The organism is Hydrogenophaga sp. (genome assembly GCF_051858985.1).
In the GTDB taxonomy this organism is placed as follows: Bacteria; Pseudomonadota; Gammaproteobacteria; order Burkholderiales; family Burkholderiaceae_C; genus Hydrogenophaga.
This window is the reverse complement of the sequence record NZ_JBHYGM010000002.1, coordinates 500,185-611,505: the sequence shown is the minus strand read 5'-3', so window position 1 is coordinate 611,505 and position 111,321 is coordinate 500,185. Positions and strand designations below refer to the sequence as shown.

The window sequence follows — 111,321 nt, the reverse complement described above, 5'->3', positions numbered from 1 at the left end:
CCTTGTCGAGCCCGTCACCGAAACCCAGGACATCGGCGTGTTCGATGCCCTGGGCCGCGTGCTGGCGCAGGACGTGATATCGCCCCTGAGCGTGCCGCCGCACGACAACTCGGCCATGGACGGGTTTGCGCTCGACAGCCGGCAACTTCGCCCTGATGAATCGCTGCGCCTCAGAGTCGTCGGCACCGCCTTCGCGGGCAAGGCCTGGGTTGGCGACCTGGCGCACGGCGACTGCGTGAAGATCATGACCGGCGCGATCATGCCCAAGGGGCTGGACACGGTGGTGCCACTGGAGTTCGTGCAGGTGACTGGTGAGCACATTGAAATGCCGGCGGGCGTGGTGCGTGCCGGCGACAATCGCCGGCTGCTGGGCGAAGACCTCATGGCGGGTCAGCCCGCTCTGCGAAAAGGCCAGAGCCTCGGTCCCGCTGCCATCGGCCTCATCGCCAGCGTGGGACTGCCCACCGTCCGCGTGTACCGCCGCGTGCGCGTGGCCTATTTCTCCACCGGCGACGAAATCCTCAGCCTGGGAGAGGCGCCGCGCGAAGGCGCGGTGTACGACAGCAACCGCTACACGGTGTTCGGCCTGCTCACGCGCATGGGTGTGGAGGTGATCGACATGGGCGTGGTGGGCGACGAACCCGCGCTGCTCGAGGCCGCGTTTCGCGATGCGGCCACCAAGGCCGACGCCATCATCACCAGCGGTGGCGTGAGCATGGGCGAGGCGGACCACACCAAGGCCATGATGAAGCAGCTGGGCGACGTCGCCTTCTGGCGCATCGCCATGCGCCCGGGGCGCCCGATGGCGGTGGGCCGCATCCAGGAAGGCAGCAGGTCCTCGTTGCTGTTCGGCCTCCCGGGCAATCCGGTGGCGGTCATGGTGACCTTTCTCGCCTTCGTGCGGCCTGCACTGCAGCAGCTCATGGGCGCAGTGGCGAGAACGCCCGTGCTGCTGCAGGCCCGCAGCACTGAAGCCCTGCGCAAGAAACCAGGCCGCACCGAATACCAGCGCGGCATCGTCACACGCGGTGCCGATGGCCATTTGAGCGTGCGAATCACCGGCAACCAGGGATCCGGCGTCCTGAGTTCCATGGTCGAAGCCAACGGCCTCATCGTGCTGCAACATGAGCAGGGCAACGTGGCCGCTGGCGACACGGTGGACGTGATGATGTTCGACGGCGCGATTTAAGTGCCCACACGCTGCGCCGCTGCGCGAGTCGCGGCCCCCGCGCGGGACTGATCTGGCTTGGGGCGGCCCTGCGCCGGAACGTTCTACTTGGCGGGAATCGCGCCTGCGGGCTCTTGATGGGTCGGCCTCTCCGCCGGCTTGTGCGTCTTGCGGCGCGACAGCAGCGTGTACATGGTTGGCACGACGAAGATGGTGAGCAAGGTACCCACCGACATGCCGCCCACAATCACCCAGCCGATCTGTTGACGGCTCTCCGCACCTGCGCCGCTGGCCATTGCCAGTGGCAGCGCGCCCAGCACCATGGCGCCGGTGGTCATCATGATCGGGCGCAGGCGCAGACCAGCGGCCTGCTTGACCGCTTCGAACTTCTCGATGCCCTGTTCACGCAACTGGTTGGAAAACTCCACGATGAGGATGCCGTGCTTGGTGATCAGGCCCACCAGCGTGATCAGCCCGATCTGGCTGAACACGTTCAACGTGCCTCCCGTCAGCTTGAGGGCCAGCAGGGCACCCAGCATGGACAGCGGCACCGACAGCATGATGATCAGCGGATCGATGAAGCTTTCGAACTGCGCCGAAAGCACCAGGTAGATGAACAGCAGCGAGAGCACGAACACCAGCGCCAGCGAGCCGGACGAATTGCGGAATTCGCGGCTCTGGCCGTTGAGGTCGGTGGCGTAGCCCGCAGGCAGTACCTCGGCGGCCGTCTGTTCCATGAAGGTCAAGGCTTCGCCCAGTGAATAGCTCGGTGCGATGTTGGCGGTGATGGACGCGCTGCGGCGCTGGCCGAAGTGGTTCAGCTCGCGCGGCACCACCACCTCCCGCGTGGTCACGAGCGAGCCCAGCGGAATCATGGCGTCGCCCCGGCCGCGCACGAACAGGCGGTCGATGTCTTCGGGCGTGGTCCGGTTGGCCGACACGGTCTGCACCACCACGTCGTACTGCTCGCCATCGCGCTTGTAGCGCGTGACGATGCGCCCGCCGAGCATGGTTTCCACCGTGCGCGCGATGTTGTCGACGCTGACCCCCATGTCGGCCGCGCGCTCGCGGTCCACGTCCATGCGGATCTCGGGTTTGTTCAGGCGCAGGTCGGTGTCCACCTGAACCAGTCCGGGGTTCTGCGCCATGCGGTCCTGGAACTGGCGCACCACGGTGGAGAGGTTTTCGTAGGAGTCGCTGGTGACGATGATGAAGTTCACCGGACGCTCGCGAAAACCCTGACCCAGCGACGGGGGCGTGATGGGGTAGGCGCTGATGCCCGGCAGCGCAGCCATGCCCGGCGCCATCTTGCCGGCAATCTCCATGGTGGTCCGGTCGCGCTCTTCCCAGGCCTTGCCGCGCATCACCACACTGCCCTGCGCCACCGAAGGATTGCCCACCACCGTGAAGATGCGGTCGAACTCGGGTTGTTCCATCGCCATCTTCTCGATGGCCTCGGCATACCGGCGCGTGTAGGCCAGCGTGGCGCCGTCGGGACCGTTGATGTTCGCCAGCACCACGCCGCGATCTTCCATCGGCGCGAGTTCGGAGCGCGTGGTCTGCAGCAACCACCAGCTGCCTGCGGCACTGGCCAGCATCACGGCCACCACCAGCCAGCGCACGTTGAGCGAACGGCCCAGCGTGCGGTCATAGCCGTTGTTCACCCGGGTGAGCACACGTTCCATGAAGCGGTCGAATCGGCTGGGCTTGTCGACATGGCGCAGCAGCTTGGAGCACATCATGGGCGAGAGCGTGAGCGCCACAAAGCCCGAAACCACCACCGCACCCGCGAGCGCCAGAGCGAATTCGGCAAACAGTCGGCCAGTGCGGCCGGGTGTGAAAGCCAGCGGTGCGTACACCGCTGCCAGCGTGAGCGTCATGGCGACGATGGCAAAGCCGATTTCCCGCGCACCCTTGATCGCGGCCTCGAACGGCTTCATGCCGTCTTCGATGTGCCGGTAGATGTTCTCCAGCATCACGATGGCGTCGTCCACCACGAGGCCGATGGCCAGCACCAGCGCCAGCAGCGTGAGCGTGTTGATGGAAAAGCCGAACAGCGCCATCAGCGCGAACGAGCCGATCAGGCTCACCGGGATGGTGATCAGCGGAATGACAGAGGCCCGCAGCGTGCGCAGGAAGACGAAGATCACCAACGCCACCAGCACGGCGGCTTCAGCGATGGTGGTGTAGACCGCCTTGATCGAGCGGTCGATGAAGATCGAGTTGTCGTTGGCCACCTCGATGCTGACACCGGGCGGCAATTCTTCCGTGATGCGCGGCAGCATCTCCTGCACCGCGGCCGAAAGCTCCAGCGGATTGGCGGTGGCCTGGCGGATGACGCCGAGCGAGATGGCATCGCGGCCGTTGTAGCGCACCGAAGTCCGCTCGTCCTGCGGCGCCTGCTCCACGCGGGCGACATCGCTGATGCGGATGGTCTGCCCGTTGACGGTACGAATGCCGATGGCACGGAACTGCTCCGGGGTCTGCACGTCGGTGGCGGCCGTCACGTTGAACTCGCGCAGCGAACTCTCGATGCGCCCTGCCGGCACTTCCAGGTTGGAGCGGCGCAGCGCATCCTCCACGTCCTGCACCGTCAGGCTGTACGCCGCCAAACGATCCGGATCGATCCAGATGCGCATGGAATAGCGGCGCTCGCCCCACACCCGCACGTCAGCAGCGCCCGGAGCGGTCTGCAGACGCGGTTTGATCAACCGGTTGGCCAGGTCGCTCAATTCGAGCGGCGAGATGGTGTCGGAATTGAGCGCCAGCCAGATCACAGGCGTAGCGTCGGCCTCCACTTTCGCGATGGTGGGCTCGTCCACGTCGTCCGGCAAGCGCTGGCGCACGCGGCTGACCTTGTCACGCACGTCGGCCGCCGCGGAATCGGGATCACGCTCCAGCTTGAAGCGCACGGTGATCTGGCTCTGCTCCTGGCGGCTGATCGAGGTGATGATGTCCACGCCCTCGATACCGGCCAGCGAGTCTTCCAGCACCTTGGTGATCTGCGATTCGATGACCTCGCTGGAGGCACCCGCGAAACGGGTGGTGACGGTGACCGTGGGCTCATCGATGCGCGGATACTCGCGCACGGTGAGCCCATTGAACGAAACGATGCCCACCAGCAGGATGAGCATGGACAGCACCGATGCGAAGACCGGGCGCCGAATGGAGATTTCAGGCAGTTGCAAGGGGGCTCCTGAGAGGGCTCAAGCGTTCAGGGGGCTGGCTTGCCGGCAGCGGGTGCGGATGCCGCCTGGGCCGCACGGCCCATGTCGACCACCTTGACCACGGTGCCGTCGCGCTGCAGGCGCTGCTGGCCGGCCACCACCACCGTGGCACCGGCCGCCAGGCCCTTGACGACTTCCACGTCGGAGCCCCGGCGCACACCGAGTTCAACCTCCACGCGGCGCGACGCGAGTTTTTTCGCGTCGCCCTGGCCCTGTTCTTCCACCACGTAGACGAACTGCTTGCCCGCCTGCGGCACCATCGCCTCTTCAGGCACCACCAGCGCGCCATCGTTGACCGAGAAGACGATGAGCACCCGCGCGAACATGCCGGGGCGCAAATCGACGTTCGAGGTGCGAGGCATCGCCGCGCGCACCGAGATCGACCGGCCATTTGCATCAAGCAGCGGATCCACCGCCAGCACCCTGGCCTCAAAGTTCTTGCCGGGCAACGCATCCAGCTGCACCTGCACGCCCTGCCCCGGCGCGATCCGGCTCTGGTAGCGCTCCGGCAGGCGGAAGTCCACGGTGAGCTGCGACGTGTCTTCGAGGTTGACCATGGCATCGCCCACCCCCACGTACTGCCCGAGGTTGATGCTGCGAAGGCCAAGCGTGCCGTCGAAAGGGGCGGCGATGCGCATGCGCTGCATGCGCGCCTCGGCCAGAGCCACCTGGGCTTCGGCCACCTGCAGATTGGCCTGGCTCTCTTCCACCACCCGCTGCGCCACAAAGTTCTGCGCCACCAGTTCCTGGTTGCGCTTGAGGTTGGCGCGCGCAATGGACAGCTGTGCCTGCGCCTGACTGAGTTCGGCGCGTTGCAGCGTGTCGTCAAGCTGAACCAGCACCTGGCCGCGTCGCACCTGGGCACCGTCGGCAAAGGCAATTCGCGCCACACGCCCGGCGGTCTCGGGCTTGATGGTCACGCTCTGTCGCGACTTGAGGGAGCCTACCGCCTGGGCGTCATCCTGAAGCGGCATGGTCTTGACCTGAGCCACCTCCACGCTCGGCGGTCCGCCGGCGTTGGCGCCTCGAGGCGCGGGCGCGGCTTCCGCCGCACCTTTGCCAGGCGCGCTGCCCGCGCGATTCTGGTACCACCAGCCCGCGCCGGAGGCCACACCGATGCCGGCCACGGCCACCAACACATAGAGCGCTCTGTTCGCCATCGTTGCATTCGCCTGGGGAGGGGTCAACAGCCTGCCGGCGATGTTGACAAGTCAAAGAAACGAAATGTAGCAGTGCTGAGCGAAAACGGCGCCGGGAAGTTCCGCTTCCCGGCCCTCCATCGCGCACTTATCTCACGCGGAAGTCAACCTGGAACGCCCCGGTTGGCCAGGGCATCCGCGCGCTCGTTGCCCGGATCGCCCGCGTGCCCCTTCACCCAGTGCCACTCGATCTGGTGCACGCCGCCATGGACCAGTGCATCGAGTCGCTGCCACAACTCGGCGTTCTTCACCGGCTGCCTGGCCGCTGTCATCCACCCCTTGCGCTTCCAGCCATGAATCCATTCCGTGATGCCCTTGCGCACGTACTCGCTGTCGAGGTAGAGCGACACCTGGCACGGGCGCTTGAGCGCTGCCAGCGCCTCGATCACCGCCGTGAGTTCCATGCGGTTGTTGGTCGTGTTGCGCTCACCGCCCCAGAGCTCCTTTTCAAAGCCCTCCGATTTCAGGTACACGCCCCAGCCACCGGGTCCCGGATTTCCCTTGCAGGCGCCGTCGGTGTAGATCACCACATGGTTCAAGTCAGTTCCTTTCTCTCACGATGTAAAGACTTGGTAAAGCGAGGCCGTCAATGCCGGTTGGCCACCTGCACGGGCGCTGCCGCCGTCGCCCGACGCGGTTTCCAGGCCGGGCCCAGAAGGCGCATGCCGCGCACGCGCTTGACCGCCACGACGAAATACACCGCACCAAAAATGGGCCACCAGCGCGCGCCCGCCCGATCGAGCCAGGCGCTGCGCTGCAGCCATTTTTCCGTGCGGACCGCCGGGCGGTAGCAGCCGTAGCGATCCGACTCCAGGTCAAAACTGAGCAGCCGCAGCCAGTCGCGCAAGCGCCAGGGCCCGATGAATTCGCCGGCATCGGGAAGGTAGAGGTCCGCTCCGCCTTTCGAATGAACACCCGCACGCTCCCAGAAGCGGCTGCGCCCCTGGCGAAAGCCCCACAGGCTGGCCGGGTTGAAGCCCGAGATCACCACGCGCCCTTCGGGCACCAGGACGCGCTCCACCTCGCGCAGGACATGGTGCGGATCGGCACTGAATTCCAGCGTGTGCGGCAGCACCACCAGGTCCAGGCTGGCCGGCGGAAACGGCAGCGCAGCAGCGTCGGTGACCAGGGCCACGCGCGGCTCGCCCGCGCGAGCCGGCAACTCCCCGTCCGCGTCTGAACGCAAGGGCAGCACCTCGGGCAAGGCCAGCCAGCGATGAGGCATGCGGTTGTTGCGCAGCGCATCCAGCTCCGGCAGACCGAGCTGCAAGGCGTTGTACCCAAAGAGGTCCGCCGCAGCCAGATCGAACTGGGTCTGCTCCCACTCGAGGAGGTACCGGCCCGGCGCGGTGCCGAACCACTCGGTCAACCCTATAATTTTTGCGGTCATGGTTTGTAAAGCAGGGTGCGGTCCCGGTGGGAAGTCTGCGACACTGCGGGACGCCGAAACGGCCAGACCGCACTCTACACGCCCTCACCCTCCCACCGCCCCATGCACCTCACCCCGATCCCGGCTTTCAGCGACAACTACATCTGGGCGGTTGACGATGGTGAACGGGCCCTGGTCGTGGATCCCGGCGAGTCCGACGGCGTGGCGCGGTGGCTGGCCAGCGAAGGTCTGCAGCTCGACACCATCCTGATCACCCACCACCACCCCGACCACACCGGCGGCGTGGCTGCACTGCGGGACGCGACTGGCGCACGGGTGATCGGCCCGGCGCGCGAGCGCATGCCGGAGCCTCTGCAACGCGTCGGTGCGGGCGATGAAGTGCAGGTCCTGGGCCTGCGATTCCAGGTGCTGGAGGTACCGGGGCACACCGCGGGCCACATTGCCTTCCACGCTGACGACTTCGATGGCGCACCTCTCCTCTTCTGCGGCGACACGCTGTTCTCAGGGGGCTGTGGCCGACTGTTCGAAGGCACACCCGCCCAGATGCTGGACTCGCTCACTCGCCTGGCCGCCCTGCCTGAGAACACCCGGGTCTGCTGCACGCACGAGTACACCCTGTCCAATCTGCGGTTTGCCATGGCAGTGGAGCCGCACAACGCCGAACTGGCCGCCTACCAGTTGCGCTGCCAGGCGCAGCGCGCACAGAACTTTCCCACACTGCCCAGCTCCATCGGGCTGGAAAAACGCATCAACCCTTTTCTGCGCACCGACCAGGCCGACGTGGTGCGCTCCGCACGAGCCCGATCTCCGGGCCAACCCACCGATGACGTGGCCGTGTTCGCCACGCTTCGGGAATGGAAGAACGTTTTCTGATGACCCTTTTCTCGCTCCCCGGACGCTCGCTCCCAAGGCTTTCACGCCGCTGGCTCACCATCTCGGGTCTGGCTCTGGTTCTTCTGGTCTCCGGCTGCGCCACCACCCTGCCCCCCGAACCAGCGCCCATTCCGACGGCGCCCCAGGCGTCCACAGCGCCTGCCCCCAGGAGCCTGCCCTCTTACCGCCTGCCCAGCGACATTCCCTTGAGCGCGATCGGAACCGCCGACACCAGCGTGCCGGGAGTCACCAGCCTGGACGCCCCCTCCGATCTGTGGGACCGCATCCGTCGGGGCTTTTCCATGCCCGACCTGGAAGGCGACCTGGTGCGCGACCGCGAGCAGTGGTACGCGACCCGACCCGACTACATCCAGCGCATGACCGAGCGCTCCAGCCGCTACCTGTTCCACATCGTCGAGGAAATCGAGCGTCGCAACATGCCGATGGAGCTGGCGCTGCTGCCGTTCATTGAAAGTGCCTTCAACCCGCAGGCCGTCTCCAGCGCGCGCGCTGCGGGCATGTGGCAGTTCATGCCGGCCACGGGCGAGTCGTTCGATCTGCGGCAGAACGTGTTCCGCGACGACCGGCGCGATGTGCTGGCATCCACCCGCGCGGCGCTGGACTACCTGCAGCAGCTTCACGGCCGCTTCGGCGACTGGCACCTCGCCCTGGCGGCCTACAACTGGGGCCAGGGCAACGTGAACCGCGCCATCACGCGCAACCAGCGCATGGGCATGCCCACCAGCTACACCGACCTCACCATGCCGGCCGAGACGCGGCAGTACGTGCCCAAGCTGCAGGCAGTGAAGAACATCATCGCGCGCCCCGAGGCCTACAACACCACGCTGCCGCTCATTGGCAACCATCCGTTCTTCGATACCGTCACACTCCAGCGCGACATGGACGTGGCCGTCATCGCGCGGCTGGCCGGGATCAGCGAGGCCGACTTCCGCGTGCTCAACCCATCGCTGAAGCAGCCCATGGTGATGGCCGCCGGCACACCCAACATCCTGCTGCCGTGGGACAACGCCGTGGTCTTCGAGGACGCCCTGAGCAAGCACACCGGCCCGCTGGCGAGCTGGACCGCGTGGGTCGTGCCGACCACGATGTCGGTGGCGCAAGCCGCCTCCCGGGTGGGCATGAGCGAGTCGGAACTGCGCAGCGTCAACAACATCCCGCCCCGCATGCAGGTGCGCGCGGGCTCGAGCCTGCTGGTGCCGCGCACCGGCCAGCGAAATGGCGATGTGCCCGCCCACGTCGCCGACAACGCCCGATTGAGCCTGCAGCCTGATGTGGTGCTCACGCGCACCACGGTGCGTGCCCGCAAGGGGGAAAACCTTGCCCGGCTCGCTCGTCGCTACGGCGTGAGTGCGGTGAGCGTGGCGGACTGGAACAAGCTGGCCGTGAATGCGCCGCTGAAGGCGGGCCAGCGCATCACGTTGCTGCTGCCCAAGCGCGCCACGGTCGCCAGCAGTGCCAAGAAGCCGGTCAAAAAGAGTGCCAGCGCGACCCAGCGCAAGACCACCACTGCCTCGACCCGCAAGCCCGTCAAGGCCAAGGCCGCCAGCAGCTCGAGCAAGACGCGTGTGGCAACCACCATCAAGAAATAGCGCCCTGAGCGCGGACGCTGCGGCCGCATCGGCCATGTTCAAGCGGGGCATTGTTGCGGATGCTGCAATGCCGCATGCTGGCGCAGGTGATTTCTCTCCAGCGACTTGAAGTTCAGACTTCTCCCATGCACTTTCGCATGAACATCTGGAGAATTCACATGAACCGCAAGTCCACCATCGCCGCCCTCATTGCCCTTGCAGCCACCACGGGCAGCGCCTTCGCCGGCACCACGCTCGCTGGCGACATCAGCGTCGACGACACCGCATTCACATCCACCCGCACGCGCGCTGAAGTCCAGGCAGAACTGGCTCAGTTCCGCCAGGCTGGCGTGAACCCCTGGTCCACCTCGTACAACCCCGTGCGCGACTTCCGCAGCGAGAAGACGCGTGAGCAGGTCACCGCCGAATACCAGGCTTCGCGCGAGAGCGTGGCGGCGAACACCAGCGAAGACAGTGGCGCTGCCTTTGCCGCTTCGCACAAGGGCGCCGAAGTGACGCCGCGATTCGCTGTGGGCTCCACCCCGACCGTGCGCTGATCTCAGGCCCGGAAACGGGCTTTGGCCTTGCGCGCGAAGTCGTTGGTGAACGTGCGCGCCAGATCCACGCGCTGCACCGTGCCCGCATCCTCAAACAATGCGAGCATGCGTGCCGCGGTGGCAGGCCCGGCGTCGGGCATGAGCCCGTCGACCGTCCAGGCCTCGCGCACGCGGGCAAATGCGGCCAGGTACAACGCTCGATCGCCCTGGAAGTGGCGCTCGGGCACGGCCTTGATGAGGTCCGACGGTCCCGCCGTCTGCAACCACTTCAGCGCGTGCACCATGGCATCGGCCAGGCCCTGGCTGGCACGCGGGTTCTGCGCCAGAAAATCCGCGGGCGCGCACAGGCAGCCCGAGGGCATGGGTCCGCCAAACACGTCCGCCGTGCCGCGCGTGCTGCGCGTGTCCACCACCACCCGCAGCTCGCCGTTCTGCTCGAGCTCCGTCACCGTGGGGTCGTTGTAGCTGATGGCATCGAGCTGACCGCGCCGGAACGCCTGAAGGGCCAGCACCGGTGACGGCTGAGCGACGTACTGCACTTCGCCCGGTCGAAGCCCGGCCTTGCCCAGCACCATGCTGGCCACGCGGTGCGAGGACGATCCGTCCGAGACCACGCCCACCCGTCGGCCACGCAGGTCGCTGAGGTGCCGGTAGTGGCCCATGGTCTTGAGCGACACACCCAGCACAATCTGCGGCGCTCGCCCCTGCAGCACAAAAGACTGCAGGCTTTGTCCTCTGGCCTGGAGGCTGATGGTGCTGCTGTAGGACGCCGAGAGCACCTGAGCAGTGTTGGCTTGCACGGCCTGCGCGGCCAACGAGGCGTCGGCGAACTCGCGCACTTCCACGTCGAGTCCTTCCTGGCCGAAATAGCCCAGGCGTTCCGCGATGGTCAGAGGCAGGTAGCAGAAAGACGCGCGCTCATACGCGGCGATCACGAGACGCGGCACAGCCGGACGCGGTCCACCGGCAGGTGCAGCGGAGCCAGGCGCAGTCTGGGCGTGCAGGGGCGGCAGCGCCGCAGCGACCACTCCAAGCGCACACACTCGACCCCATTGACGGCGACTCCACATGACCCTGCATTCCTCTCTTGGCACACATTTCTTGGTGAACCTTGAGCCTAGGGGCGATGGTCATCAGCCGCATCGGGACCAATCCCGAGCGGGTTTGTACGGAGCGCAATTGCAAGTTGATGTAACGAGCGCAGGCACAGCGCGCTGCCACAGGCTCAAGTGAAGAGGATCGCGATGTTCACCGCGAGCGCCGCGGTCCAGAGCAGGCTGCGCGCGGTGGCCATGTCGGCCACGTACATCGCGATGTAGAGCAAGCGCAACACGACGAACACGAAGGCCAGCACATCGATGCGGATCTGAACGCCGCCGAGCTGGTGGGCAATGATCACCGCCCCGATGAAGAACGGCAGGGCTTCGAAGCTGTTGGCCTGTGCGGCGTTGGCGCGCGCGCGCCAGTCGGTCTGGCGAGCCAGCCAGGCGCGCGGGTTGCGGTTGTCGTAGCCGCCCTCTCGCCTGGACTTGCCAAAGCTGCCCGACTTGGCAATCCAGCCGCACACCAGCGGCAGCAGGGCCGCCACCAAGACCGCCCAGTAGGCCACCGTCAATCCCGCCAGCTTCATGAAGTGCTTCTCATCGTCAATAAAAAAGCTGGGGCCGCTCAGCGCCGGTCCACCAGGGCATGGGCGATGGTGCCCAGATCCACGTACTCCAGTTCGCTGCCCACGGGTACACCCCGCGCCAGCCGCGTCACCTGCACACCGCGGCCCTTCAGCGCCTGCGCGATCACGTGCGCGGTGGTCTCGCCCTCGGCGGTGAAGTTGGTGGCCAGGATCACCTCCCGCAGATCGGATTCGCTGCCGATGCGGTCAAACAGCTTCTGCAAGCCGATGTCGCGCGGCCCCACGCCATCCAGTGGGCTGAGCTTGCCCATGAGCACGAAGTACAGGCCCTTGTAAGCGCCGGTGCGCTCCATGGCGGCCTGGTCGGCCGGCGTTTCCACCACGCACAGCTGCGTCTGGTCGCGCCGAGGGTCCCGACAGGTGGGACAGAGGTCTTCTTCGGTGAACGTATGGCAGAGCGAGCAGTGTTTGACCGAGCCGGCCGCATGCTCCAGGGCGCGCGCCAGTTGCACAGCTCCCTCACGGTCGTGCTGCAGCAGGTGAAACGCCATGCGCTGTGCCGATTTCACGCCCACGCCGGGGAGGCGCCGGAGCGACTGGATCAGCAGTTCCAGCGAATGGTTGTCGGCCATGCAGCGCCTGAAGGGGTGCGTCTTCCGGTCTTCAGAAAGGGAACTTCATGCCGGGCGGCAGGCCAGGCATGCCGGCGGTGAGCTTGCCCATCTTCTCGGCCGAAGTTTCTTCAGCCTTGCGCACGGCGGCGTTGAAGGCGGCAGCCACCAGGTCTTCCAGCATGTCCTTGTCATCGGCCAGCAGGCTCGGGTCGATGGTCACGCGCTTGACGTCGTGCTTGCAGGTCATGAGCACCGTCACCAGGCCGGCACCCGATTCGCCCGTCACCTCGATGTGGGCCAGTTCGTCCTGCGCCTTCTTAAGGTTGTCCTGCATCGCCTGCGCCTGCTTCATGAGGCCGGCTAGTTGTCCTTTGTTGAACATGGTGTTCCTTGTGTCTGGATGAAAGAATGGGAGCCGGTCAGGCGCTGGTGGCCTTGAGCGAACCTGGCACGATTTTGCCGCCAAAGTCCCGCATCATGGATTGCACGAAGGGGTCGCCCAGAATCACCGCTTCGGCCTGCTGCTGGCGCTGCTGCGCAGCGAAGGCCAGGCGGCGCGCTGGCGAGTCGGTCACGCTGCCGATCTCCACCACCAGGCGCACCTCGTGCCCCAGCGTCTGCAGTGCAGCGGCAAGCCGATCGCGCGCATTGCCCTGGTTGAGCGAACCCCGATCCACGCGCAGCATCCACTGGCCCGCATCGCGTGCCACCAGTTGCGACTGCAGGCCCAGCTCGCGTACTAGCGCGGTGATGACCTCTGCACGGGCCAGTTGCATCACGGTTTCGAACCAGAAGTCGCCCTCTTCGCTGGTCGCATGGACAACCTGAGGATCGGGCGCGCGCAGCTGCGGCTGGTCAAGCCGGCCGGGCTCGCCCGCATCTCGCACGGGAATGGCCAGCACGCGGCTGGGCGCCGGCTCAGCCTCTTCCCATGGAAGGCCGTCGTCCTCGGGCCAGGGCGCTTCATCGGTTTCTTCCACCGGCGCGCGGGCTTCGGGCTTCGCTGGCACGGGGAGCGGTGCAGCCACAGGCGCCTGGGCAGGCACGGGCGGCTGAGCAGCACGCGGTGGTGGCGGTGGCGGCGCTTGCACAGCCGCCTGGGCGGGCGCCACGCGCACCGGCACCGGCACCGGCACCGGCACCGGCACCGGCACCGGCTCAGTGGTTTTCAGTGTTTTTTTTTCCGTCGCGCCCGCGGGCTTGAACGCGAGCAGGCGCAGCAGCACCATGGTGAGCGCAGCGTATTCGTCGGGCGCCAGGCCGAGTTCGCCACGCCCATGGAGGCACAGGCTGTAGAGAAGTTGCGTCTCGTCCGCCGGCAGCGCCTGCGCCAGTTGCGCGATCTGCGCTTCATCGGGGTCGTCCTGACCTTCGCTCTGCGCGTGACCCGGCACCGCCTGAAGCACCGCCATGCGTTGCAGCACGCCAGTCATTTCCTCCAGCGTGGAGGCTGCGCTCAAGCCGTTGAGGCGCAGGGAATCGACCGTCTCCACCACCTGCGCACCGTCGGCGCGCGAAAGCGCGTCGACCAGCCGCAGGACATACGAACGATCCACCGCGCCCAGCATCTGGCGCACCGTGGCTTCCTGCAACTGGCCGCCGCCGAAGGCGATGGCCTGGTCGGTGAGCGAAAGCGCGTCGCGCATCGAGCCGCGCGCGGCGCGCGAGATGAGCCGCAGCGACTGCACATCGGCGCTCACCTGCTCGGCTTGCAACACCTGCTGAAGGTGCTCCAGCACGGTCTCGGGCGCCATCGGTCGCAGGTTGAACTGAAGGCAGCGCGAGAGCACGGTCACCGGCACCTTCTGCGGGTCGGTCGTGGCCAGCACGAACTTCAGGTATTCAGGGGGTTCCTCCAGCGTCTTCAACATGGCGTTGAACGCCGTGTTGGTCAGCATGTGGACCTCGTCAATCATGAACACCTTGAACCGGCCCTGCACTGGCTTGTAGACCGCCTGCTCCAGCAGCGCCTGCACCTCGTCCACACCCCGGTTGGAAGCGGCATCGAGTTCGGTGTAGTCCACGAAGCGGCCGCTGTCGATATCGGTACACGCCTGGCACACGCCACAAGGTTCAGCGGTGATGCCGCCCTGACCGTCGGCGCTCAGGCAGTTGAGCGACTTCGCCAGAATGCGCGAGACCGTGGTCTTGCCCACGCCGCGCGTTCCGGTGAACAGGTAGGCGTGGTGCAGGCGCTGGGTGGTGAGTGCGTTGGAGAGGGCTTGGACCACGTGCGCCTGGCCCACCATTTCGGCAAAGGTCTTGGGGCGGTACTTGCGGGCGAGCACGAGGTAGGACATTCCACGCATTCTACGGGCGGCCCCTCGGCAGTCCGGCCCGCCGATCCCGGATAATCTGGGCCATGTCTTCCCCCACCTCCACCGCTGCCACCGACACGCTGAGCTACGAACAAGCCGGCGTCAACTACGACCTGATCGACCCCCTGAAAGTGGCCGCGCAACGCGCCGCCGCCGCCACGGGCGCCCACCTGGGCGCCCACGGTTTCAGCGAAATCGCTGCCTCGCGCGGGGAGTCGGCCTACGTGGTCGATGTGGGTCCGTTCTACCTGGCCAGCATCGTCGAGTGCCTGGGCAGCAAGGCACTGGTGGCCGATGAAATGGCGCGCCTGACCGGCAAGAGTTACTACGAAGGCATCGCGCAGGACACCATCGCCATGGCCATCAACGACCTCATCACCGTCGGCGCCACGCCGCTCGTGGTGCAGGCCTACTGGGCTGCGGGCGGAAGCGAATGGTTTGGCGACGCTGCTCGCGCCCAGGCCCTGGTGGCGGGCTGGAAAAAGGCCTGCGACATCTGCGGCGTGGCCTGGGGCGGCGGCGAGACGCCCGCACTGGCCGGCATCGTAGAAGCCGGCCGCATCGATCTGGCGGCCTCGTGCACCGGACTCATCAACCCCAAGGAACGCCTCTCGGTGGGCGACCGACTTGGCGCGGGTGACGCCATCGTGTTGCTGGCCTCCAGCGGCATCCACGCCAACGGGCTCAGCCTGGCGCGCAAGCTGGCCGAGCGACTGCCCCAGGGCTACCTGACGGAGGTCACGCCGGGCCTGAGCTTCGGCGAAGCCCTGCTCGCTCCCACGGTGCTCTATTCACCAGTCACCGAAGCGCTCTACCGCGCGGGCATCACGCCGCACTACTGCGCCAACATCACCGGCCACGGCTGGCGCAAGCTGCTGCGCCACCCCGCCGAACTCACCTACCGCATCACGCAGGTGCCCGAAGTGACGCCGGTGCTCAAGTTCATCCAGCAGCATGCGAAGCAGGACGACCGAGAGGCCTACAGCACGCTCAACATGGGCGCCGGCTTTGCCATCTTCGTGCCAGCAGATCAGGCTGGGCGCACGGTGGAAGTGGCCAGGGCGCAAGGCATTCAAGCGATCGTGGCCGGCCAGGTGGAAGCGGGGCCCAAGCAACTTGTCATCGAGCCGCTTTCCATCACCTTCGGCAACGAAGACTTGCAACTGCGCTGAGCACATCGAAACGGCCCGTCGCCTACAATAGCCCTCGACGGGCCTTCCCGCATGGTGAAGCGGCCAACCGGGTCAGGTGGGGAACCAAGCAGCCCTAACTGTGAATCCAGTGCCGGGGTCAAGGCTCGTCACCCTCCTCTCTCAGATGGCTCATCGCGCAGCGTCGTGTTGGTTCGATGCGTCGTGCAGTCAGCCCTTCGACCATTGACCACTCATGGCCTGCTTCATGACCCGATGCCTCACCACCCTCGCCCTCGTTGGCGCTCTCGTCCTGAGCGGCTGTGCCGCCACCGTCAGCAAGCCCACCGCCAGCGCTGGTGCGCAGGCCAGCGGCCCTTCCATCGCCTCGCCTTCTGTGCCCACCACGCGCGTGGTGTTGCTGATTCAGGGCGCACCGGCGATCCAGGCGTCCAAGGACTGGAACACTTTTCGCGCGGAATGGCGCACCGCCTTCGAAGCATCGGCCGCATCGGCGGGACTTGCGTTCGCCTACTACGAAGCCGAGCCGCCAGCGCAGCCCAGGGGAACGACGCTGGTGCGGATCAGTGTGAAGGACTACCGGTACCTCACCTCCGGCGCCCGATATGGCTTCGGCATCATGACCGGGAACGCCTTCATTGATGCATCGGCCGAATTCGTCGAACTACCGATGAAACGCCGCCTGGGCACCGGGCAATACGCCACCAGTTCCACCGCGTGGCAGGGCATCTTTTCAGCGATGACCGACAAGCAGGTGGCAGCACTCTCCAACGAGATCGTGCAGGACATTCGACGCAAGTGATGCCGAACATGTCCGCGCGCGATCCGTCGGCCATCGCCAGCTGGCATGCCCATGTGTACTTCGGTGCGGACACGCGGGACGCGGCCTGGACCCTGCGTGAGCTCGTCACCCACGAACTCGGTGCGCGCGTTCAGGTCGGACGTTTCCATGAAAAGCCAGTGGGACCGCACCCTGCGTGGACGTTCCAGGTGGCGTTTGACCCTGCCGAGTTTGCCTACGTCACCGGCTGGCTGGTGCTCAACCATGGTGCTCTGGATGTGCTCATCCACCCCAACACCGGCGATGAACTCGGCGATCACCGCGATGGCGCACTCTGGCTGGGCAAGTCCTATTCGCTGATTCTGGAAGCCCTGTCGGGCTGACTTCCGGCGCGCAGGTGGGCCACGACGCCGTCTCCCACCCGGACGCCACTGGCCAGGCAGGCGGTGAGCAGATAGCCGCCGGTGGGTGCCTCCCAGTCCAGCATCTCGCCCGCGCAGAACAGCCCGGGCCGCGTTCGCACCATCAGGCCATCATCCAGCGCGCTCCACGCCACGCCGCCTGCGCTGCTGATGGCTTCGTCCACCGGTCGTGGACGCGCCAATGTGATCGGCAAGGCCTTGAGCAACACCGCCAGTCGCGCAGGATCGTGCAGCGTTTCCTTGTCCACCCGTTCGTTCACGATGGCCATCTTGATGCCGTCCAGACCCAGCCGGCTCTTGAGGTGGCTGGAGAGGCTGCGAGACCCGCGCGGATGCGACACCTGGGCCAGCACCTGATCGGCGCTGCGGTCGGGCAGCAGATCGAGTTCTAAAGTGGCACGCCCCGAGCGCTCGATCTCGTCGCGCAACAGGCCGGACGCGGCGTAGATCAGGCTGCCTTCGACACCGGTGGCGGTGGCCACGAATTCCCCTTTGCGCTCAAACACCTGGCCTGATGCGTCGATGGCGCGGATGACGACGGACTTGAAGGGTTGGCCTGCGAAACGGTCCGCAAAGAAGGTGGACCACCCGTCGATCACATCGAACCCGCAGTTGCTGGGCCGCAGGGGCGCCACCGCAATGCCGGCCGCCTGCAGCCACGGTACCCAGGCCCCATCGGAGCCCAGGCGCGCCCAGCTCATGCCCCCGAGCGCCAGCACCGTGGCCCTGGCGTTCACGCGCAGGCGAGCCGTTGGCGTGTCGAAGAGCAGCCCACCGTCTTCGTGCCATCCGCACCAGCGGTGGCGCATGTGGAAGCTCACGGGCACACCGTTGCCGCCTGGGTGGCGCAGCCGCTGCAGCCAGGCCCGCAGCAGGGGTGCGGCCTTCATGTCGGTGGGGAACACGCGCTGCGAGCTGCCCACGAAGGTGTCGATGCCCAGACCCGCGGCCCAGTGGCGAACTTGCTGCGGCCCGAAACTTTCGAGCAGGGGGCGCATTCGATCGGACTGCGCGCCGTATCGGCCCACAAACGCAGGCAAGGGTTCCGCATGCGTGAGGTTCATGCCGCCCTTGCCAGCCAGCAGAAACTTGCGGCCGACCGAGGGCATGCCGTCGAACACATGCACACCCAGGCCGGCGCGGGACGTCACCTCGGCCGCCATGAGGCCTGCCGGCCCTCCGCCGATGACAGCAACGTCGATGCGCGTGTCGGTGTTCACGACGGTTCCTTTTCGGGCGGCAGTTCGATGAGCCGGCCCTGCGCGTTGATGAACGCGAGCCGGACCGGCTCACCTGGCCGGGCTGCGGCCATGGCCGCTCGGTAGCGCTGCATCTGCGCGAGCAGTTCGGGCTGGCGCTCGGGATGGGCTGCGCTCTTGTAGTCCAGCACCCACCACTCGCCGCTGTCGCGTCGGCGCACCAGTCGGTCCAGCCGCCACAGCGCGCCCTGGTGGAACAGTTCGACTTCATTGCCCCACTGGACGAGCTGGTCGGCGTCCCAAGCCCAGGCCGCCTCCCCCGAAACGATGCGCCTGGCCATCGCCAGGGCCTCGCGTGCCTGTGCGGCATCGAGCTCGAACTCTCGCGCCACCGCCTGAGTGTGATCGGCGTGCCAGTCGAACTGGGCGGCGGGCGTGGGCCGCCACTGCAGCAGGCGGTGCAGCGCGAGGCCGAAACGGCTGGCGGTGTCGTCCACGGGTACGCCGGGAGGCGCCGGCGCCTGGGACGGCATCGCCGTCAGTCGGGGCAGGCTCAACAAGGCTGCAGGTTCAGCGTGAGCCTCCGTGCCGATGCGGGGTGTCACGGGCCCGACCACCGATTCGGCTCTCGCGAGGGGCGCCAGCCGCTGGAACCAGGTCAGCGCAGGGCCGCGTTGATGCGGCTCGAAACTGGACACCACCAGCCGCGACTCCGCTCGCGTGATCGCCACGTACAACGCGTTGAGCTCTTCCAGCGAACGCGCCTGCTGCTCGATGGCCAGGGCATCGGCCGCACACGCGGGCGGATTTTTCTCGCTCGCCAGAAACACGAAGCGGCGTGGCGCGGCGTTTTCACCTGGCCAGTCCACCAGCACGCCCATGCTTTCAGGGCGCGAACCGCCGGTGTCGGTGTCAAGCAGCAGCACGGTGTGCGCCTCCAGCCCCTTGGCGCCATGGATGGTGAGCAGGCGCACAGCGCCGGGTGTGTGCACCGGCGTCGCGCGGATGCCGCCTGCCTTGAGGGCGCGCACCAGCCGGTACGGTGTGAGGAACCGCCCGCCCTCATGGGCAAGCGACTGGGCGAGCAGGTCGCGCAACTGCGCGAGCACCGCAGGTCGCTGCGAACCCGGCACGCTCTGTGCAAAACGCGCGAGCACGTCGCCGTGGTCGTAGATGGCGGAAAGCGCGTCGTGTGGCGGCAGTTCATGCACCCACTGGTGGTAGCGCGCAAGGCGCTGCCCAGCATCATGCAGGCGCGCGGCCTGGTGGTCGTCCTGTGCCAGTCCATGCTGCTCAGGCAGCGGGAGACCGGCGAAACGTTGCAGCACATGCCACCACGATGGCCTGGCCCCCGTTTCGCCCTCGGCGTTGCGCGGCGGCGTCCACTGCAACCGCAGACGGGCGAGCTGCGCCAGGTCGTCGTCACTGCAAAGGAACAAGGGCGATTTCAACGCGCGCGCCAGGCTCAGATCGTGAGCCGCCGACACCAGCACATCCAGCAGCGCCACGACGTCCTGCACCGCCGGTGCGTCGCCCAGTTCAAGTTTCTCCGGCTGTTCGCTGGAGATGCCTCGCTCGCGAAGGGCCTCGAACATCCAGGCCAGTCGCTCGCGGCGGCGCGACAGCACCATGATGTGGTCGGGCGCTGCACTTCCCGAAGCGATCTCGGCGGCCACCCAGTCGGCCGCCTGGCGAGCTTCGAGTGCGGACATCGTGTCGTCAGGCAGCACGCGTGGTGTGACCAGGCTGTCGCGCCATTCGCCCACGTCACCATCGGTCTCGTCGCGTTCGCGTTGGCTGCGCGACAACTGCGGCAGGCAGAGCACCGAGCCTTCGCGTTCGCTCTCGGTGGTGTGCACACGAAAATCGCTGCCGTATTCACCCGCATCGACGGCGGCCATCATGGCCTGGTTGAGCACGTCCACCACGGCAGGGGCACACCGACGCGTGTGGTCGCAACTGAGCAGTGCGCCCGCCAGCCCCTGCACCACAAATGCCTGCGCGGCCTTGAACACCTGGGGCTCGGCGCGACGGAAACGGTAGATGGATTGCTTGGGGTCGCCCACCAGGAACACGCAGGGCGCCTCGCCCGAGCCGGCACCCGCGTACGCGGAGAGCCAGCCATACAGGGTCTGCCACTGCAAGGGGTTGGTGTCCTGGAATTCGTCGATCAGCACATGGCGCACGCGTGCGTCCAGCCTCTGCTGCAGCCAGCCGGAGAGTTCGGCGTCGCCCAGCAGGCGCTGCGCCGCTCCTTCCACATCGTTCATGTCGACCCAGCCCCGTTCGCGCTTGAGCTCGGCAAAAGTGGCCAGCAGCACACGCGTCAGGCGCGCCATGCGCTGATGGTGTTCCCAGGCGTCGTGCTGCCGCTTGGCCTGGCACAGTTCCACCAGTTCGGCTTCTGCAGCCTGCGCCGCTTCGAACTTGAGCAGATGGCGGGTCAGGCGGTCTTCGTCCGCCACCAGAAAAGCCTTGCGCAGCATCGCCAGCCGCAGGGGCATCTGGCTGCCCTCATCGGGAAGTTCGAAAGCCCGCACGACCTCCGCTGCACTGGCCTGCGGCGTCTTGTTGGCCTCCCCACCAAGAACCTTGGCCCGGCCCAGCCAGCGCGCACGGGCATCGGGCTGCAACAGGGCCAGTTCGGGACGCTCCAGGCCGGCAAATGCCGGATGGCGCACGGTGAACAGGTGGACCGACGAAGCCACCACGCCCGCTGCGTCGGCCAGCGCGAACTCCACCCGCTTCTGCAGGGCTCTCCTCAAGGCGTTGGCGGTCTGTGCGCGCCCGTGCTGCGCCACGCTGTCCATGAAGTCCTGCCGGTCCGGCGGGCTGGACTCCAGGGCCGCATAGAAGCGCGGCCACACCTGCGCCATCGCTTTCTCGTCGTCCTCCAGCAGCTCGTACTGCACCGGCAGTTGCAGTTCCTGCAGAACGCTCAGCGGCGCACCGCGCAGCAAGGCGGCAAACCAGCCGTGGAATGTGCGCACCTGAACGGGACGCCCCTGCGCGGAGACACGCGCGTACAGGCCGCGGGCTTCGCCAGCGCGCCGCAGCGCATCGCCCTCGTCCAGGCCGCGCGCACTCAGTTCGGCGATGAGTTCCTCGTCGGTCAATTGTGTCCAGCGACGAAGTTCGGCATCGAGACGATCGCGCATTTCGCCAGCGGCCTTGCGGGTGAAAGTGATGGCCAGGATGTCCTGCGCCGCGCAGCCGTCGAGCAGTGCGCGCAGGATGCGTGAGACCAGCATCCAGGTCTTGCCGGCGCCCGCGCAGGCCTCCACTGCCACGCTGCGCGCGGGGTCACAGGCCAGCGCGTAGAACGCTGCACGGCTGGCGTGCGTGCCGTTGATGCGGTAGGCAGCCGCCTTCATACGCTCGCCCAGAAATCCTTGCGGCACAGACCGCGCGCCGCGCAGTGCTCGCACACCCGGCCCTCCCCAAGGGCGGGCATCGCAGCGCCAGCCGCCACACGCGCCAGGTCCTGCACCAGGCCCTCGCGCAGGCGTTCGCGGGCCATCAGCACCTCGGGTTGTTCAATCAGCCGGGTGGGAGCGTCGCGATTGGTGTCGCCACGCTTGTCGGTGATGCTCAGGTAGGCCGCGCGCAGGTTCTCGTCGGGCAGCAACGCGGCATAGAACGCGAGCTGGGTGTCTTCCAGCGGCTGCTTCACCCGGGCTTGCGTCTTGTCGCGTGCTTCGGTCTTGTAGTCGATCACGAACGGAATCGGTCCTTCAGGGCTGTCCTGGTGATCGATCCGGTCCAGCTTGCCGAGCAGGGCCCAAGGCCCGGCGCTGGCCCTGAGTTCGGCCTCGGCCTCGACAAATCGGGGTCCCGGGCGGTCGCCGCTGGCTTCGAACTCGCCCAGCCAGTCGAGGTAGCCCTCGCGCATGGCCGGCCACACGGCCTGGTACGGCAGGAAACCCGCACCGCCTTCACCCGTGTTCAGTCCCATCCGGGCAGCAGTTTCATCTGCCAGGCGGTCCAGCATGGCGCGATCCGCAGGGCGTCCGGGCCGCGCATCACGCCGCTCTTCATGAAACGCTCGCAACACGGCATGCAGCCAGTTGCCCATGTCGCGCTGATCGGGCTCCACGTCCAGCTCGGGCGCTTCGACCAGACGCAGCTGCCGCATGGCAAAGAAGCGGTAGGGACAGTCGCGCAGGTCCTGGTACGCGCTGGCTGAGAGCGACTCTGGCAGCACGTCGCGCGCCGACGGGCCGGGACGGGGTGGCACGCGCGCCACCAGGGGGCGCACGTCGCGAGGATCGGCAGCAAACGGTGCTTGCAACGCCTGCACCCATGCACTGGGAAGCACCGCCTCGCCCCGCTCCTGCGTGCGCCACAACAGGTCCAGCTCGGGCAACGCCAGCGTGGCCTGCCACGCGGCGAGCGCCACCTGCGAAAGGGTTTCCCGCGAAGGAAGGCCCAGCAAGTCCCGCTGCGGTGCGGTCCAGTTGCCGGGTGGCTCGGGGCTGGGACTGAGGTGCGTTTCATCGCACCCGGGCACCACCGTGGCCGAAAAGGCACGGCCCAGCAATTGCGCCATGGGCAGAACCACCACGGCAGATTCGCCTTCGCTGCGGGGCGTGAAGCTGGCGCCTTCGAGCACCTCCCGCACCCATGCGGTGAATGCGGAGAGCGACAACCTCGCACCGCCCCGGGTACGTGCCGCGGGGGCGTCAAACGCTTCTGTCAGCGCTGCAAGCTCGCTTGCTGCGCCTTCGCCCAAGCGCAGGACACGCAAGATCTGCTGGCCAGCGGCGTCCGCTTCGAATCGTTGCCACTGTCCCACCTGGCGAAGGCCGCTGGCCACATCCACCAGCCAGCCTGACAAGGGGCGAGGGGCTTGCAGGCGCTCGAGCAGGGGTGCCAGATCGTCGGGCAGGGTGGGTGCCATGCGCAGGCTGCCCAATGCACCCCTCCAGCGTGAGATGCCGAGCTCGCGCGCACGCTGCTCAAGGGACTGCACGGCGGCATCGGGCCAGTGACCGGCCTGCTTGAGGCAATCCAGCACGTCGTCCATGGAAGCCCGTGCATCGGCGGCACGCAAAAGACTCATGAGGACGGCGGCGGCGTGTGTGGTGGAGAGTTTCCAGCCGGTTTCGTCGCGCACGGCCAGACCGGCTCCATGCAACATCGCACTCACACGGCGCGTCAGCAGCCGGTCGTTGGCCACCAGCGCCACGGGCATGCGACCGGCGTTGACCTGTGCGATCACGCAGGCCGCTGCGCGTTGCGCTTCGTCCTCGGCGTCGCCGCAAACATGCAACCGCGCGGTGGCCGACAACGCGGTGGGCCCTTCGAAAGGCAACGCCAGCGCGCGCGCACCCCAATGTGAAGCCAGCGCTTCAGCCAGGGGATCCTGTTGAAAGCCACGCAGCACCACCAGCAGTTCGGCCTCGACCCCAGGCCGACATGCATCTCCCCACAGCACGTCGGTCGGGTACGAGGACGTGCTGGCCCACGTGAGCGCCAGCGAGGAGAGCAAGCCCTCCCACTGCAGTGCCTGGAGGCCGGGCGTCACCTCCTGCCGCAGGTTTTCGGCCCATGAGAGGCGCCCCGAAGGTGGAACAGCCGCGGCCAGCGGCGCCAACTGCCGGGCGGACTCCACCAGGCGCGAGACCATCGCGGCTCTCAGTGCCGCATCGCCGCGCACCGGCGCCACCCGCTCGATGAACGCGGCCGCCACCAGGCTGTCGCGCGCCATGTCCATGCCCAGGTCGGCAGGGCCCGGCGCGAACGGCTGCAGCGTGGCCGCCCAGTTGCGACTCGACTCGAACCGTGGAGCGAAACCGCTCGGATGGACCGAAGCCCAGGCGCGCCGACCTGCCTCCATGAGTTGCGCATAAGGCACCATGACCACCGTTCGGTTCGCCTCCACGCCGCGTTCAAGCAGCGCCGCGTCGATGTGCTGGACCAGGCGCGACCAGCCCCGCGCAACGGGATGCGCGCCCCCTGGCGGCGGGTCTTCCCGGGATGGGCTTGCTGGCGTCATGAAATAGGGGTTTCTGTCACAATGGTGCGGATCGTGCGCGCAGGGGGTGCTCCGTCACCGTTTTCCCTCTCAGGCATGTGCTCAAACTGTAACCTCCCCGTTCAACGCTTTTTAGGATGAATCATGGCCAGCGACCTGATCAAACACGTTTCCGATGCGAGCTTCCAGGCCGACGTGCTCGAAGCCAAGGCACCGGTGCTGGTGGACTTCTGGGCCGAGTGGTGCGGCCCCTGCAAGATGATCGCGCCCATCCTGGATGAAGTGGCCGGCTCCTACGACGGCAAACTCAAGATCGCCAAGCTCAATGTGGACGACAACCGCGACGTGCCGGCCAAGTTCGGCATCCGCGGCATTCCGACGCTGATGCTCTTCAAGGACGGTCAGCTGGCCGCCACCAAGGTCGGCGCATTGAGCAAGGCACAGCTCACCGCCTTCCTCGATCAGCAACTGGCCTGAACGCCAGCTGTGCGGCCCGGGTGCAACGCCCGGGCTTCGTTTCACTTCCTCCCCCCGCTTTTCCTGTCATAATTTGCGCCAGCGAGCCTGACAGACGCCCGCTCTCCATCTAGCGCACCGTCCGCCACCCGGACGCCAGCGCCCCCTCCCCCGCTACTGACTCAACTCCCGCCCGGAGTGAATTCCATGCACCTCAACGAACTCAAGGCACTGCACGTGTCTGAAGTCCTCAAGCAGGCCGAAGCGCTCGAAATCGAGAACACCGGCCGCATGCGGAAACAGGAACTGATGTTTGCGATCATCAAGAAGCGCGCCAAGGGCGGCGAGCTGGTGTACGCGGACGGCGTGCTCGAGGTGCTCCCTGACGGCTTCGGTTTCCTGCGGGCGCCCGACACCAGCTACACCGCGAGCACGGACGACATCTACATCTCGCCCAGCCAGATCCGCCGCTTCAACCTGCACACGGGGGACATGATCGAGGGAGAGGTCCGGATCCCCAAGGACGGAGAACGCTATTTCGCGCTCAACAAGCTCGACAAGATCAATGGCCTGCCCCCGGAGGACAACAAGCACAAGATCATGTTCGAGAACCTGACGCCCCTGTTCCCCAAGGAGCAGATGCGTCTGGAGCGCGACATCAAGAGCGAAGAGAACATCACGGGCCGCGTGATCGACATCATTGCGCCCATTGGCCGCGGCCAGCGCGCCCTGATCGTCGCACCGCCCAAGAGCGGCAAGACCGTGATGATGCAGCACATCTGCCACGCCATCACCGCCAACCACCCCGATGTGGAGTTGATGGTGCTGCTGGTCGACGAGCGTCCTGAGGAAGTGACCGAAATGCAGCGCACGGTGCGCGGCGAGGTGATTGCCTCCACCTTTGACGAACCCGCTGCGCGCCACGTTCATGTGGCCGAAATGGTGATCGAGCGCGCCAAGCGCCTGGTCGAACTCAAAAAGGACGTCGTGATCATGCTCGACTCCATCACCCGCCTGGCACGGGCCTACAACAACGTGCTCCCCTCCAGCGGCAAGGTGCTCACGGGCGGCGTGGACGCCAACGCCCTGCAGCGACCCAAGCGCTTCTTCGGCGCTGCCCGCAAGATCGAGGAAGGCGGCTCGCTCACCATCATTGCCACCGCGCTGGTGGACACCGGCAGCCGCATGGACGAGGTGATCTTCGAAGAGTTCAAGGGCACCGGCAACTGCGAAATCCACCTGGACCGCCGCCTGTACGAAAAGCGCGTCTTCCCCTCCATCCAGCTCAATCGCAGCGGCACCCGCCGCGAGGAACTGCTCCTGCAGCCAGAGATCCTGCAGAAGACCCGGATCCTGCGCCAGTTCATGTACAACATGGACGAGATCGAAGCCATGGAGATGGTGCTCAAGAGCATGAAGTCCACGAAGAACAACTCCGAGTTCTTCGACATGATGCGTCGCGGCGGCTAAGGCTATAATCCAAGGCTTTGCAAATCGCGACAAGTACAGGGAAATGGTTTCCCTGCGGCTACCGCACCTGAACTGAAGGAACCGCCATGAAAGACGGCATTCACCCCAACTACCGCGAAGTCTGCTTCCAGGACCTCTCCAACGGCTTCAAGTTCGTGACCCGCTCCTGCGCGAACACGAAGGAGATGATCAAGATGGAAGACGGTCGCGAGCTGCCGCTGTACAAGCTGGACACCTCCAGCGAATCGCACCCTTTCTACACCGGCACGCAGAAAAGCGTGGACAACATGGGTGGCCGCGTGGAGCGTTTCCGCAACCGCTACGGCAAGACGACCGCCGCCAAGTAACCTGGTGTGCACGGGCTTCTTCATTGAAGTCCCCAGAGAAAGCAGCCCTCCGCCGGCTGCTTTTTTTTGCCTTGTAATATCCCCGCAGTGAACCAACCCACCCCCGCCATCGTCAGCCAGTCTGCGGTCAGGCGCCTGCCCCGGCTGGCGCTCTTCCTGTTCTGTGCGGCCTATGTGCTGCCCGGCTTCCTGGGTCGCGAGCCGTGGAAGAACCACGACGTGTCGGCGTTCGGCGTGATGCTGGAGATGGCGGCAGGCCACAGCGGCTGGTGGTCCCCGCAGGTCCTGGGCCTGGCGGTCGAGGAAGCCGGCCCACTGCCCTACTGGCTGGGTGCGGCGTTCATCCGGCTGTTGCCCTTCCTTTCTCCCGAGGTCGCAGTGCGCATTCCGTTTGCACTGCTGCTGGCGCTGACGCTCACCTGCACCTGGTACACGGTCTATCACCTTGCTCGCCAGCCAGCCGCCCAGCCCGTGGCGTTCGCATTTGGCGGTGAAGCCAAACCCACCGACTACGCACGCGCCCTCGCCGATGCGGGCCTGCTGGCCCTGGTGGCTTGCCTGGGCCTGGCCCAGCTGTCGCACGAGACCACCCCCGATCTCGCACGGTTGGCGCTGGTTTCCCTGATGCTGTTCTCGGCCGCCCGCCTCGCCCACGCCGGCGGGCGCCAGCCGGGCCGCACGGTCTTCGCCTGGAGTCTGGCGGCGCTGGCGCTCGTGTTCAGCGGGGCGGCCTGGATCGCCGCGCTGCTGGGCGCGGGCCTGTTGTTCGTTCTGTGGGTGGCGCGACAGGGACGCGGTTCCAGTGCACCTGAGACGGAATGGCTGCTGGAAGCGCCCGCCAGCGTTCGCGACCCGTTGCTCTGGTGCACGCTGGCGCTCGCACTGGCGCTGGTCACAGGTTGGATGACCGGGCAGATGGCTGAGCCCGCGTTGGCGAATTCGCTGGAGCAGGTGCCGTGGCGCAACTGGGGCAAGCTGCTCATCTGGTTCACCTGGCCCGCATGGCCGCTGGCGCTGTGGACGCTGTGGCGCTGGCGCCATCAGTTGCTGCGGCCACATGTGGCTTTGCCGCTCTGGGCGGTGCTGGTCAGCGCGGGCCACAGTGCCCTGGCCGACGAGCGCGACCGAGCCCTGCTGCTGGCGCTCCCGGCCATGGCGGCGCTGGCGGCCTTTGCGCTGCCCACGTTGAGGCGCAGCGTCTCGGCGCTGGTCGACTGGTTCACGCTCCTGTTCTTTTCGGGGTGTGCGCTGGTGATCTGGGTCATCTGGTTTGCCATGCAGACGGGTGTGCCGGCCAAGCCGGCTGCCAACGTGGCCAAGCTCGCTCCCGGCTTTGTTCCGGAGTTTTCCTTGCTTCTTTTTGCCTTCGGCGCACTCGCCACGGCCGGCTGGGTCTGGCTGGTGGCCTGGCGGGTGGGGAAGCACCAGCAGGCGATCTGGAAAAGCCTGATCCTTCCGGCGGCAGGCAGCACGCTCTGCTGGCTGCTCCTGATGACGCTGTGGCTTCCTTTGCTCGACTTCGGGCGCAGCTATGGCCCGATCTCTCGCGGCGTGGCTGGGCTGGTGGACCGCAAGCAGTGCGTGCTGGCCGATGGCCTGACGCAGGCGCAGACTGCCGCGTTGCAGTACCACGGCGCGCTCACGCTGGTGCGCACGGAATCGGGGTCGGGGGATGCGTGCCGCAGCCTGGTCGTGTCGCCGGACACCCAGCCCACGCTGGACACTCGTGTGGACCTCACGCAATGGGCGTTCAAGGCCACGGTGCGACGCCTCACCGACAGCAAGGAAAGCCTTCTGGTCTACCAGCGCGTCAGCCGGTGACGCGCTCGCGCACCCTCGATGCGGGCAACGCGATGACGAAGGTGGACCCCTCGCCCAGCGCACTGTGCACCTCGATGCGTCCCCCGTGGCGCTGTGCCACGTGCTTGACGATGGCCAGACCCAGGCCCGTGCCGCCGGTTTCGCGCGACCGACTTCGGTCCACCCGATAGAAGCGCTCCGTCAGGCGTGGGAGATGCTCGGCTGCAATGCCGGGGCCGGTGTCGGTGACGAAGAACTCCACCGACTCGTCTTGCCGCAGGCGCCAGCCAGCGCGAATCTGGCCACCACCAGGCGTGTAGCGCACCGCGTTGCTGAGCAGGTTCGACATGGCGCTGAGCAACTCGGTCTTCGCGCCCGAGATCCACAGATCGGGGCCTGGCACAGGCTGAACATCATGCGGCGTCTGCGCAATGGCCTGTGTGAGGCCGCGGGCCTCCTGGACGACATGGGTGAGCAGTTCCTCGCTGTCAATCCATTCGCCGGGTCCGGGCGAGGGACTACCCTCCAGGCGGGAAAGGGTGAGCAGATCGCTCACCAGCGTCTGCATCCGCTGGGCCTGCTGGCTCATCAGATCGAGGTAGCGCGAGCGGTCGGCCTCTTCCAGCGAAATGGTCTGCATGGTTTCCACGAAGCCGCTGAGCACCGTGAGCGGCGTGCGGATCTCGTGCGACACGTTGGCCACGAAGTCGCGCCGCATGGCCTCGGCCAGCTGCACGGCCGTCACGTCGCGCGTGATCATCAGCTTGCGCTTCTTGCCGTAGGGGTGGACCTGCAGGGAGATCTTGGTCGGTTGGGATGGCCTTGGCCCCGGTCCGTCAATCTGGATCTCGTGGCCGTAGTCACCACCGCCGAGATAGGCGGTGAAGGCCGGATTGCGCACCAGGTTGCGGACGTACTGGCCGAGGTCTCGCTGCGGCTCGAAGCCCAGGTGATTGGCCGCAGTCAGGTTGGACCACTCGATGCGTCCGGACGCGTCGAGCAGCACCACGCCATTGGGTGAGGCCTGGATGGCGGCGAGGAAATCCTCCAGCCGCGCGTCGCTGCTCTGCGCCTTTTTCTCGAGCTTCTTGATGAGCTTGCGGCAGCGGTCCACCATCTCGCCCCAGGTACCGCCGAGCCGGGGTGCGCGCGAGCCATCCGCCTTGGTGAGCCATCGCAGCACGCGCCGTGCACGCAACCCGTCCAGGAACGACCACGCCAGCGCACCCGCGAGTGATCCGCCAAACGTCCATCCCGCGGAATCCTGCATCCACCCCAGCACCGCTCCCAGTGCCACCAGGAGCAGCAGTTCGATCGCCCGACGGGTCATGCCGCGGGAATGGTGGCGCCTTGAGCCGGTTTCCCGGTGTTGTTCATCGCCGTGAGGCGGTAGCCCGCACCGCGCACGGTCTCGACCATGCCGGAAGCCTCGCCCAGAGATTCCCTCAATCGCTTGACATGCACGTCCACGGTTCGCTCCTCGATGAAAACATGGTCTCCCCAGACCTTGTCGAGCAGCGTACCACGGGTGTGTACCCGCTCGGCGTGCTTCATGAGGTAGTGCAGCAGCTTGAATTCGGTCGGGCCCACCTTGAGCTCGGAACCTCGGAAAGTCACGCGGTAGGTGGCCGCATCCAGTGCAAGTTCGCCCACCTGCACCGAGTCGTTCACCACCTCGGGGGCGCGTCGGCGAAGCACCGCACGGATGCGGGCCAGCAGCTCCTGGGTGGAAAAAGGCTTGGTGATGTAGTCATCGGCACCGGCATCCAGACCCTGGACCTTGTCCGACTCGTCGCTGCGCGCGGTCAGCATCAGGATGGGAATGGTCTTGGTGCGCTCGTTCTTGCGCCACTGGCGCGCCAGCGAGGCGCCACTCTCCCCCGGCAACATCCAGTCGAGCAGGATCACGTCGGGCAGCACGGCGTCCACCTCGCGCTGCGCGGCCATGCCGTCGAACACCACCGTCGGCGCGAAGCCGTTATGGCGCAGGTTGACCGCGATCAGCTCCGCGATGGAGGGTTCGTCCTCGACCACGAGGACTCGGGGAAGCTTTCTCATCCGACCACCGACTCCACTTGCGCCACCGAGGTGTGGCGCACGTCCTCGCCCTTGACGATGAAGATGATCTGCTCGGCGATGTTCTTGGCATGGTCGCCAACCCGCTCGATCGACTTGGCGAGGAACAGCAGGTCCAGGCTCGGGGAAATGGTGCGAGGGTCTTCCATCATGTAGGTGATGAGTTTGCGCAGGAAACCGTTGTACTCGGTGTCGATCTCATTGTCGCCCTTGATGATGGCCACCGCCATCGCCGTGTCCAGGCGAGCGAAGGAATCCAGTGTCTTGCGCAATAGCGCGGCCGCCAGATCGGCGGCCACACGCAGCTCGGAACTGGGCAGGTTGCGCGGAGAGCCGTTCTCGATGATGGATTTGACCATGCGGGCGATGCGGGCCACCTCGTCACCCGCGCGCTCCAGGTTCTGCGTGGTGCGGGAAATCGCCATGAGGAAGCGCAGATCGCGCGCGGTGGGTTGCCGGCGACCGATGGTGGAGATGATCTCGTGATCGATCTGCAGCTCCATCTGGTTGATGCGGTTTTCGTTCTCGATCACCTGCTCGGCCGATTCCATGCTCATGTGCACCAGGGCATAGACCGCCTGGTGAAGCTGCGATTCGACCAGGCCGCCCATCTCGAGCACCTGCGTCGAGATGGAGTTCAGTTCGGCATCGAACTGGCTGGAGATGTGTTTGTCGCTCATGGAGGTGTCTCTCGTGTGGACCTGGATCAGCCGAAGCGTCCGGTGATGTAGTCTTCAGTCTCGGTCTTGGCGGGTTTGAAGAAGATCTGTTCGGTCGTGCCGAATTCGATCAGTTCCCCCAGGTACATGTAGGCGGTGTAGTCGCTGCAACGCGCTGCCTGCTGCATGTTGTGCGTGACGATGGCGATGGTGTAGTCCTGCTTGAGCTCGTGCACCAGTTCCTCGACCTTGCCTGTGGAAATGGGGTCCAGCGCGGAGGTGGGTTCATCGAGCAGCAGGACCGAAGGCTTGACGGCCACACTGCGCGCGATGCACAGGCGTTGCTGCTGCCCGCCTGAAAGCGAGAGCCCGCTCTGGTGGAGCTTGTCCTTGACCTCTTTCCAGAGTGCCGCTTTCGACAGCGCCCACTCCACCCGCTCTTCCATGTCGTTCTTGTCGAGGTTTTCGTAGAGCTTCACGCCGAAGGCGATGTTGTCGTAGATCGACATGGGAAACGGCGTGGGCTTCTGGAACACCATGCCGATGCGGGCACGCAGCAGGTTGATGTCCTGCTTCGCGTCCAGAATGTCCTGGCCGTAAAACAGGATCTGCCCCTCGGCGCGCTGGCCCGGGTACAGGCTGTACATGCGGTTGAGCGTGCGCAACAGCGTCGACTTGCCACAACCCGAGGGGCCGATGAAGGCCGTGACCTTGCGTTCCTCGATGTTCATGTTCACGTTCTTCAAGCCCTGGAACTTGCCGTAGAAGAAGCTCAGGTTGCGGAGTTCGAGCGCGTTGCGCGTGGCCGGCTTCTCTGCGGGCCGGGTGGCGATTTCGGGCATGGTCATGTCCATGGCAGTGGTGTTTCCAGGTTGAGGGGTTGGAGGCGGTCAGTTCGGCGATTTTTCGCGCAGGAACACGCGCGCCACGATATTGAGCACCAGCACGGACAGGGTGATGAGCAGGGCGCCCCCCCAGGCCAGGCGGATCCAGTTGTCGTACGGGCTGAGCGCGAACTGGAAGATCACCACAGGCAGGTTGGCCATGGGCGCGCCCATGTCGGTGCTGAAGAACTGGTTGTTCAGTGCCGTGAACAGCAGCGGCGCGGTCTCACCGCTGATGCGGGCCACGGCCAGCAGCAGGCCGGTCATGACGCCACTGCGGGCGGCGCGCAGCGTGACCATGGTGGCCACCTTCCAGCGCGGAGCGCCTAGGGCGAAAGCCGCCTCGCGCAGGCTGCCGGGGACCAGACGCAGCATGTTCTCGGTGGTTCGCACGACCACCGGCACGGCAATCAGCGAAAGCGCCAGGCTCCCCGCCCACCCGGAGAAATTGCCCACGGTGGCCACCGCAATGGCATAAACGAAGAGGCCCAGCACGATGGAGGGCGCCGACAGCATGATGTCGGTGACGAAACGGGTGAGTTCGGCGGTCTTGCTCTGATCGCCGTATTCGGCCAGGTAGACACCGGCCAGGATCCCGATGGGCGTGGAGACCAGCACCGAGAAGCCGACCATCATCAAACTGCCCACGATGGCGTTGGCCAGACCCCCGCCCTCGCTGCCGGGCGCCGGCGTGGACTGGGTGAACATGTTCCAGTCCAGCGCCTTGAAGCCGTTGGTGAACAGGACGGTCAGGATCCAGAGCAGCACCACGAGGCCGAGCACCATGGCGCCCATGGACAGCGTGAGGCCCACCGCGTTGGACCGCTGGCGCTTCTTGTAGAGAGAGTGATTGAATTCCATGGGATCTGACCTCACAGGCCTTTGGCCTTCTCGGCCCGCATCAGCATGATCTTGGCCGCCGACAGCACGAGGAAGGTGATGACGAACAGCAGGAAGCCCAGCGCGAACAGCGTGGAGAGGTGGAAGTCGGCCGCTTCACCGAATTCGTTGGCCAGCGTGGAGGCAATGGAAGTGCCGGGCGAGAACAACGAGGTGGGCATACGGTTGGCGTTGCCGATCACGAACGTCACGGCCATCGTCTCGCCCAGGGCGCGGCCCAGGCCCAGCATGATGCCGCCGATGACGCCCTTCTGGGTGTAGGGCAGCACCACGCGTCGCACCACCTCCCAGGTGGTGCATCCCAGACCGTAGGCCGACTCGCGCAGGATGGGCGGCACGATCTCGAACACATCACGCATCACGGCGGCCACGAAGGGCAACACCATGAAGGCCAGCACGATGCCGGCGGCCAGGATGCCGAAGCCGTTGGTGCTGCCGCCGAACAGGAAGCCCACCAGCGGCATGCCGCCCAGGAGCTGCTGCACCGGCATCTGGAAATAGTCGGCAAAGAGCGGCGCAAAGACAAACAGGCCGAACATGCCGTAGATGATGGAGGGGACCGCCGCCAGGAGCTCGACGGCCGTGCCCAGAGGACGACGCAACCACACGGGGCACGTCTCGGTGAGGAACAGCGCAATGCCGAACGCGAGCGGAACCGCGATCAGCAATGCGATGCCGGCGCTGGCCAGCGTGCCGACGATGGCGATGGCCGCGCCGAATTCTTCATTGATGATGTCCCACTCGACACGCCAGATGAATTCGAAACCGAACTTCTGGAAAGTGGGCCAGGCGTTGATGAACAGCGAAACGATGATGCCCAGCAAGGCCACCAGCACCAGCAGCGAAAACGCCTGGGTGAGGCGATGGAACACCACGTCTTCAAAACGCTGGCGTCTGGCGATCGACGCCATGTTCGGGTTGTCCAGTTGGATGGACACGGGCTGCTGGCTCATGGTGGTTCCCACGGTCATATGGACTCCCGGCTCGGTTCTACCGACCCTGGAAACGCCCCGCCGATCATGTCCGGCAGGGCATTCCCGGGTAGCGTGCCTTACTTGGCGATCTGCGTCCAGACCTTGGAGCGGATCTCGGCGGTCAGCGAATCAGGCAGCGGCACGTAATCCAGTTCGGCGGCGTGGCCCTTGCCGTTCTTGAAAGCCCAGTCGAAGAACTTCAGCACTTCGGCGGACTGAGCCTTGTCGGCCGGATCCTTGTACATCAGGATGAACGAGGCGGTGCTCACGGGCCAGCTGTCGGCACCCTTGGCATTCACCATGGAGATGCCCATGCCCGGTGCGCTGAACCAGTCTGCACCGGCGGCGGCGGCGGCGAAGGCCTTGTCGTCGGGGCTGACGTACTTGCCAGCGGCGTTCTGCAGCTGCAGGAAATTCATGTTGTTCTTCTTCACGTAGGCGTATTCCACGTAGCCGATCGCGCCCTTGACGCGGTTGACGTTGGCGGCCACGCCTTCGTTGCCCTTGCCGCCGACGGAGGAAGCGGCAGGCCACTTCACGGCGGCGCCCTTGCCCACCGTGTCGGCCCATTCCTTGCTGACGGCGGTCAGGTAGTCGGTCCAGTTGAAGGTGGTACCCGAACCATCGGCGCGGTGCACCACCGTGATGTTGGCGTCCGGCAGGGTCTTGCCCGGGTTCAGGGCGACGAGCTTGGGGTCGTTCCACTTGGCGATCTTGCCGAGGAACATTTCGGCGAGCACGGGGCCGGTCACGCGCAGTTCACCGGGCTTGAAGCCTTCAAGGTTGATCACCGGGACGGTGCCGCCAATGATGGCGGGGAACTGGACCATGCCGTCCTTGTCCAGGTCGGCGCCGGACACGGGAGCGTCCGTTGCACCGAACGCCACGGTTTTGGCGCGAATCTGGCGGATGCCGCCGGAGGAGCCGATCGACTGGTAGTTCAGGCCGGTGCCGGTTTCCTTCTTGTAGGCTTCGGCCCACTTGGCGTAGATGGGGAACGGGAACGTGGCGCCTGCGCCGGTGATGTCGGCGGCCAGGGCCGAGCCCATGCCGGCGGTTGCGATGGCGGCGGCTGCCACGGTCTTGAGGAAAGTGCGTTTGGTGAACATTCGAGACTCCTTGCGGTTGGAAAGGGAACAGAAAGGACTCTAGGCAGGCAATGTGACAACGCCGTGACAGCAGCCGTCTGTCACGAAACCGCGGTGTGGGCGATCCTGCGGTGGACGCTGGCGGCCATGCGTCACAATTCGGGCCTGAATCTGTCGAAAACCTGCATCCCATGGGCCCCTGGTGGCCCAACCAGCCCGCCTCGCATGCAAAACGGAACCCTCCTCGCCGCCATCGACCTTGGCTCCAACAGCTTTCGCCTGGAGATCGGCCGCTACCACTCAGGGCACATCGAGCGCATCGAGTACCTCAAGGAAACCGTGCGCCAGGGCAGCGGGCTCGACGAAGACAAGTTGCTCAGTCAGGCGGCCATGGAGCGCGGCTGGGAGTGCCTGGCGCGGTTCGCCGAACGCCTGCACGGCTTCAAGAAGCAGCAGGTGCGCGCCGTGGCCACGCAGACCCTGCGCGAAGCGAAGAACCGGGACGAATTCCTCCGCCATGCCCAGGCCATCCTCGGCTTTTCCATCGATGTCGTCTCGGGCTACGAAGAAGCTCGCCTGATTTACCAGGGCGTCTCCCGGCTGCTGCCCCATTCGGACGAAAAGCGCCTGGTGGTCGATATTGGCGGGCGGTCCACCGAAATGATCCTGGGCGAAGGCTACCGGGCGCGCACCATGGAGTCGTACCGCCTGGGCAGCGTGGCCTGGTCGAACCGGTATTTCCCGCGTGGACAGTTCAGTGCAGCCGCCTTCAAGACGGCCGAAGTGGCCGCCAAGGCCGTGATCGACGACGCGCTGGACAAATTCCCGCCTTCCGAATGGAACGTGGCCTACGGCTCCTCGGGTACCGTGGGTGCGGTTGCCGACATGCTGGGCGCCAATGGCTGGGCCACAGGCCTGATCACGCGCTCGGGGCTCGACTGGCTGGTCGAACGCATGATCCGCTTCGGCAGTTCGGATCAGATGCGCCTGGAAGGCCTGAAGGACGACCGGCGTCCCGTGATCGGTGGCGGGGTCAGCGTCCTGCGCGCGATCTTCGACCTGTTCGACATCCAGCAGATGGTGCCCGCGCAGGGTGCGCTGCGTCACGGCGCCCTGTACGACCTCATCGACCGCGACACCGATGGTGGCGACGTGCGCGAGCGCACCGTGCTGTGGCTGGCCAACCGCTTTTCTGCCGACGACGCGCAGGGCAAGCGCGTGAGCGACGTCAGCACGGCTCTCTTCTCCCAGATCGCCGCGCTGGATGCGCAAAACGAACGCTATTCGCAGAAGCTGGCCTGGGCCGCGCGACTGCATGAGATTGGCACGCACATCTCGCACGAGCGCTCCCACCACCACGGCGCCTACATCCTGGACAACGTGGACGCACGCGGTTTTTCATTGCCCGAGCTGCACCGCATGAGCCAGCTCGTGCTGGGCCAGCGCGGCAAACTCCGCAAGCTGGAGGAATCCCTGCAGGACGAGCTCTTTGCCAAACAGCTCATGGCCTTGCGTCTGGCGGTGCTGCTGTGCCATGCGCGCCAGAAGCCGGAGTACGAATCCGTCAAGCTCAGCTACAAGCCCAAGGCCTTCAAGCTCGCCACCAATCCAGGCTGGGCGCGGCGCTACCCGCAGTCGGCATGGCTGCTCGGCGAGGAGGTTCTGGCCTGGCAGAAGACCGCTTGGAAATTCACGGCAGACATCCGCTGAAGGCCTCACCGTCACGCCGCTGACACACGATTGTCACAATCGTATAAACCGTATATACGGTTTAAAATTTCGGGCTTCACAACCACCAACGGAGTCCATTCATGGCCAGTCAGAGCAGCAAGAGCAGCCCCAAGAAACCCAAGCTGGTGCGCGACAGCTTCACCATCCCCAAGACCGAGTTCGTCGCCATCGACGCCCTCAAGTCGCGTGCGATTTCGTTGGGTACCAGCGTGAAGAAGAGCGAATTGCTGCGCGCTGGGCTGATGGTGCTCAAGGGCCTGAGCGATGCCGCTTACAAGGCCGCCCTCACCGCCGTTCCCACACTCAAGACGGGTCGTCCCACCGGGGCCGACAAACCCGCGAAGGCGGCTCCGGCCAAGACGGCAAGCACGCCGACCAAGGCCACGCCCAAGCCGGCTGTGAAGCGGGCCGTCAAGGCCGCGGTGAAGGTCGGAGCCACACGAAAGCCCGCCGCCAAAGCGCCAGCCAAGGCACCCGCAAGGAAAGTGGCGGCGAAGAAAACCGTGGCGAAGAAGGCCGCAACGCCGGTCGGCAAACCGGCCTGAGGGGGCTCGACTCAGATCAGTTCGGGTGTCTGCACCGTGACAACCACGGTCTGACCGAGGGTGCCGCGCTCGCGGTGTCGCAACCACCACACAGCGCCCTTCTTCACCGAGCAGTCGTCTTCCTGCAGCCCCAGCAGGCGGGCCACCACGCGACCAAGCGTGGGTTGGTGACCGACCACGACCATGGGCGACTTGCCCGTGGGCCATTGCACCAGGTCCAGCAAGGCCTGCGGATGGGCTTCGGGCGCGAGGGACTCGCTCAGCTTGAACTTGCGCCCCAGCGCCAGGGCGGTCTGCTCGCAGCGCTGTGCCGGACTGGTCCAGATGCGCGCGCCGTCGGGCAGCTGTCGATCCAGCCAGGCGGCCATGCGTGCAGCCTGCTTCTCGCCACGCGAAGTCAGGCGGCGCGCGAGGTCAGCGGCATCCCCCGGCCGCCCCAGCAGAAGATCGGGATGATCCTGGGCCTCGGCATGCCGCCACAGAATCAAGTCCATGGTCAGCCTTTGGTGCCGTAGCGCGCCATCAGGCTGACCTGCGCCGAGTGCAGCACGGCAGCACGTTGGCGACCGCCATTGGGTTGGCCCGCCGGCACATAGCGCCCATCGGGCTGCAAGAGCCAAGCGTCCTTGGTGTCGTGAAGGTAGGCCGAGAGGCACTCGTCCATGATGCGGTGGCGCAGCGACGCGTCGGTCACGGGCCAGGCGAGCTCGATGCGCCGCAACATGTTGCGGTTCATCCAGTCGGCACTGGAGAGCCAGAGCTCCTCGACTTCACCCATGCGGAAATAGAACACCCGCGAATGCTCCAGCAGTCGCCCGATCACCGATCGGATGCGCACGTTGTCGGTGACACCGGGCACTTGCGCGGGCAGGATGCACGCGCCGCGAACAATCAGGTCGATCTTCACACCTTGTTGTGAAGCCAGGGCCAGCGCGCGCGCCATCGGCTCGTCGGTCAGCGCGTTCATCTTGAGGATGATGCGAGCGTCTTTGCCGGCTTTGGCTGCCACGCCCGCCGCCTCGACTTTGTCGAGCATGGCCTTGTGCAGATGGAAAGGCGCAATGAGCGCCCTGTTGAGTTTGGGCAGGCGGTTCTGGCTGGCCAGATGCAGGAAGATCTGCTCGAGGTCGGCGGTGAGCGCGTCGTCGGCCGTGAGGTAGCTCAGGTCGGTGTAAAGGCGCGAGGTGCCCGGGTTGTAGTTGCCCGTGGAGAGGTGAGCGTAACGGCGCAAGCCACCCGCCTCGCGGCGCGTGACGAGCAGCATCTTGGCGTGCGTCTTGAGGCCCACCACGCCATACACCACCTGCGCTCCGACGGACTCAAGGCGCTCGGCATAGTTGATGTTGGCCTCTTCGTCGAAGCGCGCCTTGAGCTCCACCACGGCGGTGACTTCCTTGCCACGGCGCACCGCCTCGCGCAGCAGGTTCATGAGCTCGGACTTGGCGCCGGTGCGGTAGATCGTCTGCTTGATGGCAAGCACGTCCGGGTCTTCCACCGCCTCGCGCAGGAAACCCAGCACCGCGTCAAAGCTTTCGTAGGGCTGGTGGATCAGCACGTCGCCCTGGCGCAACCGTTCGAAATACGACTGTCCCGGCGTGAGCTGAAGCGGCCAGCCGGCGTGGTAGGTCTCGAAGCGCAGCGCTGGCGCATCCACGTTGTCGATGAGCTGGTTCAGGCGCACCAGGTTCACCGGCCCGGGCACGCGGTAAAGCGCCAGTTCAGGAAGACCGAACTGCTCGAGCAGGAAACTGGAGAGGTAAGGCGAGCAGCCAGCGGACACTTCCAGCCGCAGCGCCTGGCCATAGTGCCGCTGCTGGAGCCCCTTTCGCAGCGCGGTGCGCAGGTTCTTGACCTCTTCCTCGTCCACCGCGAGGTCCGAATGCCGGGTGACGCGGAACTGCGAAAATTCGGTGACCTGGCGCCCGGGAAACAGATCGCCCAGGTGGGAGCGGATGAGGCTGGAAATGGACACGAAATGCGTCTGTTTCGACCCCTTGACCGGCGGCATGCGGAAGAACCGCGGCAAGATGCGCGGCACTTTCACGATGGCAATTTCATTCTCGCGACCGAAGGCGTCCTTGCCCGTGAGCCGGACGATGAAGTTGAGCGACTTGTTGGCCACTTGCGGGAACGGGTGCGCCGGGTCGAGCCCCACGGGCATGAGCAGGGGCTGCACTTCCTTGATGAAGAACTCCTTCACCCAGCGGCGCTGGCGTGCGTTTCGCTCGCCGTGTGAGATCAGCTTGATGCCCTTTTTCTCCAGCAGCGGCAGGAGCTCTTCGTTGTAGATGGCGTACTGCTGCGCCACCAGGGCATGCACCTGGGTGGCGAGGTCCTCGAACGTCTGGGTGGTGTAGAGACCGCGCTGCTCGTTGGCCTTGGCCGCGGTGAGATGGGGCGCCACGCGCACCTCGAAAAACTCATCCAGGTTGCTGGAGACAATGCTCAGGTAGCGCAGACGCTCGAGCAAGGGCACATCGGTCCGGCGTGCCCAGTCCATGACACGTTCGTTGAAAGCCAGGATGCTGTGGTCACGGTCAAGCAGGGGAAGCTTCTGCTGGGGGGAGTTTCCGCTCATATGTGACGATTATTGAACGAGCCCATGACGTTTGTGTGACAGATTGGTCACAGGTCTGCGGGCCCTGGACTGAACGCTCAGGTACGACACGAACAGCTCGGCTGCCCTCCCCCATCCGAATTGAAGGGCACGGTGGCGCGCGGCGAAGCGCTTGACCTTCAACGCCTCGCGCCACGCTTCGCGAAGGTCTTCCTGCATGGCGCCAGCGCCGCTGTCGGCCAGCACCTGCAAAGGTCCATCGACAGGAAAGGCCGCCACCGGCACGCCGCAGGACAGCGCCTCCAGCATCACGAGCCCGAAAGTCTCATTGCGGCTCGGAAACACGAGCACATCGGCCGCTGCATAGACCTGGGCCAGTTCGTGGCGCGACAGCACGCCAAGCCAGTGCACATTGGGGTAGCGCTGGCGAAATCCCGATTCCAGCGGACCCACGCCACAGACCACCTTGCTGCCCGGCACGTCGAGCCGCAGAAACGCCTCGATGTTCTTCTCGTGGGCAATGCGCCCCACGAACAGACTGACCGGGCGTGCCAGGGGTCCCAGCACCGCGCTGTTGACCGGAGGGTCTGCCAGCGCAAACACCCGGGTGTCCACGCCATGGGTCCAGGCGCGCAGCTGTCGAAATCCGCGCGCCTGAAGCATCTCGAGCACGCCCTGTGTCGGCACCATCACGCCGGCACTGGGACGGTGAAAGTGGCGCAGCAATGCGTAACCCCATGCCAGCGGAATGCCCAGCGCTACCTGCAGGATCTCGGGGAATCGGGTGTGAAAAGCCGTGGTGAACGGAAGCTTGCGGCGCAGGCAGTGGCGCCTCGCGGCCCAACCCAGAGGACCCTCTGTCGCGATGTGGATGGCATCCGCACCGGCAGCATCGACAAGCGACGCCAGGCGCTTTCCGGGCAAGAGGGCGAGATCGATGCCGGGGTAGCCCGGGCAGGGGCGTGTGCGGAACTGGCCTGGCTGGATCACCACCACCTCGTGTCCCGTGGCCTGGAGTTGACGCACGAGTTCGGTCAGGGTGGTGACCACGCTGTTGACCTGCGGCTGCCACGCATCGGTCACGATGAGGATCTTCATGCGCGTCTCCTTCGTCTCTTTGGCTCAGGACGGCAGGCTTTCCGTCAGTGCTTCGTGAGCCTCGGACCTGATCGAAGGACGCCAATGGACGAGTTCAAGCCGACCATCGAAATGTTCCACCAGTGCCGAAAGGCTCTCCACCCAGTCGCCATCGTTGCAATAGAGCGTGCCGTCGATGACACGCATCTCGGGCCGGTGGATGTGGCCGCACACCACCCCCTGGTAGCCGCGCTGGCGCGCTTCGGCCGCCACGGCGCGCTCGAAGTCGGTGACGTAGTTCAGCGCGCTCTTGACCTTGTGCTTGAGGTACTGGGAGAGCGACCAATAGGGCAGCCCCATGCGCGCGCGCAGGGAATTGAAATGCCGGTTGAGCCGCAAGGTGAACTCGTAGGCGTTGTCGCCCAGATAGGCCAGCCACTTCGCGCACTGGATCACGCCGTCGAAATGGTCGCCGTGCACCACCCAGAGCCGGCGCCCGTCCGCCAGGGTGTGCACGGCCTCGTCCATCACCTCGATGCCGCCAAACTGGTGCCCGCTGAACTGGCGCGCAAACTCGTCGTGGTTGCCGGGAATGAAGACCACGCGGCAGCCTTTGCGGGAGCGGCGCAGCAGCTTCTGCACGACGTCGTTGTGGGCCTGTGGCCAGAACCAGCGGCGCCGCAATTGCCAGCCGTCGATGATGTCGCCCACCAGGTAGAGGGTCTGGCTGGGGTGTTGCTTGAGGAAGTCCAGCAGTGGCCCGGCCTGACATCCCGCCGTGCCCAGGTGCAGGTCGGAGATGAACACCGCCCGGTAGCGGGCTCGTTCGCCGCCATCGCCCTGGGGCTTGTCATCGCGCGGCGGCGCGGCGCCCACATCGGCCGGGACACCGCGGAACTGGCTTTGCCAGTCCGCCAGTGCCGCGCCCTGGGGGGTCGTGCGAAGCGCGGCGGGGGGTGCCATGTCACGCTCCCAGGAAATGCTTGCGGTAGCGGGCTGGCAGATCGGAGATGCGCATGAGCATGGGCAGGTCTGCAGCGTTGAAGTCCGGATCCCACGCCGGAGGACCCAGCACTTTTGCGCCCAGCCGCAGGTAGCCCTTGATCAGCGCAGGCGGCTCGACATCGAGCGTGTCGTCGAGTTGTTCGATGGGCAGCGCCAGGCGGGGGCGCACGTGACAGTCGATCGGGGCCAGATGGGTTTCCTTCAGCTGGCGCCAGATGCTGGCCGCCGCGTGTCCACCGCCCACCTTGCCGTGCGGGCCCTCGTGCTGCATGGGAATGCTCGCGCATCCGATCATGGTGTCGAGCTGGTTGCGCACCATGAACTCCGCCAAGGCGCCCCAGAGGGCCATGATCACGCCGCCGTGGCGGTGGTCGCGGTGCACGCAACTGCGTCCGAGCTCGACCATGCGTTCGCGCACGGCGCGCAGGCGGGTGAGGTCGAATTCAGTGTCGCTGTACGTGCTGCCCACGCGGCGAGCCTGGGCGGGCGTGAGCACGCGGTAGGTTCCGATCACCACGCGGCTGGTGGCGTCGCGCACCAGCAGGTGTTCGCAGAAGTCGTCGAACAGATCCACATCGTGGCCGGGCAACGCATCCGACAGAATGGCGCCCATCTCGCCCGCAAAAACCGCATGCCTCAGGCGCTGGGCTTCACGAACCTCGTCCAGATGCCGAGCCCAGGAAACTTCAATGCCGCCCGAAGCGGGTTGACGGGCCGGCGACGCCACCACGGACGCCGCAGGAACGATGGTGCGCCGATGAAGCGACCCCCGTGGCAACGAGACCAGCGAGAGGTCGAGGGTGGGTATGGGAAGCTCGTTCATGCTGGGCTCCTGGGGCTGAGCGCCTTTGCGGGGCGTGTCTTGGGATGAAGCTTGGGTCATGAACAGGCAGTGTGCGAACCCAGGATGTCGTGCAGGTGGCAACTGCGTGAAGATTTGGTGACTTCCGGATGCCCATCCCGTGCCTGCCAGAATACGCAGCTGTGACGTCCAGCCCCACCCTGCTTCGCGCGCAACTGCGCTGCCACCCCGCCACGCCAGCGGGCCAACCGCTTTCCCTGTCTGTGGAGGTGCGGGCTCGGTCCGATGGCCTGCGCCTGCACTACCGCCTGGAGGGCGACATCCCCTCATTGCGCATTCCGGCACCCGCCGCGCCCGTGCCGGCGGACAGGCTGTGGGAGCACACGTGCTTTGAGGCCTTCGTGGCTGTCGCCGGTGCCACGGCCTACCAGGAATTCAACTTTTCGCCATCCTCCGAATGGGCGGCCTACCGCTTCAGCGACCTGCGCCAGCGCGATGCCGATAGCGAAGCCCGGCACCGTGTCCTGATGCCCCCGCCGCTGGTTCAGGCCAGCGCGCGTGTCCTGGAGCTCACCGTCCGCCTGCCTTCGTCCGCCCTTCCGCGCAGCCCCGCGGTGCTCAGCCTTGGCCTCTCTGCGGTGATCGAAGAACTCTCCGGCCACCGCAGCTACTGGGCACTGCACCACCCACTGGAGCGCCCCGATTTCCACCACCGCGACGGCCATGCGCTGCGCCATGCGGCGCCACTGCCCTGAACCGAACCCCCATGAAAATTGGCATTGAATGTTTCCTGCACGACGCCTCGCTGCGTGCTCCGCTGGCCGGCCGGCGTGTCGCCCTGCTCGCCCACCCGGCTTCCGTCACCCGCGATCTCACGCACACCCTGGATGCCCTGGCTGCCCTGCCGGACGTGAAGCTGAGCGCCGCGTTCGGCCCGCAGCATGGTCTGCGCGGCGACAAGCAGGACAACATGGTCGAGTCGCCCGACTTCAACGACCCACGCCTGGGCATTCCTGTGTTCAGCCTTTACGGCCAGGTGCGCCGCCCGACGCAGGCCATGCTGGACAGCTTCGACGTGCTGCTGGTCGATCTGCAGGACCTGGGCTGCCGCATCTACACGTTCATCACCACCCTGCGCTATGTGCTGGAAGCCGCAGCACAGCATGGCAAAGCGGTCTGGGTGCTGGACCGGCCCAACCCGGCGGGACGCCCCATCGAGGGCCTTGCGTTGCGCGAAGGCTGGGAGAGTTTCGTGGGCGCCGGGCCCATGCCGATGCGCCACGGCATGACCATGGGCGAGCTTGGCCACTGGTTCATGGCCGCGCTGGGCCTGGATCTGGAGTACCGGGTCATCGCCATGGAGGGCTGGCAGCCCGATGCATCACCCGGATACGGCTGGCCCGTGGAGCGCACCTGGGTCAACCCCAGCCCGAATGCAGCCAACCTGAGCATGGCGCGCGCCTACGCAGGCACCGTGATGCTCGAGGGCACCACACTCAGCGAAGGGCGCGGCACGACGCGTCCTCTGGAACTGTTCGGCGCCCCCGACCTGGACGCGCGCCAGTTGCTCACCGACATGCGCCGCCTCGCTCCGCACTGGCTCCAGGGATGCGTGCTGCGTGAATGCTTCTTCGAGCCCACTTTCCACAAGCATGTCGGGCAGTTGTGCCGGGGCCTGCAGATCCATGTCGAGGACCCGACCCACTACGACCACCGCGCTTTCAAGCCATGGCGCCTGCAGGCGCTGGCGTTTCGCGCCCTGCGGCAGCAAGCACCCGGCTACCCTCTGTGGCGCGATTTTCCGTACGAGTACGAACACGACCGCCTTGCCATCGACCTCATCAACGGCGGGCCGCTTTTGCGGGAATGGGTGGATGATGTCTCCGCCGAGCCCGAAGCGCTGGACGAAGCCGCGGCGAGGGACGAAGCCGCCTGGGCGGCCGAGCGGCAAGTCCACCTGCTCTACTGAACGCCTAGAGCCACTTTTGCAGGAACACCGCCGTGCCCATGGCGGGATCCAGTTGGTAACCAGCGAAGCCAATGCGCTCGTACAGCCGCACGGCACCGTGGTTCGCCGAGAGCACTTCCAGGGTCAATTTCACCGCTCCACGCTCGCGGGCGATCGTCTCGGCCTCGGCCAGCATGCGCTCGGCAATGCCACGCCCGCGGTGAGATGCCAGAACCGCCACGTCGTGCACATTGACCAGGGGCTTGCAGGCGAACGTTGAAAAGCCCTCGATGCAGTTGACGAGCCCGACGGGCTTGTCCCCGTCGAAGGCGAGCACGCTGTAAGCCTGGGGCCTGGCGGCCAGCGACGCCACCACATGTTCCCTGGCGAAGTCCGACAAGCCCTGGCCGCCGCCGGCCGGGTCGCTTGCGTAGGCGTCGAGCAGCATCACTAGCGCCGCCGCATGAAGCGGGTCCGCGTAGTTGGCCCGGACGGTGTTCACGGTCGGCGTATTCAAGCCGCCACCTGGGCCTGGACGGCAGCCACGAGGCGATCGGCGCATGCCTGCGCCTGCCGCGCGTCACGGGCCTCCACCATCACACGCAACAGGGGTTCGGTTCCGCTGGGACGGATCAGCACCCGCCCGGTGTCGCCCAGTTCGGCTTCCACCGCGCGGGTCTCCTCCATCAGGAAGGTGTTGGTTTTCCAGTCCTGGCCAGCTTGCAGCCGAACATTGATCAGCACCTGCGGGAACAGCGTCACGTCGGCCAGCAATTGCGCCATGGTCTTGCCGCTGTCGACACAGGCCCGCAGCACCTGGAGCGCGGAGACCAGGCCATCTCCCGTGGTGTGGCGGTCGAGCACCAGCAAATGCCCGGAGCCTTCGCCTCCCAGGATCCAGCCGTGCTTCTCCATCTCTTCGAGCACGTAGCGGTCGCCCACCTTCGCGCGCACGAACTTCACGCCGCGCGCCTTGAATGCGACCTCCACCGCCTTGTTGGTCATGAGCGTACCGACCACGCCGGGCACGTCTTCATCGCGCGCAATGCGGTCAGCGGCCATCAGGTACAGCAGTTCGTCGCCATTGAAGAGCCGGCCCTGTGCATCCACCATCTGCAGGCGGTCGGCATCGCCATCCAGCGCCACGCCATAGTCGGCGCCGTGCAGTTTCACGGCGTCCAGCAGCGCCTGGGGGTGCGTGGCACCCACGCCCTGGTTGATGTTCAAGCCATCGGGCGCGCAGCCGATGCGCACGACCTCGGCGCCCAGTTCGTGGAACACCGACGGAGCGATCTGGTAGGCCGCGCCGTGCGCGCCATCCACCACGATCTTCAAGCCCTTGAGGGTGAAGTTGTGATCGCAAGTGCTCTTGCAGAACTCGATGTAGCGCCCGGCGGCGTCGTCGAGCCGTTTCGATTTGCCCAGGAGCGCCGACTCCACCCAGACCGGCGCCTCCTCCAGCGCTGCCTCCACCGCCAGTTCCCAGTCGTCGGGCAACTTGGCACCTTGCGCACTGAAAAACTTGATGCCGTTGTCGGCAAAAGGGTTGTGGCTGGCGGAGATCACGACGCCCAGGCTGGCGCGCTGCGCCCGCGTGAGATAGGCCACCGCCGGCGTGGGCACCGGGCCCAGCAGCACCACGTCGACCCCTGCAGAGTTGAAGCCAGACTCGAGAGCGGACTCAAGCATGTAGCCGGAGATGCGCGTGTCCTTGCCGATCAGGACCTTGGGATGCGCTTCCGTGCGACGCAGCACACGGCCCACGGCATGGGCCAGACGCAACACGAAATCCGGGGTGATGGGCGGCTGACCGACGGTGCCTCGAATGCCATCGGTGCCAAAGTACTTGCGGGGCATGGGGTCCTCTTCCTCATTTGTTGTGGGTTTTGTCTCCCACGCATTATCGCGGGGCGCGCCCAGGTTCAAGCGGCTTGCATGGCCTGCCAGACGCGCAGGGCGTCCACGGTTTCCCGCACGTCGTGCACGCGCACCACGCGCGCGCCGCGATCCACCGCCAGCACCGCCGCCGCCAGGCTGGCCGCCACCCGATCAGCCGGTTTGTCGCGACCCGTGGCGTGCCCCAGCGAAGACTTGCGAGACCAGCCAGCCAGCCAGGCCAGATCACCCACGCGCAGGTCGTGCTGGCGTGCCAGCAGGCTGAAGTTCTGCGCCACGGTCTTGCCAAAGCCGATGCCCGGGTCGAGCACGATGCGTTCGGGCGCCACGCCCAGTTCCGTCAACACCTGCGCGCGCTCCTGCAGGAACGCGACGACCTGAGGAACCACATCGCCCTCCATCGGCGCCACCTGCATCGTCTGCGGGTCGCGGTGCATGTGCATCAGGCAGACACCGCATCGAGGGTGCGACGTCACCACCGCTGCTGCGCCTTGTCGGCGCAGGGCCCAGATGTCGTTGACGATGTCTGCGCCTGCCTCCAGCACGGCGCGCATCACCTCGGGCTTGTAGGTATCCACGGACAAGGGCACCCCCAAACGGGCTGCCCCGCGAACCACCGGCAGCACCCGGGCCAGTTCTTCGTCCAGAGGCACCGCGGGGCTGCCTGGGCGGGTCGACTCACCACCGATGTCGAGGATGTGCGCGCCTTCCATCAGCAGTTGCTCGCAATGGCGCAAGGCCGCCAAGGTGCTGGCGTGTTCGCCGCCGTCGGAGAACGAGTCCGGCGTGACGTTGACGATCCCCATCACCCGAGGAAGGGACAGGTCAATGTCGAAGCGGGAGGTCTGCCAGTGCATGGGGTCAGAAAACGTCAGTCGAAAAACAGGAACGGGGCCCGAGGCCCCGTGTGTGTCCGTTCAACCGTCCGATCAGGCGGCCGAAGGCGCTGGATCGGTCGTCACAGCAGTTCCGCCGCCGCCACCGCCTCCCACGGAAGGATTCCGCGGCGTCCAGTCTTTCGGAGGACGAGGCGGCTTGCCAGCCATGATGTCGTCGATCTGGTCGGCGTCGATGGTTTCCCATTCCAGCAAAGCCTTGGCCATGGCATGCATCTTGTCGCTGTGCTGCTCGATCAGTTCGCGAGCCAGCTTGTACTGCTGGTCGATGATGCGGCGCACTTCGGCATCCACCTTCTGCATGGTCTGTTCGCTCATGTTGGTGGTCTTGGTCACCGAACGGCCGAGGAAGACCTCGCCCTCGTTTTCGGCATACACCATCGGGCCGAGCGCGTCGGTCATGCCATAGCGCATCACCATGTCGCGTGCGATCGTCGTGGCCCGCTCGAAGTCGTTCGAGGCCCCGGTGGTCATCTGGTTCATGAACACTTCTTCAGCGATGCGGCCTCCGAACAGCATGCTGATCTGGTTCAGCATGTAGTCCTTGTCGTAGCTGTAGCGATCCTGCGCCGGCAGGCTCATGGTCACACCCAGTGCGCGCCCACGCGGGATGATCGTGACCTTGTGCACTGGATCGCACTTGGGCAGCAGCTTGCCGATGAGCGCGTGACCCGACTCGTGGTAGGCGGTGTTGCGGCGTTCCTCTTCGGGCATGACCATGCTCTTGCGCTCGGGCCCCATGAAGATCTTGTCTTTGGCCTTTTCAAAGTCCTGCATCTCCACGACACGGGCATTGCGGCGTGCCGCCATCAGCGCCGCCTCGTTGCACAGGTTGGCCAGGTCGGCACCGCTCATGCCGGGCGTACCACGGGCGATCACGCTCGGGTTCACGTCGGTGCCCAGCGGCACCTTGCGCATGTGCACATTCAGGATCTGCTCGCGGCCTCGAATGTCCGGCAGCGTCACGTAAACCTGGCGGTCGAAACGTCCCGGGCGCAGCAGCGCAGCGTCCAGAATGTCGGGTCGGTTGGTCGCAGCGACCACGATCACGCCCAGGTTGGTCTCGAAGCCGTCCATCTCCACCAGCATCTGGTTGAGGGTCTGCTCTCGCTCGTCATTGCCGCCGCCCAGGCCCGCGCCGCGCTGGCGTCCGACCGCGTCGATTTCATCGATGAAGATGATGCAGGGCGCGTTCTTCTTGGCGTTTTCGAACATGTCACGCACGCGCGCTGCGCCCACACCCACGAACATCTCCACGAAATCCGAACCCGAGATGCTGAAGAAAGGCACCTTGGCTTCGCCGGCGATGCCCTTGGCCAGCAGGGTCTTGCCGGTGCCGGGAGGTCCCACCAGCAGGAGTCCGCGGGGGATGCGGCCGCCCAGCTTCTGGAACTTCGCAGGATCCTTCAGGAAGTCCACCACTTCCTTCACCTCTTCCTTGGCCTCGTCGCATCCGGCAACGTCCGCAAAGGTCACGGTGTTGTTGTTCTCATCGAGCATGCGGGCCTTGCTCTTGCCGAAACTGAACGCTCCGCCCTTGCCGCCGCCCTGCATCTGTCGCATGAAGTAGATCCAGACGCCAATCAGCAGCAGCATCGGTCCCCAGCTGACCAGCAGGGTCATGAGCAGCGAGCCTTCTTCCCGAGGCCGCACATCGAACTTCACGTTGTTGTTGATCAGGTCGCCCACCAGACCGCGGTCGAGGTACGTGGCCGTGGTACGGATGCGACGGTCGTCCTGCGTCACGGCAACGATTTCGGTACCACCCTGGCCCTCCTGGATGGTGGCGCTCTTGATGCGCTGGGCCTTGACCTCGTCGAGGAATTCCGAATAGCCCATGTAGCCCGAGCCCGCGGCGGAGCGGCTGTCGAACTGCTTGAAAACGGTGAAAAGCACCATGGCGATGACCATCCACACGGCGATTTTCGAGAACCACTGGTTGTTCAAGTGCAGCTCCTGGAGACAAAAGTGTCAGACATACCCATATACCTCTGATTCTAGGACTTTCAAGTACCCCTGACGGCCTAAGGTGACGAGCCTGTGTCAAAGGGCACATTTGCCCGCCAAATGGCTTTCCCAGGCGACGGAGGCCTGATCAATCCGGCCTTTTCAGACCCATGCCCACCAGGAAGGTTTCAGAGGATTTGTCACGAGACGCTTTGGGCTTGACGGCTTTCACCGTGCGAAAGGTGTTTCGGAACAGCGCCACCATCGGATCGTAGGCCCCGCCGTGGAACAGCTTCACCACGAGCGCACCGTCTGGCTTCAAGTGCCGAACGGAGAAGTCGACTGCCAGTTCAACCAGGTCCGAAATCCGGGCCGCATCGGTCATGCCGATGCCTGAGAGGTTGGGCGCCATGTCCGAGACCACCACGTCGACCTGGTGCACACCACGCTCCACCAGCGACTGTTCCAGCGCCGCGAGGACTTCCGGCTCGCGGAAATCTCCCTGGATGAAATGCACGCCCTCTACGGCCTCCATGGGCAGCAGGTCCAGCGCAATGATGGTGCCCTGCAATTCGCCCACGGCCGCGCCGTTCGGGCTGAGTCGGCGTCGCAGGTACTGGCTCCAGGCGCCGGGTGTGGAACCCAGGTCCACCACGCACTGGCCAGGCTGGACCAGCCCCAGCGATTCATCGAGTTCCTTGAGCTTGTAGGCGGCGCGCGCACGGTAACCGTCCTTCTGCGCCAGGCGCACGTAAGGGTCGTTGACGTGCTGGTTGAGCCAGGCCTTGTTGACCTTTTTGCTCTGGGTCTTGACTTTCATGCCCATGAGGGTCGCCTGCGGTGCTTGTAAACGATAATTGTCCCATGCCCCAGATCACACTCACTCCCGCCCAGCGCAAAGTTCACCGTGCCGAGGCACACCACCTCGATCCCGTGGTGCACATCGGGGGCGACGGGCTGAGCGCCGCGGTCAAGAAGGAAGCCGACCTGGCGCTCAAGGCGCACGGCCTCATCAAGATCCGTGTGTTCAGCGACGACCGCGCAGCGCGCGAAGCCATGATGCAGACACTGGCGGACGAGCTCGATGCCGCCCCGATCCAGCACATCGGCAAGCTCATCGTGCTGTGGCGCCCCATGCCGGCGAAGGAAAAGCCGGTTGACGCAGAACGCATGCCTGGCCCGCGCGACGTCAAGGTGCTGAAATTCAGCAAGCGTGGCGGCCAGCGGCCCGAGGTGAAAGTGGTCCGTGTGCTCGGCAACCAGCGCCTCACACCCGGTGGGCAGGTCAAGCGCGCCAAGGTGATGAAGAAAAGCATCAAGAAAAGCGCTCAGTGAGGAGTCCGGGGTCGAACGCCTTTTCAGCTTGAATTCCATCCACCGCGCCACATCTGAGAACGCATGAACGACCGCACCCAACCCCACGCCCAGAATCCCCTGCTCGACTTCTCGGACTTGCCATTGTTCGACCAGATCAGGCCTGCATCTGTGGCGCCAGCGATCGATGAACTCCTGGCCGAGGCCGACGTGGCGCTGGAAAAGGTCACTGCGCCGGAGTTCCCTGCCGACTGGCGGAGCATTTCGCAAGCGCTGGATGTGCCCACCGAACGCTTGTCGCGTGCCTGGGGGGCCGTGAGCCACCTCAACAGCGTGGCGGACACACCCGAACTGCGCGCCGCGTACAACGAAGCCTTGCCCCGGGTCACCGAGTTCTGGACCCGCCTGGGTGCCGACGAGCGGCTCTATGCCAAGTACAAGGCGATGGATGCGTCGGCGCTCAACCCGGAACAGGCCCGTGCGCACCACAACGCCATGCTTGGTTTTGTGCTGGGCGGCGCCGACTTGAAGGGCGAGGCCAGGGCGCGGTTTGCCTGGTTGCAGGAGCGTCAGGCCGAACTGGCGCAGAAGTTCAGCGAGAACGCCCTCGATGCGACCGACGCGTTCTCGCTTTTCGCCACCACCGAAGAGCTGGACGGCGTACCCGAAGATGTGAAGCAGTCGAGCGCTGCGGCGGCACTCGCCGAGGGCAAGGATGGCCACAAGCTCACGCTGAAGATGCCCTGCTACCTGCCGGTGATGCAGTTCGCCCACAGCAGCGCACTGCGCGAAAAGCTGTATCGCGCCTACGCCACGCGGGCCAGCGACCAGGCCGAGGGTGCCGCCGTGAAGTTCGACAACGCCGGCATCATGGCCGAACTGCTGGCCCTGCGCCATGAAGAGTCCCGTTTGCTCGGATACCGTCACTACGCAGACGTGTCGATCGTTCCCAAGATGGCCGAGTCACCAGAGCAGGTGATTGGATTTCTGCGCGATCTGGGCGAGAAAGCACGGCCGCACGCCGAGACCGATCTTGCTGACTTGCGCACGTTCGCCGCCACGGAACTGGGCCTCGCGGATCCTCAGGCCTGGGACTGGACCTACATTGGCGAGAAGCTCAAGGAAACTCGATACGCCTTCAGCGAGCAGGAAGTCAAACCGTACTTCACGGCGCCCAAGGTACTGGCGGGCTTGTTCCAGATTGTCGAGACGCTGTTCGAAGTGGCCATACGCCGCGACCAGGCGCCCGTCTGGAATGCGGGCGTCGAGTTCTACCGCATCGAGCGGCGCGGGGCTCAGGGCCCCGAGCTGGTGGGTCAGTTCTACCTCGACCCCGCGGCACGCACCGGCAAGCGCGGTGGCGCCTGGATGGACGACGTCAGAGCGCGCTGGCTGCGGCCCGACACGGGCCAGCTGCAGACGCCGGTGGCGCATCTGGTGTGCAACTTCGCCGAGGGCGTCAATGGCAGGCCTGCACTGCTCACGCACGACGACGTGATCACCCTCTTCCACGAATTCGGTCATGGATTGCACCACATGCTCACGCAGGTGAACGAGCGCGATGTGTCTGGCATCAGCGGTGTGGAGTGGGATGCGGTGGAGCTGCCCAGCCAGTTCATGGAGAACTTCTGCTGGGAATGGGACGTGCTCAAGCACATGACCGCCCACGTGGACACCGGCGAGCCGCTGCCACGCGCTTTGTTTGACAAGATGCTGGCTGCCAAGAACTTTCAGAGCGGCATGCAGACGCTGCGGCAGGTGGAGTTCTCCCTGTTCGACATGCTTTTGCACAGCCAGTCTGAACCGCCCGCCAGTGGCGCCGACATCCTTGCACTCCAGCAAAAGGTGCGCGACGAGGTTGCCGTGTTGCAGCCACCGCCTTACAGCCGCACGCCGCACACCTTCAGCCACATCTTTGCCGGCGGTTATTCGGCCGGGTACTACAGCTACAAATGGGCCGAGGTGCTCTCCGCCGATGCCTACGCCGCTTTCGAAGAGGCCGCGCAGCAAAATGGCCACAGCACACTGGACGTCGCGACCGGGCGCCGCTACCGTCAGGCGATCCTCGAAGCGGGTGGCAGCCGGCCTGCCATGGACTCCTTCAAGGCCTTCCGTGGTCGTGAACCGAGCATCGAAGCCCTTTTGCGTCACCAGGGCATGGCTTGATTTCCGCCCCAGTCTGTCGATAGGAGCCGTCATGAACGCGATGCCTGCTGAATCACTCTCCCGGCGCTCGGTGCCCTGGCTGCTGGGCGCTGGCCTGATCGCCTGCGTGCTCGCGGGGCCGGTCCTCGCGCAGGGCGTCTATCGCATCGTCGGTCCCGATGGAAAGGTCTCCTTCTCGGACCAGCCACCGCCAGCGGCCGGCGCCAGCAACCGCCCGAACAGCTCAGCCACGCCAGCTGCCCCCCCAAGCCCTGCAGCTGCGTTGCCGTTTGAACTGCGACAGATCAACAGCCGTTATCCGGTCACCCTTTACGCCAGCCGCGACTGCGCGCCGTGCAACAGCGGACGCAATCTGCTGAATGCCCGCGGCATTCCTTACACCGAGAAAACGGTCGACACCGCGGCCGACGGCGAAGCCCTCAGGCGATTGAGCGGTGAGATGTCGCTGCCCTTCCTCACCATCGGCAGCCAGCAGATCAAGGGCTATTCCGACACCGAATGGACCAAGTTCCTGGATGCCGCCGGCTATCCCAAGCAGTCCGCTCTGCCTTCGAGCTACCGCCAGCCAGCGCCCAGCCCGCTGGTGGAAGTCAGGCGGGAGGAAACCACCGCGCCGGCACCCACCTCAGCGCAGGGACGCTCCCTGTCTGCGCCGGGTGAAACACCCGTCGCACCGCCGACAACGAACCCGGCGGGTATCCGTTTCTGAGTCGAGGCTGTCACGCCGGAGGGTCAGAAGGTGAGCGTCTTGACGCCATCCGCTGTGCCCAGCAGGCACACACTGGCCTTCTGGTGAGCGAAGACACCCACCGTCACCACACCCGGCCACTGGTTCACCTGGCTTTCGAAGGCCAGGGGATCGGCCACCTGCAGGCCCGTGACGTCCAGGATGTGCTGACCGTTGTCGGTCACAAGCGGTGAGCCTTCCTTCATGCGAACCTGCGCCAGCCCACCCAGCGCGGCAAACTGTCGCACCAATCGGGCGGTGGCCATCGGAATCACCTCCACGGGCAGCGGGAAAGTGCCCAGCACTTTGACCAGTTTGGATTCGTCCGCAATGCAGACGAAACGTCGGGACTGCGCCGCCACGATCTTCTCGCGTGTGAGCGCAGCGCCCCCGCCCTTGACCATGTGCCCCCCCGCATCGATCTCGTCGGCGCCATCGATGTAGACGGACAGCTCCCCCACCGCATTGGCCTCGAAGACCGGAATGCCCAGCGCCCTCAACCGCGCAGTGGAGGCTTCGGAGCTCGACACAGCACCCGGGATCTGCTCCTTGATGCTCGCCAGCGCTTCGATGAACTTGTTGACCGTGGAGCCGGTTCCCACGCCCACGATATCGCCCGGTGTCACGTACTGAAGGGCAGCCTGGCCCACCAGGGCTTTGAGTTCGTCTTGGGTCATTTGCGACAATCGGTAAAACAACAAGCCGGATTATCCAATGTCGCTCCTGCCCTACGCTGTCGCACGCCCGTTCCTGTTCAGCCTGGATCCCGAAGTCGCCCACGAACTCACTCTCCAATCCATCGCACGCCTCCAGAACTCGCCGCTCACCTGCCTGTACGGTGAACCCCGCGTGCACGACCCCTGCACGGTGGCCGGTCTGCAGTTTCCCAATCGCGTCGGTCTTGCCGCTGGCCTGGACAAGAACGCGCGTTGCATCGACGGCCTTTCCGCGATGGGGTTCGGGTTCGTGGAGGTGGGTACCGTGACGCCCAAGGCGCAAAGCGGCAATCCCAAGCCCCGCATGTTTCGCCTGCCCAAGGCCAATGCGTTGATCAACCGCCTGGGTTTCAACAACGAAGGGCTCGACGCCTTCCTGTCCAACGTGCAGAACGCGCGCTTTCGGGCGCAGGCGGGCGTGAGTCCCATGCTGCTGGGCTTGAACATCGGCAAGAACGCGAGCACGCCGATCGAAAATGCCACCGACGACTACCTCACTTGCCTGGACGGCGTCTATCGCCACGCGGACTACGTCACGGTCAACATTTCCAGTCCCAACACCCAAAACCTGCGAAGCCTGCAAAGCGACGCCGCACTGGATGCGCTGCTGGGGGCGGTGGCCGAGCGGCGCGAGTTGCTGGCGCAACGCCATGGCCGCCGCATTCCTGTTTTTCTGAAGATCGCACCCGATCTGGACGCCACCCAGATCGAGGTGATCGCCACCACCCTGATGCGTTACGGCGCGGACAGCAACGGTCAGGCCACCGACGCGCTGGGCGTGATCGCCACCAACACCACCCTGAGCCGCGAGGCGGTGGCCAACCTGCCGCACGCGCAGGAAGCCGGGGGACTCTCAGGCGCTCCCGTGCTTCAGGCGAGCAACCGTGTCATCCGCCAGCTGCGCGCCTGCCTGGGCAAGAGTTTCCCCATCATCGGCGTGGGCGGGGTGCTCAGCGCCGACGACGCAGTGAGCAAGATCGAGTCTGGCGCGCAGCTGGTGCAGATCTACACCGGCCTGATCTACAAGGGCCCTTCGCTCGTCTGGGAAGCAGCGCGGGCCATTCAGGCGCGTGCCAAGGCCTGATCAAAGCAGCGAAACCACCCGGTCTGCGATGGCGAGGCTGCTGGTCAGGCCAGGAGATTCAATGCCGAACAGATTGACCAGCCCCGGCAGGCCGTGCACAGCAGGACCCTGAATCATGAAATCTGCGGCGGCGTCCTGCGGACCGCTGATCTTGGGACGGATGCCGGCGTAGCCCGGTTGCAGGGCGCCTTCAGGAAGGCCCGGCCAGTAGCGACGAACCTCGGCATAGAAGTCATCGGCTCGCGAGAGGTCGACCGCCAGATCGTCGGGCGAATCGGTCCATTGCACGTCGGGACCGAACCGGGCTTGCCCGCCCAGGTCGAGGGTGAGGTGCACACCCAGACCCGCGAGGTGACGGTCGGGTTCCGGCGCGGGGTAGACAAGGTGCGAAAACGGTGCCCGCCCGGTCATGGTGAAGTAGTTGCCCTTGGCGTACCAGGCTCGAGGCACATGCGCTGGGTCGAGCCCCTCGGTGCGTCGGGCCAGTTCACACGCGAAGAGGCCGGCGGCATTGACCACTGATCGCGCCAGCAGGCGGGTGCCATCGGTGCAGCGAACTTCAATGCATTGCGCCGACACCGCGAGGCGCTCCACCGCGGTGTGCAGGGCCACCAGGCCCCCCGCGTGTTCAAGATCGCCCTGGTAAGCCAACATGAGTCCATGACTGTCCACGATGCCCGTGGACGGGGAATGGACCGCCCCCAGGCAGTGCAGATCCGGCTCGAGGCGCCTGGCCTGTTCGGCACTGAGCAACTCGAGATCAGGCACACCGTTGCGACGCGCCTTGTCCAGAATGGTCGGCAAACCCGCCAGTTGGGACGGGGTGGTCGCCACGATCAGTTTTCCGCAACGCCTGTGACCCACACCGCGCTCGGCACAGTACGCGTAAAGCGCATTCCGACCCTGCACACACAACCTGGCCTTGAGGGAGCCGGGCGGGTAGTAGATGCCCGCATGAATCACCTCGCTGTTGCGCGAGCTGGTCCCGGTACCGATGGCCGACTCACGCTCGAGCACCATCACCTCACGACCAGACAGCGCCAGGGCACGGGCCACCGCCAGGCCCACGACGCCTGCACCGATCACCAGCGCATCAACCTGTTCGACGTCCTGCATCAGGGCCCTTCGAATTGACGTGTTCACCATGAGAAAAGCCCGGCACCTTGCGGTACCGGGCTTCCTTGAACAAATGGTCGGCGTGGCGGGATTCGAACTCGCGACCCCTTGCACCCCATGCAAGTGCGCTACCAGGCTGCGCTACACGCCGACAAGCCTTAAATTATAGCCTCCAATCAAGGGCTTTCAGGCGGTGTGCCGCAGAAGCTCGCGTATTTCAAGCAGCTCACGCCGCACCTCGTGCAGCAATGAACCCGATTGGCGGAACTCAGGATCGTCGGCCTCGATGAAGGGCACCACCACCTCGGCGCCATTGACCATCTCGTCGAGCTCGATCACATCGATCGCCTCGCCGTCTTCGCTGCGGCGCTTGTCCCGCTCGGCCTGCACGATCTCCTGCAGCTTGTTGCGAGCGCCACTGATGGTGAAACCCTGGTCGTAGAGCAATTCCCGAATGCGCCGGATCATCAGGACTTCATGATGCTGGTAATAGCGCCGGTTCCCACGGCGCTTCATGGGGCGCAACTGGGTGAACTCCTGCTCCCAATATCTCAGCACGTGCGGCTTGACGCCGCACAGCTCGCCAACTTCACCGATGGTGAAGTAGCGTTTGGCTGGGATGGGCGGAAGTGATTTTTCCATGAAAATCAAGGCAGTACAGACCGAACCTTGAAATCTACTCTAACTCGGGCAGGCGCGCGAGGCGGATCGATGAAATCCGTGTGAAATGTTGCAAACGGGATGGAGGGTGGCGCGCCCACGCATCGAAAGCCACCTGCCCAGGGGCGATCTGCCGGACCCAGGGACGCGTCAGTGCAAAGCCTGCCAGACCAAAATCAGCCGCCGATGACGGCCGTTTGAACCTGTTCCTTGAGCTTGGGACTGGCGTGAAAGGTCACGACCCGGCGTGCCTGGATGGCCACCGGCTCGCCCGTGCGCGGATTGCGGCCAGGACGGGGTGCCTTGGTGCGAATCTGGAAGTTGCCAAAACCCGAGATCTTCACGTCGCTCCCTTCGACAAGGCTGTCCGTGATCAGATCGAAGAAAGCGTCGATCATGTCCTTGGACTCGCGCTTGTTGAGGCCAATCTGGTCGAACAACAGTTCCGCAAGCTGCGCTTTGGTCAGCGCCGGGGTTTCCAGGCTTTCGACGGCGAGTTCCATTCGGGGTTTCTCCATCCTCGTTCAATCAGGCGCGCAGCCGGCCGGCCAGGCGTTGCTCCACAGACGCCAGCACGACTCGGATGGTCGCCTCGATGTCCTCTTCGGTCAGTGTAGCGTCGTCGCGGTTTAGCACCAGCCGCACGGCCAGACTTTTTTCATCATTCCCCAGCGCACCAGCCGTGGTCTGTTCGCCTGCAAGCTTCTTTGGCCGATAGACGTCGAAGAGCACCACATCCTTGAGCCACGGAGTCTCGGGCGCCCGAATCGCGTCAACCACCGCGGCATGCGTGACCGACTCCTTGACCACGATGGCCAGGTCGCGCTCGACCGCCTGGTGCCGGCCGACGGCCCGGTAGGCGGGGACCGGGTGCGCCAGCACCGCGTTCAGGTCCAGTTCGAACATGACGGGCGCCTGCGGCAGTTCGTAAGCCTGGCGCCAGCGCGGGTGCAGTTCCCCGACGTACCCGACGCACTGGTCGCCCAACCAGACACCCGCACAGCGCCCGGGGTGCATGGCAGGATGTTCGGCGACCCGGAACTCGGCAACGCGAGGAGCGAGCAACGCCTGAACGTCGCCCTTCGCATCGAAGAAGTCCACCGCGCGATCCTCCGTCCCCCATTGCAAGGCATCCGCACCACCATGGCAGAGGCCCGCCACGCGCATCGGCTGAGCAAAACCTGCGACCGAGGTGTCGCTGTCGGCCACCTGAGCATCCTTCATGAACACACGCCCGAGCTCGAACAACCGCACCCGGTCGGCACGACGATCCAGATTGAACTTCAGCACGGCCATGAGACTGCCCAGAAGGGAGGAGCGCATCACGCTCATCTGGCTGGCGATCGGGTTGAGGAGACGGACCGGGTCGGCATTGCCGGCCAACTCGCGCTCCCACCGTTCCTCGACAAAGCTGAAGTTGATGGTTTCCTGATAACCCAGGTGGGCCAGCAATCGCCGCAGGGCAAAAGGTCCACGGCGCGACTCGGGCCGGATGCGCGCCGTGATGGGGGCCAGCGGCGGGGTATCGGGCAGGTTTTCGTACCCGATGACGCGAGCCACTTCCTCGATCAGGTCTTCCTCGATCAAGAGGTCAAAGCGGTACGCTGGCGGCAGGACCGACACCACACCTTCACCCTCCTCGACCGGCAAGCCCAGGCGTCGCAGAGCACCCGCACATTGCGCCTGAGTGAGTGGCATGCCGATCACCTTCTGCGCACGAGCCACACGCAGGCTGACCTTCTGCACCTGGGGAAGATTGACCACATGGTCCTCGAGCACGGCGGCCTGGCCGCCACAGATTTCCAGCACCAGTTGCGTGATGCGTTCGACGTGCTCCACCGTCGTGGAGGGATCGACCCCGCGCTCGAAACGATGGCCGGCGTCGGTCGAGAAGTTGTACCGCCGCGAACGGCCTGCAATGGCCCTGGGCCACCAGAAGGCGGCTTCGATGTAGATGGCCTGGGTGTCGTCGGACACGGCCGTTGCGTCACCGCCCATGATGCCGGCGAGGGACTCGACGCTTCGCTCATCGGCAATCACGCCGACCTGCCCGTCGACCGCAACCGTGTTGCCGTTGAGCAGCTTCAAGGACTCACCGTCCCGGCCCCAACGCACGGTCAGGCCGCCGTGGATTTTGTCAAGGTCGAAAATGTGCGAAGGGCGGCCCAGCTCGAACATGACGTAGTTGGAGATGTCCACCAGCGCCGTCACACTGCGTTGCCCACAGCGTGCCAGTCGCTCCACCATCCATGGCGGGGTGACGGCCCTGGTGTTGACGCCGCGCACGATGCGTCCCGAGAAACGCCCGCACAGATCGGGCGCGTCGATCTTCACCGGCATGCGGTCTTGCAGGCTGGCGGGAACCGGCTTGAACACAGGTTCAACCAGCGGCGCACCCGTCAGCGCGGCCACTTCACGCGCAATGCCATAGACGCTCAAGCAGTGCGCCAGATTGGGCGTGAGCTTCAGTGTGAACAGCATGTCGTCGAGGGCCAGCAGTTCGCGGACGTCTCGGCCCAGTGGCGCGTCGTCGGACAGTTCCAGCAGGCCGCCATGGTCCTCGGACAGCTTGAGCTCCCGCGCCGAGCACAGCATGCCCTGGCTCTCCACGCCCCTCAGCTTGCCGAGCTTGATCTGGAAGGGCTTGCCGTCGTCACCCGGTGGCAGTTCAGCGCCCACCAGTGCGCACGGAACCTTGATGCCCACCCGGGCATTGGGCGCGCCGCAGACGATGTGGAGCAGATCGCCCCGCCCCACATCCACCTGGCAGACGCGCAGGCGGTCGGCATTGGGATGCTGCTCTGCCGCCTTGATCTCGCCCACCACCACCTTCGAAAACGGTGGCGCCACGGGATGCAGCTCCTCCACTTCCAGACCAGCCATGGTCAGGGTGTTGGCCAGTTGTTGACTGGTGAGGGGCGGGTTGCAGAAACTTCGCAGCCAGGATTCGGGGAATTGCATGTCGGGATCTCAGCGGAATTGCGAGAGAAAACGGACGTCGCCGTCAAAGAACAGGCGAAGGTCGTTGACGCCGTAGCGCAGCATGGTCAGGCGGTCTGGACCCATGCCAAAGGCAAAGCCGATGTAACGCTCAGGGTCCAGGCCCATGTTGCGGACCACATTGGGGTGCACCTGTCCTGAGCCAGCCACCTCCAGCCAGCGGCCGGCCAGCGGGCCATCCTGGAACTGGATGTCGATCTCGGCGCTGGGCTCCGTGAACGGAAAGAAGCTCGGGCGAAAACGCAGCACCAGGTCGTCCGATTCGAAGAAGGTGCGGCAGAAATCGGTAAAGACGAACTTCAGGTCCTTGAAGCTCACGTTCTCGCCGATCCACAGGCCCTCGCACTGATGGAACATCGGCGAATGGGTCGCGTCGCTGTCAACGCGGTACGTGCGGCCCGGCGCAATGACGCGAATCTCAGGCATGCCAGAACCCGCTTCCAACGATGCAGGGTGGCGCTTGACGTGCTGCACCGCGTGGCGAATCTGCATCGGGCTGGTGTGCGTGCGCAGCAGATTGGGCGCTTTCGCGTTGCCACCTTCCACGTAAAAGGTGTCGTGCATGGACCGCGCCGGGTGATCTTCGGGCGTGTTCAACGCAGTGAAGTTGAACCAGTCGGACTCGATTTCGGGACCTTCGGCGACTTCGAATCCCATGGACCCGAAGATGTCCTCGATGCGCTCGAGCGTGAGGCTCACCGGATGAAGTCCGCCGAGCCCCCGCTGACGGCCTGGCAGCGTCACATCGAGTGCCTCAGCCCTGAGCTGTGTCTGCAGTTCTGCATCCGCGAGGGCCTGACGGCGCTCGTTCAGTGCTGCCTCAATCGCCTGCTTGGCCCGATTGATGGCCGCGCCACGCGTCTTCTTCTCATCCACAGAGAGGGACGCCATGCCCTTCATCAACTCGGTGATGCGACCCGACTTTCCCAGAAAAAGCGCTTTGGCGTTCTCCAGATCGGCGGGGGCTGTGGCGTCGGAGAACGCAACCCGCGCGCCCTCGACCAGTTCATCCAACTCGTTCATGTGTGTGATGGCATCGTTGGGAAACAAAAAAAGGGTTGAAGCCAGCGAGGGAACCCCTCAAGCCTCAACCCCTTTGAGCGACTGGGGAGCACCACGGCAAGCCGCGATGCATCCCTGTCGTGAATCAAGCGGCCAGCTTGGCTTTGACTTGCTCCACGATGCTGCCAAAGGCAGCCGGGTCGTTCACCGCCAGATCGGCCAGGACCTTGCGGTCGATCTCGATCTGGGCCTTCTTCAGGCCATTGGCGAACTGGCTGTACGTCAGGCCGCATGCGCGGGCACCGGCGTTGATACGGGCAATCCACAACTGCCGGAACACGCGCTTCTTGGTGCGGCGATCGCGGTAGGCGTACTGCCCGGCCTTCATCACCGCCTGCTTGGCGATGCGGAAGACGTTACCGCGGCGGCCGCGGAAACCTTTGGCCAGAGCCAGGACTTTTTTGTGTCGGGCGCGAGCCGTGACACCACGTTTGACGCGAGGCATGTGCTACTCCTTGTTCGTCGTTGATCAAATGCCCATGCCGGGCAGCATCTGCGCCATGTGACCCATATTGGTCTCATGCACAGTCACTGCACCCCGCAGGTGGCGCTTGTTCTTGGTGGTCTTCTTGGTCAGGATGTGACGCTTGAAGGCTTGACCGCGCTTGACGGTGCCACCGGGACGAACGCGAAAACGCTTCTTCGCGCTGCTCTTGGTCTTCATTTTGGGCATTTGCATGCTCCTTTTCATTTGTGCTCGTGAGGCGCCGCGAACCTTCCGCGGACTTGTTGGCCCCGAGCCACTTTTATGGACAGCTTTCAAGCCGCCCGTTCGGCATCCTTCCTCTCGGATGGTGCCTCGAACCACCAGGAGACTAATCTGGCGGTCCAATCCTTTGTCTTCCAACGTTCCTTCAGGCTGCCGACTGACCTTCTGCCGGTGCCGCCGCCTCGGTGGCCTTGGTCGCTCCGCCACCGGCCTTCTTGCGCCCTGGCGCAATCATCATGATCATCTGGCGCCCTTCGAGCTTGGGAAACTGCTCCACCACAATGGAATCGGCCAGCTCGTCGCGAATGCGGTTCAAAAGCGCCAGGCCAAGATCCTGGTGGGTGATTTCCCGGCCGCGGAACCTCAACGTGATCTTGCACTTGTCGCCATCGTCCAGAAACCGGCGGATGTTGCGCATCTTGATGTTGTAGTCGCCATCGTCCGTGCCCGGCCGAAACTTGATTTCCTTGATTTCGATGACGGTCTGCTTGGCTTTCGCTTCAGCGGCCTTCTTCTGCTCCTGGTACTTGAACTTGCCATAGTCCATCAGGCGACACACGGGAGGGACAGCGGTGGCCGCAATTTCGACCAGATCCACATCCAGCTCACCGGCCATGCGCAACGCTTCCTGCAGACTGACGATGCCCAGCGGCTCGTTTTCTGGTCCGTTGAGGCGAACCTCTGGAGCCATGATTTCCCGGTTCAAGCGGTGTGCGCGCTCTTCACGCTGGCGGCGGTCGCGAAAGTTGGTAGCTATGGTGAGTTCCTTTATGTGGGCTGATCAAACACATGGGCGGCCGTGAAGGCCGTCAGCTTGCATGCGCAGGACGCAATGACCGCAGGGCTTCTATCCTGGTGTTTGATGTCAAACCTTGGATGAAACGTCTGCCGCAATGAGTTTGGAAAAGGCTTCCAGCGGCATGACACCGAGGTCTTTGTTGCCTCGAGCCCGCACAGCCACGGCACCAGCCGCCTTCTCTTTGTCGCCCACGACAAGGATGTAAGGCAGCTTTTGCAACGCGTGCTCTCGTATTTTATACGTTATTTTCTCGTTGCGCAGGTCAGTCACCACCCTAAGCCTTTGATTCTGCAACGTTTTCGCGATTTCACGACAGTAATCTGCTTGGGTGTCGGTGATGTTGAGCACCGCCACCTGCTCCGGCGCCAGCCAGGCGGGCAACGCACCGGCATGCTGTTCAATCAGGATGCCGATGAAGCGCTCCAGACTGCCCACGATGGCGCGGTGCAGCATGACCGGATGAGCGCGCCCGCTGGTTTCGGTCACGTACTCGCCCCCCAGGCGCTCCGCGGTGTTGAAGTCCACCTGCATCGTGCCGCACTGCCACTGCCGACCGATGGCGTCCTTGAGCGTGTACTCGATCTTGGGTCCGTAAAAAGCGCCATCGCCGGGTGAGACGATGAATTCGCACCCGGAACGCCGCAGCGCCTCCATGACGGCGAACTCCGCCTTGTCCCACAGCTCGTCGGAGCCCACGCGCTTTTCCGGGCGGGTCGCCACCTTGTAGATGATGTCCTTGAAGCCGAAATCCGCGTAGACCTTTTGCAGCAATGCGGTGTAGGCAATGCATTCGTCCAGGATCTGGTCTTCGGTGCAGAACACGTGGCCGTCGTCCTGCGTGAATCCACGCACGCGCATGATGCCGTGCAGCGCCCCACTGGGTTCATTGCGATGGCACTGGCCAAATTCTCCGTAGCGCAACGGGAGATCCCGGTAGCTCTTGATGCCCTGCTTGAAGATCAGCACGTGCCCAGGGCAGTTCATCGGTTTGAGCGCGTATTCGCGCTTCTCCGATTCCGTGGTGAACATGTTGTCGCGGTAGTTGTCCCAGTGGCCGGTTTTCTCCCACAGGCTCTTGTCAAGAATCTGCGGGCCCTTCACCTCCTGGTAGCCGTTGTCGCGGTAGACGGCACGCATGTACTGCTCCACCGCCTGCCAGACCGTCCAACCCTTGGGATGCCAGAAGACGAGGCCAGGCGCCGTTTCTTCCATGTGGAACAGGTCGAGCTCTCGGCCCAGCTTGCGGTGGTCGCGTTTCTCGGCCTCCTCAAGCATCGTCAGGTAGCCCTGCAGGTCTTCCTTGGTGGCCCAGGCCGTGCCGTAGATGCGCTGCAGCATCTCGTTGCGGTGGTCGCCACGCCAGTAGGCGCCAGCCACCTTCATCAGCTTGAAGTGCTTGAGCTTGCCGGTGCTGGGCACGTGCGGGCCCCGGCACAGGTCCTCAAACGCACCCTCACGGTAGAGCGACACATCTTCATTGCTCGGGATGCTGGCGATGATCTCGGCCTTGTAGTGCTCCCCCATCCCCTTGAAATAGGCCACCGCCTCGTCGCGCGGCAAGACGCGGCGAACCACAGGCTCGTCCCTCGCGGCCAACTCGGCCATGCGCTTCTCGATGGCGGCCAGGTCCTCGGGCGTGAAGGGCCGCTTGTAGGAGAAGTCGTAGAAGAAGCCGTGCTCGATCACCGGGCCGATGGTCACCTGAGCTTCGGGAAACAGCTCCTTGACGGCGTAGGCCAGCAAGTGAGCGGTGGAGTGGCGAATCACCTCCAGGCCATCGGGATCCTTGGCGGTGACGATGGACAGCGGGCTGTCCTGGGTGATGAGGTGGCTGGTGTCGACGACCTTCTCACCGATCTTCCCTGCGAGCGCAGCTTTGGCCAGGCCCGCGCCGATGGACGCCGCCACTTCAGCCACCGTCACCGGGCCGGGAAATTCACGTTGGGAACCGTCGGGAAGCGTGATGTGCAACATGGTCGTCCAGAAAACAAAAAAGCGCGGCAGGGGCCGCGCTGGTGTGGAGAGGAAAGGGGAATCGGGCAGGCGCGAACTGCAGGCCTCAGAGGGCCAGGAGGGTGATCTCCATAGTTCGCGGTGTCATAACCAGATTGCCTTTCTCGCTCTTGATGAGTCAGAAGAAGCGCGATTTTCACACAAAACCTCCCGGCTGGCCCGGACAGGCCCTTGCGAAACATCTACGAACATCATTGAAGCCGCCATGCGGGCAGACTACGGCCCTTACGACCTGTTCAATCCCTACACAGAATGAAACTACTCCCTCTGCTTTTGTCCCTCAGCGCGCTGGCCATCTCCCCCCTGGCGGCGGTGGCGCAAACCCCTTCGCCACAGCCCGCTGTCAAGCCCGCTCCGACAGCCAAGAAGCCCACGACCAAGCGCGCACCGCTGGCTCGCTCGGCGGCCAAGGCCGTGGAAGAAGTGACACCGATCGACGAGCACTCCGACGTGGTCCTCAGCGAAGCCGATCTGGCCATCGCTCAAAGGGTGTACGTCGGACAGATTCCCTGTGAACTGGGGTCTTCGGTCGAAATCACGCCCGCCAAGCGCCAGGGCTTCTTTCTGGTGCAGGTGAAGAACATGCGCAACGCGCGCTACTACATGCACCCTGTCGAAAGCCGCACCGGCGCCATTCGCCTCGAAGACCCCAAACGCGGGGCGCTCTGGCTGCAGCTGGGCAACAAGTCGATGCTCATGAGCCAGAAGCTCGGTGCGCGTGTGGCCGATGAATGCATGAGCCCAGACCAGTTGACGCTGGCAGAGGAAATGAAGCGAAATCCCCGGCCCGGCCTGCTCGACCCCGTCGAGCCCCCAGCGGCCGCGCCACAGGCTCCCGCGGTCACCGCTAACTGAGCGTTCTCCCGGACCGACCGACCATGCGGACGAGCCGGGCCGGGAACGCCGATTGCCGGAAGGATTGACCATCATTCTTGAAAGGCAACCCATGGCATCCGAACAAAAGACGACCGACGACCTCTGGAAGATGATCAAGGACATCCAGTTCGGGATGTTCGTCACCCGCCACCACGGCGGGCAACACGAGGGCCACATGCACTCGCGGCCCATGACGACGCAGAACAAGGATCTGAAAGACGGCAGGCTTTGGTTTTTCATGTCGCGCAAGGGCGGGCCCGTGGGAGATCTCGAAGCCGACCCCATCGTGAACGTAAGCTATTCGGACCCGGATGCCGACACGTACGTCTCGGTCTCTGGGACCGCTCAGGTGGTCAATGATCTGGAAAGGACGCGGCAGCTCTGGAACACCGCCGCCGAGGCCTGGTTTCCCGGCGGTCCCGAAGATCCGGACCTCGCGTTGGTGTCGGTGCGAATCGAGCACGCTCACTACTGGGACGTGAAAGAAAACCAGCTGACGCAGTTGTTCGTGATGGCCAAGGCCGCCCTTACCGGCCAGCAGGCGCAACTTGGGGAATCCGGCGAAGTCCGTCCCTGAGTCCGGAGAACGGCGCTGGGCGCACCGTGCCCCCGAACAAAAAAGGCCACCCCGAAGGGTGGCCCTGTCTCCTCACCTCTTCGGGTGGACTCAGTGGAACTGCTCTTCCTCGGTCGAGCCGGTCAGCGCCTTCACGCTCGATGAGCCGCCCTGGATCACGGTGGTCACGTCGTCAAAGTAACCTGCGCCCACTTCCTGCTGGTGCGACACGAAGGTGTAGCCCTTGTCGCGCGCCTTGAATTCGGGCTCCTGCACCATTTCCGTGTAGTGCTTCATGCCTTCGCCCTGGGCGTAGGCGTGGGCGAACTGGAAGGTGTTGAACCAGTTGATGTGGATGCCGGCCAGCGTGATGAACTGGTACTTGTAGCCGAGCGCGGCCAGGTCTTCCTGGAAGGATGCGATCTGCTTGTCGTTGAGGTTCTTCTTCCAGTTGAACGAGGGCGAGCAGTTGTAGGACAGAAGCTTGCCCGGGCAGGCGGCCTGCACGGCTTGGGCGAACTCGCGGGCGAAGCCTATGTCGGGAACGCCCGTTTCGCACCACACCAGATCGGCATAGGGCGCGTAGGCAATCCCGCGGCTGATGGCTTGCTCCAGCCCGTTCTTGACGCGGTAGAAACCTTCCTGCGTGCGCTCGCCCGTCAGGAAGGGCTTGTCGTTGGCGTCGTGATCGCTGGTGATCAGGTTGGCGGCTTCCGCGTCGGTGCGGGCCAGCACGATGGTGGAGACACCCATCACGTCGGCAGCGAAGCGCGCAGCGATCAGCTTCTCGCAGGCTTCCTGCGTGGGCACCAGCACCTTGCCGCCCATGTGGCCGCACTTCTTCACGGCGGCGAGCTGGTCTTCGAAGTGCACGCCAGCGGCACCGGCCGCAATCATGTTCTTCATCAGTTCGAAGGCGTTGAGCACGCCGCCAAAGCCGGCCTCGGCGTCGGCCACGATGGGCAGGAAATAGTCGATGAACTCCGGGCTGCCCGGCTCGATGCCACGGCCCCACTGGATTTCATCGGCGCGCTTGAAGGTGTTGTTGATGCGGCGAACCATGGTGGGGACCGAGTCGTACGCGTACAGCGACTGGTCGGGGTACATGGTCTCGCTGGTGTTGCCATCGGCGGCCACTTGCCAGCCAGAGAGGTACACCGCCTCCAGGCCAGCCTTGGCCTGCTGCATGGCCTGGCCTGCGCTGATGGCACCAAAGGCATTCACGTAGCCCTTCTTGGCTCCGCCGTTGACCTTGTCCCACAGCTTTTCAGCACCGCGCTTGGCCAGGGTGTGCTCAATCTGCATGCTGCCGCGAAGGCGGACCACATCGGCGGCGGAATAGCCGCGCTTCACACCTTTCCAGCGCGGATTGGTCGCCCAGTCTTTCTCCAGGGCTTCGATCTGTTGTGCGCGGCTGAGTTGCTCGGTAAGGGATTGGGGCATGACGGACTCCGTGAGGTTGAACAGGAAGGGCTGGCTTCGGCTTGCATCGGTCGGCCGCAAGCGGATGCCGATGGAGTGACTTTAAGTCTTATAGAAGAGTTTTGGAAGCTCTTATATCTTATATAAGAGAAAAATTTTCTTCTTGTTTTTCAACGATGTAGTTGCGAGATTTCTCAATGCAGAAGCCTCTTTCTCGCATTGAGAAAAAATCATGCGCCGCAGCATTTGCGATTTTTATAATGCGAAAGTAAGATTTCTCATGCAGGAATGCCGCCCATGCCCATCGGGCATCATTCAGCCCACTTTCGCGCCGACGCCCTCTTCCTGTGAATCCAAATCTCCCCCTGAACCGCTGGTGGGCCTGCGCCTGCCTGGCGTTGAGCATGTCCCTGGTGGGCAGCTACGTGGCCCTCTCCAAACCGCTGGTGCTGGTGTTCCCGGTGTTCCTGCTGGCCTGGTTGCGCTTTGGCATCGGTGGCCTGGCGATGTGGAACTGGTTGCGCAAGCCTGCCGACGAAGCACCGATGACGCCACGCACTCGCGGCCTGCTCTTTCTGGAATCGTTCCTGGGCAACTTCCTGTTTTCCATCTGCATGCTGTTCGGGGTGAGCATGACGACCGCGGTGGCCGCGGGCGTGGTCATGTCTTCGATTCCAGCCGTGGTGGCCGTGCTCAGCTGGCTGTTCCTGCGCGAGCGCATCGGCTGGCGCAGCTTGGCCGGCATCGCCTGCGCGGCCATCGGCATCGGCCTGTTCTCGCTGCAGAAGGTCGACGCGGGTGTGAATGCCGTGGTCGACACCAGTGGGCCGTTCGGCATCAGCCGTGCGTTGCTGGGCAACCTGCTGGTGTTTGCGGCTGTGGTTTGCGAAGCGTCCTACGTGGTGATCGGCAAACGCCTCACCGAAGGGCTGAGCCCCAAGCGGATCTCGGCGGTCATCAACCTCTGGGGATTTGCGCTGGTCACGCCCTTCGGCATCTGGGCCGCCTGGCAGTTCGACTTCGGCACCGTGGCGGCGCCCATCTGGGTTCTTCTGGTGTTCTACGCGCTGGCCGCGAGCATGTGGACGGTCTGGTTGTGGATGACGGGGCTCAAGGTGGTGCCAGCGTCCCAGGCGGGCGTTTTCACGGTGATGCTGCCCATCAGCGCCGCGGCCATCGGCGTGGTGTTCATGGGCGAGCGGCTCACCGCGCTGCAGGGCGTGGCCTTCGGTATTGCGCTGCTGGGCCTGGTGCTAGCGACGTTGCCCGAGCGCAAAGGCGCTTCGAAGTAGCCAACTCACCAGCCGCCCGTCGCGAGCCAGTCGTCCACCTGCTCCAGCCGATCCGAGCCCCAGAAAGGCTCGCCGTCGATGAAGAAGAACGGCGAGCCAAAGACACCGCGCTCCAGTGACGCAGCCACCGCCGCGCGGAGTTCGTCGCGCGCCAGTTCGCTCTCCATGCCCTCTCGAACTGCATCGGTCCGTAGACCCAGAAGCGGCGCGATGTGGGCCACCGCGTCGGGGTCACCGAGGTCCATGCCCTGTCGCCAGTAGCGGTCCAGCACCTCCCGGGCAAACGCCACCTCCGTGCCGGGGTGTTCATGCCGCAACCAGTAAAAGGCGCGCGCGGCGGGTCGCGGATCCATCATCGGGTCGGCGGGCTGTCGCTGGAGCTGCAGGCCGTGACGCCGCATGTAGCGCAGGCTGTCCCGAATGACGTAGTCGCCCTTGAGCGGTGTCTCCAGCAGCGGCTTGAGGCCCATGGTCTTCATGACCGACACGCCCAGCAACATGCTGTGCCAGCGCACTTCGCGCCCGTGGCGAGCGGCGATGGCTTCGATGCGAAGGCTCGCAAAGTAGCCGTACATGGAAAGGAAATCAAAGTAGAAATCGATCGGTTCTGCGTGCTTCATGCGCACAGTATCCCCAATCGCGCCTCAGCCGATTCATGCGCACCACAGCCCGGTGGGTTGCGTGATGCCCATCCAGATGGCCCAGCCGGAGGTGAGCGCCAGGGCCAGGCCGGCCAGACGCATGGCCCAGGCGCCGGAACGCGCGCCTCTCAGGCGCAGCATCACCCACGGTGCGGCCGTGAGCGAGACCGAGGTGCCGAGCGCAAACAGCGCCATGAGGGCCGCACCCTCGACCGCACTGGCCGAAAGCGACGCGACCAGCAGGGCCGAATACAGCAGCCCGCAAGGCATGAGTGCCCAGCCCATGCCCAGCACCACGGGCGCGCGCGGTCCCAGCCTGCCCAGCGCCGGCCTGGCCTTTCGCCACACGGTCCGGCCCAGGTTCTCGATCCACGCGGGCTGGCGCGCCTGCCACAACAGCACGCCGCCAAGCAGCAACGCCGCCACGTGGAACATGGTCCACACCGGACGCAGCACGGCGGTGTGCGTGCCCAGCCAGGCCAGCCCCTGCACGGACCCGGCGGCCAGCGCCCCGAACAGGGCGTAACCCACCATGCGACTGAGCTGGAAGGTGAGCAGCGCGGACGTACTGCGCGCACCTGCAGCCTTGCCGATACCGGCACAGGCCGCGCCGCACATCGCCACGCAGTGCGGGCCGCCCACCAGCCCCATGAAAAGCGCGGTGATGGTCATGGAAGTCTGCATGGAAGGCCTGTCTTCAGATGATGCGTGAAAACCTGGCGCGGTCCTGATCCACCTGGAGGTGCTTGTCGAACACCATGGCGATGGCGCGCACGAGGAACCAGCCTGCCTCCGTCACCTGCACGCCGTTGGCTCCCAGGGTCACCAGGCCTTGTTCGGCCATGCCAGCGAGCACCGCGAGCTCGCGCTCGAAGTGGCGCCGGAAGTCGACCAGGTGGCCGAGTTCGAACGACTCGAACTGCAGTTCACCCTGGCACATCAGCGACATGATGACCGCGCGGCGCAGCAGGTCGTCTCTCGTGAGCGCCATGCCGCGCACGATGGGCAGTCGCCCCTGGTCGAGCAGGTCGCCGTATTCCGCCAAGGTCTTTGCGTTCTGGCTGTAAGTGGCGCCGATGCGGCCGATGGCGGACACGCCCAGGCCGATGAGATCGCAATCCGGCTGCGTGCTGTAGCCCTGGAAGTTCCGGTGCAGCCGGCCCTGGCGCTTGGCCACCGCCAGCGCGTCATTGGGCAGCGCAAAGTGATCCATGCCCACGTACACATAGCCTGCGCCCATCAGAGCGTCGAGCGAAGCCGACAGCATGGAGAGCTTGTCGCCGGCACTCGGCAACTCCGCGGCTGCAATGCGGCGCTGCGGCTTGAAGCGCGACGGCAGGTGCGCGTAGGCGTACAGCGCGATGCGATCGGGCCGCAGCGCATTCACCTGTGCCAGCGTGCGTGCAAATGATTCGGGCGTCTGCAGCGGCAGGCCGTAGATCAGATCGACGTTGACCGACTCAAAGCCGATGCGCCGGGCCGCCTCCACCAGGGCAAACACCTGATCGGCCGGCTGCACGCGGTGCACCGCCTTCTGCACGGCGGGGTCGAAATCCTGCACCCCGAAGCTGAGGCGGTTGAATCCCAGGCTGGCCAGGGAGCGCAGGCGATCCTCGGTCACGGTGCGCGGGTCCACTTCGATCGAGTACTCGCCGCCAGGTGCGAGTGTGAAATGGCGCCTGAGCATGGCCATGAGGTCTTCAAGCTCCGCGTCCGACAGAAACGTGGGCGTGCCGCCGCCCAGGTGCAATTGCGACACCGCGTGGCCCTGCCCGAAATGCGCCACCTGCAGTTCGACTTCCCGTGCCAGGTAGCGCAGGTACTGCGCAGCGCGGTCGTGGTGACGGGTGATCACCTTGTTGCACGCGCAGTAGTAGCAGACCGACTCGCAAAACGGAATGTGCACGTAGAGCGAAAGCGGCAAGGCCATCGATCCGGCGCTGCGCTGCTTCAGGGCCTGGATGTAGTCGGCCTCGGTGAACGCCTCCACGAACCGATCTGCCGTGGGATACGAGGTATATCTGGGCCCGGGCACATCGAAGCGCCTGAGCAGATCGTCGGAAATGGCGTGGCTCACGGGAATGTTCTCCATAGGGGCTCACTTTGCCGCAGTCAGAAGGCCGCCGCCTTGATCCTCGTCAATCCAGTGGGTTCGAATTCCGCGCTTCGGTGCCTACCGGTAGGCGTATGCTCCGGTCTTTGGAGAACGAACGGACTGCCAATGGACGCCCAAAGCATCAAAGTCGCCTGCTCAAGCTGCAACCTGCGCGAGCTGTGCCTGCCCATGGGGCTCAACCCGGACGAAATGGTCAAGCTCGACCGCGTCATTTCCACCCGAAAGCGGGTCAAGCGCGGCAGCGCGCTCTTCAATGTGGGAGACACCTTCACGTCGCTCTACGCCGTGCGTTCAGGTTTCTTCAAGACCTGTGTCACCACCGCCGATGGCCGCGACCAGGTGACAGGCTTCCAGATGACGGGCGAGATCATCGGACTGGACGGCATCGTGAGCGACCGCCATTCCTGCGATGCCATTGCGCTGGAAGACGCTGAGGTGTGCATCATGCCGTTCGATCAGGTCGAGGAGCTCTCGCGCGAGTTCACCACCCTGCAACACCACGTGCACAAGATCATGAGCCGGGAAATCGTGCGGGACCACGGGGTGATGTTGCTGCTGGGCAGCATGCGCGCCGAGGAACGCCTGGCGGCTTTCCTGCTGAACCTGGTCCAGCGGCTGCACGCGCGGGGTTTCTCGCAGTCCGAATTCGTGCTGCGCATGACGCGCGAGGAAATCGGCAGCTACCTGGGGATGAAGCTCGAAACGGTGAGCCGCACCTTCTCGAAATTCGTGGAGGACGGCATCGTCGACGTCAAACAGCGCTACGTGCACATCAAAGACACGGAAGCGCTGCGGCAGATCGTCAATCCCCAGAACTGCGGCTGACGCGCTAGCGCTCCGCCGGCACCACCGGCGAAGCCGCATGGTTGCGGGCCTGGTGGGCCGGCTGCAGCTTGATCAGCGCGTCCGCCCTCGCCTGCCCCTCCAGCGCCATCGCGGCCTGCCGGTCGCGCTGGAAAGCGACCTTGTCCAGGACGGGATCGGCGTTGTGCACGGCGATCCATGCGGTGGTGAGACTCGCGACCACGACCACCAGCGGCCCGCCCACCACCAGCCACATCTGCGGCACGCGCCACCAGGCGAGGTTCGACGTCTTGAGAGCAGTGGGTGCGGTCGGGTTCATGGGGTGCTCCTGGAAGGTGTGGACAGGCGCTTCATCGGGGCACGACGAAGGCAGCTTTTTCGGTGACGCGGGCGACGGCATCGCCGCTGGAATGGATTTCAAACTGGATGGCATGCGACCCGCTGCTGGCGGCGCCAGGCGGCACCTGCACCCGCACCGCGGCCGAGCGCACCTCAGTCGGCAACACGTCCACTTCGGCGTCCGATGCCAGCGTGATGCCCGGCAAGCCGGACACGCTGATGACGTACCGCTGTGGCGACTCGGTGGCGTTCATGATCTGCAGGCGGAACACGTTCTCGATGCGTCCCTGCTCCACCGTGCGGGCCAGGGCACCCCGATCCCGGATCACATCGACCTTGAGCGGCGTGCGCAGGTACAGGCTGACACCCACCGCGAGCGTGATGGACAGGAGAATGCCGGTGTAGACCAGCACGCGCGGGCGCAGCGCGCGCTGAAGCATCTGTCGCGTGTTCCAACCCTGCGCCACGCCGTTCTGCGTGGAGAACCGGATGAGGCCGCGCGGGTAGCCCACCTTGTCCATGACGTCATCGCACACGTCCACGCACGCTGCGCAACCGATGCATTCGTACTGCAGTCCCTTGCGGATATCGATACCGGTGGGGCAGACCTGCACGCACAGGGTGCAGTCCACGCAGGCACCCAGGCCCAGCGCAACCGGATCCGCCTTCTTCGAGCGCGCGCCGCGCGGCTCCCCGCGCTGCATGTCGTAAGTGACGATCATGGTGTCCTTGTCGAACATCGCGCTCTGGAAGCGCGCGTACGGACACATGTACTTGCAGACCTGCTCGCGCAGGAAGCCGGCATTGCCGTAGGTGGCGAAGCCGTAGAACAGCACCCAGAAGGTCTGCCACGGACCGAGCGCTGCGGCCACGGTGAGCGCGCCGAGGTCGCGGATGGGCGTGAAGTAGCCGACGAAGGTGAAGCCGGTCCACATGGCAAAGCCGATCCACAGCGCGTGCTTGAGCGCTTTCTTGCCGAACTTGGCGCGCGACAGCTTTGAACCGTCGAGCCGAAGGCGCGCAGAGCGATCGCCCTCGACCTTCTTTTCGATCCAGAGAAAGATTTCCGTGTAAACCGTTTGTGGGCACGCGAAGCCACACCACAGCCTGCCCGCCACCGCGGTGAACAGGAACAGCGAAAGCGCCGAGATCACCAGCAGGCCCGTGAGGTAGATGAAATCCTGCGGATACAGCACCAGGCCGAAGAGGTAGAAGCGGCGCGCCTCGAGGTCGAACAGCACCGCCTGGCGGGCGTTCCATTCCAGCCAGGGCAGGCCGTAGAAGACGATCTGCGTGATCCACACCGTGAGCCAGCGCCATCTGGAGAAGAAGCCGGACACCGAGCGCGGGTGGATCTTCTCCCGGGCGGCGTAGAGCGAAACCATCTCATCGTCACCGGCGGGCGCCGGGACGATGGGAATGATGGTGCGGGGGGCGCTGGCGCCTGGATGAGCGTTGGTCACGACGCTTCAGTTGGCGGCGGCGGCGGTGGTCTTGTTCGACATGCCCCACACATAGGACGTCAGGACCTGGATCTGGTCGGCATTGAGTTTGCCGGCCTGGGCAGGCATCTGGTTCGTGAAGCCATTGGTCACCGCGCGCACGATCGCCTCTTCACCCCAGCCATGCAGCCACGTGCCATCGGTGAGGTTGGGTGCACCCATGGCGGCGTTGCCCTTGCCGTCCATGCCATGGCAGGCCGCGCACGCACCGAACTTCGTCCTGCCCTGCACCGCGCGCACGGGGTCATGCGGCGTGGCCGACAGGCTGAGCACATAGTGCGCGACGTTGCGCACGTCTTCGGGCGTTCCCACGGCGGCGGCCATGGGCGGCATCACGCCGATCCTTCCCTCGGTCAGCGTGGTCTTGATGACGGCCGGATCGCCACCCCAGAGCCAGTCGCTGTCGGTGAGGTTGGGAAACCCGCGAGCGCCGCGGGCGTCCGAGCCGTGGCACTGCGCACAGTTGTTCATGAAGAGTCGTTCGCCAATCGCCATGGCGCCGCTGTCGCCGGCCAGCTGCTCTGGCGTCATGGTTTCGAACTTCGCGTAGATCGGTGCGATGGCCTTTTCGACTTTCTCCACTTCGGCCTTGTGCTGTCCGATGGACGACCAGCCCAGCACGCCCTGGTAGGTGCCGAACATCGGGTAGAGCACGCCATAGATCAGGGAGAACACCACCGTGATGATGAAGAGGTACACCCACCATTTCGGCAGCGGGTTGTTCATCTCGCGCAGGTCGCCGTCCCAGACGTGGCCGGTGGTGTTGTCGGCCGACGCGGCCACCTTGGTGGTGCCGCTCACCCAGAGCAGGATCACGCAGGCAATGATGCTGGCCAGCGTGAGCCCGGCGACATAGATCGCCCAGAAGTTGCTAGTGAAGTCGCTCATGATGTTTCTCTTGTTCGGGGCCGCGTTCAGGCTTCGTCTTCAAAGGGCAGGCGTGCGGCTTCGTCGAAGCGATCCTTGTTGCGCCTGGACCAGGCCCAGGCCACGATGCCCAGGAAGGTCAGGAGGCTGACGACGGTGACGATGCTGCGCAGGTCGTTGAGGTCCATGGTGTGCTCCGTGTGGCTTACTTGATGGAGGTGCCGAGCACCTGCAGGTAGGCGATGAGTGCATCAAGCTCCGTCTTGCCCTTGACATCGGTGCTCGATGCGGCCACCTCTTCGTCGGTGTAGGGCGCGCCCAGCGTGCGCAGCACGTCCATGCGGCGTGCAACGCCGGATTCGTTCACCGTCTTCTTCTCCAGCCACGGGTAGGCGGGCATGTTGGATTCGGGCACCAGATCGCGTGGATTGGTCAGGTGCAGGCGGTGCCATTCATCGCTGTAGCGACCACCCACGCGCGCCAGGTCGGGGCCGGTGCGCTTGCTGCCCCACTGGAAGGGCCGGTCGTAGACGAACTCGCCCGCCACCGAGTAGTGGCCGTATCGCAGCGTCTCCGCCTGGAACGGTCGGATCATCTGAGAGTGGCAGTTGTAGCAACCCTCTCGCACATAGATGTCGCGGCCAACGATCTGCAGCGCGCTGTAGGGCTTGAGGCCCTCCACAGGCTGCGTGGTCGACTTCTGGAAAAACAGCGGAACGATCTCCACCAGACCGCCGACGGCGATCACCAGCACGATGAGCACGATCATCAGGAAGTTGTTGGTCTCGATCCGCTCGTGCGTGAAACCTGGTTTGTTGTTGGCCATGGTGAGTTCCTCAGGCGTGTGCGGGATTGATGGCGGGAATGCGGACTTCCTGCGCCTGGCCGCTGCGGGCGGTCATCACCGTGTTCCACAGCATCACCAGCATGCCGCCCAGGTACAGCAGGCCACCGAGCAGGCGAATGACGTAGAACGGGAAGGTGGCCTTGACCGATTCCACAAACGTGTACGTCAGGCTGCCATCGGGATTCACAGCGCGCCACATCAGGCCCTGCATCACCCCCGCGATCCACATCGCAGCGATGTAGAGCACGATGCCGATGGTGGCCACCCAGAAGTGCAGCTCGATGGCGGGCACCGAGTACATCTTCTTCTGCCCGTACAGGCGCGGGATCAGGTAGTACATCGAGCCCATGGTCACCAGGCCCACCCAGCCCAGGGCGCCACTGTGCACGTGGCCCACGGTCCAGTCGGTGTAGTGGCTCAGGGCATTGACGGTCTTGATCGACATCATCGGACCTTCAAAGGTCGACATGCCGTAGAACGAGAGCGAGACGATCAGGAACCGCAGGATCGGGTCGTCGCGCAGTTTGTGCCAGGCGCCCGAGAGCGTCATGATGCCGTTGATCATGCCGCCCCAGCTGGGCGCAAGGAGGATGAGCGAGAACACCATGCCCACCGATTGCGTCCAGTCGGGCAGCGCGGTGTAGTGCAGGTGGTGCGGGCCGGCCCACATGTAAGTGAAGATCAGCGCCCAGAAGTGCACGATGGACAGGCGATACGAGTACACCGGCCGCTCGGCCTGCTTGGGGATGAAGTAGTACATCATTCCCAGGAAGCCGGCCGTGAGGAAGAAGCCGACCGCGTTGTGGCCGTACCACCACTGCACCATGGCGTCCTGAACGCCGGCATAGGCCGAGTACGACTTGAACATGTCCACCGGCAGGGCCGCGCTGTTGACGATGTGCAGCATCGCCACGGCCAGAATGAAGGCGCCGAAGAACCAGTTGGCCACGTAGATGTGCCGAACCTTGCGCATGCCGATCGTGCCGAAGAACACCACGGCGTACGCCACCCACACGACCGCGATCAGCAGGTCGATGGGCCATTCGAGTTCCGCGTATTCCTTGCCTTGCGTCAGGCCCAGCGGCAGCGTGATGGCGGCGAGCACGATCACCAGTTGCCAGCCCCAGAAGGTGAAGGCGGCCAGACCGTCGGAGAAGATGCGCGTCTGGCAGGTGCGCTGCACCACGTAGTAGCTCGCCGCGAACAGACCGCAACCACCGAACGCGAAGATCACCGCGTTCGTGTGCAGCGGACGCAAGCGCCCGTAGGACAGCCATTCAATGCCCAGGTTGAGCGCCGGCCACGTGAGCTGTGCAGCGATGATCACCCCCACCAGCATCCCCACCACGCCCCACACCACCGTCATGATGGCGAACTGCCGAACCACTTTGTCGTTGTAGACCGTCAACTGGCCGGCCTTGCTTGTCATGGACATACAGAACTCCTCGCAAATGTCACTGAAGCCAGTGTGCGCAAGGTGCTGTGGTTTCGCCTTGACCTAAGTCAATCGCTCTTCAGGATGCGTTCGCCTTCGCGTTCGATGTTGTCGAACTGTCCCGATTGCAGCGCCCACCAGAACACGCCGATGATTCCGAAGACCAGCAGCACGGAGAGCGGGATGAGGAGGTACAGGATGTCCATGGCGGGCCTTCAGTCGTCGCCGCGTGCCAGGCGCAGCGCATTGCCGATCACCAGCAGCGAACTCGCTGCCATGCCCAGCCCCGCCAGCGCGGGAGGCATGTAGCCCGCCAACGCCAGGGGAACACTGATCGCGTTGTACGCGGCTGCCCACCCCAGGTTCTGGCGCACGATGTGCAGGGTCGACCGCGCGTGGCGCAGCGCTCTCACCACGTCCATCACCCGCGCGCCCTGGATGATGAAGTCCGACTGCGCTTGCGCCAGCGGCGCCGCATGGCCGAGCGCGAACGAGGTGTCGGCGCGGGCCAGCACTGGTCCGTCGTTCAGACCGTCGCCCACCATCGCGACCTTGAGCCCGCGGGCCTGCAGCGAAGCCACTTCCATCAGCTTGCGTTCCGGTGTGGCTTCTGAAATGACGTGATCCACGCCCACCAGCAGGCCCACGCGCGCCGCTGCGTCCGCACGGTCCCCCGACAGCAGCCAGGTGCGCACGCCCATCGCGCGCAGCGCTGCCACGGCTTGGGCGGCATCGGCGCGCACGGACTCCTGCAGGACAAAACTGGCCAGCCAGCCGCGCGAATCGCTCAGGTGCACCGCCGGTGAATCGCCTTGATGCGCAGGCACGGCACAGAAAGCGGCCGAACCCAGGCGGAGCAAAGAGCCATCGGGCCGCAGCGCCTGCATGCCCCGACCCGCCACTTCAGCGCGCTCGAACAAAGGCGGCAGCGACAGAGCACGGATGCGCGCCGCCGCCACGACGGCGCGAGATGCCGGATGCAGCGAACCTTCTGCCAGTGCCGCGGCCACGGCGAGCGCCTCGTCTCTTGACAGGCCGGGGCGCGTCATCACGTCGTGCAGCCCGAGCCCTTCGTGGGTGAGCGTGCCGGTCTTGTCGAACACCACGGTGTTCACGCCAGCCAGCACCTCGAAGGCCTGCAGGCGGCGCACCAGAACGCCACGGCGTGCCAGGGCGCCGGCCGCAGCGAGCATGGCCGCCGGGGTGGCGAGCGACAGCGCGCAGGGGCAGGTGACGATCAGAACCGCCACAGCCACGGCCAGCGCCTGCGTGTGATCCACCTGCCACCAGTACACGCCCGCCACCGCCGCCGCCAGCAACACCAGCATCAGAAAGGGCGCGGCGACCCGATCGGCGAGCAACGCCAGTCGGGGTTTTTCGGTGGAGGCCTGCTCCATGAGCCGAACGATCTGTGCAAACCGCGTGTCCGTCCCCACGCGATCCACGCGCACGAGCACGGGGCCACCCAGGTTGAAACTTCCCGCCACCACAGCCTGCGCGCGCTCGCGCGCCACCGGGCGCGACTCGCCCGTGAGCAAGGCTTCGTCCACGGTGGCACGCTCGCTGAGCAGTTCGCCGTCGGCCGGAAATGCCTGGCCCGCCGACACCCGCACCACATCGCCCACCGCCAGTCGACGAATGGAAATGTGCTCGAACGAGCCGTCGGCGCCTTGTCTTTCGCACGCCTGGGGCAGCCGGTTGATCAGGCTGTCGAGAGCGCCTGCGGTCCGGTCGCGCGCCTTGTGCTCCAGGTAGCGACCACCCAGCAGGAAGAAAACGAACATGCTCAGCGAATCGAACCAGACCTCGGAACCCCATGGGCCGGCGGGATCGAAGGTGGCTGCCGAACTGGCGAGGAAGGTGATGAGGATGCCGAGCGAAACGGGCGTGTCCATGCCCACGCCCCCGCGCCGGAGATCTCGCCACGCGCTGCGAAAGAAAGGCCCGCTGGCGAAGAACACCACTGGCAGGCAGATCACCCAGCTCGCCCAGCGCAAAAGGGCTTCGATGTCGGCGGGGATCTCCCCGGGCTCGGTCACGTACGCCGGCCACGCGTACATCATCACCTGCATCATGCAGAAGCCGGCAACGAAGAGGCGCCAGAGAGCCTGGCGTGTCTCCTGGAGGCGCTGGCTGATGGACAGCGCCTGCTGCATCGGCAGCAAGCGGTAGCCCGCGTTGCCCACGGCATGCGCCAGCACCGACATCTTCGTGGCGGCCGGGTCCCATTGCACACGCAGGCGCCGGGTGGCCGCGTGCACGCGGACCTGCCGCACACCCGGCAGGTCCTGAAGCGCGGACTCCACGGTGTCGGCACAGGCGGCGCAGTACATGCCCTGCACCACCAGCACCGACTCGGCGAGGCGCTGGCCGCCCTCCTCGGCCATTTCGGTGAACGCGTTCTGCTCCTCGGGGTCGTCGAGCACGCTGAAGTCGTCGGTGACCGTCAGAGGGCCGCGGTGCGTGCCCAGCCAGTCCGTCGACGCCGTCGAGGTGTCGACGGATGGAAGGAGGGACGGCGCGTCGGCCAGCAATGGCCCCACCGGCAGCGTGGCAACGGCCTGGTTCATGGCTGTAGCGTATGGTCAGAGACGCCTTGCGCCCTTGACATAGGTCAAGCCCGACCGGCGTGGCATTGGTTACGCTGGGTTTTCTGCCAACAACTTCGAGGAGAACGCCATGTACAAACGCATCCTGGTGGCCACCGATGGCTCCAAGCTATCGCAGCAGGCGGTGGAGCACGCCCTCAGCCTGGCCGACCTCACGGGCGCCGAAGTGGTGGCCCTGAAGGTGATTCCCCGCTATCCACAGACGTACTTCGAGGGCGGCGTGGCATTGGCAGCGGCCGAGGTCGCGCGCATCGAAAAGCAGTGGCACGACGAGGGCATGGCCGCCGTGAATGCGGTGAAATCCGCAGGCCAGTTGCTCGAGGTCAAGGTCAAACCCATGACCGTGAAGTCGGACCTGATCGCCGAGGCCATCATCGCGGCCGCCAAACGCAGCAAATGCGAACTCATCGTGATGGCTTCGCACGGACGCAAGGGCATCAAGCGACTGCTGCTGGGCAGCGAGACCCAGCAAGTGCTGACGCACTCGCACATTCCTGTGCTGGTTCTGCGTTGAGCTGAAGCAGGAACTCAGGCGAACAGCGACTTGTGCTGCTCCCGCAGCACATTCTTCTGGACCTTCCCCATGGTGTTTCGCGGCAACTCGTCGACCACGAAACAACGCTTGGGAATCTTGAAATTGGCCAGCCGTGACTTGAGTGAGGCCACCACCTCGTCGGGCTTCACCTCGGCACCCGGCTTGACGGTCACCACCGCCACGCCCACCTCGCCGAAGTCCGGGTGCGGCACGCCGACCAGCGCGCTCTCGGCGACGCCCGGCATCTCGTTGATGCAGGCCTCGATCTCGGCCGGGTACACGTTGTAGCCCCCGGAGATGATCAGGTCCTTGCTGCGTCCCACGATGCTCACATAGCCCCGGTCATCGACACGCCCCACGTCGCCCGTCTTGAAGAAGCCATCAGCCGTGAACTCCTCGGCTGTCTTTTCCGGCATGCGCCAGTAGCCTTTGAACACGTTCGGTCCACGCACCTGGATGCCTCCAATCTCACCCGCAGGCAACGGCTGATTTGCATCGTCCACCACGCGCAACTCGATGCCAGGCAGCACGAATCCCACCGTTCCACCGCGCCGCTCGGACTGCCCGCCATGGCGGTCGTCCGCTGCGTAGGGGTTGGAGGTGATCATCACCGTCTCGCTCATGCCGTAGCGTTCCAGGATCGTGTGACCGGTGCGCGCCTTCCAGTCGTCGAAGGTCTCGATCAGCAAAGGTGCGGAGCCTGATACGAAGAGGCGCATGCGCGCCACCTGCTGCCGGGTGAGCCCTGGTTCAGCGAGCATGCGCACGTACAGCGTGGGAACACCCATGAACACGGTGGCTCGCGGGAACAGTTCCACCACGGCACGCGGGTCGAAGCGGTTGAGCCACAGCATGGGACTGCCGTTGATGAGCGCGCCATGGATGGCGACGAACAGCCCATGCACGTGGAAGATCGGCAGCGCGTGGATGAGCACGTCATCGGGCTGCCAGCCCCAGTACTCTTGCAGCACCTGCGCGTTGCTCAGCATGTTGACGTGCGAGAGCATGGCGCCCTTGCTGCGCCCGGTGGTGCCGCTGGTGTAGATGATGACCGCCAGGTCGTCGGCCCGTCGAACGGCCGGTGTGTGCACATCGCTGTGATGGGCGGCGCGGTCGAGCAGGGTACCGCTGCGGTCGTCGTCCAGCGTGTACACGTGGCGGGTGCCGGCCTTGAAGGCGATCTTGGAAACCCAGTCGAAGTTGGCCTTGCTGCACACCACCACGGCGGGCTCGGCGTTGCCGATGAAGTACTCGATCTCACCGGCCTGGTAGGCCGTGTTGAGGGGCAGGAAGACGTGCCCGGCCCGCAGCGTGGCCAGGTAGAGGATCAGAGCCTCGACCGACTTCTCCACCTGCACGGCAATGCGCGAGCCGGCCGGCAGCTTCAGCGAGTCCAGCAGATTGGCCATCATCGCGCTGGCGCGATCCAGGTCTCGCCACGAATAGCGCAGGCCAGCGTGGGCGCCGCCCACGGTCTCGACGGCGGTGGCCTCCAGATCGGCCGGAAACGCTGCACGCAGTGCGGCAAAAAGGTTGTGGTTGTCCATGGGATTGCGGTGAACGTTGCAGAAACTCGGAAGGAATCAGAAGGCGGCGCGGCGCTTGCCCAGAAAGGCCGCAATGCCCTCCTGGTGTTCGGCGCTGACGGCGTAGCGGTAGGCCTGGTCGATCAGGGAGGTGGCGGGCGGAGCAACCGTCAGGGCACGCAAGGCCTGCTTGTTCAGGCGGGCGGCCTGTGGAGCCAGTTGCGCCATGCGCCGGGCCCGCTCGTCTGCCTGTGCCGCCACCTCGCGCGCGGGCAGCACCGCGTTCAGAAAGCCCCGGGATTTCATCTCCGCGGCATCCAGCACCGCCGCCTCCAGCAGCATTTCGCGCGCGGTGGCGGCCCCGGCTTCGCGCAGGACCAGCTGTGCTTCCCGCGGCGCCATCGGGAAACCCAGCCGGGCAATGGGAGCGCCGAAGCGCGCCGTGTCCGCGGAGATCCGGATGTCGCAACAGCAGGCGATCTCGACGCCCGCGCCCATGCAGTTGCCCTCGATCTGTGCCACCACAGGCAGGTCGCACGCCAGCATGGCACCCAGGCCGCCCCACACATCGTTTTCGTGGAATTCACGCAGGCCCGCCTCGTCGAACCGGAAGTCCGGGTATTCGGCGATGTCGCCGCCCGCGCAGAAGTGCCCGCCCTCCCCCGCCACGATCACGCAACGGAGGTCGGAGCGGCTCTGCAGCGACTCGAAGACCGAGCGCAGCTCGCGCCACATCGCACGCGACATGGCGTTGAACTTGCCGGGATGGCTCAGCGTGACCCGCGCGAGCGGGCCATCGAAATCCTCGAGGACCCGACCGCTCATTCCAGCTTGGCGCCCGAGGCCTTGACCACCTGCGCCCACTTCTGGATCTCGCTCTTCACGAACGCATCGAACTGGGGCCCGCTCACATTGGCGAACTCCGCACCCTGGTTGGCCCACACCGCCTTGGCTTCGTCCGTGCTCACGGCCTTGCGAATCTCTTCGATGGCACGCGCCTGGGCGTCCGCCGGCGTGCCCTTGGGTGCCCACACGCCGTACCAGGTCGTCACGTTGTAATCGGGCAGCCCCATCTCCGCGGCACACGGCACATCGGGCAATGCGGCGCTGCGCTGCTTGCCAGAGACCAGCAGCGGCTTGATGCGACCACCCTTGATGTGCCCTGCGGAAGAACCCAGCCCGTCGAACATCACGTCGACTTGCCCCGCGATCAGGTCATTGAGCGCAGGACCCGCGCCGCGGTAGGGAATGTGCGTGATGAAGGTGTTGGTCTGTTGCTTGAACAGCTCGCCTGCCAGGTGATGCGAGGTACCGCTGCCGGCCGAGGCGTAGTTCAGCTTGCCCGGGTTGGCCTTGGCCTGCGCGAGGAATTCCTTGAAGTTTGCGGCCGTCACGCGCTTGGGGTTGACCACCACCACCTGTGGCACGCTGGCCACCAGGATCAGCGGCACCAGGTCGGTCTCGATGTTGTAGTCCAGCTTGGGGTACATGCTCGGCGCAATGGCGTGGTGCACCGCGCCCATGAACAGGGTGTAGCCGTCAGGCGCAGCTTTGGCCGCGATGCCGGCACCCAGCGTGCCGCCCGCACCGCCCCGGTTGTCGATCACCAGCGACTTGCCTGTCAGGCGCGTGAACTGCGCGCCCATCGGTCGTGCAAACGCATCGGTACCACCGCCCGCAGGAAACGGCACGATCATCGTCACCGGTTTGCTCGGCCAGGTGGCCTGCGCATGGCCCACCGTGGTGTAGAGGGCGGCGCCCGCAGCGGCCGCTCGCAGGACGTCTCGTCGGTTCAGATGCGTGTGATTCATGCTTTTGTCTCCTGTGGTTGAAATGGCGGCCTCAAAGGTAATGTTCTTTGATGGCCGCGGCTATCGGGATTTTTCCCTGCGCCAGCATGGCGCGGTTCTTGTCCAGGCGCTTCAGATCGTAGAGGTAGTTCACCATCAACCCGTGCGACTGCTTCAGGCCCTTGGGTGAAGGGTCTGCAGCCCAGTTCAGGCGCTCCACGCGCGCGCCATTGCCCAGATGGAATCGCGCCACTGCATCCAGTGGTTTGCCGTCCTGCAGTTCCTGCCCCAGGTATCGGGCGGCCCAGCCGAGCAGCGCGCGCCGGTCTTCCGAACCTTCGGGCAGCTCGTCGGCGCGCTCCCACGCTTTCAATTGCTCGGCGGGTGCGGTCTTGTTCAGCCAGGCGCGCAGGCCGGGTATGGGCGAGAGCGTGGCGAATTGTTTGAGTCGGGGAAATTCCTGGTGCAGTGTCTCCACCACCCGCTTGATCAGCGAATCGCCGAAACTCACACCGCGCAGGCCGGTCTGCGTGTTGCTGATCGAATAGAAGATGGCCGTGGTGGCGCGCTCGAGGTCGGCGGGCGCGGCAGACTCGTCCAGCAGCGGCGTGATGCTGTCGGCGATCTCGTTGGTGAGCGCGACCTCGACGAAGATGAGTGGCTCTTCCGGCAGGCGTGGATGGAAGAAACCGTAGCAGCGGCGATCGCTGTCCAGCCGGTTCTTCACGTCGGTCCAGCTGCGGATGTCGTGCACCGCTTCGTAGCGGATCAGCTTCTCCACCAGGGACGCGGGTGAGTCCCAGGTGATGCGGCGCAATTCTAGGAAGCCCACATCGAACCAGGTGGAGAACATGTACTCCATCTCCACGTCCAGCGCCTGCAGTCGCTTGTCGGCCTTGAGGTGCGCCTGCATCTCGGCACGCAGGTCCACCAGGAAGCGCACACCGTCGGGGTTGGCGCTGAACCGCTGGAGCAGCCGCCGGCGGGGCGACACCGTGGCGCGGCGATAGAGCACTTCGGCCGCGGCTTCGTCGGGCGTGCCCACCGCGGCTGCGTACTGCGCCTGGGCTTTCTTCACCTGGGCCGGATCGGCCACGAACCGTTCGCTCATGAGCAACCACAGGTCGCGCCGGTGCGCCAGCTCGGCGCTGGCGTACCAGTCCATCATGGCCTGGGCACGACGCCCGCCTTCCACCTCACTCACCAGCGGATCGACGATGGCCTTGAGGTCCTTGAGGGACTGGCGCAGCGCCCGCGGTGACATGGCTTCGTCGTCCTGGCGCAGGGTGGCCCTGAGGCGCTCGTCGGTGGATCGCGGCGCTGCCGGCTTCCTGGGCGCTCGCAGGCGGGAAACGCTCTGGCTCAGCCATTCTGTGGTGTTCATGCGGAGAGCCTTGAAGTCTGGCTGCGCGCCAGCTCACGCAGGGCCACGCGCTGGCGCGTGAGGTGGGTGCGCATGGCGGCTTCCGCGCCTTCGGCGTCGCGCGCCTTCAGCGCGGCGAACACCGCCATGTGCTCGGAGAGGCTCTGCTCCAGACGCCCCGGCGCGTGCAGTTGCTGCAGGCGCGCGAGCTTCACCAGCTTGCGCAGGTCGCCAATCACCTGGGCCAGCCAGCGGTTGTTGGCCAGCGTGATGATGGCTTCGTGGATGGCGAAGTTGGCCTCGTAGTAGTCCGTGATGCGCCGGGCTTTGGCACTGCGATTCAGCCGGTCGTGCAGTTGCTCCAGGGCGATCAGTTCGGCGTCGCTGGCATGGGTGGCGGCCTCGAAGGCGCAGCGGCCCTCCAGCAGCGCCAGCACCGGAAAGATCTCGTCCAGGTCGCGCTCGGTGATCTGGCTGACGAAGCAGCCCCGGCGTGGTTCGTGGCGCAGCAGGCCTTCGGCGGTGAGCACCTTGAGCGCTTCACGCAACGGCGTGCGCGAGATCGACAAAGAGGTGCACAAAGCCGGCTCGTCGATGAAGCTGCCGGGCGCCAGTTCCCCCGCAAAGATGCGCTCACGCAGCTTGGCAGCGACTTCGTCGTGGAGGGAGTTGAGCACCAGGCGCATCCGTAATGATCTGTAATTACAGGTAATTTTTAAAATCCCGAGTGCCATGTCACCCGGGATTTACCCTGACTTCAGATGGACGGTGTGCGCCGACTGAACCACCACCACATGAAGGCGCCTGCAGCGATCATGGGTACACAGAGCCACTGGCCCATGCTCATGCCCAGCGCCAGCAGGCCCAGGTGCGCATCGGGCTCGCGGAAATACTCGGCGATGAATCGGAACACCCCATACCCCATCAGGAACACGGCAGACACCTGCCCTCTCGCGCGCGGCTTGCGGGCATAGAGCCAGAGCAGCACGAAGAGCAGCACACCCTCCAGCAGGAACTGATACACCTGCGAAGGGTGGCGCGGCAGGTCACCCGCGCCGCGAAATACCATGCCCCAGGGCAGCGACGGATCGGCCACGCGTCCCCACAGTTCGCCGTTGATGAAGTTGCCCACGCGCCCGGCAGCCAGCCCGGTGGGTACGCAAGGCGCCACGAAATCCATGACCTGCATGAAGGGCCGCCCGCGGCTGCGGGCGTACCACACCATGGCCACCATCACGCCCAGCATGCCGCCATGAAAGCTCATGCCACCCTGCCACACGGCGAAGATCTCCAGGGGGTTGGCCAGGTAGTAGGCCGGCTTGTAGAAGAGGCAGTAGCCAATGCGCCCACCCAACACCACACCCATCACACCCAGGAAAAGAATGTCCTCCACGTCGCGCCGCGTCCAGGGGGAAGGGTGCGTGACGCTGGCGAAGGGCTGATGGTTCAAGCGCAGACGCGCCAGCCAGAGGAACAGGCCGAATGCAGCCAGGTAGGTCAGGCCATACCAGTGAATGGCGAGCGGCCCGATCTGCAGGGCCACGGGGTCGATCTGGGGATGTTGAAGCATGGGGCTTATTGTGGCAGGGCACTTTCTGCGAATTCGATGAAATGCCTCAGCGCCGGATTCACCGCGTCTTCGCGCCAGACCAGACTGGTTTCACAACCTGGCAGCGATCGACCCCGCGGCATGGCCGGGCTGCGGTACACCACCCCCGTGCGCTGGAACTGCCGCACGCTCTGAGGCACCCAGGCCATGCCGAGCCCGGCCGACACCAGGTTGACGATGGTCTGCATCTGGATGGCTTCCTGCGCCACCTGTGGCGCTCGCCCGGCGGCCTGATAGAGCCCGAAGACGGCGTCGTGCACGGAAGGCAGGATTCGACGCGGGAAGATCACCAGCGGCTCGAGCAGCAACGCCGACAGTGTCGGCGCCTCAAGGGCGGCCAGTGGGTGCGATTCGGGCAGCGCCACCACCAGCGGCTCTGTGGCAATGCGCACGTGGGCCAGACCGGCGACTGCAAACCCCGGTGAATGGAGCATGAACCCGGCGTCCGCTTCCCCGCGCGCCATCAGATCGAGTTGCACATCGCCGGTGGCCTCGGTGAGCTCCAGCGCCACCTGCGGCCAGCGCTGCCGAAAAGCGCGCACCCAGCGAGGCAGCAGTTCGTACCCCACGGTCGACACGAAGGCCAGGCGCAACCGACCCACCTCGCCGGCGGATGCGGCGCGCGCCATTTCGGGCAGGCCGTGCGCCCGCACCAGCAAATCGCGCACCTCGGGCAACAACGCCGCACCCGCCGGCGTGAGCGACACGCTGCGTTTGGTGCGATCGAACAGACGCACCGAGAGCGCCTCTTCCAGGCCCGCAATCGCCTGGGTCAGCGGTGGCTGCGTCATGTGCAACCGACGGGCCGCGCGGCCAAAGTGCAGCTCCTCGGCCAGGGCGACGAACTGTCGCCATTGCCTCAATTCAACGCGCAGCGGATTTTTTGCTTCAGTCATACGCTGCGCATATTAATTCAGCCCACCGAACCAATTGGATTCGCAAGGGCTCGTCCCGCATACTCGCGGCTGGCAGCGGCCCACCTATGCCCTGCCCCCTTTCAACGCCCCACGACGAGACACACCATGGCCGACAAGAAAACCATCCCCATCCAACCCATCAATCACCGCAGCGCGAACATCACGCAAGGCAAGTCGCGCGCGCCCAACCGCTCCATGTACTACGCGATGGGCTACGAGGAAGGCGATTTCACCAAGCCCATGGTCGGTGTGGCCAACGGTCACAGCACCATCACGCCGTGCAACTCGGGTCTGCAGAAACTCGCGGACGCCGCCATTGCCGGCATCGAGGAGGCCGGTGGCAACGCCCAGGTGTTCGGCACGCCCACCATTTCCGATGGCATGGCCATGGGCACGGAAGGCATGAAGTACTCGCTGGTGAGCCGGGAAGTGATCTCCGACTGCATCGAGACCTGCGTGGGGGGCCAGTGGATGGACGGCGTGCTGGTGGTGGGCGGCTGCGACAAGAACATGCCCGGCGGCCTGATGGGCATGCTGCGCGCCAACGTGCCTGCCATCTATGTGTACGGCGGCACCATCCTGCCCGGACGATGGAAGGACCAGGACCTCAACATCGTGAGCGTGTTCGAAGCCGTGGGCCAGAACGCCGCCGGCAACCTGAGCGACGCCGACCTGCGTGAGATCGAGATGCACGCCATTCCGGGCACGGGTTCTTGCGGCGGCATGTACACGGCCAACACCATGTCGTCGGCGTTCGAGGCACTGGGCATTTCGCTGCCCTACTCCAGCACCATGGCCAACCCGCACGACGAGAAGATGAACTCGGCGAAGGAATCGGCGAAGGTGCTGATTGAAGCCATCCGCAAGGACATCAAGCCGCGCGACATCGTCACCCGTGAGGCGATCGAAAACGCCGTGGCGGTGATCATGGCCACTGGCGGCTCCACCAACGCGGTGCTGCACTTCCTGGCCATTGCGCACGCCGCCGAAGTGGAATGGACCATCGACGACTTCGAACGCATCCGCAACCGCACGCCGGTGCTGTGCGACCTGAAACCCAGCGGCAAGTACCTGGCGGTGGACCTGCACAAGGCCGGTGGCATTCCGCAAGTGATGAAGGTGCTCCTCAAAGCCGGCCTGCTGCATGGCGACTGCATCACCATCACCGGCCAGACCATTGCCGAAGTGCTCAAGGACGTCCCCGACGTGCCGCGCACGGACCAGGACGTGATCCGCCCGATCGACAAGCCGATGTACGAGCAGGGCCACCTCGCCATCCTCAAGGGCAACCTCAGCCCCGAGGGCGCGGTGGCCAAGATCACGGGCCTGAAGAACCCGGTGATGACCGGACCGGCCCGGGTGTTCGACGACGAGCAGTCCGCACTGCAGGCCATCCTCGACGGAAAGATCAAGGCCGGCGACGTGATGGTGCTGCGCTACCTGGGTCCCAAGGGCGGCCCGGGCATGCCCGAGATGCTGGCGCCCACCGGTGCGCTGATCGGCGCGGGCCTGGGTGAAAGCGTCGGCCTGATCACCGACGGCCGTTTCTCCGGCGGCACCTGGGGCATGGTGGTTGGCCACGTGGCGCCCGAAGCCGCTGCCGGGGGCACCATCGCGTTCATCGAGGAAGGCGACCAGATCACCATCGACGCGCACCAGCTCCTGCTGGAACTCAAGGTGCCCGATGCGGAAATTGCCAAGCGCAGGGCCGCCTGGACGGCTCCCGCGCCACGCTACACGCGCGGCGTGCAGGCCAAGTTCGCCTTCAATGCCTCCAGCGCCAGCAAGGGCGCGGTGCTCGACGCGTATTGACGCTGAAGATCAGCGCGAGCGGCCCTTGGGCTTGATGCCCAGGGCCTCGCGCTGTTTGTCGATGCGGTCCTTTTTCTTCTGGTCCATCTTTTCCATCGCCTTTCGGCGCGTGTAGCCGGTGGTATCGGCCCAGATCCACCAGACCACGGCCAGCGCGAAGGGCGAGAGCACCCACCACCAGGAAAGGTCCACGGCGAACCCGACCTCCAGGTACTTCATCAGCATCAGGATCACGCCCGCGATCAGGAAATACATCACAACCTCCAGTAAAGGCCCGGCAAAGCCGACAAGAAACTGTAACCGGTCGTTTCCCAGGGGGCTTGACTCGTTAAAATCGCGCCATGCCGATCCCGGCATCACTCACAAGGACAATCCCCATGAAACGTGCTTTCCTGATTATGGCTGCCATCACCACCCTGGCGGCGCCCGCCATGGCCGATGAAGCCCTGGCCAAGAGCAAGAACTGCATGGCCTGCCATGCCGTCGACAAGAAGCTCGTGGGCCCCTCGTACAAGGACGTGGCCAAGAAGTACGCCGGTGATGCCAAGGCCGTGGACGCGCTGGCGGCCAAGATCATCAAGGGTGGTTCCGGCGTGTGGGGAGCCATCCCGATGCCCGCGAACACGCAGGTCAGCGAAGCCGACGCCAAGAAGCTCTCTGCCTGGGTGCTCAGCCAGAAGTAAGCTCCGGTCACACCACAAAGAAAACCCGCTGGAATCCAGCGGGTTTTTTGTTGCCCGACGAAGGCGCGGTCAGTTGTTCTCGGACAACTGGTCCAGGATGGCGGGGTTCTCCAGCGTCGACGTGTCCTGCGTGATCGCCTCGCCTTTGGCGATGGAGCGCAGGAGCCGGCGCATGATCTTGCCGCTGCGGGTCTTGGGCAGGTTGTCGCCGAAACGGATGTCCTTGGGCTTGGCGATCGGCCCGATCTCCTTGCCCACCCAGTCGCGCAGTTCCTTCGCGATGGCCTTGGCCTCGTCACCCGTGGGACGCGAACGCTTGAGCACCACGAAGGCGACGATGGCCTCGCCCGTCACATCGTCGGGGCGGCCCACCACTGCAGCCTCGGCCACGAGATCGGTCTTACCCACCAGCGCGGACTCGATCTCCATCGTGCCCATGCGGTGCCCCGAAACGTTGAGCACATCGTCGATGCGGCCGGTGATGCGGAAGTAGCCGCGATCGGCGCTGCGAACCGCGCCGTCGCCAGCCAGGTAGTAGCCCTTGAGCTCGTCGGGGAAGTAGCTCTTCTTGAAACGTTCCGGATCGCCCCAGATGGTGCGGATCATCGAAGGCCATGGTTTCTTCACCACCAGGATGCCACCGGAGCCGTTGGGCACGTCGTTCCCGGCCTCGTCCACGATGGCCGCGGCAATGCCGGGCAGCGGCAGCGTGCAGGAGCCCGGCACCAGCGGTGTGGCGCCCGGCAGCGGCGTGATCATGTGGCCGCCGGTCTCGGTCTGCCAGAAGGTGTCCACGATGGGGCAGCGCTCGCCACCGACGTGCTTGTAGTACCACATCCACGCTTCAGGGTTGATGGGTTCGCCCACCGAGCCGAGCAGGCGCAGGCTGGACAGGTCGGAGCGCGCGGGATGCACTTTTTCATCGCCCTCGGCGGCCTTGATCAGCGAACGGATGGCTGTGGGCGCCGTGTAGAAGATGGTGCACTTGTGCTTCTCGATCATCTGCCAGAAGCGCCCGGCGTTCGGGAAGGTGGGCACGCCTTCGAACACGATCTGCGTGGCACCGGCGGCCAGGGGGCCGTACGCCACGTAGGTGTGACCGGTGATCCAGCCGATATCGGCCGTGCACCAGAAGATGTCTTCGGGCTGCAGGTCGAAGGTCCAGTTCATGGTGAGGTTGGCCCACAGCAGGTAGCCGCCGGTGCTGTGCTGCACGCCCTTGGGCTTGCCGGTGGAGCCAGAGGTGTAGAGCACGAACAGCGGGTGCTCGGCGCTCACCATCTCGGCCGGGCACTGATCGGAGGCACTGGCCATCACGTCGTGGAGGAAGCTGTCTCGGCCTTCCACCATGTTGCAGGCGGTGGGCGTGCGCTGGTAGACGATGACGTTCTTGATCGATTCGCAGCCGCCCATGGCAATGCCGTCGTCGACGATGGCCTTGAGTGGCAGTTCCTTGCCACCACGCAACTGGTAGTTGGCGGTGATCACGGCCACTGCGCCAGCGTCCTGGATGCGCTCCTGCAGCGCCTTGGCCGAGAAACCGCCGAAGACCACGCTGTGCGTGGCGCCAATGCGCGCGCAGGCCTGCATGGCCACCACGCCTTCGACCGTCATGGGCATGTAGATGACCACCCGGTCGCCCTTCTTCACCCCGCGCGACTTCAGCGCATTGGCAAATCGCGACACCTTCGCAAGCAGCTCCTTGTAGGTGACCTTCGTCACCGCGCCGTCATCGGCCTCGAAGATGATGGCGGTCTTGTTCTCCACCGGCGTGCCCATGTGGCGATCCAGGCAGTTGTAGGAGGCATTGAGTTCGCCGTCCTCGAACCACTTGTAGAAGGGGGCCTTGGAGCTGTCCAGCGTCTTTGTGAACGGCTTGTGCCAGGTCAGCGTCTCGCGCGCCAGGCGCGCCCAGAATCCTTCGAAATCCTTGTCCGCCTCGGCGCACAGCGCCTGGTAGGCGGCCATGCCCGACACCCTGGCGGCCTTGACGGTAGCCGCCGTGGGCTCGAAGACACGGTTTTCGACCAGGGTGGATTCGATCGACGACGAAGGCGCTGACATGGGCTTGTCTCCTGGATGGTGTTGTCGGATGCGGGACAGCCGGCGACTGTGCGCAAGGGCTCTTACGAGCCACTTACAGGGCGCCGGTCTGCTGGGGGGAAACCCGAATATACGACCAGTCGCGCACCTACAATACCGCCAGCCCGCACCCGCCCATTCCGGCATCGCCAACCACCCCACGTCCATGACCGACCCCGTCAAACCGCCCGCCTCCGTGCGCGCCCTGCCCAACCTGATCTTTGCCAGCCGGTGGCTGCAACTGCCGCTGTACATCGGGCTGATCGCCGCCCAGGGCATCTATGTCTTCCACTTCTGGGTCGAACTGGTGCACCTGATCGAAGCCGCCTTCGGCAGCCAGGTGGCGCTGGACAAGCTGATCCACAGCATCGGCTACAAGAGCGATGTGCAACTCACGGGGCTCAACGAGACCGTCATCATGCTGGTGGTGCTGGCCCTCATTGACGTGGTGATGATCTCCAACCTGCTGATCATGGTGATCGTGGGTGGCTACGAAACCTTCGTCAGCCGCATGCACCTGGAGAACCACCCCGACCAGCCCGAGTGGCTGAGCCACGTGAACGCGTCGGTGCTGAAGGTGAAGCTGGCCACCGCCATCATCGGCATCAGCTCCATCCACCTGCTCAAGACCTTCATCAACGCCGCGAACTACGACGAAAAGGTCTTGATGTGGCAGACCATCATCCACGTCGTGTTCCTGCTCAGTGCCATGGCCATCGCCATGACCGACCGCCTGATGGCGCATCCCGCTCCCCGGGACGAGCACTGAGGTTGCCGGTTCAGCGCCCCACCATCTGATCCGCACGCACCCACTGGTCGAACTGCTCGGCCGTGACGTGGCCTGATGCGATCGCCGCCTCGCGCAAGCTGCTGCCTTCCTTGTGCGCCTTCTTGGCAATGAAGGCCGCCTTGTCGTAGCCGATGTGGGGATTGAGCGCCGTCACGAGCATGAGCGAGCGCGACACCAGCTCGGCGATGCGCTCCCGCTCGGGCTCGATGCCCACCGCGCAATGGTCGTTGAAGCTCACCATGCCGTCGGCCAGCAGGCGCACGCTCTGCAGGAAGTTGTGAGCCACCATCGGCCGGAACACGTTGAGCTCGAAATTGCCGCTGGCGCCACCGATGTTGATCGCCACGTCGTTGCCCAACACCTGAGCGCACAGCATCGTCACTGCTTCGCTCTGGGTCGGGTTGACCTTGCCCGGCATGATAGACGATCCCGGCTCGTTCTCCGGAATGCGCAGCTCGCCGATGCCGCTGCGCGGCCCGCTGGCCAGCCAGCGCACGTCGTTGGCAATCTTGTTCAGGCTGGCCGCCAGCGTCTTGAGGGCACCATGGGCATGCACCAGCGCATCGACCGAAGCGAGTGACTCGAACTTGTTCGGCGAGGTCACGAACGGCAGGCCAGTGAGTTCGGCCAGTTCGCGCGCCACCCCTTGCGCGTAACCCTTGGGCGCGTTCAGACCCGTCCCCACCGCCGTGCCGCCCAGGGCCAGTTCGCACAGGTGTGGCAGCGCGTCGCGCACATGCTTCTCGCCGTGCGCGAGTTGCGCCACCCAGCCCGACATCTCCTGCCCCAGGGTGAGCGGCGTCGCGTCCTGCAGGTGGGTGCGGCCGATCTTCACGATGTCGTCGAAATCGCGCGCCTTGGTCTCCAGCGTGCCGCGCAGCCGAGCCAAGGCGGGCAGCAACCGGTGCGTGATGGCGTCCACCGCGGCGATGTGCATGGCCGTCGGGTACACGTCGTTGCTCGACTGGCTGCGGTTCACATCGTCGTTGGGGTGGACCAGGCGATCTTCTCCGCGCTCGCCGCCCATCAGCTCGCTGGCCCGATTGGCGAGCACCTCGTTGACGTTCATGTTGGTCTGCGTGCCCGATCCGGTCTGCCACACCACCAGCGGGAACTCGGCCTCGTGCTGGCCGGCGATGACTTCGTCGGCAGCGGCGACGATCGCCCTGCTCTTGCCCTCGTCGAGCAGCCCCAATTGCCGATTCACCACCGCGCTGGCGCGCTTGACCTGTGCCAGCGCGCGGATGATCTCGCTCGGCTGGCGCTCGCCCGAGATGTCGAAGTTCTGCAGCGATCGCTGCGTCTGCGCGCCCCACAGGCGGTCGGCCGGCACGTCGATCGGGCCGAAGGTGTCGCGCTCGGTGCGCATGGCACGGGTGTTCATGATGGGTCTCCTGTGGGCGAAGCGTCTTCGCCATCGGTTTGCTTGCGCCGCCGTTTCCACAGCGTGGTGCGCGAAATGCCCAGCCGGCGCGCTGCCTCGGACACGCGGCCACCGGAGAGCGCCAGCGCGTGCTCGATCTGGTCCAGCTCGGCCTGCTCGCGCGCATCGGCCAGTGTGACGGGCGCGGCTGCGTCCAGGCGCTCCTCCGGAAACAGGTCGGATGCGGTGACGCGCTCGCCTTCCACCAGCGCGGCCGCGCGCTCGATGCGGTTGCGCAGCTCGCGCACGTTGCCCGGCCAGGGATGCAACAGCAAGGCAGCCAGGGCCGCCTCGTCCATACTCAGGCCGGCCATGCCGTTTCGCTCGGACGCCTCGCGCAGGAAGCGGTTGGCCAAAGGCGCGATTTCATCTCGTCGCTGACGCAGGGGCGGGATGGTGAGCTCGACCACCGCGAGGCGAAAGTACAGGTCTTCTCGAAACTCGCGCTGGGCGATGCGCGCCTGCAGATCGGCGTTGGTCGCCGCCACCAGGCGGCCTTTGAAACGCAGCTCGCTGCGGCCACCCAGGCGTCGAAAGCCGCCATCCTGCAGGACGCGCAACAAAGCGGTCTGCAGGCGGGCATCGAGTTCGCCGATCTCGTCCAGGAACAGCGTGCCCTCTCCCACTTCCTCGAAATAACCGGCATGCGCCGAACTGGCCCCGGTAAAGGCCCCGCGCTCATGCCCGAAGAACTGGCTTTCCATCAGTTCGCGGGCAATGGCGCCGCAATTGACCGCGACGAAGGGTTGCGCCGCGCGGGGCGACAGGGCGTGGATGTGCCGGGCCGCCACTTCCTTGCCCACGCCGGTTTCTCCACGCAGCAGCACCGCCAGGTCGCGCGGGGCCAGGCGCTGCAGGTCGCGTTCCAGACCCACGGTCGCTGGCGAGAGGCCGAACGCCGCCTCGGTGCCTGCCGAAGCCTCGTGGTCCGATGGATCCTGAGCCAGGGAGCGCACACGCGCCACGAGCGCATCGACGTCGTAGGGTTTGGTGAGGTAGTCGTCGGCGCCCGCACGCACCAGGCGCACCGCCTGGCCGATGTCGGCAAAGGCGGTGACGAACAGGATGGGCGTGTCCCCCAGGTACGGCATCGCACGCCGGTAGAGGTCTTCCCCCGAGCCATCGGGCAGGCGGATGTCGGAGACCACGAAGCCGGGCCGTCGCGAACGCAGGGCCTCCATGGCTTGCGCGCAGCTTTCGGCCCAGCGCACGCCAAACCCCTCCAGGCGCAGGCGTTGCGCGAGGGCGCCGCCGAGCACGCGGTCGTCTTCGATCAGCAGGATGTCGATCATGGCTTGGCGTCCAGCGGCAGGTGCAAAGTGATGTGGGTGCCGCCCTGCGAGTGTGCATCGACCGAGACGCGCCCCCGCAACTGGCGAACCAGGCGCACGATGACGGCCACGCCCAGGCCGCCCTGGCCAGCGTGCGCTTCGCCTCGCGTCAGGCTGCGGGCCACATCGGGCGCCATGCCGCCGCCCTGATCGATCACCTCCAGCACCAGGGTCTGGTCCTGTTGCTTGACGGACAGGCGCACGCGGCCGCCCTGCCCGGTGGCTCGGACCGCGTTGATCAGGAGATTGAGCAGCACCTGACGCACTTCCGTGGCGGCGAGAGGCAACTCGTCGGGCAGGCCGGGCGCGGCTTCGAACGCCACCTCCACGCCGCGCTGCGCGGCGTCGCCCGCCACGAGGCGCTGCACATCCTGCAGGTCCTGCAGGCGAAGGCGCCTGTCCCCAGCACCCGGGCGATGGGTCTTGAGCGTCGCATCCACCACGTCGCGCAAGGCGAGCACGCCGCGCTCGATGAACTCGAGCGCGTCCTGCCGCGCCTCAGGCTGATCGCCGAACTTGCGCAGGGTCTGCACCGCGGTGACCATGCCGCCCAGCGGGTTGCGCACCTCGTGCGCCAGCGTGGCCGCCAGCCGCCCGAGCACCGCCTCTCGCTCCTGCTCCGACAACAGCGCGAGCATGGCCTCGCGTTCGCGGGCATCGTCGGCCATGCGGTTGACTGCGCGCATCAGCCGCGCGGACTCCGGGTCGCTGGCCTGGATGAGCGATTCCGGCACCGCCAGGCCTTGTTGCAGGTGCTGGGTGACAAGCGCCACCGGGCGCTGCATCTGTCGCGCCACGAGAAACCCGAGCAAGGCACACACCACGCTCACCAGCAGATCGAGCAGCACCAGGCCCCAGCGCAATTGTTCGCGCTCTTCGCTGAACGCCGTCACATCCAGATTGGCCAGCACGCGGTGCGAGTGGTCCAGCGTGCGCCAGACCCAGATGCTCTGGTCGTCATCGGCGAGCCGTGCGCCCTGGGCCACATCGAGCACTTCCTGCGGCCATGGCATGTCGTCCAGGCCCTCGCGCTCGACCTGTGCCAGCGCCTGCCCCCGGGCATCCAGTACGGCCAGGCGACGGTCCTCCACCCCCTCGGTCACCGCCAGGGAAAGCTCCAACACGCGCGTGACCGCGGCCGCGTCGCCGGTGGCAAACGCAGGCACCAGAGCCGCGGACAGTCCGTCGAGGTACACCTGCCCGATGTTCGCCATCTGCGATTCGAACTGGCGCGACACGGTGTGAAGCGCCACCTGGGTGGTGCCGATGGCGGCGGCAAAGATCATCACCGCCACCACTGCCGGCAGGCGCACGGTCAGCGGAAGACGTCGGTACCAGGCAAGCATGGAACGGGCTGTCGGCATTCGCCGACCTTACCAGCGCCGTCAATCCCCCAGAAGCTTGAGCGGCACCGGACCGCGCCAGCGCAGGCGCTGCACCACATCCACGCGCAGCTCCAGCACCCCCTGGTCGAACCACGCCTCGGGTGCCACCGCCACCACCGTGCCCGCAGCGGCCATGCCCTGCAGCAGTCGGCGGGGGCGTCCTTCCTCCAGCCGCACCGACCAGGTCAGGCCCGACTTGAGCGCCTTCTGCTCGAAGCGCTGGATCACATCGGCGGCTGTCTGCCGAGCCTGCATCAGGCGCCGCTCGCGCATGCGCTGCGCGTAGGTGATGCCCCAGGCGGACACCGGCCCCACGTTGGCCAGGCGCGGTGCATCGATGATGGCCACACCGCACAGTTCGGCGCCGTGCTGACGCGCGAGCTGCACCGCCTGGTCCATCGCCTGGTCCACATGCGGCCCTTCGGTGAGCGCGAGCACCACACGCTGCACCGGGCTGCGCTCGGCCCCGAAACGGCCGCGCGGCAGCACCTTGTCCAGGCTGTCCTGCGCCGTCCCTTCCCACATGGGCGCGCCGCCCACATAGGCTGCGCGGCCCAGCAGATGGCCGGCCACCGGGGTGGTCAGGAGCAGGAAGACGATCGCCAGTCCCACCTTGACCCAGGTGGCCAGGCTGCCATCGGCCACCGCCACACCCAGCAGCACCAGGCCACTGCCCACCACGCCGGCCTTGGTGGCCGCGTGCATGCGCATGAAGAAGTCCTGCAGGCGCAGCACGCCGGTGGATGCGAGCAGGCACACCAGGGCACCTCCTACCAGCAACAGGGAAGCCAGCCAGGTGGTCATGGGGTGTCCTCCTCGCGGATCGAACCGCGTTCGATGAAAGCGGCGAACGCCACCGTGGCCAGAAAGCCGATGAGCGCCACGCCCAGCGCGATGTCGACGAACGCCGGGCTCTCTGCCACCACGGCCGCCAGCGCCGCGGCCGCCACGCCGAGCAGGCTGAGCATGTCCAGCGCCACCACTCGGTCGGCGGCATGCGGGCCGCGCACGATGCGCACACCAGCCAGCAACATCGCCACCAGCAACAACACGGCCGTGATGGCCAGGACCCAGATGGGAAGGTTCATGGTGCTTTCTCCTCACCCAGCGCGGCGCAGACGCGGGCTTCGAATCCATCCACGATCTGCGCCACCGGATCGCCTTCGAGGTTCATCACATGGGCGTACAGCGTGCGGCGGTCGGTCGACACGTGCAGGCTGGTGGTGCCGGGCGTGAGCGTGACCATGTTGGCCAGCATGGCGATGCCGGCGTCGCTGCGCACCGTGAGCGGAATGGCCACGATGCCGCTGCGCAACGCGCGCCCAGGGCGCAACACGGTCAGCGCCACCTGGTGCACCGAGAGCAGCAGCTCGCGCATGAAAAGGCCTCCGAGCACCAGCCAGTTCCAGATCGATCTCATCATGGGGATACCTCCTGGCCGAGCACGGCCTCGATGTAGGCGCGCGGCATCAGCAACTGGTCGGCCGCGCGGACGGAAAAGTCGATGAAGGGTTCGGTGGCCAGGCCGATGGTCAACGTGATCGCAGCCAGCGCGCCGACCGGCAGCAACATGGCCCAGCGGGTGCGCGGTGCCGCTCGCCATGCCGCGGCCGGCCCGTCAAGCGGCGCAACCGGGCTTTTCCAGAACGCCTCGTTCCAGATCTTCACCATGGAATACAGGGTGAGAACCCCCACGGCCAGCGCCACGCCGGCCAGCACCGTGTGGCCCGCGTCCAGGCTGGACTTGACCACCACAAACTTGGCCCAGAAGCCCGAGAGCGGAGGCACCCCGGCCAGTGACAACGCGGGGATCGCAAACAGCAGCGCCAGCAGGGGTGTGCTGCGGTGCAGGCCGCCCATGGCCTTCAGGTCGTAACTGCCACCCGCCAGGCGCATGGCACCCGCAATGAGGAAGAGGTTGGCCTTGACCACGATGTGGTGCACCACATAGAGCACCGAACCGGCCAGCGCGAGCGGCGTGGCCACCGCAATGCCCACCAGCATGTAGCCGATCTGGCTGATGATGTGGAACGAGAGGATCCGGCGGATGTCGAAGTGCGCGGCCGCCCCCAGCACGCCCGTGACCATGGTGAGCACCGCCACCGCGCCGATGATGGGCCCGGTGTAGCCGGCATCGCCCGTGAAGATGAGCGTGAAGCTGCGCAGGATGGCGTACACACCGACCTTGGTGAGCAGCGCCGCGAAGATCGCCACCACCGGCGCGCTGGCCGTGTGGTACGCGGCGGGCAGCCAGAAGAAGAGCGGGAACAGCGCAGCCTTGGAGCCGAAGGCGAGCAGGAACATCACCGCCAGCGTCGTCACCAGGCCCTGGTTCTCCACGCCCGGCAAGGTGCGCGCCAGGTCGGCCATGTTCAGCGTGCCGGTGAGGCCGTAGAGAAAGCCCACCGCCATCAGGAACAGCGTGGTGGCCACCAGGTTGAGTGCCACGTACTTGACCCCGGCGTCGAGCTGCGCGCGCGTGCCGCCCACCACGAGCAGGCCGAACGAGGCGATCAGCATGATCTCGAACCACACGTACAGGTTGAACAGGTCGCCGGTGAGGAAAGCACCGCACACCCCCATCAGGAGGCCGTGGTAGAGCGGGTGGAAGAAAGCACGCTCGCGCTTCTGCGCACCATTCACCAGGGCATACACCGAGACCGCCACCGCCATCACCGCCGTGACCAGCACCATGACGGCGGAGAGCAGATCGGCCACGAAGCTGATGCCGAATGGCGCCGCCCATGAGCCGAACTGCGTGGCGAGGATGGTGCCGTCGTACACCGCCACCAGCAGCGCGACGGCGGCCACCAGCAGCGCCACGCTGCCCGCCATGCTGACGCTGCGCTGCTTGAGCGGGTGGCCGTGCAGCAACGCGCAGACCGATAGCGTCACCAGTGGAATCGCCACCGGTAGCGTGAGCAGCAGGTGGTGACTGATCATTTCGGCTCCGCCTCGCGCATGGCTTCGGTGTCCAGCGTGCCCAGGCGCTGGTGCGCCTGTTCGAACAGCACCACGGCGTAGGCCACCAGCGCGAACGAGATCACGATGGCGGTGAGGATGAGCGCCTGCGGCAGCGGATTGGCGCTGATGGCAATCACCGTCTCACCTTCCGGTACCAGCGGCGGCACGCGCGAGCCCAGACGGCCGGAGATGAAGATGGACAGGTTGGCCGTGTTGCCGAGCAGCAAAAGTCCCAGCACGATGCGCAGCACATTGCGCGACATCAGCAGGTAGGCAGCGATGGCAGCCATGAAACCGAAGGCCAGCACGAAGAAGAATTCCATCGATCAGTCGTCCAGGTAATGCGAGAGGAACACCAGCACCGAGCCGAGCACGGCGAGGTACACGCCGATGTCGAAGAGCAGCGCGGTGCCAATGACGAAGCCGCTGTCCCAGAGGGCCCACTGGTGCGTGAGGAACGGCTGGCCCAGCAGAAGGCCCGGCAGGCCCGAGGCCACGGCCAGCAGCAGGCCGACCGCCGCGATGCCACCGGGCGAGAGGCGCAGCGTGGCCAGCAGCCGTTCGCGACCACGGGGTAGCGCATGGATGGCAAAGCCCGCCGCCGCCATGAGCCCGCCCACGAACCCACCACCGGGTTCGTTGTGGCCGCGCCAGAGCAGGAACAGCGAGAAGGCCAGCGCCACCGGCAGCACCAGGCGGCCGCACACGCGAAGGATCAGCGGGTTCATGCGGCCTCCTCCTCATCGGCCCGGCGGGCGCGCACGCTGGAGATGACGGCCGCCGCCGCGAGCGCGGCGAGCGTCAGCACGGCGATCTCCCCCAGCGTGTCCAGCGCTCGGAAGTCCACGATGATCACGTTGACCAGGTTGCGGCCATGCGCCTCCGGCACGCTGGCAGCCCGGAAAAAGTCGGAGAGACGTGCGTCGAACGGCGTGGCCACCACGGCGAGCAGCACCAGCGTGGCCACCAGCCCGAAGCCAGCGGCAATCAGCGCGTCGCGTCGGCGTTCGCCGCGTCGACGCATGTCCACTTCGTGAAACGGCATGCGCCCGACGATGGCCAGCAGGATGACGATGGCCAGCGCCTCGACCGAGAACTGCGTGAACGCCAGATCGGGTGCACCACGGAACAGGAAGGTCAGCGCCACCAGGAAACCCACCATGCCGGCGGTGACGATGCCGGCCATGAAGCTGGCCGCTCGCAACACGGCGGCGGAGGCGAGCACCAGCAGCACCGGCAGGGCCACTTCCGGGCCGACCTCGTTCCAGTCCGGCCACGCCACCGCGAAGCCTCCACGCAACCACAGCGTGAGCAGAAGACAGAAGGCCGAGAAGGCGAAAAAGGTGCCCAGGTAACGCCGCAGGCTGCCGGTCTGGATGCGGCGCGTCTGCCAGGCAGCCACGCGCTGAAGCCCCAGGATGGCATGGTCATAGGCGCTGTCGGTGCCCCACCGGTCGATCGCCGACCAGCCAGCCAGACGGCTGCGCAGCGCAGGCCAGCAGGCCAGCGCCAGGCCTCCGAGCAACAGGGTGAGACCGCTGAGCGCCAGCATGGGCGTGAAGCCGTGCCAGAGCGAGAGCTGCAGCTCCACCGTTCGCCCCGCCACCGCGCTGGCCGCGGGTGCCAGCAAGGCAGCGGGCCACTGCGGCACCAGGCCGAACAGCAGGCCGAGCGCGGCCAGCACCAGCGGACCGGCCCACATCGCAACGTCGGGATCGTGCGGGGTCGACGGCGTGGGCTGCGCGGCGCTGAAGAAGCAGCGCCATGCCACGACACCCGCCACCACCACCATGCAGACGTTGGCCGCCAATGCCACACCCACCGGCCACCACGAACCTCCCAGTGCCGCCTCGTACATGAGCTCCTTGCCCAGGAAGCCCACGAACGGGGGCAGCCCGGCCATCGAGAGACCGGCCAGCACCACCACCAGCGCCGTGACCGGCATGGAACGGGCCAGCCCGCCGAGTCGCGTGGCGTCGCGCGTGCCGGTGGCGTGGTCCACGATGCCAGCGACCATGAAAAGACAGGCCTTGTAGAGGGCGTGCGCCAGCAGGAACGTGACCACCGCCGTCACTGCCATGGGATGCGGCAGGCCGATGAGCGTGATGAGGGTGCCCAGCGACACCACCGTGGAATACGCCAGCAAGCGTTTGAGGTCGGTCGCGCGCAACGCCATCAGGGTGCCGGTCAGCATGGTGAGCAGGCCGACCGGCACCAGCAAGGCGCTCCACAGCGGATGCTCGCCCAGCCCGGGGTTCATGCGCGCCAGCAGGTAGACGCCGAGCTTGACCATGGTGGCCGAATGCAGGAAGGCGGAGACCGGCGTCGGCGCCGCCATGGCGTTGGCCAGCCAGGCGTGCAGCGGCGCCTGGGCGGACTTCGCGAAAGCGCCCAGCGCCACGAGCAGGATGATGGCCGGCGTCAGGGGGTGATCGATCAGCATCGGCCCCTGGGCCAGGATGTCGGTGAGACGCAGAGAACCGGCGACCGAATCCAGCAGCACGATGCCTGCCAGCAGACACAGGCCACCCGCCACGGTGATCAGCAGCCCCTGCTGCGCTGCCCGCCGCGACGCGGCCTTTTCCGGTTCGTAGCCGATCAGCAGGAACGACGTCAGGCTGGTGAGTTCCCAGAACACCAGCAGCGCGATCAGGTCATCGGCCAGCACGGCGCCCAGCATGGCCCCCATGAACAGCGTGAGGAATGCAAAGAAGCGCGGCAGATCCGCCGAACCGCGCAGGTAGCTCGCGGCGAAGAGGTAGATGCCGGTGCCGATGCCGGTGATGAGCAGCGCAAAGAGCAGCGACAGACCATCGAGCCGCAAAGACAGGCTCACGCCCAGGCTGGGAATCCAGGCGTGCTGCTGCAGCACCACCTGGCCGCTCGTGACCTCGGGCCACCACGAAAGGAACGCCACGAACAAGGCCGCCGGCAGCAGCGCCAGGCCGTGGGCGAGTCCCCTGCGCACCAGCGTCGGCGCCAGGAAACCCGCGGCAAAAGTTGAAAAAACGAGCGTGGCGAGCATCACGCTGAGGAATCTCCTTGCGGGAGGCTGTTCGCAAGCGCCGTGCCGACCACCAGGGTCTCTTCAGGCCTTTAAAATCAACCACTTGCATGAACGCGGGCCTTCCCGTGTTCAGCATTCGCAACCCGTGGTCGCCCGATGTTCACAAAGCTGAACACGGGTGCCTTGGCTACACTGCCCAGCGGCCCTCCATCAACCCCACACCAGTCCTCCCCATGACGACCACGATCCAGCGCGATGACCTCGTCGAGAGCATCGCCGCCGCCCTCCAGTACATCAGCTACTACCACCCGGCCGACTACATCGCCCACCTGGCGCGCGCCTACGAACGTGAGCAGAGCGAGGCCGCCAGGGATGCGATCGCGCAGATCCTCACCAACAGCAAGATGAGCGCGACCGGACACCGCCCGATCTGCCAGGACACCGGCATCGTGAACGTGTTCCTGAAGGTAGGCATGAACGTGAAGCTCGAAGGCTTCAGCGGCAGCCTGGAAGACGCCATCAACGAGGGCGTGCGCCAGGGCTACAACCACCCGGACAACCAGCTGCGCGCCTCGGTGGTGGCCGATCCCCAGTTCGCCCGCAAGAACACGAAGGACAACACGCCTGCCGTGATCTTCACCGAGCTCGTGCCCGGCGACACGGTGGAAGTGACCGTGGCGGCCAAGGGGGGTGGCAGCGAGAACAAGAGCAAGATGATCATGCTCAACCCCGGCGATTCGGTGGTGGACTGGGTGCTCAAGACCGTGCCGACCATGGGCGCGGGCTGGTGCCCGCCGGGCATGCTGGGCATCGGCATCGGCGGCACGGCGGAAAAAGCCGTCCTGATGGCCAAGGAAAGCCTGATGGACGACATCGACATGTACGAGCTGCAGGCCAAGGCATCGAAGGGCGAGAAGCTCGACCAGGTCGAAGAACTGCGCCTGGAGCTCTACGAGAAGGTGAACGCGCTGGGCATCGGCGCGCAGGGCCTGGGTGGTCTCACCACGGTGCTGGATGTAAAGATCCGGATGTACCCCACGCACGCAGCGAGCAAGCCGGTGGCCATGATTCCCAACTGCGCGGCCACGCGCCACGCGCATTTCGTGCTCGATGGCAGCGGCCCGGTGTACCTGGACGCGCCGAGTCTGGACCTGTGGCCCAACGTCAACTGGGTGCCCGACACGCAGAAGAGCCAGCGCGTGGACCTCAACCGCCTGACCAAGGCCGAAGTCGCGAGCTGGAAGCCGGGACAGACCCTGCTGCTCAACGGCAAGATGCTCACCGGCCGCGACGCCGCACACAAACGCATCCAGGGCATGCTGGCCAAGGGCGAGAAGCTGCCGGTGGACTTCACCAACCGCGTCATCTACTACGTCGGCCCGGTCGACCCGGTGCGCGACGAGGCCGTGGGCCCGGCCGGCCCGACCACCGCGACGCGGATGGACGGGTTCACCGACATGATGCTGTCGCAGACCGGCCTGATCGCCATGATCGGCAAGGCCGAGCGAGGCCCGGTGGCCATCGAGTCGATCCAGAAGCACCAGAGCGCTTACCTCATGGCCGTCGGGGGCGCGGCCTATCTCGTGTCCAAGGCCATCAAGCACGCGAAGGTGGTGGGATTCGAAGACCTGGGCATGGAAGCCATCTATGAATTCGACGTGGTCGACATGCCGGTGACGGTGGCCGTGGATGCCGGCGGCACCAGCGCCCACATCACCGGTCCCGCCGAGTGGCAGAAGCGCATTGCCACCGGCGAATTCAAGGGCATCAGCGTCGCCGCCGCTTGAAGACGGTCGGCGTGTTCGATAGCGGGGTGGGCGGCCTGAGCGTGCTGCGCGCCCTGCTCGCCGAGCTGCCAGGCACCCGCTTTGTGTATGTGGCCGACAGCGCGCACGCGCCGTACGGCGAGCGCGCGGCAGCCGAGGTGGCGGCGCGCTGCCAGGGCATGACGGCACACCTGCGAGATGCCCACGCCATCGACGCGCTGGTGGTGGCCTGCAACACCGCCACGGCGCAGGCCATCGACGGCCTGCGGGCAAACCATCCCGACCTGCCGGTGATCGGCGTCGAGCCCGCCCTCAAACCGGCTGCGGCCCACAGTGCCAGCGGGCGCATCGGCGTGATGGCCACGCGCGGCACGCTGGGCAGCGCGCGGTTTGCGCAACTGCTGGCTCGACAGATGTCGGCCGCCACAAAATCGCTCAATTTCAGCTGCCAACCTTGCGATGGCCTGGCCGACGCCATCGAGCGGAACGATGCCGCTGCCACGATGGCCTTGTGCGAACGCTACGTGAGCGCCCTGCGCGAGCAGGCGGGACCCGACATGGACACGCTGGTGCTGGGGTGCACACACTACCCCTTCGCGAGTGGGTTGCTGAGCCGCCTCTGTGGTGCGAAGGTCACCCTGGTGGACACGGGTGCCCCGGTGGCCAGGCGCACGCGTGAAGTGCTGGGTGAATCCGTCGTGTCGAGCTCGCAGGCCATGACGCCCATCCTGCTCACCAGCGGCTGCACGCGGGCATTGTCCCAGGCGGCGCAGCGCTGGCTGTCGGTGCACACCACCGCCGAGCCGCTGCCCGTCTGAAGCTCAGCGCGCGGGAAGCGTCTCGCCCGTGGCAGCCGCGCGCCCACGGGCCATGTTCACCGGCATCAGCAGCGCCAGACCGATCAGGAACAGCACGGCGGTGAAGCCGATCGCCAGGCGCTGGTTGCCCCCGGTCATCCAGGTGATGGCGCCATAGCTCAGCGGACCGATGATGCTGGCCACGCGCGTGGCGAAGGTCCACAGGCCAAAGAATTCGGCCAGTTGTGCAGGCGGCGCCAGCATGCCCGCCATCGCCCGGCCAGAAGACTGGCTCGATCCCATGCACACGCCGGCGATGGCGGCGGCATACCAGAAACCCCCCTTGGTGGTGGTCAGCGCCGCGATGATGCAGGTCGCCACCCAGCCCACGAGCGTGATGCCCAGCGCCAGCTTGTGGCCGAGGCGATCCTGCCAGTAACCGAACGCCAGCGCACCGAGCGCCGCCGCAATGTTCAGCACGAAGATGAGCACCATGGTTTCCTGCTGCACGAAGCCGATGACCTGCTCCGCATAGATGGCCGCCAGCGTGATCGCCACCGCCACACCGCCCTGGTAGGCCGCCACGCAGGCCAGCAGCCACATGAAGTCCCGGTAGCGGCGAGCCTGCTGGAAAGTGCGTTGCAATTGTCGCAGCGAGTCGCGCCAGCCGCCTCGCGCGCCAGTTACAGGCTGCGCCCGCTCGCGCAGCAGCACCAGGGTGAACAGCGCCGCCATGCCGAACACGGCAGCGGTGATGAGCATCGTCACCGGCACGAACTGCTCCGCCTTCTGCCCCTGGGCCTGCGCCCAGAGCACATAGCCCAGGCACAGCCCCAGCGCCAGCATGCCGCCCACATAGCCCAGGCTCCATCCCCAGCCGCTCACGCGCCCCATGGCCTGCGCGCGCGCCAGTTCGGGCAGGAAGGAAGCCACGAGCGACTCCCCCCAGGCAAAGAACACGTTGGACACCACGATGAGCACCACGCCCAGCGCCACCGCCCCCGGACCCACGAGGCCGAGTGCCGCCGTGGCCAAGACACAGCCCACGGTCGTCATCATCAGCAGGCGCTTCTTGGCCGCGTGCCGGTCGGCCCAGGCGCCCATGGCCGGGATGGTGAACATCACGATCAGGTGCGACACGCTCAGCGCTGCCGTCCAGGCGAACGTCGCCCAGTCGGCCCCGCCGGCCACCGCACCCACGAAATAGGCCGCAAACACCGCCGTGATGACGACGGTGGTGTAGCCCGAGTTGGCGAAGTCGTACATCGCCCAGCCAAACACCTCGCGCTTGCGCACGCCGGGGTTCAGGGCATCGGTGGAAAAAAAGGCCATGCGCGCTCCGCGGTGAGAGACGGCGCGCAGGGTCAGTGCAGATGGCGTGGCTTGCGCGGACCGCCGTGGCCTGAAGAGCCACCAAAACCGCGCGGTGGCTTGCCGAGCTGCATGGAACTCACCAGCGCTTCAAAGCGCTGCGAGAACAGCTTGTCGATGGAGGCCACCACGTCACCGAGTTCGGACTGGTCGAAATGACGCTCCATGACATGCAGCACATCCTGCACGAGCAGGTCGCGCTGCACCTGCATGATGGCAGCGGGCGTAGGGCCCACGAAGCACATCAGGAAATCGTCGCGGGCTTCGTCCTCGGCCGATTCGTCTTCCTCGTCGTACTCGGCGTCGTAGAACGACACTTCGAGCGGCGCGCCGGCCGAAGCAATGTCGTTCAGGCCCATGCAGGCCTCCTCGATCACCTGGCGAAAATCCTCGTCCCCCGGCACCGTCCAGCAGATCTGCAGCACGTGCGATTCGGCGTCGAACCGGATGCCAGGCTCGTCTTCATAGCTGCTCTCGGCGGCCGCCGCGAGCGACTTGGCCCCCGCGTATTGCCAAAGGGGCTTGAGCGCATCCTGGATCTGTCCGAAGACCACGTCCTCACGCAGCGGCACGTCGCCGTGCACATGGATCTCGAAGGGCGCGTTGTATCGGGTCATGGAAACTCACTGTACCGGCGAAACCGGAAAAAACCTAGCCTGGTGCCTCGAGGCGGACTCGAACCGCCAAGCCGCTCTCGCGACGGGGGATTTTAAGTCCCCTGTGTTTACCAGTTTCACCATCGAGGCCGAGGGTGGATTGTCGCAGGTCACCCCTGGACCGGGCGCGCACCCGCCAGGCGCCAGAGCACGGCGCCGGCACACAGCCACTGCCCCAGCACCATGACCGTGCCCACGCCGTGCCACAGGCGCAGGTTGCCACCCATGGCGCGGGCGGTGATGATGTTCTGGGCCACGGCGAACTCCTGCATCAGGGCCAGCAGCATCGCGAACAGGACGAAGCCCATGATGGTCAGGGCTTCGGGAGCGATGGCCACGCCCTCGCCGCGCCAGCGGCGCAACAGCAGCAGCAGCGCCAGCCCGATCACGAGCCCGGCCCAGCACTGCAGGGAAAAGATGCGGGCTGCCACTGGCCCGGCGGCAGCCGGGCTGCCCATCGTGGCGAACAGCAGAGGCACCGCGAGAAAACTCAGCCCCGCGATGCCACCCCACCAGAGAGCAGCCAGGACCACAGAGAGCCGTTGCAGGGGCATCAGGCGTAGCGGATGGCCACGATTTCGAAGCGCCGGGTGCCGCCGGGCGCCTGGACTTCAGCCACATCGCCCTCCTCCTTGCCGATCAGGGCCCGCGCGATGGGGCTGCTGATGTTGACCAGGCCCTGCTTCAGGTCTGCCTCGTCTTCGCCGACGATCTGGTAAGTGACGGCAGTTCCACTGTCTTCGTCCTCCAGCTCCACGGTGGCACCGAACACCACCTTGCCGCCGGCGTCGAGCTGGGTGGGATCGATGATCTGGGCGGCAGAGAGCTTGCCCTCGATCTCGGCGATGCGGCCTTCGATGAATCCCTGACGGTCCTTGGCCGCGTCGTATTCGGCGTTCTCGCTCAGGTCACCCTGAGCGCGCGCCTCGGCAATGGCGTTGATGACCCAGGGTCGGTCCACGGTCTTGAGCCGGTGCAGTTCTTCCTTGAGCTTCTCGGCGCCGCGCTTGGTGATCGGAATGGTGGCCATGTGTGCGTGTCTCCAAAAGCAAACCGCCGGGCGTTGCCGCTCGGCGGTGTTCATGAAAACCCATTATGCCGCGAAAGAATCCGATGCCCCATCGGGGCAAACGCGCGTCAGTCGCGCCCGGCTTCTTCCATCTTGCGGGCCAGCAGGGCCGGGTCGGTGAAGCACAGTTCATGGCTTCCCGGACAGCTCACCAGCCGGTACAGGCCCAGCCGCTCCGACAGGCGGGGATGCCACGGCATGCTGTGCGGCAGGGCCGTGTCTTCGGTGCAGAGCAGATAGCTCTTGCCCATGGGCTTGGCAGCCAGCTCGGTTTGAAGCACCACCGGCTCGGTGAACGTGCGGTAGGGCTGAAGGTTGAGGCGTTCGAAGCTGGTTTGCGCCAGCGCCGCATCGGCGTCGTTGATGAAAGCCTCGCGCCAGATGGGGTACGGCAGCATGACCGCGTTGCCGTTGGCACTGGCGATCTGATCGAACAGCGCCTTGTAGTGCGGCGGCACCATGTCATTCAGGCATTCCCCACTCAAGGGGACGAAAGCGCACCAGTACACCAGCCGGGCGATGCGATCGGGCACCACGTCGGCCACCTTGCTGATGACCATGCCGCCGTAGCTGTGGCCCACCAGGCGGACGTTGCGCAGGTCGTGGTGCTCCAGGTAGTCGATCACCGACTGGGCCGCTTCGCTCAGGCCGCTGGTGGCCCGGTCGTCTTCGGGCCGGTTGCCGGCCAGCGTGGGACAGTGAACGATGTGGCCGCGCTCACGCAGGTGCTGCGCCACAGGCTCCAATTCAGCGCCGGTGTGCCAGGCGCCGTGCACGAGAACATAGGTATCTGCCATGGAAAGGTCTCCTGGGTGGTTGGGAGCCTCAAAGCTTAGGCAGCGCAAACGGGGCAAATGGCCCAGGTGTGCCAAGGCGGTGGCCGGATCGCGCCAGGCAACGGATCAGCGCGAGAGCCGGTCGCGCCGCCAGCGCGCGGGCGTGGTGCGGAAGTGCCGCTGGAACTCGCGCACGAAATGGGAGGGGTCCGCAAATCCGCAGCGCCGACCGAGTTCAGACACCGAGACATGCGCCAGTCGCCCCTGCTCGAGCAACCGGGCCGCGCGTTCCAGACGGAGCTGGCGCAGGTGCAGCGCAAAGCCCGTGGACTCGCGGGCAAAGGCGCGGTGCAGGGTGCGCACCGATACGCCGAGCTGATCGGCGACGCGCTGCGCCGTCAGACCGGGCTGGTCCAGCTGACCCTGAAGGAGCTGGCGGGCACGATGGACCAGGTCCTGTGATGCCGACGTGCGAGTCGGTACCTCGGGCTCTAGCGCGGCGGCCAACATGGCGCCGAGCTGGTCGCACAGCAAGGGCGCCGGGTAACCCGCCGCGAGCAGTGGCTCGTGCGCGAACTGAAGCGAAAGGCCCGAGAGCGCCCTGCCCCAGCCCTGGTCGCGGCGCGCCACGCGAGGCGTGGGGTCGTCCACCCGCGCGAGCCACTGTCCGACCCAGGCGCGAGGCAGCTGGATCGACATGACCTCGACCGATTCCGGAAAGTGCAGTTCATACAGGTGCGCCGAATCGACCAGCACCGCATCGCCTGCACGCAGCCCCACGCCATGCCCACCCTGGCGCACATGCCAGGCGGTCTGGCGGTGGGTGATGAGGTAGAAGGGATGGCTGGCACTGCGCGCGATGCCCGAGCGTGTGCGGTAGACGTCCTGCGTGGTGGCTTCCACCTGGTTGAACGACAGCGGGCCCACCGGCACGCTGGTCAGCCGCCCCTCGAAGGCCTGCGGCTGCCGCGAGCTGCAATCCATCTCCAGAAAGGCCTCGCAGATCGCACCCACCCAGTAGTCGAGCCGGCCCGGGGCGGCCACCTGATCGGTGGACCACTGACGGGCCAGGCCAGGTGGAGGAGCGCTGCCGGTGTCCATGGCAGCAATGTAGCGCCGCACGTGGGCAGGCGCCTTGGCGCAAACCCGCAGTACGGCCCGCGTCAGAGCTGCGCGTGCATCTCCTGCACCGAGATGACGTCCAGCGTATCGAGGTACTTCATGCCCTCGACCGCGGCTTCGGCACCAGCTATGGTGGTGAAGGTGGTCACGCGGGCCAGCAGCGCCGATGTGCGGATGGCGCGAGAGTCGGTGATCGCGTTGCGGCGCTCTTCCACCGTGTTGATCACCAGAACAATGTCACCGTTCTTGATGGCGTCCACGATATGGGGCCGGCCTTCGGTGACCTTGTTCACCGTCTGCACCGCCACACCCGCCGCGCTGATGGCCGCCGCGGTACCGCGCGTGGCCACCAGCTCGAACCCCATGTCGACCAGCTGGCGCGCGATCTCCACCGCACGCGGCTTGTCGCCATTCTTCACGGTCAGGAAGACCTTGCCCGAGGTGGGCAACTTGGTGCCGGCACCGATCTGGCTCTTGACGAACGCCTCGCCAAAGGTCTTGCCCACACCCATGACCTCACCCGTGGACTTCATCTCGGGGCCAAGAATGGTGTCCACACCCGGGAACTTCACGAAGGGAAACACCGCCTCCTTGACGCTGAAGTAGGGTGGCGTCACTTCGGCGCCGATGCCCTGTGCGTCAAGCGACTGGCCCGCCATGCAGCGGGCCGCCACCTTGGCCAGCTGAATGCCGGTGGCTTTGGAAACGAAGGGCACCGTGCG

General features: G+C 65.6%; 106 protein-coding genes, 2 tRNA genes and 1 other RNA gene (2 of these 109 cut by a window edge). 30 read left to right on the top strand and 79 right to left on the bottom strand.

Annotation, left to right across the window (positions count from 1 at the left end; translation table 11 throughout):
* Positions 1-1,189 carry the 3' portion of a molybdopterin molybdotransferase MoeA gene (gene moeA / locus ACTIEY_RS09345; RefSeq protein ID WP_439518831.1) on the top strand. It extends 89 nt beyond the left edge of the window, so 1,189 of the gene's 1,278 nt are visible here — the last part of the coding sequence; its start codon lies off the left edge, out of view; the stop codon is at positions 1,187-1,189.
* Positions 1,190-1,272: 83 nt separating this feature from the next.
* Here moeA and ACTIEY_RS09340 read toward each other — a convergent pair whose 3' ends face one another.
* From ACTIEY_RS09340 to ACTIEY_RS09325, 4 genes are all read right to left on the bottom strand, one after another.
* Positions 1,273-4,356, bottom strand: coding sequence for an efflux RND transporter permease subunit (locus ACTIEY_RS09340; RefSeq protein ID WP_439518830.1), 3,084 nt, complete (start codon positions 4,354-4,356; stop codon positions 1,273-1,275).
* A gap of 26 nt (positions 4,357-4,382) precedes the next feature.
* On the bottom strand, positions 4,383-5,555 hold the full coding sequence (locus ACTIEY_RS09335) for an efflux RND transporter periplasmic adaptor subunit (protein ID WP_439518829.1): 1,173 nt from the start codon (positions 5,553-5,555) through the stop codon (positions 4,383-4,385).
* A 143-nt stretch (positions 5,556-5,698) separates the two neighbouring features.
* Entirely contained in the window at positions 5,699-6,133 is a 435-nt protein-coding gene (gene rnhA, locus ACTIEY_RS09330) for a ribonuclease HI (protein ID WP_439518828.1), read from the bottom strand.
* Positions 6,134-6,180: 47 nt separating this feature from the next.
* Positions 6,181-6,984 carry a class I SAM-dependent methyltransferase gene (locus ACTIEY_RS09325; RefSeq protein WP_439518827.1) on the bottom strand — a complete coding sequence of 268 codons (804 nt, stop codon included), beginning with the start codon at positions 6,982-6,984 and terminating at the stop codon, positions 6,181-6,183.
* A gap of 102 nt (positions 6,985-7,086) precedes the next feature.
* On the opposite strand from ACTIEY_RS09325, the gene gloB reads away from it, so the two are divergent.
* From gloB to ACTIEY_RS09310, 3 genes are all read left to right on the top strand, one after another.
* The gene (gene gloB, locus ACTIEY_RS09320; RefSeq protein ID WP_439518826.1) at positions 7,087-7,857 is read left to right on the top strand and encodes a hydroxyacylglutathione hydrolase; all 771 of its coding nucleotides are present in this window, start codon (positions 7,087-7,089) and stop codon (positions 7,855-7,857) included.
* Positions 7,857-9,467, top strand: a complete 1,611-nt coding sequence (locus ACTIEY_RS09315; RefSeq protein WP_439518825.1) for a transglycosylase SLT domain-containing protein — start codon at positions 7,857-7,859, stop codon at positions 9,465-9,467. The genes gloB and ACTIEY_RS09315 overlap by 1 nt, the downstream gene beginning before the upstream one ends.
* A gap of 158 nt (positions 9,468-9,625) precedes the next feature.
* Positions 9,626-10,003: a DUF4148 domain-containing protein gene (locus ACTIEY_RS09310; protein ID WP_439518824.1), complete on the top strand. Its 378-nt coding sequence runs from the start codon at positions 9,626-9,628 to the stop codon at positions 10,001-10,003.
* Positions 10,004-10,005: 2 nt separating this feature from the next.
* On the opposite strand, the gene ACTIEY_RS09305 is transcribed toward ACTIEY_RS09310, so the two are convergent.
* From ACTIEY_RS09305 to dnaX, 5 genes are all read right to left on the bottom strand, one after another.
* The gene (locus ACTIEY_RS09305) at positions 10,006-10,950 is read right to left on the bottom strand and encodes an ABC transporter substrate-binding protein (protein WP_439518823.1); all 945 of its coding nucleotides are present in this window, start codon (positions 10,948-10,950) and stop codon (positions 10,006-10,008) included.
* A 278-nt stretch (positions 10,951-11,228) separates the two neighbouring features.
* Positions 11,229-11,633 (bottom strand): MAPEG family protein, encoded by a 405-nt coding sequence (locus tag ACTIEY_RS09300; protein ID WP_439518822.1) that lies wholly within the window; start codon positions 11,631-11,633, stop codon positions 11,229-11,231.
* A 38-nt stretch (positions 11,634-11,671) separates the two neighbouring features.
* A complete protein-coding gene (gene recR, locus ACTIEY_RS09295) occupies positions 11,672-12,265 on the bottom strand; it encodes a recombination mediator RecR (RefSeq protein WP_439518821.1) in 594 nt (197 codons plus the stop codon).
* A 31-nt stretch (positions 12,266-12,296) separates the two neighbouring features.
* Positions 12,297-12,629 carry a YbaB/EbfC family nucleoid-associated protein gene (locus tag ACTIEY_RS09290; RefSeq protein ID WP_439518820.1) on the bottom strand — a complete coding sequence of 111 codons (333 nt, stop codon included), beginning with the start codon at positions 12,627-12,629 and terminating at the stop codon, positions 12,297-12,299.
* A 37-nt stretch (positions 12,630-12,666) separates the two neighbouring features.
* On the bottom strand, positions 12,667-14,547 hold the full coding sequence (gene dnaX / locus ACTIEY_RS09285) for a DNA polymerase III subunit gamma/tau (protein WP_439518819.1): 1,881 nt from the start codon (positions 14,545-14,547) through the stop codon (positions 12,667-12,669).
* A 62-nt stretch (positions 14,548-14,609) separates the two neighbouring features.
* Here dnaX and ACTIEY_RS09280 point away from each other — a divergent pair, with 62 nt between their 5' ends.
* The 4 genes from ACTIEY_RS09280 to ACTIEY_RS09265 all read left to right on the top strand — a co-directional run bounded on the left by ACTIEY_RS09280 (position 14,610) and on the right by ACTIEY_RS09265 (position 16,880).
* Positions 14,610-15,737, top strand: a complete 1,128-nt coding sequence (locus ACTIEY_RS09280) for an AIR synthase related protein (protein ID WP_439518818.1) — start codon at positions 14,610-14,612, stop codon at positions 15,735-15,737.
* 36 nt (positions 15,738-15,773) lie between these two features.
* Positions 15,774-15,870, top strand: an RNA gene (gene ffs, locus ACTIEY_RS09275) — signal recognition particle sRNA small type.
* 93 nt (positions 15,871-15,963) lie between these two features.
* Complete coding sequence (locus ACTIEY_RS09270; protein WP_439518817.1) at positions 15,964-16,518, top strand: hypothetical protein; 555 nt, start codon at positions 15,964-15,966, stop codon at positions 16,516-16,518.
* Positions 16,519-16,526: 8 nt separating this feature from the next.
* Entirely contained in the window at positions 16,527-16,880 is a 354-nt protein-coding gene (locus ACTIEY_RS09265; protein WP_439519433.1) for a DOPA 4,5-dioxygenase family protein, read from the top strand.
* Here the strand turns inward: ACTIEY_RS09265 and ACTIEY_RS09260 are convergent.
* From ACTIEY_RS09260 to ACTIEY_RS09250, 3 genes are read right to left on the bottom strand one after another with little or no spacing between them, the layout of a single operon-like run.
* Complete coding sequence (locus ACTIEY_RS09260; protein ID WP_439518816.1) at positions 16,847-18,139, bottom strand: TIGR03862 family flavoprotein; 1,293 nt, start codon at positions 18,137-18,139, stop codon at positions 16,847-16,849. The two genes, ACTIEY_RS09265 and ACTIEY_RS09260, sit on opposite strands and share 34 nt — an antisense overlap.
* Positions 18,136-21,492 (bottom strand): UvrD-helicase domain-containing protein, encoded by a 3,357-nt coding sequence (locus ACTIEY_RS09255; RefSeq protein WP_439518815.1) that lies wholly within the window; start codon positions 21,490-21,492, stop codon positions 18,136-18,138. The genes ACTIEY_RS09260 and ACTIEY_RS09255 overlap by 4 nt, the downstream gene beginning before the upstream one ends.
* Entirely contained in the window at positions 21,489-24,116 is a 2,628-nt protein-coding gene (locus ACTIEY_RS09250) for a PD-(D/E)XK nuclease family protein (RefSeq protein ID WP_439518814.1), read from the bottom strand. The genes ACTIEY_RS09255 and ACTIEY_RS09250 overlap by 4 nt, the downstream gene beginning before the upstream one ends.
* A 123-nt stretch (positions 24,117-24,239) precedes the next feature.
* On the opposite strand from ACTIEY_RS09250, the gene trxA reads away from it, so the two are divergent.
* The 4 genes from trxA to ACTIEY_RS09230 all read left to right on the top strand — a co-directional run bounded on the left by trxA (position 24,240) and on the right by ACTIEY_RS09230 (position 28,189).
* Positions 24,240-24,572 (top strand): thioredoxin TrxA, encoded by a 333-nt coding sequence (gene trxA, locus ACTIEY_RS09245; RefSeq protein WP_086123884.1) that lies wholly within the window; start codon positions 24,240-24,242, stop codon positions 24,570-24,572.
* Positions 24,573-24,758: 186 nt separating this feature from the next.
* Positions 24,759-26,021, top strand: coding sequence for a transcription termination factor Rho (rho, locus tag ACTIEY_RS09240; protein WP_439518813.1), 1,263 nt, complete (start codon positions 24,759-24,761; stop codon positions 26,019-26,021).
* Positions 26,022-26,107: 86 nt separating this feature from the next.
* Complete coding sequence (locus ACTIEY_RS09235) at positions 26,108-26,368, top strand: type B 50S ribosomal protein L31 (RefSeq protein ID WP_439518812.1); 261 nt, start codon at positions 26,108-26,110, stop codon at positions 26,366-26,368.
* A gap of 87 nt (positions 26,369-26,455) precedes the next feature.
* Complete coding sequence (locus ACTIEY_RS09230) at positions 26,456-28,189, top strand: hypothetical protein (protein WP_439518811.1); 1,734 nt, start codon at positions 26,456-26,458, stop codon at positions 28,187-28,189.
* Here ACTIEY_RS09230 and phoR read toward each other — a convergent pair.
* The 7 genes from phoR to pstS form a co-directional block, all read right to left on the bottom strand.
* A complete protein-coding gene (gene phoR, locus ACTIEY_RS09225) occupies positions 28,179-29,498 on the bottom strand; it encodes a phosphate regulon sensor histidine kinase PhoR (protein ID WP_439518810.1) in 1,320 nt (439 codons plus the stop codon). The two genes, ACTIEY_RS09230 and phoR, sit on opposite strands and share 11 nt — an antisense overlap.
* Complete coding sequence (gene phoB / locus ACTIEY_RS09220; RefSeq protein ID WP_439518809.1) at positions 29,495-30,226, bottom strand: phosphate regulon transcriptional regulator PhoB; 732 nt, start codon at positions 30,224-30,226, stop codon at positions 29,495-29,497. Before phoB ends, phoR begins: the two co-directional genes overlap by 4 nt.
* A complete protein-coding gene (gene phoU, locus ACTIEY_RS09215) occupies positions 30,223-30,924 on the bottom strand; it encodes a phosphate signaling complex protein PhoU (protein WP_439518808.1) in 702 nt (233 codons plus the stop codon). Before phoU ends, phoB begins: the two co-directional genes overlap by 4 nt.
* A gap of 26 nt (positions 30,925-30,950) precedes the next feature.
* Positions 30,951-31,745 carry a phosphate ABC transporter ATP-binding protein PstB gene (gene pstB, locus ACTIEY_RS09210; protein WP_439518807.1) on the bottom strand — a complete coding sequence of 265 codons (795 nt, stop codon included), beginning with the start codon at positions 31,743-31,745 and terminating at the stop codon, positions 30,951-30,953.
* 48 nt (positions 31,746-31,793) lie between these two features.
* Positions 31,794-32,648 (bottom strand): phosphate ABC transporter permease PstA, encoded by an 855-nt coding sequence (gene pstA / locus ACTIEY_RS09205; protein ID WP_439518806.1) that lies wholly within the window; start codon positions 32,646-32,648, stop codon positions 31,794-31,796.
* A gap of 11 nt (positions 32,649-32,659) precedes the next feature.
* Positions 32,660-33,640 carry a phosphate ABC transporter permease subunit PstC gene (pstC, locus tag ACTIEY_RS09200; protein ID WP_439518805.1) on the bottom strand — a complete coding sequence of 327 codons (981 nt, stop codon included), beginning with the start codon at positions 33,638-33,640 and terminating at the stop codon, positions 32,660-32,662.
* A 98-nt stretch (positions 33,641-33,738) separates the two neighbouring features.
* Entirely contained in the window at positions 33,739-34,770 is a 1,032-nt protein-coding gene (gene pstS / locus ACTIEY_RS09195; RefSeq protein WP_439518804.1) for a phosphate ABC transporter substrate-binding protein PstS, read from the bottom strand.
* Positions 34,771-34,974: 204 nt separating this feature from the next.
* On the opposite strand from pstS, the gene ppx reads away from it, so the two are divergent.
* Both ppx and ACTIEY_RS09185 read left to right on the top strand, forming a co-directional pair.
* The gene (gene ppx / locus ACTIEY_RS09190) at positions 34,975-36,459 is read left to right on the top strand and encodes an exopolyphosphatase (protein ID WP_439518803.1); all 1,485 of its coding nucleotides are present in this window, start codon (positions 34,975-34,977) and stop codon (positions 36,457-36,459) included.
* A 101-nt stretch (positions 36,460-36,560) separates the two neighbouring features.
* The gene (locus ACTIEY_RS09185) at positions 36,561-37,025 is read left to right on the top strand and encodes a hypothetical protein (RefSeq protein ID WP_439518802.1); all 465 of its coding nucleotides are present in this window, start codon (positions 36,561-36,563) and stop codon (positions 37,023-37,025) included.
* An 11-nt stretch (positions 37,026-37,036) separates the two neighbouring features.
* Here the strand turns inward: ACTIEY_RS09185 and ACTIEY_RS09180 are convergent, their stop codons facing one another.
* From ACTIEY_RS09180 to ACTIEY_RS09160, 5 genes are read right to left on the bottom strand one after another with little or no spacing between them, the layout of a single operon-like run.
* Positions 37,037-37,519: a SixA phosphatase family protein gene (locus tag ACTIEY_RS09180; protein ID WP_439518801.1), complete on the bottom strand. Its 483-nt coding sequence runs from the start codon at positions 37,517-37,519 to the stop codon at positions 37,037-37,039.
* Positions 37,520-37,521: 2 nt separating this feature from the next.
* Complete coding sequence (gene ppk1, locus ACTIEY_RS09175; protein ID WP_439518800.1) at positions 37,522-39,603, bottom strand: polyphosphate kinase 1; 2,082 nt, start codon at positions 39,601-39,603, stop codon at positions 37,522-37,524.
* Between the two features lie 9 nt (positions 39,604-39,612).
* Complete coding sequence (locus tag ACTIEY_RS09170) at positions 39,613-40,680, bottom strand: glycosyltransferase family 4 protein (protein WP_439518799.1); 1,068 nt, start codon at positions 40,678-40,680, stop codon at positions 39,613-39,615.
* Between the two features lie 24 nt (positions 40,681-40,704).
* The gene (locus ACTIEY_RS09165) at positions 40,705-41,622 is read right to left on the bottom strand and encodes a UDP-2,3-diacylglucosamine diphosphatase (protein WP_439518798.1); all 918 of its coding nucleotides are present in this window, start codon (positions 41,620-41,622) and stop codon (positions 40,705-40,707) included.
* A 1-nt stretch (position 41,623) separates the two neighbouring features.
* Positions 41,624-42,487 (bottom strand): GNAT family N-acetyltransferase, encoded by an 864-nt coding sequence (locus ACTIEY_RS09160; protein ID WP_439518797.1) that lies wholly within the window; start codon positions 42,485-42,487, stop codon positions 41,624-41,626.
* 161 nt (positions 42,488-42,648) lie between these two features.
* On the opposite strand from ACTIEY_RS09160, the gene ACTIEY_RS09155 reads away from it, so the two are divergent.
* Positions 42,649-43,221, top strand: a complete 573-nt coding sequence (locus ACTIEY_RS09155) for a DOMON-like domain-containing protein (RefSeq protein WP_439518796.1) — start codon at positions 42,649-42,651, stop codon at positions 43,219-43,221.
* Between the two features lie 11 nt (positions 43,222-43,232).
* Complete coding sequence (locus ACTIEY_RS09150) at positions 43,233-44,435, top strand: exo-beta-N-acetylmuramidase NamZ family protein (protein ID WP_439518795.1); 1,203 nt, start codon at positions 43,233-43,235, stop codon at positions 44,433-44,435.
* Between the two features lie 4 nt (positions 44,436-44,439).
* On the opposite strand, the gene ACTIEY_RS09145 is transcribed toward ACTIEY_RS09150, so the two are convergent.
* The 5 genes from ACTIEY_RS09145 to ACTIEY_RS09125 all read right to left on the bottom strand — a co-directional run bounded on the left by ACTIEY_RS09145 (position 44,440) and on the right by ACTIEY_RS09125 (position 49,973).
* Positions 44,440-44,862: a GNAT family N-acetyltransferase gene (locus tag ACTIEY_RS09145; RefSeq protein WP_439519432.1), complete on the bottom strand. Its 423-nt coding sequence runs from the start codon at positions 44,860-44,862 to the stop codon at positions 44,440-44,442.
* 65 nt (positions 44,863-44,927) lie between these two features.
* Positions 44,928-46,271 carry a phosphoglucosamine mutase gene (glmM, locus tag ACTIEY_RS09140; RefSeq protein WP_439518794.1) on the bottom strand — a complete coding sequence of 448 codons (1,344 nt, stop codon included), beginning with the start codon at positions 46,269-46,271 and terminating at the stop codon, positions 44,928-44,930.
* Between the two features lie 65 nt (positions 46,272-46,336).
* Entirely contained in the window at positions 46,337-47,167 is an 831-nt protein-coding gene (gene folP / locus ACTIEY_RS09135) for a dihydropteroate synthase (RefSeq protein WP_439518793.1), read from the bottom strand.
* A gap of 72 nt (positions 47,168-47,239) precedes the next feature.
* The gene (ftsH, locus tag ACTIEY_RS09130; RefSeq protein WP_439518792.1) at positions 47,240-49,153 is read right to left on the bottom strand and encodes an ATP-dependent zinc metalloprotease FtsH; all 1,914 of its coding nucleotides are present in this window, start codon (positions 49,151-49,153) and stop codon (positions 47,240-47,242) included.
* Positions 49,154-49,301: 148 nt separating this feature from the next.
* Positions 49,302-49,973, bottom strand: a complete 672-nt coding sequence (locus ACTIEY_RS09125; protein WP_439518791.1) for an RlmE family RNA methyltransferase — start codon at positions 49,971-49,973, stop codon at positions 49,302-49,304.
* 44 nt (positions 49,974-50,017) lie between these two features.
* Here ACTIEY_RS09125 and ACTIEY_RS09120 point away from each other — a divergent pair, with 44 nt between their 5' ends.
* The 3 genes from ACTIEY_RS09120 to ACTIEY_RS09110 all read left to right on the top strand — a co-directional run bounded on the left by ACTIEY_RS09120 (position 50,018) and on the right by ACTIEY_RS09110 (position 53,342).
* The gene (locus ACTIEY_RS09120; protein ID WP_439518790.1) at positions 50,018-50,488 is read left to right on the top strand and encodes a YhbY family RNA-binding protein; all 471 of its coding nucleotides are present in this window, start codon (positions 50,018-50,020) and stop codon (positions 50,486-50,488) included.
* Positions 50,489-50,551: 63 nt separating this feature from the next.
* On the top strand, positions 50,552-52,633 hold the full coding sequence (locus ACTIEY_RS09115; RefSeq protein WP_439518789.1) for a M3 family metallopeptidase: 2,082 nt from the start codon (positions 50,552-50,554) through the stop codon (positions 52,631-52,633).
* 40 nt (positions 52,634-52,673) lie between these two features.
* Positions 52,674-53,342, top strand: coding sequence for a DUF4124 domain-containing protein (locus ACTIEY_RS09110; protein ID WP_439519431.1), 669 nt, complete (start codon positions 52,674-52,676; stop codon positions 53,340-53,342).
* 23 nt (positions 53,343-53,365) lie between these two features.
* Here ACTIEY_RS09110 and rpiA read toward each other — a convergent pair whose 3' ends face one another.
* Positions 53,366-54,037 carry a ribose-5-phosphate isomerase RpiA gene (rpiA, locus tag ACTIEY_RS09105; protein ID WP_439518788.1) on the bottom strand — a complete coding sequence of 224 codons (672 nt, stop codon included), beginning with the start codon at positions 54,035-54,037 and terminating at the stop codon, positions 53,366-53,368.
* A gap of 37 nt (positions 54,038-54,074) precedes the next feature.
* Here rpiA and ACTIEY_RS09100 point away from each other — a divergent pair, with 37 nt between their 5' ends.
* Complete coding sequence (locus ACTIEY_RS09100) at positions 54,075-55,160, top strand: quinone-dependent dihydroorotate dehydrogenase (RefSeq protein WP_439518787.1); 1,086 nt, start codon at positions 54,075-54,077, stop codon at positions 55,158-55,160.
* On the opposite strand, the gene ACTIEY_RS09095 is transcribed toward ACTIEY_RS09100, so the two are convergent.
* The 10 genes from ACTIEY_RS09095 to thrS form a co-directional block, all read right to left on the bottom strand.
* Entirely contained in the window at positions 55,161-56,276 is a 1,116-nt protein-coding gene (locus tag ACTIEY_RS09095; protein WP_439518786.1) for an NAD(P)/FAD-dependent oxidoreductase, read from the bottom strand.
* A gap of 74 nt (positions 56,277-56,350) precedes the next feature.
* A tRNA-Pro gene (locus ACTIEY_RS09090) sits at positions 56,351-56,427 on the bottom strand.
* Positions 56,428-56,462: 35 nt separating this feature from the next.
* Positions 56,463-56,918 (bottom strand): MerR family transcriptional regulator, encoded by a 456-nt coding sequence (locus tag ACTIEY_RS09085; protein WP_439518785.1) that lies wholly within the window; start codon positions 56,916-56,918, stop codon positions 56,463-56,465.
* 194 nt (positions 56,919-57,112) lie between these two features.
* On the bottom strand, positions 57,113-57,439 hold the full coding sequence (locus ACTIEY_RS09080; protein ID WP_439518784.1) for an integration host factor subunit alpha: 327 nt from the start codon (positions 57,437-57,439) through the stop codon (positions 57,113-57,115).
* A gap of 25 nt (positions 57,440-57,464) precedes the next feature.
* Positions 57,465-59,897 (bottom strand): phenylalanine--tRNA ligase subunit beta, encoded by a 2,433-nt coding sequence (gene pheT / locus ACTIEY_RS09075; protein WP_439518783.1) that lies wholly within the window; start codon positions 59,895-59,897, stop codon positions 57,465-57,467.
* 9 nt (positions 59,898-59,906) lie between these two features.
* On the bottom strand, positions 59,907-60,959 hold the full coding sequence (gene pheS, locus ACTIEY_RS09070) for a phenylalanine--tRNA ligase subunit alpha (protein WP_439518782.1): 1,053 nt from the start codon (positions 60,957-60,959) through the stop codon (positions 59,907-59,909).
* Between the two features lie 124 nt (positions 60,960-61,083).
* Complete coding sequence (gene rplT, locus ACTIEY_RS09065) at positions 61,084-61,443, bottom strand: 50S ribosomal protein L20 (RefSeq protein ID WP_086120609.1); 360 nt, start codon at positions 61,441-61,443, stop codon at positions 61,084-61,086.
* Positions 61,444-61,467: 24 nt separating this feature from the next.
* Complete coding sequence (gene rpmI, locus ACTIEY_RS09060; RefSeq protein WP_066151481.1) at positions 61,468-61,671, bottom strand: 50S ribosomal protein L35; 204 nt, start codon at positions 61,669-61,671, stop codon at positions 61,468-61,470.
* A gap of 181 nt (positions 61,672-61,852) precedes the next feature.
* Positions 61,853-62,464, bottom strand: coding sequence for a translation initiation factor IF-3 (gene infC / locus ACTIEY_RS09055; protein ID WP_439519430.1), 612 nt, complete (start codon positions 62,462-62,464; stop codon positions 61,853-61,855).
* A gap of 108 nt (positions 62,465-62,572) precedes the next feature.
* Positions 62,573-64,480: a threonine--tRNA ligase gene (gene thrS, locus ACTIEY_RS09050; RefSeq protein WP_439518781.1), complete on the bottom strand. Its 1,908-nt coding sequence runs from the start codon at positions 64,478-64,480 to the stop codon at positions 62,573-62,575.
* Positions 64,481-64,771: 291 nt separating this feature from the next.
* On the opposite strand from thrS, the gene ACTIEY_RS09045 reads away from it, so the two are divergent.
* The gene (locus ACTIEY_RS09045) at positions 64,772-65,374 is read left to right on the top strand and encodes a hypothetical protein (protein ID WP_439518780.1); all 603 of its coding nucleotides are present in this window, start codon (positions 64,772-64,774) and stop codon (positions 65,372-65,374) included.
* A 91-nt stretch (positions 65,375-65,465) separates the two neighbouring features.
* A complete protein-coding gene (locus ACTIEY_RS09040; RefSeq protein WP_439518779.1) occupies positions 65,466-65,972 on the top strand; it encodes a pyridoxamine 5'-phosphate oxidase family protein in 507 nt (168 codons plus the stop codon).
* Between the two features lie 90 nt (positions 65,973-66,062).
* On the opposite strand, the gene aceA is transcribed toward ACTIEY_RS09040, so the two are convergent.
* On the bottom strand, positions 66,063-67,394 hold the full coding sequence (gene aceA, locus ACTIEY_RS09035) for an isocitrate lyase (protein ID WP_439518778.1): 1,332 nt from the start codon (positions 67,392-67,394) through the stop codon (positions 66,063-66,065).
* A gap of 326 nt (positions 67,395-67,720) precedes the next feature.
* Here aceA and ACTIEY_RS09030 point away from each other — a divergent pair, with 326 nt between their 5' ends.
* On the top strand, positions 67,721-68,665 hold the full coding sequence (locus ACTIEY_RS09030; RefSeq protein ID WP_439518777.1) for a DMT family transporter: 945 nt from the start codon (positions 67,721-67,723) through the stop codon (positions 68,663-68,665).
* Between the two features lie 5 nt (positions 68,666-68,670).
* Here the strand turns inward: ACTIEY_RS09030 and ACTIEY_RS09025 are convergent, their stop codons facing one another.
* From ACTIEY_RS09025 to hemN, 3 genes are read right to left on the bottom strand one after another with little or no spacing between them, the layout of a single operon-like run.
* The gene (locus ACTIEY_RS09025; protein WP_439518776.1) at positions 68,671-69,285 is read right to left on the bottom strand and encodes a 2-hydroxychromene-2-carboxylate isomerase; all 615 of its coding nucleotides are present in this window, start codon (positions 69,283-69,285) and stop codon (positions 68,671-68,673) included.
* 33 nt (positions 69,286-69,318) lie between these two features.
* On the bottom strand, positions 69,319-69,990 hold the full coding sequence (locus ACTIEY_RS09020; RefSeq protein WP_439518775.1) for a sulfite exporter TauE/SafE family protein: 672 nt from the start codon (positions 69,988-69,990) through the stop codon (positions 69,319-69,321).
* A 13-nt stretch (positions 69,991-70,003) separates the two neighbouring features.
* On the bottom strand, positions 70,004-71,398 hold the full coding sequence (gene hemN / locus ACTIEY_RS09015; protein ID WP_439518774.1) for an oxygen-independent coproporphyrinogen III oxidase: 1,395 nt from the start codon (positions 71,396-71,398) through the stop codon (positions 70,004-70,006).
* 129 nt (positions 71,399-71,527) lie between these two features.
* Here hemN and fnr point away from each other — a divergent pair, with 129 nt between their 5' ends.
* A complete protein-coding gene (gene fnr, locus ACTIEY_RS09010) occupies positions 71,528-72,247 on the top strand; it encodes a fumarate/nitrate reduction transcriptional regulator Fnr (RefSeq protein ID WP_439518773.1) in 720 nt (239 codons plus the stop codon).
* 4 nt (positions 72,248-72,251) lie between these two features.
* Here the strand turns inward: fnr and ACTIEY_RS09005 are convergent, their stop codons facing one another.
* From ACTIEY_RS09005 to ACTIEY_RS08970, 8 genes are all read right to left on the bottom strand, one after another.
* Positions 72,252-72,545 (bottom strand): FixH family protein, encoded by a 294-nt coding sequence (locus ACTIEY_RS09005; protein ID WP_439518772.1) that lies wholly within the window; start codon positions 72,543-72,545, stop codon positions 72,252-72,254.
* A 31-nt stretch (positions 72,546-72,576) separates the two neighbouring features.
* Positions 72,577-74,028 carry a cytochrome c oxidase accessory protein CcoG gene (ccoG, locus tag ACTIEY_RS09000; RefSeq protein ID WP_439518771.1) on the bottom strand — a complete coding sequence of 484 codons (1,452 nt, stop codon included), beginning with the start codon at positions 74,026-74,028 and terminating at the stop codon, positions 72,577-72,579.
* 6 nt (positions 74,029-74,034) lie between these two features.
* Positions 74,035-74,955 (bottom strand): cytochrome-c oxidase, cbb3-type subunit III, encoded by a 921-nt coding sequence (ccoP, locus tag ACTIEY_RS08995; RefSeq protein WP_439518770.1) that lies wholly within the window; start codon positions 74,953-74,955, stop codon positions 74,035-74,037.
* A 26-nt stretch (positions 74,956-74,981) separates the two neighbouring features.
* The gene (locus ACTIEY_RS08990) at positions 74,982-75,122 is read right to left on the bottom strand and encodes a cbb3-type cytochrome oxidase subunit 3 (protein ID WP_439518769.1); all 141 of its coding nucleotides are present in this window, start codon (positions 75,120-75,122) and stop codon (positions 74,982-74,984) included.
* 17 nt (positions 75,123-75,139) lie between these two features.
* On the bottom strand, positions 75,140-75,760 hold the full coding sequence (gene ccoO, locus ACTIEY_RS08985; protein ID WP_439518768.1) for a cytochrome-c oxidase, cbb3-type subunit II: 621 nt from the start codon (positions 75,758-75,760) through the stop codon (positions 75,140-75,142).
* Between the two features lie 10 nt (positions 75,761-75,770).
* Complete coding sequence (gene ccoN / locus ACTIEY_RS08980) at positions 75,771-77,210, bottom strand: cytochrome-c oxidase, cbb3-type subunit I (protein WP_439519429.1); 1,440 nt, start codon at positions 77,208-77,210, stop codon at positions 75,771-75,773.
* A gap of 74 nt (positions 77,211-77,284) precedes the next feature.
* Positions 77,285-77,422 carry a cbb3-type cytochrome oxidase assembly protein CcoS gene (ccoS, locus tag ACTIEY_RS08975; protein ID WP_159606574.1) on the bottom strand — a complete coding sequence of 46 codons (138 nt, stop codon included), beginning with the start codon at positions 77,420-77,422 and terminating at the stop codon, positions 77,285-77,287.
* A gap of 9 nt (positions 77,423-77,431) precedes the next feature.
* Positions 77,432-79,786 (bottom strand): heavy metal translocating P-type ATPase, encoded by a 2,355-nt coding sequence (locus ACTIEY_RS08970; RefSeq protein WP_439518767.1) that lies wholly within the window; start codon positions 79,784-79,786, stop codon positions 77,432-77,434.
* Between the two features lie 109 nt (positions 79,787-79,895).
* Here ACTIEY_RS08970 and ACTIEY_RS08965 point away from each other — a divergent pair, with 109 nt between their 5' ends.
* The gene (locus ACTIEY_RS08965) at positions 79,896-80,339 is read left to right on the top strand and encodes a universal stress protein (RefSeq protein WP_439518766.1); all 444 of its coding nucleotides are present in this window, start codon (positions 79,896-79,898) and stop codon (positions 80,337-80,339) included.
* A 14-nt stretch (positions 80,340-80,353) separates the two neighbouring features.
* Here ACTIEY_RS08965 and ACTIEY_RS08960 read toward each other — a convergent pair whose 3' ends face one another.
* From ACTIEY_RS08960 to ACTIEY_RS08930, 7 genes are all read right to left on the bottom strand, one after another.
* Positions 80,354-81,907 carry a malonate--CoA ligase gene (locus ACTIEY_RS08960; protein ID WP_439518765.1) on the bottom strand — a complete coding sequence of 518 codons (1,554 nt, stop codon included), beginning with the start codon at positions 81,905-81,907 and terminating at the stop codon, positions 80,354-80,356.
* 36 nt (positions 81,908-81,943) lie between these two features.
* A complete protein-coding gene (locus tag ACTIEY_RS08955) occupies positions 81,944-82,711 on the bottom strand; it encodes an enoyl-CoA hydratase/isomerase family protein (RefSeq protein WP_439518764.1) in 768 nt (255 codons plus the stop codon).
* The gene (locus ACTIEY_RS08950) at positions 82,708-83,697 is read right to left on the bottom strand and encodes a Bug family tripartite tricarboxylate transporter substrate binding protein (protein WP_439518763.1); all 990 of its coding nucleotides are present in this window, start codon (positions 83,695-83,697) and stop codon (positions 82,708-82,710) included. Before ACTIEY_RS08950 ends, ACTIEY_RS08955 begins: the two co-directional genes overlap by 4 nt.
* A 31-nt stretch (positions 83,698-83,728) precedes the next feature.
* Positions 83,729-85,060, bottom strand: coding sequence for a malonyl-CoA decarboxylase domain-containing protein (locus ACTIEY_RS08945; RefSeq protein ID WP_439518762.1), 1,332 nt, complete (start codon positions 85,058-85,060; stop codon positions 83,729-83,731).
* Positions 85,057-85,725, bottom strand: a complete 669-nt coding sequence (locus ACTIEY_RS08940; protein ID WP_439518761.1) for a GntR family transcriptional regulator — start codon at positions 85,723-85,725, stop codon at positions 85,057-85,059. The genes ACTIEY_RS08945 and ACTIEY_RS08940 overlap by 4 nt, the downstream gene beginning before the upstream one ends.
* A 71-nt stretch (positions 85,726-85,796) precedes the next feature.
* Entirely contained in the window at positions 85,797-86,609 is an 813-nt protein-coding gene (gene lgt / locus ACTIEY_RS08935; RefSeq protein ID WP_439518760.1) for a prolipoprotein diacylglyceryl transferase, read from the bottom strand.
* Positions 86,610-86,614: 5 nt separating this feature from the next.
* A complete protein-coding gene (locus ACTIEY_RS08930) occupies positions 86,615-87,544 on the bottom strand; it encodes a LysR family transcriptional regulator (protein ID WP_439518759.1) in 930 nt (309 codons plus the stop codon).
* A gap of 126 nt (positions 87,545-87,670) precedes the next feature.
* Here ACTIEY_RS08930 and ilvD point away from each other — a divergent pair, with 126 nt between their 5' ends.
* Positions 87,671-89,377: a dihydroxy-acid dehydratase gene (ilvD, locus tag ACTIEY_RS08925; RefSeq protein WP_439518758.1), complete on the top strand. Its 1,707-nt coding sequence runs from the start codon at positions 87,671-87,673 to the stop codon at positions 89,375-89,377.
* Positions 89,378-89,386: 9 nt separating this feature from the next.
* On the opposite strand, the gene ACTIEY_RS08920 is transcribed toward ilvD, so the two are convergent.
* A complete protein-coding gene (locus tag ACTIEY_RS08920) occupies positions 89,387-89,632 on the bottom strand; it encodes a TIGR04438 family Trp-rich protein (RefSeq protein WP_439518757.1) in 246 nt (81 codons plus the stop codon).
* A gap of 122 nt (positions 89,633-89,754) precedes the next feature.
* Here ACTIEY_RS08920 and ACTIEY_RS08915 point away from each other — a divergent pair, with 122 nt between their 5' ends.
* Positions 89,755-90,060, top strand: a complete 306-nt coding sequence (locus ACTIEY_RS08915; RefSeq protein WP_086123939.1) for a c-type cytochrome — start codon at positions 89,755-89,757, stop codon at positions 90,058-90,060.
* Positions 90,061-90,129: 69 nt separating this feature from the next.
* Here the strand turns inward: ACTIEY_RS08915 and acs are convergent, their stop codons facing one another.
* A complete protein-coding gene (gene acs / locus ACTIEY_RS08910) occupies positions 90,130-92,124 on the bottom strand; it encodes an acetate--CoA ligase (protein WP_439518756.1) in 1,995 nt (664 codons plus the stop codon).
* Between the two features lie 184 nt (positions 92,125-92,308).
* On the opposite strand from acs, the gene ACTIEY_RS08905 reads away from it, so the two are divergent.
* Positions 92,309-92,911: a TIGR00645 family protein gene (locus ACTIEY_RS08905; protein ID WP_439518755.1), complete on the top strand. Its 603-nt coding sequence runs from the start codon at positions 92,309-92,311 to the stop codon at positions 92,909-92,911.
* A gap of 10 nt (positions 92,912-92,921) precedes the next feature.
* On the opposite strand, the gene fumC is transcribed toward ACTIEY_RS08905, so the two are convergent.
* Genes fumC through mbhE form a run of 10 tightly spaced genes read right to left on the bottom strand, consistent with a single transcriptional unit; the run spans position 92,922 to position 103,060 of the window.
* Positions 92,922-94,316 (bottom strand): class II fumarate hydratase, encoded by a 1,395-nt coding sequence (fumC, locus tag ACTIEY_RS08900; protein ID WP_439518754.1) that lies wholly within the window; start codon positions 94,314-94,316, stop codon positions 92,922-92,924.
* Positions 94,313-95,647, bottom strand: a complete 1,335-nt coding sequence (locus tag ACTIEY_RS08895) for a sigma-54-dependent transcriptional regulator (protein WP_439518753.1) — start codon at positions 95,645-95,647, stop codon at positions 94,313-94,315. Before ACTIEY_RS08895 ends, fumC begins: the two co-directional genes overlap by 4 nt.
* Positions 95,644-97,050, bottom strand: coding sequence for a sensor histidine kinase (locus ACTIEY_RS08890; protein WP_439518752.1), 1,407 nt, complete (start codon positions 97,048-97,050; stop codon positions 95,644-95,646). The genes ACTIEY_RS08895 and ACTIEY_RS08890 overlap by 4 nt, the downstream gene beginning before the upstream one ends.
* Before the next feature lie 21 nt (positions 97,051-97,071).
* On the bottom strand, positions 97,072-97,875 hold the full coding sequence (gene mnhG, locus ACTIEY_RS08885; RefSeq protein WP_439518751.1) for a monovalent cation/H(+) antiporter subunit G: 804 nt from the start codon (positions 97,873-97,875) through the stop codon (positions 97,072-97,074).
* Positions 97,872-98,159, bottom strand: a complete 288-nt coding sequence (locus tag ACTIEY_RS08880; protein ID WP_439518750.1) for a monovalent cation/H+ antiporter complex subunit F — start codon at positions 98,157-98,159, stop codon at positions 97,872-97,874. Before ACTIEY_RS08880 ends, mnhG begins: the two co-directional genes overlap by 4 nt.
* The gene (locus ACTIEY_RS08875) at positions 98,156-98,494 is read right to left on the bottom strand and encodes a Na+/H+ antiporter subunit E (RefSeq protein WP_439518749.1); all 339 of its coding nucleotides are present in this window, start codon (positions 98,492-98,494) and stop codon (positions 98,156-98,158) included. The genes ACTIEY_RS08880 and ACTIEY_RS08875 overlap by 4 nt, the downstream gene beginning before the upstream one ends.
* The gene (locus ACTIEY_RS08870) at positions 98,491-100,014 is read right to left on the bottom strand and encodes a Na+/H+ antiporter subunit D (RefSeq protein WP_439518748.1); all 1,524 of its coding nucleotides are present in this window, start codon (positions 100,012-100,014) and stop codon (positions 98,491-98,493) included. Before ACTIEY_RS08870 ends, ACTIEY_RS08875 begins: the two co-directional genes overlap by 4 nt.
* Entirely contained in the window at positions 100,011-100,358 is a 348-nt protein-coding gene (locus ACTIEY_RS08865) for an NADH-quinone oxidoreductase subunit K (protein WP_439518747.1), read from the bottom strand. The genes ACTIEY_RS08870 and ACTIEY_RS08865 overlap by 4 nt, the downstream gene beginning before the upstream one ends.
* Positions 100,359-100,361: 3 nt before the next feature.
* On the bottom strand, positions 100,362-100,763 hold the full coding sequence (locus tag ACTIEY_RS08860) for an MnhB domain-containing protein (protein ID WP_439518746.1): 402 nt from the start codon (positions 100,761-100,763) through the stop codon (positions 100,362-100,364).
* Entirely contained in the window at positions 100,760-103,060 is a 2,301-nt protein-coding gene (gene mbhE, locus ACTIEY_RS08855; protein WP_439518745.1) for a hydrogen gas-evolving membrane-bound hydrogenase subunit E, read from the bottom strand. The genes ACTIEY_RS08860 and mbhE overlap by 4 nt, the downstream gene beginning before the upstream one ends.
* A gap of 215 nt (positions 103,061-103,275) precedes the next feature.
* Here mbhE and ACTIEY_RS08850 point away from each other — a divergent pair, with 215 nt between their 5' ends.
* Both ACTIEY_RS08850 and murI read left to right on the top strand, forming a co-directional pair.
* Positions 103,276-104,829: a fumarate hydratase gene (locus ACTIEY_RS08850; protein ID WP_439518744.1), complete on the top strand. Its 1,554-nt coding sequence runs from the start codon at positions 103,276-103,278 to the stop codon at positions 104,827-104,829.
* Between the two features lie 11 nt (positions 104,830-104,840).
* On the top strand, positions 104,841-105,626 hold the full coding sequence (gene murI, locus ACTIEY_RS08845) for a glutamate racemase (protein WP_439518743.1): 786 nt from the start codon (positions 104,841-104,843) through the stop codon (positions 105,624-105,626).
* Between the two features lie 3 nt (positions 105,627-105,629).
* On the opposite strand, the gene ACTIEY_RS08840 is transcribed toward murI, so the two are convergent.
* The 8 genes from ACTIEY_RS08840 to carB form a co-directional block, all read right to left on the bottom strand.
* Positions 105,630-106,937, bottom strand: a complete 1,308-nt coding sequence (locus ACTIEY_RS08840) for an MFS transporter (protein ID WP_439518742.1) — start codon at positions 106,935-106,937, stop codon at positions 105,630-105,632.
* Between the two features lie 32 nt (positions 106,938-106,969).
* A complete protein-coding gene (locus ACTIEY_RS08835) occupies positions 106,970-107,593 on the bottom strand; it encodes a DUF6806 family protein (RefSeq protein WP_439518741.1) in 624 nt (207 codons plus the stop codon).
* A gap of 40 nt (positions 107,594-107,633) precedes the next feature.
* Positions 107,634-107,722: transfer RNA gene (locus tag ACTIEY_RS08830), tRNA-Leu, on the bottom strand.
* A 20-nt stretch (positions 107,723-107,742) separates the two neighbouring features.
* Complete coding sequence (locus ACTIEY_RS08825; protein WP_439518740.1) at positions 107,743-108,186, bottom strand: DUF4149 domain-containing protein; 444 nt, start codon at positions 108,184-108,186, stop codon at positions 107,743-107,745.
* The gene (gene greA, locus ACTIEY_RS08820; protein WP_439518739.1) at positions 108,186-108,662 is read right to left on the bottom strand and encodes a transcription elongation factor GreA; all 477 of its coding nucleotides are present in this window, start codon (positions 108,660-108,662) and stop codon (positions 108,186-108,188) included. The genes ACTIEY_RS08825 and greA overlap by 1 nt, the downstream gene beginning before the upstream one ends.
* Positions 108,663-108,769: 107 nt before the next feature.
* Positions 108,770-109,498, bottom strand: coding sequence for an alpha/beta fold hydrolase (locus ACTIEY_RS08815; protein ID WP_439518738.1), 729 nt, complete (start codon positions 109,496-109,498; stop codon positions 108,770-108,772).
* 105 nt (positions 109,499-109,603) lie between these two features.
* Positions 109,604-110,578 (bottom strand): helix-turn-helix domain-containing protein, encoded by a 975-nt coding sequence (locus ACTIEY_RS08810; protein WP_439518737.1) that lies wholly within the window; start codon positions 110,576-110,578, stop codon positions 109,604-109,606.
* A gap of 62 nt (positions 110,579-110,640) precedes the next feature.
* Positions 110,641-111,321: the 3' portion of a carbamoyl-phosphate synthase large subunit gene (carB, locus tag ACTIEY_RS08805; protein WP_439518736.1), read on the bottom strand. The gene runs 2,577 nt beyond the window's last position; only the last 681 of its 3,258 coding nucleotides appear in the window; its start codon lies off the right edge, out of view; the stop codon is at positions 110,641-110,643.

Excerpts from the sequence above, each read along its gene's own strand:
- ACTIEY_RS09335 (WP_439518829.1), bottom strand. The coding sequence starts at position 5,555 with ATGGCGAACAGAGCGCTCTATGTGTTGGTGGCCGTGGCCGGCATCGGT.
- ACTIEY_RS09325 (WP_439518827.1), bottom strand. The coding sequence starts at position 6,984 with ATGACCGCAAAAATTATAGGGTTGACCGAGTGGTTCGGCACCGCGCCG.
- gloB (WP_439518826.1), top strand. The coding sequence starts at position 7,087 with ATGCACCTCACCCCGATCCCGGCTTTCAGCGACAACTACATCTGGGCG.
- ACTIEY_RS09315 (WP_439518825.1), top strand. The coding sequence starts at position 7,857 with ATGACCCTTTTCTCGCTCCCCGGACGCTCGCTCCCAAGGCTTTCACGC.
- ACTIEY_RS09310 (WP_439518824.1), top strand. The coding sequence starts at position 9,626 with ATGAACCGCAAGTCCACCATCGCCGCCCTCATTGCCCTTGCAGCCACC.
- ACTIEY_RS09300 (WP_439518822.1), bottom strand. The coding sequence starts at position 11,633 with ATGAAGCTGGCGGGATTGACGGTGGCCTACTGGGCGGTCTTGGTGGCG.
- recR (WP_439518821.1), bottom strand. The coding sequence starts at position 12,265 with ATGGCCGACAACCATTCGCTGGAACTGCTGATCCAGTCGCTCCGGCGC.
- ACTIEY_RS09290 (WP_439518820.1), bottom strand. The coding sequence starts at position 12,629 with ATGTTCAACAAAGGACAACTAGCCGGCCTCATGAAGCAGGCGCAGGCG.
- dnaX (WP_439518819.1), bottom strand. The coding sequence starts at position 14,547 with ATGTCCTACCTCGTGCTCGCCCGCAAGTACCGCCCCAAGACCTTTGCC.
- ACTIEY_RS09280 (WP_439518818.1), top strand. The coding sequence starts at position 14,610 with ATGTCTTCCCCCACCTCCACCGCTGCCACCGACACGCTGAGCTACGAA.
- ACTIEY_RS09270 (WP_439518817.1), top strand. The coding sequence starts at position 15,964 with ATGACCCGATGCCTCACCACCCTCGCCCTCGTTGGCGCTCTCGTCCTG.
- ACTIEY_RS09265 (WP_439519433.1), top strand. The coding sequence starts at position 16,527 with ATGTCCGCGCGCGATCCGTCGGCCATCGCCAGCTGGCATGCCCATGTG.
- ACTIEY_RS09255 (WP_439518815.1), bottom strand. The coding sequence starts at position 21,492 with ATGAAGGCGGCTGCCTACCGCATCAACGGCACGCACGCCAGCCGTGCA.
- ACTIEY_RS09250 (WP_439518814.1), bottom strand. The coding sequence starts at position 24,116 with ATGACGCCAGCAAGCCCATCCCGGGAAGACCCGCCGCCAGGGGGCGCG.
- trxA (WP_086123884.1), top strand. The coding sequence starts at position 24,240 with ATGGCCAGCGACCTGATCAAACACGTTTCCGATGCGAGCTTCCAGGCC.
- rho (WP_439518813.1), top strand. The coding sequence starts at position 24,759 with ATGCACCTCAACGAACTCAAGGCACTGCACGTGTCTGAAGTCCTCAAG.
- ACTIEY_RS09235 (WP_439518812.1), top strand. The coding sequence starts at position 26,108 with ATGAAAGACGGCATTCACCCCAACTACCGCGAAGTCTGCTTCCAGGAC.
- phoR (WP_439518810.1), bottom strand. The coding sequence starts at position 29,498 with ATGACCCGTCGGGCGATCGAACTGCTGCTCCTGGTGGCACTGGGAGCG.
- phoB (WP_439518809.1), bottom strand. The coding sequence starts at position 30,226 with ATGAGAAAGCTTCCCCGAGTCCTCGTGGTCGAGGACGAACCCTCCATC.
- phoU (WP_439518808.1), bottom strand. The coding sequence starts at position 30,924 with ATGAGCGACAAACACATCTCCAGCCAGTTCGATGCCGAACTGAACTCC.
- pstB (WP_439518807.1), bottom strand. The coding sequence starts at position 31,745 with ATGCCCGAAATCGCCACCCGGCCCGCAGAGAAGCCGGCCACGCGCAAC.
- pstA (WP_439518806.1), bottom strand. The coding sequence starts at position 32,648 with ATGGAATTCAATCACTCTCTCTACAAGAAGCGCCAGCGGTCCAACGCG.
- pstC (WP_439518805.1), bottom strand. The coding sequence starts at position 33,640 with ATGAGCCAGCAGCCCGTGTCCATCCAACTGGACAACCCGAACATGGCG.
- pstS (WP_439518804.1), bottom strand. The coding sequence starts at position 34,770 with ATGTTCACCAAACGCACTTTCCTCAAGACCGTGGCAGCCGCCGCCATC.
- ppx (WP_439518803.1), top strand. The coding sequence starts at position 34,975 with ATGCAAAACGGAACCCTCCTCGCCGCCATCGACCTTGGCTCCAACAGC.
- ACTIEY_RS09185 (WP_439518802.1), top strand. The coding sequence starts at position 36,561 with ATGGCCAGTCAGAGCAGCAAGAGCAGCCCCAAGAAACCCAAGCTGGTG.
- ACTIEY_RS09180 (WP_439518801.1), bottom strand. The coding sequence starts at position 37,519 with ATGGACTTGATTCTGTGGCGGCATGCCGAGGCCCAGGATCATCCCGAT.
- ppk1 (WP_439518800.1), bottom strand. The coding sequence starts at position 39,603 with ATGAGCGGAAACTCCCCCCAGCAGAAGCTTCCCCTGCTTGACCGTGAC.
- ACTIEY_RS09170 (WP_439518799.1), bottom strand. The coding sequence starts at position 40,680 with ATGAAGATCCTCATCGTGACCGATGCGTGGCAGCCGCAGGTCAACAGC.
- ACTIEY_RS09165 (WP_439518798.1), bottom strand. The coding sequence starts at position 41,622 with ATGGCACCCCCCGCCGCGCTTCGCACGACCCCCCAGGGCGCGGCACTG.
- ACTIEY_RS09160 (WP_439518797.1), bottom strand. The coding sequence starts at position 42,487 with ATGAACGAGCTTCCCATACCCACCCTCGACCTCTCGCTGGTCTCGTTG.
- ACTIEY_RS09150 (WP_439518795.1), top strand. The coding sequence starts at position 43,233 with ATGAAAATTGGCATTGAATGTTTCCTGCACGACGCCTCGCTGCGTGCT.
- ACTIEY_RS09145 (WP_439519432.1), bottom strand. The coding sequence starts at position 44,862 with ATGCTGCTCGACGCCTACGCAAGCGACCCGGCCGGCGGCGGCCAGGGC.
- glmM (WP_439518794.1), bottom strand. The coding sequence starts at position 46,271 with ATGCCCCGCAAGTACTTTGGCACCGATGGCATTCGAGGCACCGTCGGT.
- folP (WP_439518793.1), bottom strand. The coding sequence starts at position 47,167 with ATGCACTGGCAGACCTCCCGCTTCGACATTGACCTGTCCCTTCCTCGG.
- ACTIEY_RS09125 (WP_439518791.1), bottom strand. The coding sequence starts at position 49,973 with ATGAAAGTCAAGACCCAGAGCAAAAAGGTCAACAAGGCCTGGCTCAAC.
- ACTIEY_RS09120 (WP_439518790.1), top strand. The coding sequence starts at position 50,018 with ATGCCCCAGATCACACTCACTCCCGCCCAGCGCAAAGTTCACCGTGCC.
- ACTIEY_RS09115 (WP_439518789.1), top strand. The coding sequence starts at position 50,552 with ATGAACGACCGCACCCAACCCCACGCCCAGAATCCCCTGCTCGACTTC.
- ACTIEY_RS09110 (WP_439519431.1), top strand. The coding sequence starts at position 52,674 with ATGCCTGCTGAATCACTCTCCCGGCGCTCGGTGCCCTGGCTGCTGGGC.
- rpiA (WP_439518788.1), bottom strand. The coding sequence starts at position 54,037 with ATGACCCAAGACGAACTCAAAGCCCTGGTGGGCCAGGCTGCCCTTCAG.
- ACTIEY_RS09100 (WP_439518787.1), top strand. The coding sequence starts at position 54,075 with ATGTCGCTCCTGCCCTACGCTGTCGCACGCCCGTTCCTGTTCAGCCTG.
- ACTIEY_RS09095 (WP_439518786.1), bottom strand. The coding sequence starts at position 56,276 with ATGCAGGACGTCGAACAGGTTGATGCGCTGGTGATCGGTGCAGGCGTC.
- ACTIEY_RS09085 (WP_439518785.1), bottom strand. The coding sequence starts at position 56,918 with ATGGAAAAATCACTTCCGCCCATCCCAGCCAAACGCTACTTCACCATC.
- ACTIEY_RS09080 (WP_439518784.1), bottom strand. The coding sequence starts at position 57,439 with ATGGAACTCGCCGTCGAAAGCCTGGAAACCCCGGCGCTGACCAAAGCG.
- pheT (WP_439518783.1), bottom strand. The coding sequence starts at position 59,897 with ATGCAATTCCCCGAATCCTGGCTGCGAAGTTTCTGCAACCCGCCCCTC.
- pheS (WP_439518782.1), bottom strand. The coding sequence starts at position 60,959 with ATGAACGAGTTGGATGAACTGGTCGAGGGCGCGCGGGTTGCGTTCTCC.
- rplT (WP_086120609.1), bottom strand. The coding sequence starts at position 61,443 with ATGCCTCGCGTCAAACGTGGTGTCACGGCTCGCGCCCGACACAAAAAA.
- rpmI (WP_066151481.1), bottom strand. The coding sequence starts at position 61,671 with ATGCCCAAAATGAAGACCAAGAGCAGCGCGAAGAAGCGTTTTCGCGTT.
- thrS (WP_439518781.1), bottom strand. The coding sequence starts at position 64,480 with ATGTTGCACATCACGCTTCCCGACGGTTCCCAACGTGAATTTCCCGGC.
- ACTIEY_RS09045 (WP_439518780.1), top strand. The coding sequence starts at position 64,772 with ATGAAACTACTCCCTCTGCTTTTGTCCCTCAGCGCGCTGGCCATCTCC.
- ACTIEY_RS09040 (WP_439518779.1), top strand. The coding sequence starts at position 65,466 with ATGGCATCCGAACAAAAGACGACCGACGACCTCTGGAAGATGATCAAG.
- aceA (WP_439518778.1), bottom strand. The coding sequence starts at position 67,394 with ATGCCCCAATCCCTTACCGAGCAACTCAGCCGCGCACAACAGATCGAA.
- ACTIEY_RS09025 (WP_439518776.1), bottom strand. The coding sequence starts at position 69,285 with ATGAAGCACGCAGAACCGATCGATTTCTACTTTGATTTCCTTTCCATG.
- ACTIEY_RS09020 (WP_439518775.1), bottom strand. The coding sequence starts at position 69,990 with ATGCAGACTTCCATGACCATCACCGCGCTTTTCATGGGGCTGGTGGGC.
- hemN (WP_439518774.1), bottom strand. The coding sequence starts at position 71,398 with ATGGAGAACATTCCCGTGAGCCACGCCATTTCCGACGATCTGCTCAGG.
- fnr (WP_439518773.1), top strand. The coding sequence starts at position 71,528 with ATGGACGCCCAAAGCATCAAAGTCGCCTGCTCAAGCTGCAACCTGCGC.
- ACTIEY_RS09005 (WP_439518772.1), bottom strand. The coding sequence starts at position 72,545 with ATGAACCCGACCGCACCCACTGCTCTCAAGACGTCGAACCTCGCCTGG.
- ccoP (WP_439518770.1), bottom strand. The coding sequence starts at position 74,955 with ATGAGCGACTTCACTAGCAACTTCTGGGCGATCTATGTCGCCGGGCTC.
- ACTIEY_RS08990 (WP_439518769.1), bottom strand. The coding sequence starts at position 75,122 with ATGGACCTCAACGACCTGCGCAGCATCGTCACCGTCGTCAGCCTCCTG.
- ccoO (WP_439518768.1), bottom strand. The coding sequence starts at position 75,760 with ATGGCCAACAACAAACCAGGTTTCACGCACGAGCGGATCGAGACCAAC.
- ccoN (WP_439519429.1), bottom strand. The coding sequence starts at position 77,210 with ATGACAAGCAAGGCCGGCCAGTTGACGGTCTACAACGACAAAGTGGTT.
- ccoS (WP_159606574.1), bottom strand. The coding sequence starts at position 77,422 with ATGGACATCCTGTACCTCCTCATCCCGCTCTCCGTGCTGCTGGTCTTC.
- ACTIEY_RS08970 (WP_439518767.1), bottom strand. The coding sequence starts at position 79,786 with ATGAACCAGGCCGTTGCCACGCTGCCGGTGGGGCCATTGCTGGCCGAC.
- ACTIEY_RS08965 (WP_439518766.1), top strand. The coding sequence starts at position 79,896 with ATGTACAAACGCATCCTGGTGGCCACCGATGGCTCCAAGCTATCGCAG.
- ACTIEY_RS08960 (WP_439518765.1), bottom strand. The coding sequence starts at position 81,907 with ATGGACAACCACAACCTTTTTGCCGCACTGCGTGCAGCGTTTCCGGCC.
- ACTIEY_RS08955 (WP_439518764.1), bottom strand. The coding sequence starts at position 82,711 with ATGAGCGGTCGGGTCCTCGAGGATTTCGATGGCCCGCTCGCGCGGGTC.
- ACTIEY_RS08950 (WP_439518763.1), bottom strand. The coding sequence starts at position 83,697 with ATGAATCACACGCATCTGAACCGACGAGACGTCCTGCGAGCGGCCGCT.
- ACTIEY_RS08945 (WP_439518762.1), bottom strand. The coding sequence starts at position 85,060 with ATGAACACCACAGAATGGCTGAGCCAGAGCGTTTCCCGCCTGCGAGCG.
- ACTIEY_RS08940 (WP_439518761.1), bottom strand. The coding sequence starts at position 85,725 with ATGCGCCTGGTGCTCAACTCCCTCCACGACGAAGTCGCTGCCAAGCTG.
- lgt (WP_439518760.1), bottom strand. The coding sequence starts at position 86,609 with ATGCTTCAACATCCCCAGATCGACCCCGTGGCCCTGCAGATCGGGCCG.
- ACTIEY_RS08930 (WP_439518759.1), bottom strand. The coding sequence starts at position 87,544 with ATGACTGAAGCAAAAAATCCGCTGCGCGTTGAATTGAGGCAATGGCGA.
- ilvD (WP_439518758.1), top strand. The coding sequence starts at position 87,671 with ATGGCCGACAAGAAAACCATCCCCATCCAACCCATCAATCACCGCAGC.
- ACTIEY_RS08920 (WP_439518757.1), bottom strand. The coding sequence starts at position 89,632 with ATGTATTTCCTGATCGCGGGCGTGATCCTGATGCTGATGAAGTACCTG.
- ACTIEY_RS08915 (WP_086123939.1), top strand. The coding sequence starts at position 89,755 with ATGAAACGTGCTTTCCTGATTATGGCTGCCATCACCACCCTGGCGGCG.
- acs (WP_439518756.1), bottom strand. The coding sequence starts at position 92,124 with ATGTCAGCGCCTTCGTCGTCGATCGAATCCACCCTGGTCGAAAACCGT.
- ACTIEY_RS08905 (WP_439518755.1), top strand. The coding sequence starts at position 92,309 with ATGACCGACCCCGTCAAACCGCCCGCCTCCGTGCGCGCCCTGCCCAAC.
- fumC (WP_439518754.1), bottom strand. The coding sequence starts at position 94,316 with ATGAACACCCGTGCCATGCGCACCGAGCGCGACACCTTCGGCCCGATC.
- ACTIEY_RS08895 (WP_439518753.1), bottom strand. The coding sequence starts at position 95,647 with ATGATCGACATCCTGCTGATCGAAGACGACCGCGTGCTCGGCGGCGCC.
- ACTIEY_RS08890 (WP_439518752.1), bottom strand. The coding sequence starts at position 97,050 with ATGCCGACAGCCCGTTCCATGCTTGCCTGGTACCGACGTCTTCCGCTG.
- mnhG (WP_439518751.1), bottom strand. The coding sequence starts at position 97,875 with ATGACCACCTGGCTGGCTTCCCTGTTGCTGGTAGGAGGTGCCCTGGTG.
- ACTIEY_RS08880 (WP_439518750.1), bottom strand. The coding sequence starts at position 98,159 with ATGAACCTTCCCATCTGGGTCCTGGCCATCACGGCCGTGTTGTTGCTG.
- ACTIEY_RS08875 (WP_439518749.1), bottom strand. The coding sequence starts at position 98,494 with ATGATGAGATCGATCTGGAACTGGCTGGTGCTCGGAGGCCTTTTCATG.
- ACTIEY_RS08870 (WP_439518748.1), bottom strand. The coding sequence starts at position 100,014 with ATGATCAGTCACCACCTGCTGCTCACGCTACCGGTGGCGATTCCACTG.
- ACTIEY_RS08865 (WP_439518747.1), bottom strand. The coding sequence starts at position 100,358 with ATGGAATTCTTCTTCGTGCTGGCCTTCGGTTTCATGGCTGCCATCGCT.
- ACTIEY_RS08860 (WP_439518746.1), bottom strand. The coding sequence starts at position 100,763 with ATGAACCCGCTGATCCTTCGCGTGTGCGGCCGCCTGGTGCTGCCGGTG.
- mbhE (WP_439518745.1), bottom strand. The coding sequence starts at position 103,060 with ATGCTCGCCACGCTCGTTTTTTCAACTTTTGCCGCGGGTTTCCTGGCG.
- ACTIEY_RS08850 (WP_439518744.1), top strand. The coding sequence starts at position 103,276 with ATGACGACCACGATCCAGCGCGATGACCTCGTCGAGAGCATCGCCGCC.
- ACTIEY_RS08840 (WP_439518742.1), bottom strand. The coding sequence starts at position 106,937 with ATGGCCTTTTTTTCCACCGATGCCCTGAACCCCGGCGTGCGCAAGCGC.
- ACTIEY_RS08835 (WP_439518741.1), bottom strand. The coding sequence starts at position 107,593 with ATGACCCGATACAACGCGCCCTTCGAGATCCATGTGCACGGCGACGTG.
- ACTIEY_RS08825 (WP_439518740.1), bottom strand. The coding sequence starts at position 108,186 with ATGCCCCTGCAACGGCTCTCTGTGGTCCTGGCTGCTCTCTGGTGGGGT.
- greA (WP_439518739.1), bottom strand. The coding sequence starts at position 108,662 with ATGGCCACCATTCCGATCACCAAGCGCGGCGCCGAGAAGCTCAAGGAA.
- ACTIEY_RS08815 (WP_439518738.1), bottom strand. The coding sequence starts at position 109,498 with ATGGCAGATACCTATGTTCTCGTGCACGGCGCCTGGCACACCGGCGCT.
- ACTIEY_RS08810 (WP_439518737.1), bottom strand. The coding sequence starts at position 110,578 with ATGGACACCGGCAGCGCTCCTCCACCTGGCCTGGCCCGTCAGTGGTCC.